At 70.2% G+C, this 90,732-nt stretch carries 87 protein-coding genes and 4 pseudogenes; 49 read left to right on the forward strand and 42 right to left on the reverse strand.

Going from position 1 to position 90,732, the window contains the following annotated elements; all coding sequences use genetic code 11:
* The 7 genes and pseudogenes from ACWDA7_RS07795 to ACWDA7_RS07825 form a co-directional block, all read right to left on the reverse strand.
* Positions 1–1,128, reverse strand: a pseudogene (locus tag ACWDA7_RS07795) (IS200/IS605 family accessory protein TnpB-related protein); the annotation flags it as partial.
* 261 nt (positions 1,129–1,389) lie between these two features.
* A pseudogene (locus ACWDA7_RS07800) lies at positions 1,390–2,181 on the reverse strand (immunity 49 family protein).
* Positions 2,182–2,264: 83 nt separating this feature from the next.
* Positions 2,265–3,680, reverse strand: coding sequence for an IS4 family transposase (locus ACWDA7_RS07805; protein ID WP_450603287.1), 1,416 nt, complete (start codon positions 3,678–3,680; stop codon positions 2,265–2,267).
* A gap of 163 nt (positions 3,681–3,843) precedes the next feature.
* Positions 3,844–4,011 carry a hypothetical protein gene (locus tag ACWDA7_RS07810; RefSeq protein ID WP_450603288.1) on the reverse strand — a complete coding sequence of 56 codons (168 nt, stop codon included), beginning with the start codon at positions 4,009–4,011 and terminating at the stop codon, positions 3,844–3,846.
* Between the two features lie 42 nt (positions 4,012–4,053).
* A complete protein-coding gene (locus ACWDA7_RS07815) occupies positions 4,054–4,197 on the reverse strand; it encodes a hypothetical protein (protein ID WP_450603289.1) in 144 nt (47 codons plus the stop codon).
* On the reverse strand, positions 4,158–5,084 hold the full coding sequence (locus ACWDA7_RS07820) for a hypothetical protein (RefSeq protein WP_450603290.1): 927 nt from the start codon (positions 5,082–5,084) through the stop codon (positions 4,158–4,160). Before ACWDA7_RS07820 ends, ACWDA7_RS07815 begins: the two co-directional genes overlap by 40 nt.
* Before the next feature lie 90 nt (positions 5,085–5,174).
* Positions 5,175–6,743, reverse strand: coding sequence for a TPM domain-containing protein (locus tag ACWDA7_RS07825; protein ID WP_450603291.1), 1,569 nt, complete (start codon positions 6,741–6,743; stop codon positions 5,175–5,177).
* 135 nt (positions 6,744–6,878) lie between these two features.
* Between ACWDA7_RS07825 and ACWDA7_RS07830 the strand changes: the two genes are divergently transcribed.
* Genes ACWDA7_RS07830 through ACWDA7_RS07840 form a run of 3 tightly spaced genes read left to right on the forward strand, consistent with a single transcriptional unit; the run spans position 6,879 to position 8,490 of the window.
* Positions 6,879–7,175 carry a hypothetical protein gene (locus tag ACWDA7_RS07830; protein ID WP_450603292.1) on the forward strand — a complete coding sequence of 99 codons (297 nt, stop codon included), beginning with the start codon at positions 6,879–6,881 and terminating at the stop codon, positions 7,173–7,175.
* On the forward strand, positions 7,172–8,161 hold the full coding sequence (locus ACWDA7_RS07835; RefSeq protein WP_450603293.1) for a phosphotransferase: 990 nt from the start codon (positions 7,172–7,174) through the stop codon (positions 8,159–8,161). Before ACWDA7_RS07830 ends, ACWDA7_RS07835 begins: the two co-directional genes overlap by 4 nt.
* Positions 8,158–8,490, forward strand: coding sequence for a hypothetical protein (locus ACWDA7_RS07840; RefSeq protein WP_450603294.1), 333 nt, complete (start codon positions 8,158–8,160; stop codon positions 8,488–8,490). The genes ACWDA7_RS07835 and ACWDA7_RS07840 overlap by 4 nt, the downstream gene beginning before the upstream one ends.
* Here ACWDA7_RS07840 and ACWDA7_RS07845 read toward each other — a convergent pair.
* From ACWDA7_RS07845 to ACWDA7_RS07860, 4 genes are all read right to left on the reverse strand, one after another.
* Complete coding sequence (locus ACWDA7_RS07845) at positions 8,471–9,241, reverse strand: succinate dehydrogenase/fumarate reductase iron-sulfur subunit (RefSeq protein WP_360998682.1); 771 nt, start codon at positions 9,239–9,241, stop codon at positions 8,471–8,473. The two genes, ACWDA7_RS07840 and ACWDA7_RS07845, sit on opposite strands and share 20 nt — an antisense overlap.
* On the reverse strand, positions 9,238–11,187 hold the full coding sequence (locus tag ACWDA7_RS07850; RefSeq protein ID WP_450603295.1) for a fumarate reductase/succinate dehydrogenase flavoprotein subunit: 1,950 nt from the start codon (positions 11,185–11,187) through the stop codon (positions 9,238–9,240). Before ACWDA7_RS07850 ends, ACWDA7_RS07845 begins: the two co-directional genes overlap by 4 nt.
* Positions 11,187–12,020 (reverse strand): hypothetical protein, encoded by an 834-nt coding sequence (locus tag ACWDA7_RS07855; RefSeq protein WP_450603296.1) that lies wholly within the window; start codon positions 12,018–12,020, stop codon positions 11,187–11,189. The genes ACWDA7_RS07850 and ACWDA7_RS07855 overlap by 1 nt, the downstream gene beginning before the upstream one ends.
* Before the next feature lie 95 nt (positions 12,021–12,115).
* A complete protein-coding gene (locus ACWDA7_RS07860; RefSeq protein WP_450603297.1) occupies positions 12,116–12,406 on the reverse strand; it encodes a hypothetical protein in 291 nt (96 codons plus the stop codon).
* 362 nt (positions 12,407–12,768) lie between these two features.
* On the opposite strand from ACWDA7_RS07860, the gene ACWDA7_RS07865 reads away from it, so the two are divergent.
* The 7 genes from ACWDA7_RS07865 to ACWDA7_RS07895 all read left to right on the forward strand — a co-directional run bounded on the left by ACWDA7_RS07865 (position 12,769) and on the right by ACWDA7_RS07895 (position 23,496).
* The gene (locus tag ACWDA7_RS07865; RefSeq protein ID WP_450603298.1) at positions 12,769–14,940 is read left to right on the forward strand and encodes an ABC transporter family substrate-binding protein; all 2,172 of its coding nucleotides are present in this window, start codon (positions 12,769–12,771) and stop codon (positions 14,938–14,940) included.
* A gap of 171 nt (positions 14,941–15,111) precedes the next feature.
* Entirely contained in the window at positions 15,112–17,019 is a 1,908-nt protein-coding gene (typA, locus tag ACWDA7_RS07870; RefSeq protein WP_329504986.1) for a translational GTPase TypA, read from the forward strand.
* Between the two features lie 616 nt (positions 17,020–17,635).
* Entirely contained in the window at positions 17,636–19,264 is a 1,629-nt protein-coding gene (locus ACWDA7_RS07875; RefSeq protein ID WP_450603299.1) for a peptide ABC transporter substrate-binding protein, read from the forward strand.
* Positions 19,265–19,409: 145 nt separating this feature from the next.
* Positions 19,410–20,342 carry an ABC transporter permease gene (locus tag ACWDA7_RS07880; RefSeq protein ID WP_450603300.1) on the forward strand — a complete coding sequence of 311 codons (933 nt, stop codon included), beginning with the start codon at positions 19,410–19,412 and terminating at the stop codon, positions 20,340–20,342.
* Positions 20,335–21,285 carry an ABC transporter permease gene (locus ACWDA7_RS07885; RefSeq protein WP_450603301.1) on the forward strand — a complete coding sequence of 317 codons (951 nt, stop codon included), beginning with the start codon at positions 20,335–20,337 and terminating at the stop codon, positions 21,283–21,285. Before ACWDA7_RS07880 ends, ACWDA7_RS07885 begins: the two co-directional genes overlap by 8 nt.
* A gap of 11 nt (positions 21,286–21,296) precedes the next feature.
* Positions 21,297–22,355 carry an ABC transporter ATP-binding protein gene (locus ACWDA7_RS07890; RefSeq protein WP_450603302.1) on the forward strand — a complete coding sequence of 353 codons (1,059 nt, stop codon included), beginning with the start codon at positions 21,297–21,299 and terminating at the stop codon, positions 22,353–22,355.
* The gene (locus ACWDA7_RS07895; RefSeq protein WP_450603303.1) at positions 22,348–23,496 is read left to right on the forward strand and encodes an ABC transporter ATP-binding protein; all 1,149 of its coding nucleotides are present in this window, start codon (positions 22,348–22,350) and stop codon (positions 23,494–23,496) included. The genes ACWDA7_RS07890 and ACWDA7_RS07895 overlap by 8 nt, the downstream gene beginning before the upstream one ends.
* A 209-nt stretch (positions 23,497–23,705) precedes the next feature.
* On the opposite strand, the gene ACWDA7_RS07900 is transcribed toward ACWDA7_RS07895, so the two are convergent.
* The 6 genes from ACWDA7_RS07900 to ACWDA7_RS07925 all read right to left on the reverse strand — a co-directional run bounded on the left by ACWDA7_RS07900 (position 23,706) and on the right by ACWDA7_RS07925 (position 30,653).
* Entirely contained in the window at positions 23,706–24,695 is a 990-nt protein-coding gene (locus ACWDA7_RS07900) for an ABC transporter ATP-binding protein (RefSeq protein ID WP_359396725.1), read from the reverse strand.
* The gene (locus ACWDA7_RS07905) at positions 24,692–25,669 is read right to left on the reverse strand and encodes an ABC transporter ATP-binding protein (protein ID WP_450603304.1); all 978 of its coding nucleotides are present in this window, start codon (positions 25,667–25,669) and stop codon (positions 24,692–24,694) included. Before ACWDA7_RS07905 ends, ACWDA7_RS07900 begins: the two co-directional genes overlap by 4 nt.
* Positions 25,666–26,589: an ABC transporter permease gene (locus ACWDA7_RS07910; protein ID WP_450603305.1), complete on the reverse strand. Its 924-nt coding sequence runs from the start codon at positions 26,587–26,589 to the stop codon at positions 25,666–25,668. The genes ACWDA7_RS07905 and ACWDA7_RS07910 overlap by 4 nt, the downstream gene beginning before the upstream one ends.
* Positions 26,586–27,653 carry an ABC transporter permease gene (locus ACWDA7_RS07915; RefSeq protein WP_450603306.1) on the reverse strand — a complete coding sequence of 356 codons (1,068 nt, stop codon included), beginning with the start codon at positions 27,651–27,653 and terminating at the stop codon, positions 26,586–26,588. Before ACWDA7_RS07915 ends, ACWDA7_RS07910 begins: the two co-directional genes overlap by 4 nt.
* 62 nt (positions 27,654–27,715) lie before the next feature.
* Positions 27,716–29,572, reverse strand: a complete 1,857-nt coding sequence (locus ACWDA7_RS07920) for an ABC transporter substrate-binding protein (RefSeq protein ID WP_450603307.1) — start codon at positions 29,570–29,572, stop codon at positions 27,716–27,718.
* 340 nt (positions 29,573–29,912) lie between these two features.
* Positions 29,913–30,653 carry a class I SAM-dependent methyltransferase gene (locus tag ACWDA7_RS07925; protein ID WP_450603308.1) on the reverse strand — a complete coding sequence of 247 codons (741 nt, stop codon included), beginning with the start codon at positions 30,651–30,653 and terminating at the stop codon, positions 29,913–29,915.
* A 166-nt stretch (positions 30,654–30,819) separates the two neighbouring features.
* On the opposite strand from ACWDA7_RS07925, the gene ACWDA7_RS07930 reads away from it, so the two are divergent.
* Complete coding sequence (locus ACWDA7_RS07930) at positions 30,820–31,185, forward strand: VOC family protein (RefSeq protein ID WP_450603309.1); 366 nt, start codon at positions 30,820–30,822, stop codon at positions 31,183–31,185.
* A gap of 37 nt (positions 31,186–31,222) precedes the next feature.
* Here ACWDA7_RS07930 and ACWDA7_RS07935 read toward each other — a convergent pair whose 3' ends face one another.
* Positions 31,223–31,444: a winged helix-turn-helix domain-containing protein gene (locus ACWDA7_RS07935; protein WP_450603310.1), complete on the reverse strand. Its 222-nt coding sequence runs from the start codon at positions 31,442–31,444 to the stop codon at positions 31,223–31,225.
* 290 nt (positions 31,445–31,734) lie between these two features.
* Between ACWDA7_RS07935 and ACWDA7_RS07940 the strand changes: the two genes are divergently transcribed.
* Positions 31,735–31,860 carry a hypothetical protein gene (locus ACWDA7_RS07940; RefSeq protein WP_450603311.1) on the forward strand — a complete coding sequence of 42 codons (126 nt, stop codon included), beginning with the start codon at positions 31,735–31,737 and terminating at the stop codon, positions 31,858–31,860.
* Positions 31,857–32,189, forward strand: coding sequence for a hypothetical protein (locus ACWDA7_RS07945; protein ID WP_450603312.1), 333 nt, complete (start codon positions 31,857–31,859; stop codon positions 32,187–32,189). Before ACWDA7_RS07940 ends, ACWDA7_RS07945 begins: the two co-directional genes overlap by 4 nt.
* A 110-nt stretch (positions 32,190–32,299) precedes the next feature.
* Here ACWDA7_RS07945 and ACWDA7_RS07950 read toward each other — a convergent pair whose 3' ends face one another.
* Positions 32,300–32,437, reverse strand: coding sequence for an HNH endonuclease (locus tag ACWDA7_RS07950; RefSeq protein WP_450603378.1), 138 nt, complete (start codon positions 32,435–32,437; stop codon positions 32,300–32,302).
* Here ACWDA7_RS07950 and ACWDA7_RS07955 point away from each other — a divergent pair.
* Both ACWDA7_RS07955 and ACWDA7_RS07960 read left to right on the forward strand, forming a co-directional pair.
* Positions 32,372–32,545, forward strand: a complete 174-nt coding sequence (locus ACWDA7_RS07955) for a hypothetical protein (RefSeq protein WP_450603382.1) — start codon at positions 32,372–32,374, stop codon at positions 32,543–32,545. The two genes, ACWDA7_RS07950 and ACWDA7_RS07955, sit on opposite strands and share 66 nt — an antisense overlap.
* A gap of 534 nt (positions 32,546–33,079) precedes the next feature.
* Positions 33,080–33,285, forward strand: a pseudogene (locus tag ACWDA7_RS07960) (IS701 family transposase); the annotation flags it as partial.
* Between the two features lie 93 nt (positions 33,286–33,378).
* On the opposite strand, the gene ACWDA7_RS07965 reads toward ACWDA7_RS07960, so the two are convergent.
* Positions 33,379–34,746, reverse strand: a complete 1,368-nt coding sequence (locus ACWDA7_RS07965) for a replication-relaxation family protein (protein ID WP_450603313.1) — start codon at positions 34,744–34,746, stop codon at positions 33,379–33,381.
* A gap of 530 nt (positions 34,747–35,276) precedes the next feature.
* A complete protein-coding gene (locus ACWDA7_RS07970) occupies positions 35,277–35,534 on the reverse strand; it encodes a hypothetical protein (RefSeq protein ID WP_450603314.1) in 258 nt (85 codons plus the stop codon).
* Between the two features lie 546 nt (positions 35,535–36,080).
* On the opposite strand from ACWDA7_RS07970, the gene ACWDA7_RS07975 reads away from it, so the two are divergent.
* The 5 genes from ACWDA7_RS07975 to ACWDA7_RS07995 are packed head-to-tail and all read left to right on the forward strand — an operon-like array spanning position 36,081 to position 41,742.
* Positions 36,081–37,703 carry a peptide ABC transporter substrate-binding protein gene (locus ACWDA7_RS07975; RefSeq protein WP_450603315.1) on the forward strand — a complete coding sequence of 541 codons (1,623 nt, stop codon included), beginning with the start codon at positions 36,081–36,083 and terminating at the stop codon, positions 37,701–37,703.
* Between the two features lie 33 nt (positions 37,704–37,736).
* On the forward strand, positions 37,737–38,660 hold the full coding sequence (locus tag ACWDA7_RS07980) for an ABC transporter permease subunit (RefSeq protein WP_432932151.1): 924 nt from the start codon (positions 37,737–37,739) through the stop codon (positions 38,658–38,660).
* Positions 38,653–39,654 carry an ABC transporter permease gene (locus tag ACWDA7_RS07985; protein WP_450603316.1) on the forward strand — a complete coding sequence of 334 codons (1,002 nt, stop codon included), beginning with the start codon at positions 38,653–38,655 and terminating at the stop codon, positions 39,652–39,654. Before ACWDA7_RS07980 ends, ACWDA7_RS07985 begins: the two co-directional genes overlap by 8 nt.
* Positions 39,655–39,659: 5 nt before the next feature.
* Positions 39,660–40,652 (forward strand): ABC transporter ATP-binding protein, encoded by a 993-nt coding sequence (locus tag ACWDA7_RS07990; RefSeq protein ID WP_450603318.1) that lies wholly within the window; start codon positions 39,660–39,662, stop codon positions 40,650–40,652.
* Positions 40,639–41,742, forward strand: coding sequence for an ABC transporter ATP-binding protein (locus tag ACWDA7_RS07995; protein WP_450603319.1), 1,104 nt, complete (start codon positions 40,639–40,641; stop codon positions 41,740–41,742). Before ACWDA7_RS07990 ends, ACWDA7_RS07995 begins: the two co-directional genes overlap by 14 nt.
* Positions 41,743–41,953: 211 nt before the next feature.
* Here ACWDA7_RS07995 and ACWDA7_RS08000 read toward each other — a convergent pair whose 3' ends face one another.
* Entirely contained in the window at positions 41,954–44,086 is a 2,133-nt protein-coding gene (locus ACWDA7_RS08000) for a prolyl oligopeptidase family serine peptidase (RefSeq protein WP_450603320.1), read from the reverse strand.
* A 204-nt stretch (positions 44,087–44,290) separates the two neighbouring features.
* Between ACWDA7_RS08000 and ACWDA7_RS08005 the strand changes: the two genes are divergently transcribed.
* The 8 genes from ACWDA7_RS08005 to ACWDA7_RS08040 all read left to right on the forward strand — a co-directional run bounded on the left by ACWDA7_RS08005 (position 44,291) and on the right by ACWDA7_RS08040 (position 52,132).
* Positions 44,291–44,485 carry a hypothetical protein gene (locus ACWDA7_RS08005; RefSeq protein ID WP_003992731.1) on the forward strand — a complete coding sequence of 65 codons (195 nt, stop codon included), beginning with the start codon at positions 44,291–44,293 and terminating at the stop codon, positions 44,483–44,485.
* A gap of 269 nt (positions 44,486–44,754) precedes the next feature.
* Complete coding sequence (gene mshB / locus ACWDA7_RS08010) at positions 44,755–45,678, forward strand: N-acetyl-1-D-myo-inositol-2-amino-2-deoxy-alpha-D-glucopyranoside deacetylase (RefSeq protein WP_450603321.1); 924 nt, start codon at positions 44,755–44,757, stop codon at positions 45,676–45,678.
* On the forward strand, positions 45,675–46,094 hold the full coding sequence (locus tag ACWDA7_RS08015; protein ID WP_450603322.1) for a DUF6113 family protein: 420 nt from the start codon (positions 45,675–45,677) through the stop codon (positions 46,092–46,094). Before mshB ends, ACWDA7_RS08015 begins: the two co-directional genes overlap by 4 nt.
* A gap of 223 nt (positions 46,095–46,317) precedes the next feature.
* Complete coding sequence (locus ACWDA7_RS08020) at positions 46,318–48,531, forward strand: hypothetical protein (protein ID WP_450603323.1); 2,214 nt, start codon at positions 46,318–46,320, stop codon at positions 48,529–48,531.
* Between the two features lie 131 nt (positions 48,532–48,662).
* The gene (locus ACWDA7_RS08025) at positions 48,663–49,586 is read left to right on the forward strand and encodes an ABC transporter ATP-binding protein (RefSeq protein ID WP_450603325.1); all 924 of its coding nucleotides are present in this window, start codon (positions 48,663–48,665) and stop codon (positions 49,584–49,586) included.
* Positions 49,583–50,323: an ABC transporter permease gene (locus tag ACWDA7_RS08030; protein WP_450603326.1), complete on the forward strand. Its 741-nt coding sequence runs from the start codon at positions 49,583–49,585 to the stop codon at positions 50,321–50,323. Before ACWDA7_RS08025 ends, ACWDA7_RS08030 begins: the two co-directional genes overlap by 4 nt.
* Positions 50,320–51,507, forward strand: coding sequence for a sensor histidine kinase (locus ACWDA7_RS08035; protein ID WP_450603327.1), 1,188 nt, complete (start codon positions 50,320–50,322; stop codon positions 51,505–51,507). The genes ACWDA7_RS08030 and ACWDA7_RS08035 overlap by 4 nt, the downstream gene beginning before the upstream one ends.
* A gap of 10 nt (positions 51,508–51,517) precedes the next feature.
* Positions 51,518–52,132, forward strand: a complete 615-nt coding sequence (locus ACWDA7_RS08040; protein ID WP_359396688.1) for a response regulator transcription factor — start codon at positions 51,518–51,520, stop codon at positions 52,130–52,132.
* A gap of 40 nt (positions 52,133–52,172) precedes the next feature.
* Here the strand turns inward: ACWDA7_RS08040 and ACWDA7_RS08045 are convergent, their stop codons facing one another.
* Together ACWDA7_RS08045 and ACWDA7_RS08050 are read right to left on the reverse strand one after the other, a co-directional pair.
* On the reverse strand, positions 52,173–53,024 hold the full coding sequence (locus ACWDA7_RS08045) for a transglutaminase-like domain-containing protein (RefSeq protein WP_450603328.1): 852 nt from the start codon (positions 53,022–53,024) through the stop codon (positions 52,173–52,175).
* 17 nt (positions 53,025–53,041) lie between these two features.
* Positions 53,042–54,091: a GNAT family N-acetyltransferase gene (locus ACWDA7_RS08050; protein WP_450603329.1), complete on the reverse strand. Its 1,050-nt coding sequence runs from the start codon at positions 54,089–54,091 to the stop codon at positions 53,042–53,044.
* A gap of 140 nt (positions 54,092–54,231) precedes the next feature.
* Here ACWDA7_RS08050 and fdxA point away from each other — a divergent pair, with 140 nt between their 5' ends.
* The gene (gene fdxA, locus ACWDA7_RS08055; RefSeq protein ID WP_043443616.1) at positions 54,232–54,552 is read left to right on the forward strand and encodes a ferredoxin; all 321 of its coding nucleotides are present in this window, start codon (positions 54,232–54,234) and stop codon (positions 54,550–54,552) included.
* Positions 54,553–54,705: 153 nt separating this feature from the next.
* Positions 54,706–55,797, forward strand: a complete 1,092-nt coding sequence (locus ACWDA7_RS08060; protein WP_450603330.1) for a bifunctional succinyldiaminopimelate transaminase/glutamate-prephenate aminotransferase — start codon at positions 54,706–54,708, stop codon at positions 55,795–55,797.
* A 67-nt stretch (positions 55,798–55,864) separates the two neighbouring features.
* Here ACWDA7_RS08060 and ACWDA7_RS08065 read toward each other — a convergent pair whose 3' ends face one another.
* A complete protein-coding gene (locus ACWDA7_RS08065; protein ID WP_432932178.1) occupies positions 55,865–56,296 on the reverse strand; it encodes an ATP-binding protein in 432 nt (143 codons plus the stop codon).
* 324 nt (positions 56,297–56,620) lie between these two features.
* A complete protein-coding gene (locus ACWDA7_RS08070) occupies positions 56,621–57,577 on the reverse strand; it encodes a heavy metal transporter (RefSeq protein ID WP_450603331.1) in 957 nt (318 codons plus the stop codon).
* Positions 57,578–57,672: 95 nt separating this feature from the next.
* On the opposite strand from ACWDA7_RS08070, the gene dapE reads away from it, so the two are divergent.
* Both dapE and ACWDA7_RS08080 read left to right on the forward strand, forming a co-directional pair.
* The gene (gene dapE, locus ACWDA7_RS08075; RefSeq protein WP_450603332.1) at positions 57,673–58,752 is read left to right on the forward strand and encodes a succinyl-diaminopimelate desuccinylase; all 1,080 of its coding nucleotides are present in this window, start codon (positions 57,673–57,675) and stop codon (positions 58,750–58,752) included.
* Positions 58,753–58,864: 112 nt separating this feature from the next.
* Complete coding sequence (locus ACWDA7_RS08080) at positions 58,865–59,623, forward strand: LOG family protein (RefSeq protein ID WP_450603333.1); 759 nt, start codon at positions 58,865–58,867, stop codon at positions 59,621–59,623.
* A gap of 78 nt (positions 59,624–59,701) precedes the next feature.
* On the opposite strand, the gene folP is transcribed toward ACWDA7_RS08080, so the two are convergent.
* A complete protein-coding gene (gene folP / locus ACWDA7_RS08085) occupies positions 59,702–60,562 on the reverse strand; it encodes a dihydropteroate synthase (protein WP_450603334.1) in 861 nt (286 codons plus the stop codon).
* Positions 60,563–60,713: 151 nt separating this feature from the next.
* Here folP and ACWDA7_RS08090 point away from each other — a divergent pair, with 151 nt between their 5' ends.
* Entirely contained in the window at positions 60,714–61,061 is a 348-nt protein-coding gene (locus ACWDA7_RS08090) for a DivIVA domain-containing protein (RefSeq protein ID WP_450603335.1), read from the forward strand.
* Positions 61,058–61,639, forward strand: a complete 582-nt coding sequence (locus ACWDA7_RS08095) for a DNA-3-methyladenine glycosylase I (protein ID WP_450603336.1) — start codon at positions 61,058–61,060, stop codon at positions 61,637–61,639. The genes ACWDA7_RS08090 and ACWDA7_RS08095 overlap by 4 nt, the downstream gene beginning before the upstream one ends.
* A 21-nt stretch (positions 61,640–61,660) precedes the next feature.
* Here the strand turns inward: ACWDA7_RS08095 and chcB are convergent, their stop codons facing one another.
* A complete protein-coding gene (gene chcB / locus ACWDA7_RS08100) occupies positions 61,661–62,464 on the reverse strand; it encodes a 2-cyclohexenylcarbonyl CoA isomerase (protein WP_450603337.1) in 804 nt (267 codons plus the stop codon).
* Between the two features lie 369 nt (positions 62,465–62,833).
* On the opposite strand from chcB, the gene ACWDA7_RS08105 reads away from it, so the two are divergent.
* Entirely contained in the window at positions 62,834–63,001 is a 168-nt protein-coding gene (locus tag ACWDA7_RS08105; RefSeq protein WP_003966491.1) for a DUF3117 domain-containing protein, read from the forward strand.
* A gap of 145 nt (positions 63,002–63,146) precedes the next feature.
* On the opposite strand, the gene ACWDA7_RS08110 is transcribed toward ACWDA7_RS08105, so the two are convergent.
* On the reverse strand, positions 63,147–63,845 hold the full coding sequence (locus tag ACWDA7_RS08110; protein WP_450603379.1) for an O-methyltransferase: 699 nt from the start codon (positions 63,843–63,845) through the stop codon (positions 63,147–63,149).
* 224 nt (positions 63,846–64,069) lie between these two features.
* Between ACWDA7_RS08110 and sigE the strand changes: the two genes are divergently transcribed.
* The 5 genes from sigE (at position 64,070) to ACWDA7_RS08135 (ending at position 69,380) form a co-directional block, all read left to right on the forward strand.
* Positions 64,070–64,768, forward strand: coding sequence for an RNA polymerase sigma factor SigE (gene sigE / locus ACWDA7_RS08115; protein ID WP_450603380.1), 699 nt, complete (start codon positions 64,070–64,072; stop codon positions 64,766–64,768).
* On the forward strand, positions 64,765–65,760 hold the full coding sequence (locus tag ACWDA7_RS08120; RefSeq protein WP_450603338.1) for an anti-sigma factor family protein: 996 nt from the start codon (positions 64,765–64,767) through the stop codon (positions 65,758–65,760). Before sigE ends, ACWDA7_RS08120 begins: the two co-directional genes overlap by 4 nt.
* Before the next feature lie 133 nt (positions 65,761–65,893).
* Positions 65,894–67,849 carry a trypsin-like peptidase domain-containing protein gene (locus ACWDA7_RS08125; RefSeq protein WP_450603339.1) on the forward strand — a complete coding sequence of 652 codons (1,956 nt, stop codon included), beginning with the start codon at positions 65,894–65,896 and terminating at the stop codon, positions 67,847–67,849.
* 198 nt (positions 67,850–68,047) lie between these two features.
* Entirely contained in the window at positions 68,048–68,482 is a 435-nt protein-coding gene (locus tag ACWDA7_RS08130; protein ID WP_450603340.1) for a sec-independent translocase, read from the forward strand.
* A 241-nt stretch (positions 68,483–68,723) separates the two neighbouring features.
* Positions 68,724–69,380 carry a hypothetical protein gene (locus ACWDA7_RS08135; protein ID WP_450603341.1) on the forward strand — a complete coding sequence of 219 codons (657 nt, stop codon included), beginning with the start codon at positions 68,724–68,726 and terminating at the stop codon, positions 69,378–69,380.
* 91 nt (positions 69,381–69,471) lie between these two features.
* On the opposite strand, the gene ACWDA7_RS08140 is transcribed toward ACWDA7_RS08135, so the two are convergent.
* The 3 genes from ACWDA7_RS08140 to ACWDA7_RS08150 are packed head-to-tail and all read right to left on the reverse strand — an operon-like array spanning position 69,472 to position 72,497.
* Entirely contained in the window at positions 69,472–70,605 is a 1,134-nt protein-coding gene (locus tag ACWDA7_RS08140) for an Mrp/NBP35 family ATP-binding protein (RefSeq protein WP_450603342.1), read from the reverse strand.
* 43 nt (positions 70,606–70,648) lie between these two features.
* Positions 70,649–71,227 carry a DUF1003 domain-containing protein gene (locus tag ACWDA7_RS08145; protein ID WP_432932196.1) on the reverse strand — a complete coding sequence of 193 codons (579 nt, stop codon included), beginning with the start codon at positions 71,225–71,227 and terminating at the stop codon, positions 70,649–70,651.
* Positions 71,217–72,497 (reverse strand): magnesium transporter MgtE N-terminal domain-containing protein, encoded by a 1,281-nt coding sequence (locus ACWDA7_RS08150; RefSeq protein WP_450603343.1) that lies wholly within the window; start codon positions 72,495–72,497, stop codon positions 71,217–71,219. The genes ACWDA7_RS08145 and ACWDA7_RS08150 overlap by 11 nt, the downstream gene beginning before the upstream one ends.
* A gap of 173 nt (positions 72,498–72,670) precedes the next feature.
* Between ACWDA7_RS08150 and ACWDA7_RS08155 the strand changes: the two genes are divergently transcribed.
* Complete coding sequence (locus ACWDA7_RS08155) at positions 72,671–73,414, forward strand: hypothetical protein (protein WP_450603344.1); 744 nt, start codon at positions 72,671–72,673, stop codon at positions 73,412–73,414.
* Positions 73,415–73,445: 31 nt separating this feature from the next.
* Here the strand turns inward: ACWDA7_RS08155 and ACWDA7_RS08160 are convergent, their stop codons facing one another.
* The gene (locus tag ACWDA7_RS08160; protein ID WP_450603345.1) at positions 73,446–73,955 is read right to left on the reverse strand and encodes a hypothetical protein; all 510 of its coding nucleotides are present in this window, start codon (positions 73,953–73,955) and stop codon (positions 73,446–73,448) included.
* A gap of 59 nt (positions 73,956–74,014) precedes the next feature.
* On the reverse strand, positions 74,015–75,133 hold the full coding sequence (locus tag ACWDA7_RS08165) for a magnesium and cobalt transport protein CorA (RefSeq protein ID WP_450603346.1): 1,119 nt from the start codon (positions 75,131–75,133) through the stop codon (positions 74,015–74,017).
* A gap of 511 nt (positions 75,134–75,644) precedes the next feature.
* Here ACWDA7_RS08165 and ACWDA7_RS08170 point away from each other — a divergent pair.
* On the forward strand, positions 75,645–76,229 hold the full coding sequence (locus ACWDA7_RS08170; RefSeq protein ID WP_450603347.1) for a suppressor of fused domain protein: 585 nt from the start codon (positions 75,645–75,647) through the stop codon (positions 76,227–76,229).
* Positions 76,230–76,269: 40 nt separating this feature from the next.
* On the opposite strand, the pseudogene ACWDA7_RS08175 reads toward ACWDA7_RS08170, so the two are convergent.
* A pseudogene (locus ACWDA7_RS08175) lies at positions 76,270–77,528 on the reverse strand (MFS transporter).
* A 171-nt stretch (positions 77,529–77,699) separates the two neighbouring features.
* Between ACWDA7_RS08175 and ACWDA7_RS08180 the strand changes: the two are divergent.
* The 3 genes from ACWDA7_RS08180 (at position 77,700) to ACWDA7_RS08190 (ending at position 80,081) form a co-directional block, all read left to right on the forward strand.
* Complete coding sequence (locus tag ACWDA7_RS08180; protein WP_450603348.1) at positions 77,700–78,341, forward strand: DUF6758 family protein; 642 nt, start codon at positions 77,700–77,702, stop codon at positions 78,339–78,341.
* A gap of 109 nt (positions 78,342–78,450) precedes the next feature.
* The gene (locus ACWDA7_RS08185; protein WP_450603349.1) at positions 78,451–79,317 is read left to right on the forward strand and encodes a PHP domain-containing protein; all 867 of its coding nucleotides are present in this window, start codon (positions 78,451–78,453) and stop codon (positions 79,315–79,317) included.
* 158 nt (positions 79,318–79,475) lie between these two features.
* Positions 79,476–80,081, forward strand: coding sequence for a MarC family protein (locus ACWDA7_RS08190; protein ID WP_450603350.1), 606 nt, complete (start codon positions 79,476–79,478; stop codon positions 80,079–80,081).
* A 236-nt stretch (positions 80,082–80,317) separates the two neighbouring features.
* On the opposite strand, the gene ACWDA7_RS08195 is transcribed toward ACWDA7_RS08190, so the two are convergent.
* Positions 80,318–80,470 carry a hypothetical protein gene (locus ACWDA7_RS08195; protein WP_359396631.1) on the reverse strand — a complete coding sequence of 51 codons (153 nt, stop codon included), beginning with the start codon at positions 80,468–80,470 and terminating at the stop codon, positions 80,318–80,320.
* Positions 80,471–80,719: 249 nt separating this feature from the next.
* Here ACWDA7_RS08195 and ACWDA7_RS08200 point away from each other — a divergent pair, with 249 nt between their 5' ends.
* Positions 80,720–81,616 carry an NYN domain-containing protein gene (locus ACWDA7_RS08200; RefSeq protein WP_359396629.1) on the forward strand — a complete coding sequence of 299 codons (897 nt, stop codon included), beginning with the start codon at positions 80,720–80,722 and terminating at the stop codon, positions 81,614–81,616.
* Here the strand turns inward: ACWDA7_RS08200 and ACWDA7_RS08205 are convergent.
* Together ACWDA7_RS08205 and ACWDA7_RS08210 are read right to left on the reverse strand one after the other, a co-directional pair.
* Positions 81,613–82,491, reverse strand: a complete 879-nt coding sequence (locus ACWDA7_RS08205) for an alpha/beta fold hydrolase (protein ID WP_450603351.1) — start codon at positions 82,489–82,491, stop codon at positions 81,613–81,615. The genes ACWDA7_RS08200 and ACWDA7_RS08205 overlap by 4 nt on opposite strands.
* Positions 82,492–82,623: 132 nt before the next feature.
* On the reverse strand, positions 82,624–84,822 hold the full coding sequence (locus ACWDA7_RS08210; RefSeq protein WP_450603381.1) for a DEAD/DEAH box helicase: 2,199 nt from the start codon (positions 84,820–84,822) through the stop codon (positions 82,624–82,626).
* Positions 84,823–85,296: 474 nt separating this feature from the next.
* On the opposite strand from ACWDA7_RS08210, the gene ACWDA7_RS08215 reads away from it, so the two are divergent.
* Entirely contained in the window at positions 85,297–86,034 is a 738-nt protein-coding gene (locus ACWDA7_RS08215) for a ferritin-like fold-containing protein (RefSeq protein WP_359396625.1), read from the forward strand.
* An 881-nt stretch (positions 86,035–86,915) separates the two neighbouring features.
* On the opposite strand, the gene ACWDA7_RS08220 is transcribed toward ACWDA7_RS08215, so the two are convergent.
* The 4 genes from ACWDA7_RS08220 to ACWDA7_RS08235 form a co-directional block, all read right to left on the reverse strand.
* Positions 86,916–87,185: a hypothetical protein gene (locus tag ACWDA7_RS08220; protein WP_450603352.1), complete on the reverse strand. Its 270-nt coding sequence runs from the start codon at positions 87,183–87,185 to the stop codon at positions 86,916–86,918.
* A 204-nt stretch (positions 87,186–87,389) separates the two neighbouring features.
* A complete protein-coding gene (locus ACWDA7_RS08225) occupies positions 87,390–87,617 on the reverse strand; it encodes a DUF3107 domain-containing protein (RefSeq protein ID WP_359396621.1) in 228 nt (75 codons plus the stop codon).
* A 151-nt stretch (positions 87,618–87,768) separates the two neighbouring features.
* Positions 87,769–88,413 (reverse strand): TetR/AcrR family transcriptional regulator, encoded by a 645-nt coding sequence (locus ACWDA7_RS08230; RefSeq protein ID WP_359396619.1) that lies wholly within the window; start codon positions 88,411–88,413, stop codon positions 87,769–87,771.
* A 327-nt stretch (positions 88,414–88,740) separates the two neighbouring features.
* The gene (locus ACWDA7_RS08235; protein WP_359396617.1) at positions 88,741–88,965 is read right to left on the reverse strand and encodes a hypothetical protein; all 225 of its coding nucleotides are present in this window, start codon (positions 88,963–88,965) and stop codon (positions 88,741–88,743) included.
* A gap of 212 nt (positions 88,966–89,177) precedes the next feature.
* On the opposite strand from ACWDA7_RS08235, the gene ACWDA7_RS08240 reads away from it, so the two are divergent.
* Both ACWDA7_RS08240 and ACWDA7_RS08245 read left to right on the forward strand, forming a co-directional pair.
* Positions 89,178–90,257 (forward strand): alpha/beta fold hydrolase, encoded by a 1,080-nt coding sequence (locus ACWDA7_RS08240; protein WP_450603354.1) that lies wholly within the window; start codon positions 89,178–89,180, stop codon positions 90,255–90,257.
* Positions 90,258–90,548: 291 nt separating this feature from the next.
* The coding region (locus tag ACWDA7_RS08245; protein ID WP_450603355.1) for a hypothetical protein at positions 90,549–90,732 on the forward strand (184 nt) is incomplete at its 3' end.

Below are 90,732 nucleotides of genomic sequence, written 5' to 3' on the forward strand. Positions count from 1 at the left end.
CGAGGTCTTCGATCGCGATCGACACCCCGTGGCGTTTCGCCCAGTGCAGGAGCCGGATCAGTGCATGCCGTACCTGGGCATCCCGGTGGTCCGCGCTCCCGGACAGGTCGTAGAAGAAGCGGCGGGGCTCGCCGACCGGGTTGCCGTGCTGATCGAGGCGCCAGGCGGCGAGGTGGTCGGCGTTGGTGTCGACACCGATCAGACCGCCTGCGCGGGCGTGGGACAGGGGGACGGTGGTGACCGGCGGGATGGTCCAGGAGGCGGTGAGGTACCAGCGGGAGCGCGGTCTGTGTCGTAGTGGATGCGGTAGGCCACGGCCCGGTTCGTGGTGATGCGGTCGGCCCACTCGTCGCTGCGGTGGTGGAAGACCCCGGTTGCGGCCAGGACGTACCGGCCGTGCCGGGCGTTCGCCAGGTGCGCAAGCGGGACGGGGAGCTTGAGGGAGACTTCGCCGTCCGGGGTGACGCGGATCGTCTCATTGCCGAACCGCTTGCCCGACTCGCCGTCCGCCTGCAGGAACCAGCGCTCCGCTTCCCAGCGCCGCCGCCACGCGTGCTCGGTGAGCTGCGCCGCCTCGAGGTGGTGTCGGGTGGTGAGCAGGCGTTTGCCGCCCCGCACGACCCGCACCCGCCCCACCTCGTGATCGGCCCGCTCCCGCTCCAGCCGATCCTCCAGCAGATGCAGTCGCCGGGACTTTTGGAACCACTCCCGCCGGGTGCGGTATCCCCCCGGAGCCCGCTTCGAGCCCCTCTCGCCCACCGGCAGCGACAGGCGGTGCGCGATCGTCTTGATACCGGCCTCAAGGCTGCGGATGTGCGCGAGCTGGGCACGCCGGGACAGCGCCCACTGATCGTGGGTGGCCTTCGTGATCGAACCGGCCCACCGCGAGGACGACGCGTCGGTCAGGGCCCGCTTGCGCCTGGCCCACGTATCCGCGGAGTGCTCCAGGCCCTCAGCGCACCGGCGTTTGAGATCCTTCGAGGCCAGCGACCCCAGATGCGCGCCGACCAGACGCAACACCTGCTCGTCGTCCGGCGTAAGGGCCTTGAGGCGGGTGCGGATCGCCACGCCGGACGGGCCGACGGCCACGAAGGGGACAGCGATCGTGCGCAACGACTCACCACGCATCGATGTGCCCCCTCCCCAACACGTGATCAGCAACACGAAGAACGGTATCGGCGGGCACTGACAGTGCCCGCCATGCGTCGTGCGCGCTGCACCACCACGAACAAGTACATGCTCGTGCACACTCACACACACTCCTGCACATCCGAAACCGAACAGCTCCCAACCCCTTGAGTGCTCTCGATGATCGGCGCCATGAGTTCGGTGGCGGTGTCCGCGCCGAACTCATGGCGGACCGAGCGGACGAGAGGTGTCACGTATGCCTTACGTGGGAAACTCGCCGCACCAGTTGCGTCCGATGAGGACGGCGGGCAGGTACTCGGACTCGACCTCGATGGGGACGCCCGCGTCGTGGGCGAAGCAGACGATGGCGAGCGGTGCGAGCGTGACGAGACCCGAGGCCTGGAGGGCTCGGCTCTCCTCGCTCCAGTACTCCTTGTGCCACTGGAGGGCGTTGGCGAGGGCCCGGTTGAACCCCGCGTGGTCCTTGCGGATGAAACGGTGGAACATCTCCATCGGCGGGTACAGCAGCTTGCCCACCGTCTCCGGATCAGCGACGGCTTCCGGGTCGGTGCCGTCGACTGCGGCCACCAGCTTCGGGCCGAGGTCGGGACCGCCGAGCCAGTAGGTCTGGAGGGTGTCGATCCACGCGTAGTGGTAGTCCTGGAAGCGCGAACCGTTCTCTCACAGCAGGGAGACGGGCACGTTGCACAGAGCAGTGATCCGGTCCCGTTCCCGGCACGCCACGGCCAGATAGAAGGCCGTGAGCCAGGAGCCCGGGTTCACGTACCACCGCGGGCCGGTGGCCCGAAGACTGCGGTCCTTGTGCGCGATACGGCACTGCACATGATCCTCGGTCGTGGTCGCGGCGGCGAACACGGCGGAGCCGACCTGCATCGCGTTGACCCAAGCATCCCAGGTGGGGTAGTTCGCCGCCCGCGGATCCACCAGGCAGCGCGACTGTGCCAGGGTGAGCGTGATGCGCTGGGCGTCACCCAGATCGGTGGAGTCCTCCTCCAGGCCGTCGATCAGCTCCTGTGCGTTCTCCTGGAGCACTGCGAGGCACTCTTCCGCGTTCCCCGTGGGCAAGGGGGGGCGGTTGATGATCGAGACCAACGCGCTTCTCAACGCCGCTGCGTTTAGCGTCGTGGGCGGGGTGCAAGTCCGTTTTTCATGACGGTGACCTCGGTGTGGAAGGTGTAGCTCTGGGCGGCGGCGGGGTGCTTGCCGATGTTCGGGGCGTACTTGCTGGCTGACTTCACGCTTCTGGCCTTCATGCGCTGGCGGCGGTGTGCGGGCAGCAGGTCGTCAAGCAGTGCGCGGCCGATCGCGCCGACCAGGCGGACGGGTCCGTCGGGCAGCACGCCGGCGGCCAGGGTCACCTGGTCGCGGGCGGCGTGCAGGGCGACGGTGAAGCTGAGCCGGTCCATGTCCAGGCCCGGCTGGTCGGCCGCAGCGTCCGCGGCGGTGCGGATCAACGCTTGGTAGACCGCGAGGATGCCCCAGACCTCCTGTTCCAGGTCGGCGGGATGCCCGGAGCGCAGGACGCGGCCGTCCAGCAAGGTCGCCTTCAAGCTCGCATAGCAGGTCTCCGCCTGCCACCTTTCGTGATACAGCGTCACGAGGTGGTCGGCGGGGTGATGGGCCGGGTCCATAAGGCTGGTGACCAGCCGCCACTGCTCGCGGCGGACGGTCCCGTCGGCCAGGGTGACGGTGATCCACGCCTCGATCACGCGGACGGTCAGCATTCCGTAGCCGCGCCCGGCCCGGTAAGGGGCGGACAGGCGGGCCAGGTAGGAGCCGTCCGGCAGTCGCCGCCAGATCGTGGGACGGCGGCGGGCGGAGGAGCGCACCAGGAACTGCGCGCCGGTAGCGTGGATGCCGCGCAGGAACCCGACGGCGTCGAAACCGGCGTCCGCGAGCACCAGCATCCGGGCACTCAGGTGGGACAACAGTTTATTGGCGTAGGCGAGTTCACCGTCGGCCTCGGGGCCGAATGCGGCGGCCAGGACCGCGCGAGTGCCGGTCTCGACCAGCGTGACCAGCCGCAGCAGCGGGTAGCCAAACTCGCGCTCCTCGCCGCGCCGCTTGGGGAAGCGGGCGGTGACCGGCTCACGGTCGGGCAGTTGCACGCTGGTGCCATCGAAGGCGACCGTGCGCATCCCACACCAGTCGGCGCCCGGGCTGCCGCGCCAGGCCACCGCTCCGGCCAGGGTCTCGCACAAGACCCTCAGCGGTGCCGCCCCCAGCCGGCGACGAGCGCGTGAGAGAGAGGAGGTGTGCGGGCGCACCAGCGGTATCCCGGCCAGACCGGCAGTGAGCTTGTCCCACACCGCCCGGTACGCGCAATCCTCGAACAGAGCCAGCGCGAGGACGAAGTACACCACCACCCGGGCGGGCAGCAACCGAACCCGCTGCTGCACCGCACGGGTCTCCTCCAGCACCGCATCCACCAGCGCGAAGTCCACGACCTGGGTCAGCTCACCCAGATGCCCCGGCGCGAACACCCCCGCCGCCACCGCGACCACCCGCGTGATGACAGACTTCTCCTGCAACGGGACACCCCTTGATCACTTTGCTTGGTCGCAAGTTGATCTATCAGGTGTCCCGTTGCCCCCTTTCAGCCCCCTTGACCTGCACCTCCACACCTAAACGCAGCGGCGTTGACGCGCTTCTCCTTAGAAGATCTTGAAATGCTTGAGCTCGGCCCCAGCATAGTTACCGGTGTTCTCCGTTCGCCTGGACGAGGACGTACTGCAGCGTCTTGTTCTCGATGGCCGCTCGTATCTCCTTGGCGTACTTGGCGTCGTTCGGTGAGAAGGCGGCTCGCTCGTCCATGTCGGCCAGGATCGTGCGGACGTATTCGATGGTTCCCTGTTTCACCATGGTGCCGCTGTCCTGTGCACCGTTGCCCTGGCGCCAGTCGAGTCACGCGTTGGGGCCCTTCGCCTCGACGATGACGAGGTGGCCGTCCTTGTCACGCCAGAGCTGGTCGAACCTCTTCGAGCCGTTGGGCGTCTCGGGAAGGTCTGTTATCTCGTGCGCCCCTTCGAACTCCTGCTGTAGGAGCATGTGGCGACGAGCGGACTCCTCGCCGAGGGCCTCGCCGAGCTTGCTGTTGTTGGACACACCCTCGCCGACCGTATGGTCGAAGTGCTCCTGCGCCTGGGCAAGCGCATGCGCGGCCTCGTCGGTCGGGTTGGCTGAAAGGCCTTCTCGGCATGGGCCAGATCCATGCCCGCCACGCGCTTGGCCGAGACGTCGTCGAGGTGATGGAGGTCATGCGGAGCGACCGTGTCCCTGCCCCTCTCCAAGGGGTCGAGGTGAAACCTCTCAGGGCTCGCGTACGGCAGATCGTGGGCGGCCATCCACCCTCCGCCCGGCTTCTCGACGAGCCTGGGCAGGAGTTGGCCGTCGACCAGTTCTTCGGCGTTGTTGCGCTTGCCCATCCCCCACTTGTCGTAGTGCTCGGCGCGCCAGGCCGGGTCCTCGTTCGCGAGCCGGACGTGCTCATGGGTGATGGCCGCTCGCTCGGCCGGAGTCCGCTCATCGGCGGGCTTCTCGCGGGCGGACTCGTACTCCGCTCGATGTGCCGCGTCGTCAGCTCCCGGGTGCGCGCCGTGCGTTGACGGAGGCTCGTGGGGGCCGCCACCCGGCACTTCTGGGGTGTGACCCGGCAGGGTGTCGGTGCCGCTGCCCGGCAGGTCGTGTCCGATGCCGCCGGCACCGTGCTCGTGGCCGTGCCCGCCCGGCAGGTGGTTGTCCGCGGTGGTGGGTATCGCGTTGTCCGGGGTGTGTGCGGGGGCGCGGGTGTCGAGGCTGTTGGTCGGCAGGTTGTCGGGTGTGTGGCTGCCGGGGAGGTGGTCGCCCAGTCCGTTTCCGGGGAGGTCGCCGCCCGCGTGCACGGTCGGCATGTCGTTGCCGGCGTGGACGGCGGCGTTGTCGCCGGTGTGGCCCACGTCGCCGAGTTGGTAATTCCCTCGATTGGCGAACCGAAACAGCAACTCTCCGTCATGTTCGGCATCATGGGCGTCTGCCGTGCCGCGCGACTAGGGCGCTTTCGTCTCGTCCGGGAGCGGGCTCTGCGGTGGTCTCGGCCGGAAGAGTTCACCCCCGTCGCGCCGCCCCCGTGTGCCCGGTCCGCCGTAGCTCGCGGGCCCACCGTCGCCCGGGTGGCCGGGTCGGTCGGCGGTCCGGTGAGGGGCGTCGAGCAGGATGCCGCCGAGCACGGCGCCGCCCGTCCAGTTGCCCTCGCCGTACGGCGTCCCGTGCGCCCGTACGTCCCTCTCAGCCGACTGCCTGGCCTGCCGGGCGAGCGCGTCCGCCTCACGGGCGTCGGCGAGGGCGTCGGCCGGGGCCGGGACGGGTGGTGCGTCCGTGTTCTCCGCCGCGCGCAGTCGCCGCTCCGCCTCCGCGAGCCGGATCCTCGCCTCGCAGCCGACGGCTCCGCGGTGCGTGGTGACGTAGTCCGCGGTGGCGCCGACGGCACCGCGGGCGACGAGCAGGGCCCGCTCGAGGCGGGCCAGGGCTTCGCAACCGCCCGGTACCTGGTGCAACGCCCGGTCCAGTCCCAGGGCCACCTGCTCGATCCGTCGCAGCGCCCCCACCGGGTCGCTCGGCCCGTGTGCCCCTCGTAGCTCCGCCACCACCGACTCCCCGAGCGCGATCGCCCGGGCGGTCTGCGTGCCGAGGAGTCCGCGGGCCCGCGTCAGCGCGGTCTCGATGCCGGTCAGGGCCCCGGGGAGTGCGTCCGTGGCCGTGGCCAGATTCGCGGCGAGCCACGCGATGCCGTCCAGGAGGACCGCCGCCTGCTCCACGGCGGCCTCGCCGGCGCGCAGCAGGGCCACCGCGTCGTCCGTCCGGCCCGCGTCCATGGCCTGCCGCGCTCGGCCGAGCACGGTGGTGGCGAAGGCCAGCCGCTCCTTCGCCTGTTCGTCGTGGCCCACCACCGGCAGATACGCGGGCAAGGCGTACTGCTCGCGCAGCCCGGCCGTCGTCGCGGCCGATTCCGGGATCCGCGCCGCCACCTCCCTGGACCGTGCCTCGGCATGCGCCAGTGCCTCGCCCGTGGTCCGCTCCAGCGCCCGCAACTGGTCCCATCCGGGTGCCTCCGCGTCGAGGCGCCGCCCGGCGGCTCCGCACCGCCCGAGGATCTCCGTCAGCAGCACCCGCGCCTCGCCCGCCCCGTCGTCGAACCGTTGCCGGGCCCCGAAGGCCTGCGTCAGTTCGGCCGCCGCGAACTCCACCGCCTCCGTGCACGCCCGTATCGTCTCGTCCCCCAACTGCACTGCGGCACAACGGAGTTCCTCCCGACTCGCGCGTATGCAGTCGTCGGTCTCGATGAGTGAGTGCTGCGCCCGCCGGTCGAGTTCGTCGAGCGGCACGACGGTGGGGGAGGCTCCGCCGGGCGTCGTACGGGTCCTCGCACGCAGCCTGCGCCGCACCGACGCGTACCCCGCCACGGCCACGGCGGTGACCCCGGCTATCAGTGGCAGGACCAGGTCGCCGGTGGACGTCTGCTGCGGCGCCGACACCACCCCGAACACAGCAGGAACCGACCGCACGGCTGGATACGCGACGGCCCGGCGCGGCCGGCGTCGACGGTGGGGCGGCGTCACATTTCGGAGCGTATGACCGATCCGGCGCTTCGGCGACCGGGATGCGCCGCTCGATGGGCGGAGGGTGGATCCGGCGATCGGCGAGGACGGTGGCATCATCGGGACTCACGGAACACCAGGGGGAGCGGGGGCTCGATGGATGTCATCTCACTGATCGCAGGGGTGGTGGTCGTCGGGCTCTGTGCCGGTGTGGGAGTCCCGGCCGTGACGACCGGCTGGGTACTGCCGTGGCACCGGGGCCGCGTCCTGCGGCCGCGGCTGTGGGGCTACGGATGCCTGCTCGTCGGAGCGGCGGCGGTGCTGTCGTGGTGCAGCGAGAACGTGTCCGGCGACGCCGCGTACGGCGTCCTCTCCGACAGCGGCCTGGCCTGCTTGCTCGTCGGCTTTGCGGTGCAGTTCCTCGGTCACCGTGCCGGACGGGTCTCCGCTTGACGAACAACCGAGCGGCTCTCACCCGCTCCGATCTCGCGCCTCTCGCCCGCGCGGCGCTGGGCGCCGGTCGGCGCCTGGAGACCGTCACCCGACTGCGCGGCGGCAGCAAGAAGGGTGTCTACCGCCTCACCCTGGAGGACGGCTCCACCGCCATCGCCTACGTCTGGTCACCCGACGAGGACTACTGGGACCAGCCGCCCGCCGACGCCCGCGACCCCTTCTCGCACGCCTCGGGCCTCGACCTGTTCACGGCGTCCCACGACCGTCTCGGTGCCGTCGGTGTCCGCACGCCCCGCCTGCTGTTCACCGACTCCACCCGCACGCACCTCCCGGGGGACGCGGCGGTCGTCGAGGACCTCGACGGCGGCAGCCTGGAGGAACTGCTGCACCGCGACCCGCTCGCGGCCGCGCGCCCGCTGGCGGAACTCTCCGCCGGCCTGACCGCGATGCGGGCCTGCACGGCACCCCGCTTCGGCAAGGTGGCCGTCGTCGACCGCGGCGGCAGCGCGTCCGGCAGTTCGTGCGAGGCCCTGGTACGGGACCGCGCACTGCGCGAGGCCGAGGAGGCCGCCGCCCGGGAGCCCCGTATGGCGGCCGTGCGCGAACGCCTCGACGACCGGGTGCGCTCCCTCGCCGCGAAGGTGCGCCCCCGGGCCCGCCACACCCTCGTCCACGGCGAGCTGGGCCCGGACCACGTCCTGCTGGACCGGCACGGCCGCCCCGCGCTGATCGATGTCGAGGGCCTGATGTACTTCGACGCCGAGTGGGAGCACGTGTTCCTGCGGCTCCGGTTCGGGCGCCACTACGACGCCCTTGGCGTCTCCGGCCTGGACGACTCCCGTCTGCGCCTGTATACCCTCGCCATGCATCTCAACCTCGTCGCCGGGCCGTTGCGTCTTCTCGACGGCGACTTCCCGGACCCGGCGCCGATGCGGGCCATCGCGGAGTACAACCTTTGGTGCGTGCTGGAGCTGGTGCGACGATGACCGGTATGCACGAGGTCATGGCGGGAGTGGCCGCGGCGGCCGTGGTGGCCGGCGTGGCGATGGGCGTCGCCGGGGCGGCGACGGGCTGGTCGCCTTCGTGGGCCGGCCGCAGGATCCTGCGGCCGAGGCTGTGGGGGTACGGCACGCTGGTGGGCGCCGTCGGCATGGCCGCGTACCTCTTCCTCGGTCCCCTCGGCGACTCCCCGTTCGCCCACAGGCCCGAGGCGGGCGTGGGCCTCGCGCTGTGGATGGCGGGACTGGTGGCGCAGATGCTGAGCGGGCGCCCGGGTCGTACCCCCGAAGCGGACTCTACGAAGAACGCCTCCTGATCTTCGACCCCAGCCACACCAGCGGGTCGTACTTGCGGTCGACCGCCCGCTCCTTCAAGGGGATCAGCGCGTTGTCCGTGATCTTGATCCCCTCCGGGCACACCTCCGTGCAGCACTTGGTGATGTTGCAGTAGCCGAGGCCGTGCTCGTCCTGGGCGGTGCGCTTGCGGTCCAGGCCCGCCTGGTCCGCCGCGTCCAGCGGGTGCATGTCCAGTTCGGCCACCCGCATCAGGAAGCGCGGACCGGCGAACACCTGCTTGTTCTCCTCGTGGTCGCGCACGACATGGCAGGTGTCCTGGCACAGGAAGCACTCGATGCACTTGCGGAACTCCTGCGAGCGTTCCACGTCCTCCTGCATCATGCGGTACTCGCCGGGGCCGAGGTCGGCGGGCGGCACGAAGGACGGGATCTCGCGCGCCTTGCGGTAGTTGAAGCCCACGTCCGTCACCAGGTCGCGGACCACCGGGAAGGCGCGCAGCGGTGTCACCGTGATCGTCTCGTCCCGTTCGAACACCGACATCCGCGTCATACACATCAGCCGCGGCCGCCCGTTGATCTCTGCCGAGCACGAACCGCACTTGCCGGCCTTGCAGTTCCAGCGCACGGCGAGGTCGGCCGCCTGGGTGGCCTGGAGCCGGTGGATGATGTCCAGCACCACCTCGCCGTCGTTGACCTCGACCTTGAAGTCCTCCAGGGCGCCGCCCTGCGCATCGCCCCGCCACACCTTGAAGCGGGCCTCGTAGCTGCTCACTCGTAGAGCTCCTCTTCGGCCAGGTACTTGACCAGCTCCTCCTTCTCGAAGAGGGCGAGCAGGTCGGGGCGGACGGGTTCGGTGGTCTCCCGGAGAAGGGTGATCTGGCCGCGGACCGGATCGGTCGCCGCCAGACCCCCGGTGGGGTCGGTGAGCTGGCACAGCAGATTGACGCGGCGCCATGCGCGGTCCATCGCCGGACAGTCCTCGCGGGTGTGTCCGCCGCGGGACTCCGTGCGCTCCAGCGCGGCCCGCGCCACACACTCGCTGACCAGCAGCATGTTCCGCAGGTCGAGGGCGAGGTGCCAGCCGGGATTGAACTGCCGGTGCCCTTCGACGCCCGCCCTGCGGGCTCGTACTCGCAGATCCGCCAGTTTCTTCAGCGCCTGCTGCATCTCCGCCTCGCGGCGGATGATGCCGACCAGGTCGTTCATGGTCTGCTGGAGTTCCTGGTGGAGGGTGTACGGGTTCTCCGGCGGGCGGTGGGGCTCCTCGATGTCCTCGCCGGGCGCCGGACCCTCGACCGAGAACGGTCGCAGGGCCTCCGCCGCCGCCGCGTTCACCTGGATGTCGTCCACCGCGGGGCGCACGGCGAGGCCTGTCGCGTACTGCGCCGCGTGCAGACCGGCCCGGCGCCCGAACACCAGCAGGTCGGAGAGCGAGTTGCCGCCCAGCCGGTTGGAGCCGTGCATACCGCCGGCCACCTCACCGGCCGCGTACAGGCCCTGGACCCCGCGGGTTGCCGCCGTGTCCGAGTCGACCGCGATGCCGCCCATCACGTAGTGGCAGGTCGGGCCGACCTCCATCGCCTCGGCGGTGATGTCGACGTCCGCCAGCTCCTTGAACTGGTGGTACATCGACGGCAGCCGGCGCCGGATGACCTCGGCGGGCATGCGCGTCGACACGTCCAGGAAGACCCCGCCGTGCGGGGAGCCGCGCCCGGCCTTCACCTCGGCGTTGATGGCGCGCGCGACTTCGTCGCGGGGGAGGAGCTCGGGCGGCCGCCGGTTGTTGTCCGGGTCCTCGTACCAGCGGTCGGCCTCGTCCTCCGACTGCGCGTACTTCTCCTTGAAGACGTCGGGGATGTAGTCGAACATGAACCGCTTGTCCTCGGAGTTCCTGAGCACCCCGCCGTCGCCGCGCACCGACTCGGTGACGAGGATGCCCTTCACCGACGGCGGCCAGACCATGCCCGTCGGATGGAACTGCACGAACTCCATGTTCAGCAGCGGTGCCCCGGCGAGCAGCGCCAGTGCGTGCCCGTCGCCCGTGTACTCCCACGAGTTCGAGGTCACCTTGAAGGACTTGCCGATGCCGCCCGTCGCGATCACCACGGCGGGTGCCTCGAGGACGAAGAAGCGGCCGGACTCGCGCTCGTAGGCGAAGACCCCGGACACCCGGTCCCCGTCCTTGAGGATCCTGGTGACGGTGCACTCCTGGAAGACCTTCAGCCGGGACTCGTAGTCCCCGGTCTCCTTCTCGTCCTCCTGCTGGAGGGCCACGATCTTCTGCTGGAGTGTCCGGATCAGCTCCAGGCCGGTTCGGTCGCCGACGTGCGCGAGGCGCGGGTACTCGTGGCCGCCGAAGTTGCGCTGAGAGATGCGCCCGTCCTTCGTGCGGTCGAAGAGGGCGCCCCAGGTCTCCAGTTCCCAGACCCGGTCGGGTGCCTCGCGCGCGTGCAGCTCGGCCATCCGCCACTGGTTGAGGAACTTCCCGCCGCGCATGGTGTCGCGGAAGTGCACCTGCCAGTTGTCATGGGGATTGGCGTTGCCCATCGCCGCCGCGATGCCGCCTTCCGCCATCACCGTGTGCGCCTTGCCGAACAGCGACTTGCAGATCACGGCCGTACGGGCACCGCGCTCGCGGGCCTCGATGGCGGCCCTGAGGCCGGCGCCGCCGGCCCCGACCACGACCACGTCCCACTCCTGCCGATCGACCACGGACATCAGAAGAACCTCGGATCGTCGAAGGCGCCGGACGCCACCAGGTACACGTAGAAGTCGGCGAGTGCCACGCTGACCAGGGACGCCCACGCGAGGAGCATGTGCCGGGCGTTCAGCCGGCTGACGAACTGCCATGCCCCGTAGCGCACGGGATGCTTGGAGAAGTGCTTGAGCTTCCCGCCGACGATGTGCCGACAGGAGTGGCAGGAGAGGGTGTACGCCCAGATCAGGACGATGTTCACCAGGAAGACCAGGGTGCCCAGCCCCATATGGCCCCAGCGGTAGTGCTGGTCGCGGAAGGCGAGCACGGTGTCGTACGTGAGCACACCCGCCACGAGGAGTGCCGCGTAGAAGAAGTACCGGTGGATGTTCTGCAGGATCAGCGGGAAGCGGGTCTCACCGCTGTACGTGCGGTGTGGCTCGGCCACCGCGCAGGCCGGGGGCGACATCCAGAAGCCGCGGTAGTACGCCTTGCGGTAGTAGTAGCAGGTCAGGCGGAAACCGAGCGGGAAGATCAGGATGATGATCGCCGGGGAGATCGCCCACCAGCTGCCGAACAGGTCGGCGTTGGGGCCCGCGTGCATGGTCCGGCAGCGTTCCGCCAGACAGGGCGAGTAGAACGGGGAGACGTAGGGCGCCGCGTAGTAGTGAGCGTCGGCGAACGCGCGCCACGTCGAGTAGACGACGAAGGCCAGCAGCCCGGCGGCGGTGGCGGCCGGGGCCAGCCACCAGCGGTCGGTGCGCAGATGCGGGGCGGCGATCGCGGCGCGCGTACCGGTGCGCACGCCGCCGGGCGCATGGGATTCCGTGTCGGGGGGTTCCGTATCAGTGGTCACGCTATGACGCACCTTTCAGGGCTCGGTTCGGCTCCGGGCCGCGGACGTGTCGCCGTGCGCCCGGCCGCGGCCCTTCGGCTCACTCGCCTGTGGGTTCAGGGGGCGTGCCGGTCCCGGGCGCCGAGGCCCTCGTCGTCCGAGTCCGTCCACAGGCTGGTGTCGTACGGGGTGTCCGGGATCGTCACGAGGTCGACCCGCCGGGCTGCCTCGGGGGCGGCGGTGGCCTCGCGCAGTAGTGCGACGCTCTCGCGCAGGTGATCGGCGTCGATGCGGACGCGGCGTATCTCGAGCCCGCCGCTCCCCATCTGCTGCTCCAGGCGCCCCACCGACCGGTACAGGTCGTCGAGGCACCGCTGAACCGACGTCAGTTCGTCATACACGGACATGACGTGACCTCACTTCCAGGGGCCGGTGGCCCAGGGCGGCGACGTTCATGCGCCTGCGAGTGTTGCGCGTCACACCGGTCGGTGTGAAGGGACATGCAGGGATTGGCCGAGGCGCATCGTCGTGTGCGGGTGCGGATTCGATTTCCCGGCCCCGTCGGGGGCCGGGACGCGGGGGCGGGACCAGCAGGGGCGGTAGGCCGTCCGGGTGACCTTCCCGGCGCTCGTCGCCGTGTCGCCCAACGCACCTCACCCCTTTCATCTTCAGTGGTCCATATATCTGATCAACACCAAATACCCCCAAACCGGAACAACCGGATCATAACCCTCGCTCATCGATCGAGCGGCTCCCGGAGGAGGACGTGATGTCCCACGACGACGTCGGACCCCGCACGGTGATGCGCTCGGTCGCACTCCTCGCCGCGGGAGCCCTCGCGGTGTCCGCGCTCGTCGGTTGCAGCGCCGACGAGGACCGGAGCAAACCGGTCGCCGCCCAGGACATCGCCCCGGCCGCCCGTACGGTCGTCGCCGACGGCGGCACCCTGCGCTGGGCCGTCGACGCCGTGCCCCGGACCCTGAACACCTTCCAGGCGGACGCCGACGCCTCCACCACTCGGGTGGCCGGCGCGGTGCTGCCCGCGATGTTCCGGCTGGACGCCAACGGCCGTCCCGAGCGCAATCCGGACTACCTCGAGTCGGCCAAGGTCGTGTCGACCGAGCCCAAGCAGGTCGTCGTCTACCGCCTCAACCAGCAGGCCGTCTGGAGCGACGGCCGGGAGATCGGCGCCGACGACTTCGCCGCCCAGTGGCGCGCCCTCTCCGGCCGGGACAGCGCGTACTGGACCGCCCGCAACGCGGGGTACGACCGCATCGAGAACGTCGAGCGCGGCGCGAACAACCTCGAGGTCAAGGTCACCTTCGGCAAGCCGTACGCCGACTGGCGGTCGCTCTTCTCACCCTTGTACCCGAAGGACGTCATGGGCACCGCGAACGGCTTCAACGACGGAGCGAGGGCGGCCTTGAAAGCCACTGCTGGCCCGTTCACCCTTCAGGGTGTCGACGCCAAGAAGGGCGAGGTCACCCTCAGCCGCAATCCGCGCTGGTGGGGTCGCCCCGCCAAGCTCGACCAGATCGTGCTCGTGGCCGTCCCGCGCGACAAACGGGCCGCCGCGATCGCCGCCGGGTCGGTCGACATGGCGGAGATCGACCCGCAGGACGCCGGACGGATCGCGACCGCCGCAAAGAACAAGGGCAGCGCCGCCCCGCAGGGCTCCTCCCCGGCCGCCACCGCGCAGAGTGCGTCCCCGGGTGCCACTGCGGAGAGTGCATCGCCGGGTGCCACTGCGGAGAGTGCGTCGCCGGGTGCCACTGCGGGGAGTGCATCGCCGGGCGCCACCGCGTCGGGCGGCCCGTCCGCCGCGCCGGGCGCCGCGACGCGGAAGGCCCAGAGCGAGTACGTGATCCGCAAGTCGCTCGAGCCTGCCTTCACCCAGCTCGCCCTGAACGGCTCCCGGGCCCCGCTCAGTGACGAGCGGGTGCGCCGGGCCGTGGCCCGCGCCCTCAACCGCGAGGAACTGGCCGGACTGGTGCTCACCCCGCTCCGGCTGCCCGCCGTGCCGGTCGGCAGCCACCTCGCCCTGTCGGGACAGGAGGCGTACGCCGACAACAGCGGCGCCCTCGGCGACCAGGACACCGGCCAGGCGAAGGAACTGCTCAGCGAGGCGGGCTGGGTGCCCGGAGGACCGGTCAAGGAGGAGAAGAAGACGGCCGGGTCGGGGGGCAAGAAGGCGGCCGGCGGCAAGGGCGCGGGCGACGACGGCAAGAACCCGGTCGGGGAGGACGACAAGGGGTACCGGAAGGACCCCGGTGACCACTCGAAGAGGCAGCCCGTGCAGCCCGGGCACAAGGCCGGGGTGCCGGGGGCGTACGCGCCCAAGGGCACCGCCGCTCCGGGCGGGAATGTGAAGGGGGCGCTCGCCAAGGACGGCAAGGCGCTGGTGCTGCGGTTCGTCCTGCCGTCCGGGCCGGGCTCCCAGACCCTGCGTACGGTCGCCGACCGCATCACGCGCATGCTGGAGAAGGTCGGGATCCGCACCGAGATCGTCAAGGTTTCGGACGAGAGCTACTTCAAGGACCACATCGCGTCCGGGGACTACGACCTCGCGCTGTACTCCTGGCCCGTATCGGCGTTCCCCGCCACCGACGCCCGGCCGATCTACGCCAAGCCGGTGCCGGCGTCCGACGGCACGCTGAGCGTCGAGCAAAACTACACCCGGGTCGGCACCGACCAGGTGGACCAGCTGTTCGACCAGGCGATCGCCACGCTGAACGAGAGCGAGGAGCGCGCCCTGATGCGCAAGGCCGACGCCCGCATCTGGGCCACCGCGAGCTCGATCCCCCTCTACCAGCGCCCCCAGCTCACGGCCGTGCGCGCCGACCTCGCCAACGCGGGCTCGTTCGGGTTCCAGGCTCCGGCCTACGAGGACATGGGCTTCCTGAAGAAGGGGGTGCGGCCCTCGGCGAGCCCGTCGTCGTGACCGGAGTGGGTGGCCCGCGCAACGGGCCTGGTCAAGGGGCCTGATCTGTACCCGGCAAGCCCGAACGGCAGGGTCCCCTTACCATGGGACAAGGCCGAGGCGTGTTCAGCCCGGCAGGCCGGCGCAGCGAAAGCGCGGACCATCCTCACCATTCCGGGAGTACGCCACATCATGGCCACGCGCCACGACATCCGCAATGTCGCCATCGTCGCCCACGTAGACCACGGCAAGACGACCATCGTCGACGGCATGCTGAAGCAGGCCGGTGCCTTCGCCGCTCACCAGCTCGAGCAGGTCGACGACCGCGTCATGGACTCGAACGACCTGGAGCGTGAGAAGGGCATCACGATCCTCGCCAAGAACACGGCGGTGAACTACCACCCCAAGGACGGCGGGGACCCGATCACGATCAACATCATCGACACCCCCGGCCACGCCGACTTCGGCGGCGAGGTCGAGCGCGGCCTGTCGATGGTGGACGGTGTCGTCCTGCTCGTGGACGCCTCCGAGGGCCCGCTGCCGCAGACCCGCTTCGTGCTGCGCAAGGCGCTCCAGGCCCGGCTGCCCGTCATCCTGTGCATCAACAAGACGGACCGCCCCGACGCCCGTATCGACGAGGTCGTCAACGAGACGTACGACCTGTTCCTGGACGTGGACGCGGACGAGGACCAGATCGAGTTCCCGATCGTCTACGCCTGCGGCCGTGACGGCATCGCGTCCCTGACCAAGCCGGAGAACGGCACGGTCCCGGCCGACAGCGACAGCCTGGAGCCGTTCTTCTCCACGATCCTCGAGCACATCCCGGCCCCCACGTACGAGGAGGACGCGCCGCTCCAGGCCCACGTCACCAACCTCGACGCCGACAACTTCCTCGGCCGTATCGCGCTGCTCCGCGTCGAGCAGGGCGAGCTGCGCAAGGGCCAGACCGTCGCCTGGATCAAGCGCGACGGCTCGGTCAGCAACGTCCGCATCAGCGAGCTGATGATGACCGAGGCCCTCACCCGCAAGCCGGCGGAGAAGGCCGGTCCGGGTGACATCTGCGCCGTCGCCGGTATCCCCGACATCATGATCGGCGAGACCCTCGCCGACCCGGAGAACCCCGTCGCGCTGCCGCTGATCACGGTCGACGAGCCCGCCATCTCGATGGTCATCGGTACCAACACCTCGCCGCTCGTCGGCCGGGGCGGCACCGGCAAGGGCGCCAACGTCAAGGCCACGGTCAAGGACCGCAAGGTCACCGCGCGCCAGGTCAAGGACCGCCTCGACCGCGAGCTGATCGGTAACGTCTCGCTGCGGGTCCTGGACACCGAGCGTCCGGACGCCTGGGAGGTGCAGGGCCGCGGTGAGCTGGCGCTCGCCATCCTGGTGGAGACCATGCGCCGTGAGGGCTACGAGCTCACCGTCGGCAAGCCGCAGGTCGTCACCAAGGACGTCGACGGCAAGGTCCACGAGCCCGTCGAGCGTCTGACCATCGACGTGCCCGAGGAGCACATGGGCGCGGTCACGCAGCTCATGGGCGTCCGCAAGGGCCGTATGGACAACATGTCCAACCACGGCTCCGGCTGGGTGCGCATGGAGTTCGTGGTGCCCTCGCGCGGTCTGATCGGCTTCCGTACGGAGTTCCTGACCGGCACGCGCGGCACGGGTATCGCCCACTCCATCCACGAGGGCCACGAGCCCTGGTTCGGCCCCCTCCAGACCCGTAACAACGGCTCGCTGGTCGCCGACCGCTCCGGCAGTGTCACCGCCTTCGCGATGACCAATCTCCAGGAGCGCGGCACGCTCTTCATCGAGCCCGGCACCGAGGTGTACGAGGGCATGATCGTCGGCGAGAACTCCCGCTCCGACGACATGGACGTCAACATCACCAAGGAGAAGAAGCTCACCAACATCCGGTCGGCCACGTCGGACATCGCCGAGTCGATCGTGCCGCCGCGCAAGCTGTCGCTGGAGCAGTCCCTGGAGTTCTGCCGCGACGACGAGTGCGTCGAGGTGACCCCGGAGTCCGTCCGCATCCGCAAGGTCGTCCTCGACCAGCGTGACCGCGCCCGAGCCGCCAGCCGCGCCAAGCACGGCTGACGAGGCCCCTGTACAACGAAGGCCGGGCACCCCAGCGTGGGGTGCCCGGCCTTCGTTGTCGGGAAAGGATAGGGAAAACCCTTCATTCTGGTCGGGCACCCGTGTGACGCGCTCGATACGCTCTACTCTGCTTCCCGATGTGCACCCTGTCCGCGCCCTGTGGGCCGCCGGAGAGACGCGCCCGACATGGGGTCTGCTGACCGGAACGGAACGGTACGTACACCGTGCGTGCCGGGGTGAGGACACGCCTGGACGCCCCCTCCCGGAAGCCATCTTAAAAGCAACCGGATTTTGCCCCCCGCCTGTCCGGAATGCGGACACCTGACACCGGTAGATGTGTAACAAGTCCGTTTCGCATGGATCTTTCGGCCGACGCTTTGTCCGGATTTTGGAAGAAGTACACGCCAGGTGTGATCGAACCGAGACCTTAGGAATGTGGTTCGGCCACGAGTTCTGCCAGATAGTTAGGCGCGTAGAGCTCGGAGGAATGGGTCACGCGCTGACTGGTGGCGCCGACTCACGAGCGCGGGGCACTTGACTATCCACAGCGCCGATGGCGGTGGCGTGTCATGTGCCTCTCCATGTGGTGAACCATTGGACTCATGAGGAGGAACCCATGCGCGGTGCGAAGAGCGCCAAATGGGTCGCGATAGCCGCGGTTGTGGCGCTGGGCGTGACCGCCTGTGGTGGTGGCGGCGGCGGAGACAAGGGCAGCGGCAACAAGGCCGCAGTCGATCCGAACGGCAAGTTCTCGGTCGAGGTGGGCGAGCCGCAGAACCCCCTGCAGCCGGCCAACACCATGGAGTCCAACGGCAGCATCGTCATCAAGTCGATCTTCTCCGGGCTCGTCGACTACGACGAGAGCGGCAAGATCGTCTACGTCAACGCCGAGTCTGTCGACTCCAAGGACAACAAGACCTTCACGGTCAAGCTGAAGCAGGGCTGGAAGTTCCACGACGGCACCCCGGTGACCGCCGACTCCTACGTCAAGGCGTGGAACTGGGCCGCGAACCCTGCCAACAAGCAGACCAACAGCTTCTGGTTCTCGGACATCCAGGGCTACGACGACGTCGCTCCGGCCAAGGGCAAGCCCAAGGCCGACACGATGTCCGGTCTGAAGGTCGTCGACGACAACACCTTCACGATCACGCTGTCCAAGCCGATCCCGTACTTCGTCTACAAGCTGGGCTACGAGGTCTTCGACCCGCTGCCGGAGTCCTTCTACAAGGACCCGAAGGCCGCGGGTGAGCACCCGATCGGCAACGGCCCTTACAAGTTCGTCAGCTGGCAGCACAAGAAGCAGATCGAGGTTGCCAAGTTCGACGGCTACAAGGGCCCGAACGCCGCCAAGAACGGTGGTGTGCTCTTCAAGAACTACACCAGCCTCGAGACGGCGTACGAGGACCTGAAGTCCGGCAACGTCGACGTGCTGCGTCAGATCGCCCCGAAGGACCTGCCCGTCTACAAGGCGGACCTCGGCGACCGCGCGGTGGACAAGGCGTACTCGGCGATCCAGACCATCGCCGTCGCCTACTACACCAAGCAGTGGAAGAACATCGACCCGAAGGTCATCCAGGGCCTGTCGATGGCGATCGACCGCGACACCATCACGAAGACCGTGCTCCAGGGCACCCGTGAGCCCGCCACCGGCTGGGTCGCCAAGGGTGTCCTCGGCTACCAGCCGAACGCGGCCGGTGACGTCACCACGTACAACCCGGCCAAGGCCAAGGAGCTCATCAAGGCCGGCGGCGGCGTTCCGGGCAACGCCATCTCCATCCAGTACAACGCCGACGGTGGCCACAAGGAGTGGGTGGAGGCGGTCTGCAACTCCATCACCAAGGCGACCGGCGTCAAGTGCACCGGCGACTCCAAGGCCGACTTCCAGGCTGACCTGAACGCGCGTGACGCGCACCAGGTCAAGTCGCTGTACCGCTCCGGCTGGGTGCTGGACTACCCGTTCAACTCCAACTTCATCCGCGACCTGTACGGCAGCAAGTCGGACGGCAACCAGGGCGGCTTCTCCAACAAGAAGATCGACCAGGAGATCGCCGCGGCCGACGCCGCCGGTTCGCTGGAGGAGTCGGAGCAGAAGTACCAGGCGATCGAGAAGCAGCTGGCCGACTACATGCCGAGCATTCCGCTCTGGTACTACAAGGTCAACGCGGGCTACTCGGACAAGGTCACCGGCGTCGCGTACGCGCAGGACGGCGACCCGATCCTGACCGGCGTTCAGGTCAAGAAGTAACCGCAATCAGACCGTTTGTCCCGGGGCGCGGTGGTACCGCGCCCCGGGGAACGGCAGTGGCTGGGGGGCCCTTTCCGCGCGCATCATTCAATGGTGCCCGCCGAAAGGGCCCGTTGGCTGCCGCTGTGACTGACATGGAGGCACGATGGGGCGCTACGTCGCACGACGACTGCTCCAGATGATCCCGGTGTTCATCGGGACAACCTTGCTGATCTTCCTCATGGTCTACGCGCTGCCCGGTGACCCCGTACGGGGGCTGTTCGGTGACAAGGGCGGCAGCCCGCAGGTGATTGCGCAACTGAGGCATCAGTACGGTCTGGACCAGCCGATCCTGGTCCAGTACTGGCACTACATGAAGAACATGATCCTGCATGGCGACTTCGGCACGCAGATCGCCAGTGGCCGGCCCGTCACGGACGTGCTCGGTGACGCGTTCCCCGTCACCCTGCGGCTCGGGGCGCTGGCGTTCGTGATCGAGTTCGTTCTGGGCATCGCCCTGGGCATCGTGGCCGGCCTGCGCGCCGGACGCGTCACGGACAACGCGATCCTGCTGGTCACCCTGCTGCTGATCTCGGTGCCGGTGTTCGTCCTCGGCTACATCCTCAAGGTTGTCTTCGCGTTCAACCTGAACTGGTTGCCGCCGAACGTCAATGACTCGACGAATATCAACGAGTTGTTGATGCCGGCCATTGTGCTGGCGACCGCGTCACTGGCGTATGTGACCCGGCTCACCCGTACGTCGATCGCCGAGAACCTGCGCGCCGACTACATCCGCACGGCCATCGCCAAGGGTCTGCCGAAGCGCCGTGTGGTGGGCGTCCACCTCATGCGCAACTCGCTGATCCCGGTGATCACCTACCTGGGTACCGACATCGGTGCCCTGATGGGCGGCGCCGTCGTCACCGAGGGTCTGTTCAACATCCAGGGTGTGGGAGGCACGATCTACCAGTCGATCGCGCGTCGCGAGGGCACCACGCTCGTCGGCCTGGTGACCATCCTCGTCATCGTGTACCTCCTCGCCAACCTGCTGGTCGACCTGCTCTACGCGGTCCTTGACCCGAGGATTCGCTATGCCTGACCTGACCAAGACCGTTCCTGAGAACGCGGCGGAGGAGGCGGCCGTCGCGGCGGCCGGCGGCCCGCTGCCCGAGCCCAGGCCGGAGAAGGCCCGCAGTCTGTGGGGCGACGCCTGGCGAGACCTGCGCCGCAGCTGGATCTTCATCGTCTCGTCGGTGCTGATCGTCATACTCCTGCTGATCACCTTCTTCCCGGGGTGGTTCACCGGAGTCGACCCCACCTCGGGCGACCTGGCCAAGCACTTCCTGCAGAAGCCCAAGCTGGGCGACATCGGCTCGCCGGACTGGCTGGGCTACGACCAGCAGGGCCGCAGCGTCTTCGCCCGTGTCATGTACGGCACCCGGGCCTCCATCGCCGTCGGCTTCGGCACCACCATCGCGGTGACGGTCGTGGGCGGCCTGGTCGGCATGATCGCCGGTTACTTCGGCGGCATTGTCGACTCGGTCCTGTCGCGACTGACCGACGTGTTCTTCGGTATCCCGTTCCTGCTCGGCACCATGGTCGTGCTCAACTCCTTCCAGAACCGCACGACCTGGGTCGTCATCGGCGCGCTGAGCTTCTTCGGCTGGACGCAGATCGCCCGTGTGATGCGCGGCGCGGTGATCACCACCAAGCAGGCCGACTATGTGCAGGCAGCCAAGGCGCTGGGCGCGAGCACCCCGCGCATCATGTTCCGGCACATCCTGCCGAACACCATGGCTCCGGTCATCGTCGTCGCCACCATCTCCCTCGGCATCTACATCTCCGCCGAGGCGACCCTGTCGTACCTGGGCCTCGGCCTGAACGGCGTGTCGTGGGGCAACGACATCTCGGACGGCGGCAACCAGATCCGCGTGGCGCAGTGGATCATGTTGTACCCGTCGATCATGCTCATCATCACTGTGCTGGCGTTCATCATGCTCGGTGAGGCGGTCCGCAACGCCCTCGACCCGAAGATGCGCTGAGGGAGGCGTACGTGACCACCATCGAAGAAGTCGTTCCCGTTCCCTCGCCGCGCGACGGCGGGACAGACGGCACCCCACTCCTCGAAGTGCGTGACCTGCACGTCGAGTTCCACACCCGTGAGGGCGTGGTCAGGGCCGTCAACGGTGTCAACTACAGCGTGAACGCCGGTGAGACGCTCGCGGTGCTCGGTGAGTCGGGCTCCGGCAAGTCCGTCACCGCCCAGGCGATCATGGGCATCCTCGACATGCCGCCGGCGAAGATCCCCCAGGGGGAGATCCGTTTCCGCGGCCAGGACATGCTGACCATGTCCGGCGAGGACCGCCGCAAGATCCGCGGCCAGCGGATCGCCATGATCTTCCAGGACGCGCTCAGCTCGCTGAACCCGGTGCTGAGCGTCGGGTACCAGCTCGGCGAGATGTTCCGGGTCCACCAGGGCCTGTCCAAGAAGGAAGCCAGGGCCAAGGCGATCGAGCTGATGGACCGGGTGAAGATCCCGGCCGCGGCCGCCCGCGTGGACGACTACCCGCACCAGTTCTCGGGCGGTATGCGTCAGCGCATCATGATCGCGATGGCGCTGGCCCTGGAGCCGGACCTGATCATCGCCGACGAGCCCACCACGGCCCTCGACGTGACGGTCCAGGCCCAGGTCATGGACCTGCTCGCGGAACTCCAGCGCGAGTACAACATGGGCCTGATCCTCATCACCCACGACCTCGGCGTCGTCGCCGACGTCGCCGACAAGATCGCCGTGATGTACGCGGGCCGGATCGTGGAGCGCGCCCCGGTCCACGAGCTGTACAAGCGTCCCGCGCACCCCTACACGCGGGGTCTGCTGGACTCGATCCCGCGCCTGGACCAGAAGGGCCAGGAGCTGTACGCGATCAAGGGTCTGCCGCCCAACCTGCTGCGCGTCCCGACCGGTTGTGCCTTCAACCCGCGCTGCCCCAAGGCCCAGGACGTGTGCCGTACCCAGGTCCCGGACCTGCTGCCGGTCACGGAGCAGGACGGCACCGAGCTGGTGGGCCGCGCATCGGCATGCCACTTCTGGAAGGAGACGATCCATGGCTGAGCTCAGCAAGACCGACGAGCCGCAGGACGCCACGCCGAACGTCTCCGAGGTGGACGTCGTCGACGCGCGCACCGAGGAGGAAGCGGTCCACGCGATCGAGGCCCCCGTCGAGCGCGGTGAGCCGATCCTGCAGGTCCGCAACCTGGTGAAGCACTTCCCGCTCACCCAGGGGATCCTGTTCAAGCGGCAGATCGGTGCCGTCAAGGCGGTCGACGGTGTCTCCTTCGACCTGCACCAGGGCGAGACCCTGGGCATCGTGGGCGAGTCCGGCTGCGGCAAGTCGACGGTGGCCAAGCTCCTGATGAACCTGGAGCGGGCCACCGCGGGCGAGATCTTCTACAAGGGCCAGGACGTCACCAAGCTGTCCGGACGCGCCCTGAAGGCCGTGCGCCGGAACATCCAGATGGTGTTCCAGGACCCGTACACCTCACTCAACCCCCGTATGACGGTGGGCGACATCATCGGCGAGCCCTTCGACATCCACCCCGAGGTGGCGCCGAAGGGCGACCGGCGGCGCAAGGTCCAGGAACTCCTGGACGTCGTCGGCCTCAACCCCGAGTACATCAACCGCTACCCGCACCAGTTCTCCGGCGGTCAGCGCCAGCGCATCGGCATCGCCCGCGGCCTCGCGCTCAACCCGGAGATCATCATCTGCGACGAGCCGGTCTCCGCACTGGACGTGTCCGTCCAGGCTCAGGTCATCAACCTGATGGAGCGACTGCAGGACGAGTTCAACCTCTCCTACATCTTCATCGCGCACGACCTGTCGATCGTCCGGCACATCTCGGACCGTGTGGGCGTGATGTACCTCGGCAAGATCGCCGAGATCGGCTCGGACGAGCAGATCTACGACCACCCGACGCACCCCTACACACAGGCGCTGCTCTCGGCGGTTCCCGTGCCGGACCCGGAGGCCCGCGAGCACCGCGAGCGGATCATCCTGACCGGTGACGTGCCGTCGCCGGCCAACCCGCCGTCCGGCTGCAGCTTCCGCACTCGCTGCTGGAAGGCGCAGGAGAGGTGCGCGTCGGAGGCTCCGCTCCTGGCGATTCCCGAGCGTTTCAAGGGCGCGGACTCGCCGGCGGCCCACGAGTCGGCCTGCCACTTCGCCGAGGAGAAGGACATCGTGCACGCCGCCTGACGGCTTCCCGGCCTCGGTTCGGTTCCCGGCACCTCGACGAGGTGCCGGGAACCGGCTTTTCCGGGCCCTGTACGGCCACCCTGCCCGCCTGGAAGGCCGGTGCGGCCCGGCCGTCCCGCCGTGCCCCGGTGCACGGCACCGAGCGGCCCGCTTCGGCGGCGGGGACGGGTCCGAGGCGGAACCGGTCGCCGGTGAAGGGCCACCGCCCATCACGTGGCGATGGCCGCCCGCGCCCAATGGCATGCCACCTGGCTCCCGGCGCCGCCCTCCAGGACCCCCGGATCCCGGCCCCGGCAGGCGTCCGCGACGCCCGCTCGTTCGGCCTCGCCGCTCGCCAGGACCTGGCAGCGGGCGTGGAAGCGACAACCACCGGGGATGCGGGAGGGGTCCGGCGGCTCGCCGGTCAGCACCACCGGGTCCCCCGGCGCCTCCGGCAGGACCGACAGCAGCGCCTGGGTGTAGGGATGCCGGGGCGCCGTCAGCACCTGCTCCACCTCACCCGTCTCCACGATCCGGCCCAGGTACATCACCGCCACCCGGTCGGCGACGTTCCACGCCAGGCCCAGATCGTGGGTCACCACGAGGGCGGCGAGGCCCAGTTCGGTGCGCAGGCGCAGCAGCAGCGCGAGGATCTCGCCCCGTACCGAGGCGTCGAGCGAGGCCACCGGCTCGTCGGCGACGATGAGCTCGGGCTCCAGTACGAGCGCGCCCGCGATCACCACACGCTGGCGCTGGCCTCCCGACAACTCGTGCGGGTAGCGCAGGAAGAACCGCTCGGGCGGCCTGAGTCCCGCCCTGGACAGGGCCTCGGCGACCGCGGCCCGCTCGTCCCCCGCGAACCCGTGGATGCGCAGCCCCTCGGCCACCGCGTCGAACACCGTGTGCCGCGGATTCAGCGACCCGCTCGGATCCTGGAGCACCAGCTGAACGCGCCTGCGGTAGGCCTTGAGCGCCCTCGATGTGTACGCAAGCGGCTTCCCGCCGAAGCCGACGTGCCCTGCCGTGGGCCGTACGAGGCCCAGCAGGGCCCGGGCCAGAGTCGTCTTGCCGCAGCCCGACTCGCCGACCAGCGCGACGATCTCCCCGGCGCGGATGTCGAGATCGACACCGTCCACGGCCCGGCTCGGCGCACCGCCGTGCCGGCCGGGGAAAGCCACGTGCAGCCCTTGGGCGCTGAGCAGGGGCGATGGTGAGGTCATACGGTGCTCCTCGCGTGCTCGGCCGTGTCCGCCACGTGCACACAGGCCGCTTGCCGGGCCTGCCCCGCCTCCCGCAGCGCCTGGTCCTGGGTGGCGCACAGGTCCAGGGCCACCGGACAGCGCGGATGGAAGACGCAGCCGGAGGGCAGCGCCGACGGGTCCGGAGGGTCACCGGCCAGTCCGCGCGGGGCGAACCGGGAGGCCGGGTCGCCGATGCGCGGGAACGCGGCCGACAGCGCCTTGCCGTACGGGTGGCGGGCGTCCTCGTAGACCGCCCGGCTGGGACCCTCTTCGACCACCCGGCCCGCGTACATCACCGCGAGCCTGTCGCAGGTGTCGGCGAGCACCGCCAGATCGTGGCTGATCATGATCAGGCCCAGATCCTGCTCGGCGACCAGCCGCCCGATCAGCCGCAGAATCTGCGCCTGGATCATCACGTCCAGGGCCGTGGTCGGTTCGTCGGCGATGACCAGTTGGGGGTCGCAGGCCAGCGCCATGGCGATCATGACCCGTTGGCGCTGACCGCCCGAGAGTTCGTGCGGATACGCCGTCGCCCGCGCCGCAGGCAGGCCCACCTGCTCCAGGAGTTCGCCCGCCCGCCTCCTGGCCGCGGCCGCGGTCGCCTTGCGGTGCAGCAGGATCGGCTCGGCGATCTGGTCGCCGACACGATGCACGGCGTTCAGCGAGTGCATCGCGCCCTGGAAGACGATCGAGGCGCCGGCCCAGCGGACCGCCCGCACCCGCCCCCAGCGCATCGCCAGCACGTCCTCGCCGTTCAGCAGGATCTCCCCGGTGATCCGCGTCCCGGACGGCAGCAGCCTGAGCAGTGCGAGCGCCAGCGTCGACTTGCCGCACCCCGACTCGCCCGCGACACCGAGCTTCTGCCCCGCCGCCAGCGACAGGTCCACGCCCCGCACCGCGGCTGCCCCGCCCGGATACGTCACTTCGAGGTTCCGGACCTCCAGCAGGGTCAACGGGCCACCCCCAGCCTCGGGTTGAGAACGGACTCCACGGCGCGGCCGCAGAGTGTGAACGCCAGCGCGACCACGGCGATGGTGATTCCCGGCGGCACCAGGTACCACCAGTCACCCGCGCTGATCGCACCCGCCTCGCGCGCGTCCTGGAGCAGCCCGCCCCATGACACGACTGTGGGATCACCCAGACCGAGGAAGGCGAGGGTCGCCTCGGCGAGGATCGACGAGGAGATCATCAGTGTGGTCTGCGCGAGCACGAGGGGCATCACGTTGGGCAGCACGTGCCGGACCATGATGTGCCGATGCCCGCCGCCCAGCGCCTTGGCGCGCTCGATGTAGGGCCGGGACTCCACCGCCAGCGTCTGGGCGCGCACGAGCCGGGCCGTGGTCGGCCAGGTCGTCACGCCGATCGCCAGGATCACCGTGCCGAGTGAGCGGGACATGACGGTGGCGAGCGCGATGGCGAGGACCAGCGTCGGCATCACCAGGAACCAGTCCGTGATCCGCATCATCACGGTGGCGTACGCACCGCGGAAGTGCCCGGCCGTGATCCCGACCAGTGTGCCGATCGCCACCGACAGCACGGCCGCGAGTAGCCCGACCAGCAGCGAGACGCGGGAACCCCACACCACAAGGCCCAGCACATCGCGCCCGTACCGGTCGGTGCCGAGGAGGAATTCCCCGCTCGGCGCCTCCAGCGGGTGTCCCGGCGCTCCGGTCACGCTGGACACGTCGGAGCCGACCGTCAACGGCGCGGTCAGCGCCAGGAGCGCGAAGACGACGAGCGCGGCCAGGCCCAGGAGTCCGGCGCGGTGGCTGCTGTACTGCTTCCAGAACCGGGCGGCGGAGGCGCGGCGGCGCTGCCGGGCGAGCGTCCGCGGACCGGCTTGCACCGCCGGGGGCGTCGTGTCGGTCGTCATCTGCCCACCCGGGGGTCGAGTAGTGGATAGACCAGGTCGGCGATCGTGTTCATCACGATCACCGCCGCGGCGAAGACGAAGAACAGTCCCTGGACGAGGGGGAGGTCCGGCACACTCAGTGCCTGGTAGAAGAGCCCGCCGAGCCCCGGCCAGGAGAACACCGTCTCCACGAGGATCACACCGGCGACGGTCCGGCCGAGGTTGACGAAGATCAACGTCACGGTCGGCAGCAGTGCGTTGGGCACCGCGTGCCTGCGCCTGACCAGGTCGTCCCTGAGGCCCTTGGCGCGTGCGGTGGTCAGATAATCGCTGCCCATCTCGTCGAGCAGTGCGGAGCGGGTGACCAGCAGCGTCTGCCCGTACTCCACGGCGACCAGCGTGATCACCGGAAGGACGAGGTGATGTGCGACGTCGACGACATGCGCGAGGCCCTCCTCGCCGCCCGACTCCATCCCCCCGGTGGGGAAGAGGCCGGGAATCGGACCCGTCCCCACCGCGAACACGATGATGAGCAGCAGACCCAGCCAGAACGAGGGCACCGAGTAGAGAGTCAGGGCCAGTCCTGTGTTCAGCCGGTCCCCGATCCGCCCGTGCCGCCACGCCGAGCGTGTCCCGAGGAAGATGCCCAGCGCGGTGTACAGCACGAACGCGGTGCCGGTGAGCAGGAGGGTGTTGGGCAGTGCCTCGGTGATCTTGTCGATCACCGGTGCCCGGAACTGGTACGAGGTGCCGAGGTCTCCGGTGAGTGCCTTGCCGCAGTAGTCCGTGAACTGCTGCCACAGCGGCAGGTCCAGTCCGAACTCCCGCCGGTAGGCGGCGAGTTGTTCTGCGGAGACCGGACGGCCACCCGTCATGAACTTGACCGGGTCGCCGGGGATCAGCCGGAAGAGGAAGAAACTGGTGACGAGGACGGCGAGCAGGGAGACGGCGGCCCCGCCCAGCTTCCCGGCCGCGTACTTGAGGTACGCGGCCCTGGTGCCCGTCCGCCGGCCTTGGCCGGACGGCCCGGCGGGAGCCGAGCCGTCCGGCTTCGCGACCGGCGCGGGTGCGGCGTCGGCGGTCATGAAGGTTCTGCCCGGTGGAGGGCGGCCCGATGAGGGGCCGGAGTGTTCTGTCGGATCATCGGCTACTCACGGTCCTCGGCGGTGGCGCGGCGGCGCAGGGCGAAGAACGCCCCGGCGCCGACGAGCACGACGACGCTGACGATGACGCCGATGAGGAGGCCTGACGAGTCGTCGCCGGAGGACTTGCCGGAGTCGGCCGGCACCGCCGACCACCAACTCCAGTAACCGTCCTGGCCGTAGATGTTGCCCGCCTTCTCCGGCATGGTGGTGATCGACGCGATCTGGTCCGTGCGGTAGGCCTCGACGGCGTTCGGGTAAGCCATGACGTTCATGTACCCAAGGTCGTACAGCCGCGATTCCATCTGCTTCACGACGTTCGCCCGTTTGGCGGAGTCGTACTCCGCCAACTGCTGCGCGTAGAGCTTGTCGTACGTCTTGTCGCAGATGAAGTTGTCGGTCGCGCCGGTGTCCTTCGGGGTGGCGGGAAGCGCCGCACAGGTGTGGATGGAGAGGACGAAGTCCGGGTCGGGGTTGACGGACCAGCCGTCGAAGGCGAGATCGTACTGGCCCGCGAGCCAGGGATCGGTCACATTGTCCAGGCAGTTGATCGTCACGCCGATGCCGAGCTTGCCCCACCACTCCTTGAGGTACTGGCCGACCGCCTTGTCGTTCGAGTCGGTGGCGTGGCACAGGACGCGGTAGTTCAACGGCTTGCCGTTCTTGCCGACGCGTTTGCCGTCGCTGTTCTTCTTGTAGCCCGCTTCGTCGAGGAGTTGGGCGGCCTTGGCCGGGTCGTAGGCGAGCTCCTGGCTTCCCGACGGCTGCCAGAAGTACGTCGAGAAGCGCGGCGGGATGTAGCCCTCGCCCTCGACGGCGTGGCCCTGGAAGACCTTGTCGATCAGGGTCTTGCGGTCGACCGCCATGAACAGCGCGTGCCGTACCCGCTGGTCCAGCAAGGACGGGTCGCCGTCACCGAACTTCTGGCCGTTCTTCGCCTGCGCGCCCGGATTGGTGGCGAGGGCGTAGAAGCGGCGGCCGGGGCCTTCGTTGACGTGGATGTTCTTCTCGCCCTTGAGGGAGGCCGCCTGGGCGGGTGTCAGGGAGGGCGAACCGGCGACGAAGGAGACCTCGCCCTTGCGCAGGGCCGCCACCGCCGCGTCCTGGTCCTTGTAGTACCGGAAGACGAGCTCATCGAACTTCGGCGCCCCGCGCCAGAAGCTCTTGTTGGCCTTCAGCCGCACGTAGCTGTCGGCCTTGTAGTCGGTGAGGACGAACGGCCCGTCGCCGACGATGGGGAAGCTCTTGTCGTTGTTGAACTTCGAGAAGTCCTTGACCTTCTCCCAGATGTGCTGGGGCACGATCGGCACGTCGAGTGCGGTCATCGTGGCCTGGGGCTTCTTCAGTTCGATGACGAGTTCGGTGGCACTCGGCGCGGTGACCTTCTTGAAGTTGCCGACGAAGCTGCCGTTGGCGGTGGCGGCTCCTTCGTCGGTCATCATCTTGTTGAACGTCCAGGCCGCGTCCCCGGCGGTGACCTGCGTGCCGTCCGACCACTTGGAGCCGGACCGGATGGTGTACGTCCAGGTCAGTTTGTCCGGTGAGGACGCCCACTTGGTGGCGAGGCCGGGGATGACATGGGCGTCCTTGGGGTCGTAGTTGGTCAGGTACTCGTACATCAGCCGGTGGATGCTCGTACTGACGAGGCGGCTCGCGAGGAAGGGGCTGAGCGAGTCGACGCTCTGCGCGACCGCGACGGTCAGGACCTTCTGATCGTTCGCCTCGGCCTGCTGAGGCGCCGGGGCGAGTGAGGTCGCGAAGGCGGCCGAGAGAGTCAGGGCGGCTGCCAGAATCCGCTGTGTACGGGGCCGTGTTCTGTGCGGGCGCGGGCGCCCCTTGCCGTGCTGGTCTTGCGTGCTCATCGATCCTGACCTCGCGTCATCTCTTGTACGGGGACGGCTCGCCGGACTGCTCGATCGGGCTGCAACGGGGACGGCTCAGGCTGAGTGAAGGTGTGTCTATCAGTGGCGGAATGCGCGCGTCAACGGCGCATGAATACCCTGTGGCCTGCGGAAATGGCACGCTGACGCACCTGGGGCGAGCCATTGGTCCACACCTGTGAAGCGTTGCAGGTGGACGCCTGACGGCGCGTCGGTCCTGGGCGAACGGCAGCACGGCGCCGTCGCGGTCGCCTGCGCCCGCCGGTTCCTCGCGGTCGAACGGAAGGGTGCGGGCGCCCCGCGCACCGGGCCTCGACGCCTTCTAGCCTGCGGCCCGTGCCACGGTGATGATCACGGGGCTGGTGGGCGTGAGGGGACCTCGTTCCCAGTCCCCGTACTGTTCGACGATGCGGAATCCCGCCTCCGTCAGGAAGCGGGAGAGGGAGTCGGGCCCGAGGAACCGCAGGGTGCCGCGGGCGACCCGCGGCCGGTCCCACCCGGTGCCCTCGAAGGTCGCGGTGAACGCCACCCGGTCCCCGGTCACCGGGGTTTGGACCTCATGCCGCAGGCTCACCGACCCGCCGTCGCCGTCGGCTGCTCCACGCACCCGGTCCGGCGTCCACGACTCCCAGGCCCGGGCAGCGGGGTTACGGGTCTCGAACACGAACCGTCCGTCCTCGGCGAGGGCTTCGCGGACGGCGGCGAGGCAGCTCCTCAGTTCCTCGTCCCCGAGGATCAGTTGGAAGGTGTCGCCGGTCATCACGACGAGATCGAAGGCGCCCCGCCGGCGATGGGACCGCAGATCCCCGAGCACCCACTCGAGACCGGGGGAGCGCCGCCGTGCCTGGACGAGCATCGCGGCCGCCGGGTCGAGCCCGCATAGCCGACCGTCGTGTCCCCTCTCCCGGGCCCGCGCGAGCAGCCTTCCCGTGCCGCAGCCGACGTCCAGGACGCTCCGCGAGGACATCACAAGTCCCAGATGGAAGTCATCACTCGGCCCCCACGGGTGGAGGGCGTCGTACAGCCCGGCGAGGGTGAGGTCGGAGTACGCGCGGTCGGCCATCGTGGCAGTTTCCCAGCTCCGGAGGACAGTGGTGCGGACTGTACGCGTTCTTTGTCGAACGGCAGCAGCACGGGGAAGTGACGCGTAATGTCGGGTGGGGAATGCGTCCCGGTACGCCGGACATTCCACGAACTGCCCGACGGCGCCGAGGGAGTCCGACCCGGACATGGCAGAGACGACATCGCTCGGCCCGGTCATCCGCACGATCACCTTCGACTGCACCGGTGACCCGTACGAACTAGGGCTGTTCTGGAGCACGTTGCTGGAACGCTCCCTCGCCGACGACGACAAGCCGGGCGACCCGGAAGCCGTGTTGCGCGACCCCGGGGGCGGTCCGACCCTCCTCTTCGTGCGTGTGCCCGAGGGCAAGTCCGCCAAGAACCGCGTCCATCTCGATCTGCGGCCCCGGGACCGTACCCGTGCGCAGGAGGTGGAACGCGCCCTGGCTCTGGGTGCCCGCCGGATCGCTGACCACACCCGCCCGGACGGCGGCGGTTGGGTGGTCCTCACCGACCCGAACGCGTCTAGCTAGCGGTTCTAACCCCCTGGTCAGCGCCTATGTGGCGGCTTTACGCAACGAAGTAGCCGCGGCCACTGACCACGTACACAAGACCCTCGCCCCGCAGGCTAGCCAGCGCGCGGGATGCCGTTGACTGGGACACGTCGAACTCGACGGCCAGCGCCACGGTCCCTGGTAGCCGTTCGCCAGGCCCATAGGTGCCAGCGCTGATACGGCGCCGGATCTCCTTGGCGAGTTGCGGCCAGTGAGGTTCAGCTCTGTTGATCTCCACCTAATCAGCCTGCGACAGTTTCACCTATTACGCTATCGAGGTAGTCAGTCACCGAGCTAGTCTGGTGAGACAAAAGAAAGCGCCCCTGAGAGTCCGGGCTAGAGGCCACTCAGGGGCTGAGCCGACTGAATAGGAGTCGACCTATGCGCAGCCTAATGGCGCTGATTCTCAGCGCCCTACTGCCTGCCCGTGGAAAGCGTCGGGCGCCAGCCATGCCGACACAGCCCCTCCCCCGTCCGCTCCCCGTGCCCCGCCTCGCACACCCGTCCGATGTAATCAGCGCTGACGGCATGCCGCTGGTTCGCCCGTACCTGGTCCACTGGGAGCGGCAGCGGGAACGGCTACGCCAGCGCGACAGGCGACGGGCGGCAGTGCTGGCGACCATGGGCCAGGACTACTCGGGGGTGTCGGCATGAGCGAGATGCGCAACCTCGGGTATGACGCTGTGTCAGGTAAGCAAATGTTCGCCGCAACGGAGCCTGGCAGCCCACTGGACAAAGCGTGTGACGTCGTCGCACTGGAGACGGCCACGGTGTGGCACAGCCTCGCGTCCGTCATGTGTGAATCAGCCGAACAGCTCAGCGCAGATGAGGCGAATTTCGTCCTTGCGCGCCTGGTGGAATCGCTCGGCGAGGTGCTGCCCATCGCTGCGCGAAGCGTCGCCGACAATCCCGCCGCAAACTTGCCCATCCATTGCGAAAGCGGGCGAGACATTGGCGCAGCGATGCGTGACATGAAGTCGTAACTGGACCTAGAAACGACTCAGAGCCTGGCTCAGGGGTGATCCCAGGGTCAGGCTCTGTTCGTGTCTCAGGCGGGCCAGGAAAGGTGCAGCGAGGGGAAACGGGCGTTCAGTCATTCCACTGGATCGGCAGCGCCCTTGGACAGGTTGCAGCCAGCGCAGGGCGGAAGCAGGTTCGCGCGGCTATGCTCGCCACCCTTGCCGAGCGGCTGTGTGTGTTCGTCGTGTTCGTGCGGGCCACCACAGAACACGCAGCCATAGGCGCCGATTTCATCCCAGTAGTCGAGCAACTCAGCGCGGGTCAATTCCTTTACCTGGGCGGCAGTCTTGAGGGTGTCAATCCCGCGACTGGCGGCTGACCGCGATCGACGGCATCACGTTTGACCTGCCCGACACGAAGGCGAACGTGGAGGCGTTCGGCCGTCCACCCCGCTCCGGGCGCGGTGAACAGGACGTCGGCTACCCGCAGTTGCGCATGGTCGACCTGGTGGAGTGCGGCACCCACGCCGTCTTCGATGCTGCGATCGGAGCTTTGCGCACCGGAGAGCAGGCTCTGGCCCGGGGGGTCCTGGTGTTGCTACGGCCGGGGATGCTGCTGGCCGACCGTGGCCTCTACGGCGTGGACCTGTGGCGCACAGCCGCGGCCACGGGGGCGGATCTGCTGTGGCGAGTCCGCAAAGACCTCATGCTGCTGGTGGTCGAGCAACTGCCGGACGGCTCGCATCTCACCGAGATCTTCGACCGCAGCGACATCCACCACACCCGCCGCGGGGTGCCAGTACGCGCGATGGAGTACACCATCGCCGGCCATGAGGGCGTCTACCGGCTCATCATCACGATCCTCGACCCGGACAAGGCCCCCGGCCGCGGAACTGGCTGCCCATTACGCCCAGCGATGGGAGTTCAAGCACGATTACCGCGAACTCAAGCACGGCCTGGGCCTGGACCACTTCGAAGGCCGCTCCTGGCCCGGCTGGCACCACCACGTCACCCTCGTGACCGCCGCCCACGCGCTTCTCACCGAACAACGTCTGGCCCCAAAGCACCCGAGCAGCACTCACCCTCTACCAGATCCTCGACGCTCTCAAGGACATCCTGAGGTGCTGGACCGGCATCTGCACCACCTGCCAACAACCCCTGCTCAGCAGACCACACACCACACCAAGATCAAGACAGACCTAATGGAGTCCTACTAGGTGTGCCGCCCGAAGAGCGCTTTGAAGAGGCCGGGTGTCTGTCGGGCGAGGTCGGTTCGGCAATCGGGACAGTGACGGCCGTCCGCAGGTGGGGCGTCGGGGTAGGTGACGCCGAACTGCCCTTGTTGGGGCAGTCCGCACCGCTCGCACGGTGCCGGCGGATGGGCCTTGTGGGATTCTGCCGTGCGTGGGTGGACCAGCTGGCGTGCGTCGGGGCCGTCGGTTGCGGGCTGGCCCCACGCAGACGCCCGGTGTTCCTGCTGCCGCTGTTCCTCGCGTCGGCGGCGAAGCTGTTCGTCTCCCTGGTGCCAGGCGTCGATGTCGTTCGGGTTGGTCAAGGCCATCTCGAGGGTCTCCCACTGGCCGTGCCCGCACCGCCACCAGACGGCGTCCAGCGGGCCGTGGGCCTGGAGGCGGCCGAGGGTAGTGAACAGCAGCGGTATGGCGTCGGCGTAGTCGTAGTAGCCGTCCTGCCCGTAGCTGCCCTTGTGGCGGTAGCTGCCCGACCAGATCGTGCGGGTCAGCTCCATCACCCGGTTCATGCGGTTCTTCAACGCCACCTTACCGAGACGGCTGCCGGGATTGAACACCACCGCGATGGGCGGGTATCCCTCACGGCCGGCCGCCGGATACAGGGTCCGCCATAGAGGAGTGTCGCGGCCTTGGTGGTCCTTGGCTTTCAGACGAAAGAAGCGAAGGTAGCGGTCGAACTTGCGCGCCAGCACATCGGCGCTCTCCGTGCAGTTGTCGACCTCCACCAGCAGCACCGGCACCCCCGCCTGTGGCGCGTGCAGGACCGCATCCGTCTGCACACTGGAGCGGTTCCGGCCCGCGCTGGGCAGATTGTGCGCCACCTCCGTCAACCACGACGCCACCGTCCCGACCCCCGCCCGCAGCTCCAGTGCCGCGGGCAAGGACGTCGTCGCGTCCGTCGCGTCGGCGGCCTCGGCTGCCGCGGCCTGGGAGCGGCGTACCGGGCGGGTGGGTTCGGGCGGGGTACGGGTGATCGCGATGATCGTCTCGTTGACGGCCATCGCGTGCGGGGCACCCGAGCGGCCCGCACCGCGCGCCGTACCCTCCATCTCGCTTGCGGGGCGGGCGAGGGCTTCGGCGGCGGCGTCCAGGCCGTGCGGGGTCAGGCCCCACAGCTTCTGCCCCTCGCGTGTACTGCCCTCGGAGAGGGTCAGTCCGTGCTTGGCGAGGTCCAGGCAGGCGTTGCGGACCGCCTTGTTGTCCTTATGCCCCGGACACGTCAGCCGGCGGATCTGATCGGCGGTGGCCACCTTCAGCACGCCGAGCGCGGCCAGGACGTGGCTGCGCACCGTGCTCGTGGATCCGTACGGGTACGTCTTCGAACCACCCAATGCCGCCCCGCCCCTCCCGCCGCTCGATTCCGTCCTGCGCAGACTCTTCTGCGCAGCTGCGCGGGCCGGCTGCTGCCGGACCGCAACACCACTGCGCAGCCGCCCGAACCCTCGCCCCGATCCGCACCCCAGCCTGCCACCCACCACAGACAACACACCCACATCTGCAGGCGGGAGAGGCAAGGGAAGAGGGTTGTCGGGGCGCGTGGTCGGGGCTGGTCAAGGGTGGTGACCTGCGGAAACCCAACGCTGCCTGTTGCGGGTGCGGGTAGGGGAGTTGGTAGGGGGAACGGCAGGGAGACCGGTAGGGGAAATGGAGGCTTGCCCGCCGCCAGGGCAGCACTCATCCGGTCAAGCGGGCATGAGCGCCATCTATATGCGACACGGAGCAGCACCATGGTGCTGAAGGTTGCGCAGCTGACGCACCGCAGTCGGCGACCGTACTGCGCAGCACGTCCGGCTGCGCAAGCCGCCACAGCACCGTGTTCGGTTCTATGGTCGGGGGCACCAGCAGGCCCCGACCACGGTAGTCAGGGAGTATCTCCGCGCCAGTCGAACCGGCGACCATCCGACCTGGGGGCATACAGAGCCCGACCACCGGGACCGTAGCGGCCTATCTCCGTGCGCAATGCGACACCCCGATCACACGCAGGCAAATCCGTGACATCCAAGGGCAGACCATCCAGCGGGTCGGCCACCAACTCCACATACATGCGCCCCTGCCGGGGCCCAGCATCCTCGTGGTCGGCCTCGTAGACCCGACCTCGCATGAACTCCAACTCATCCACACCCGACAGGCTCCCAGCCCCCACCGACAGCCTTGGCTGCTGCTTCGTTCGCTGCTCGCTGGCGCTCGGGGCTGGTCGTCTCATCCGTGAGGACAGACAGGCAAAGTGCGGACAGCGCGCGCAGTTGGTTGGTGTTCACGCGCGGTACCGAGCGATTCGATCGCAAACCCGCGTTGACCTCCTAGATAGGAGCGTTCGGAGATCCCGAAGGGAACGAGTTCTGTATGGAACGCGGGGACTGAGACCGCCTGCCCCACCCCGCCTGCGCAAGCGGCGGGGCTTTCATCGTGATGTACCCGTGCGCCCGTCAGGGGACCGACCCTTGACGGGCGTACCGCGTCTCACCCCGGGATCGATGCACGCCCACATGTGACCGTGCCACATCAAGATCGGCCGTGGGCCTGTCGGGGTGTGCCCGCCATCCGGATGACGTCCTGCTCCGACGGGTGGCGTGACTGAGTGATATGTCCGCTGAATGCTGATATGGACCGATAGCGGACAGCGCCCCGGCGCTGGAGGTACGGGGCACTCCGAGGAGGCACTCCCATGCGTGGAGCCAGGCGCGCGAGACGGGCGGCGGCAGTGGCCGCGGCAGCCCTCGCGGCGGCCGGCTGCGGTGGGGGTGCGGGCACGGGCAGTGAACCCGGGGTGTTCAGCGCCTCCTGGAGTGATCCGCAGAACCCGCTGGAGCCCGCCAACACCAACGAGGTCCAGGGCGGCAAGGTCCTCGACATGCTCTTCCGGGGGCTGAAGCGCTACAACCCGAGAACCGGCGCGGCCGAGAACATGCTCGCGGAAAAGATCGAGACCTCGGACTCGCAGAACTTCACCATCACCGTCAAGGACGGCTGGACGTTCAGCAACGGGGAGCCCGTCACCGCCAGGTCCTTCGTCGACGCCTGGAACTACGGCGCCGGCCTGAGGAACAACCAGAAGAACGCGTACTTCTTCGGATACATCGAGGGGTACGACAAGGTGCACCCGGAGACCGGCACGCAGACCGCCGACACCCTGTCCGGACTCGCGGTGACCGGCCCCCGCACCTTCACCGTGAGGCTCAACCAGAAGTTCTCGACGTTCCCGGACACCCTCGGCTATGTGGCCTTCTCCCCGCTGCCCCGGGCGTTCTTCGACCACCACGCGGCCTGGCTTAAGAAGCCGATCGGCAACGGTCCGTACCTGGTCAAGTCCTACACCAGGGGCTTCATGATGTCGCTCAGGACGTGGAACGGCTACCCAGGCGCGGACAAGGCGCAGAACAACGGGGTGGATCTGCAGGTCTACACCGACAGCAACACGGCCTACACCGACCTGCTGGCGGGGAACCTCGATCTAGTCGACGACGTGCCCGCCCCGCAACTCAAGTTCATCAAGTCCGATCTGCACGGCCGGTACATCAACACCCCGGCCGGCATCATCCAGACCCTCGCCTTCCCCTTCTACGACCCGAGATGGAGCAAGCCGGGGACGGAGAAGGTCCGCACGGGCCTGTCCATGGCGATCGACCGGAAACAGATCACGAACACCATCTTCCTGAAGACCCGTACACCGGCGAGCGACTGGACCTCCCCGGTGCTGGGCACGAAGGGCGGCTTCCAGGATGGTCTGTGCGGCGAGGCCTGCACCTACAACCCGGTCCGGGCCAAGCAGCTGATCCAGCAGGGCGGCGGGCTGCCCGGCGGCCAGATCAAGATCACCTACAACGCCGACTCCGGCTCGCACCGGCAGTGGGTGGACGCCGTGTGCAACGACATCAACAACGTCCTCGGCAACGACACGGCATGCGTCGGCAACCCGGTCGGCACCTTCGCCGACTTCCGCAACCAGATCGGCCGGCACAAGATGCAGGGCCCGTTCCGGGCCGGCTGGCAGATGGACTACCCGCTGATCCAGAACTTCCTGCAGCCGCTGTACTACACGGGCGCCTCGTCCAACGACGGCCAGTGGTCCAACAAGGGGTTCGACAAGCTCGTCGACCAGGCCAACGCGGAGAGCGACCAGGCCTCGGCCGTGAGGCTGTTCCAGCAGGCGGAGGGCGTCGTGCGAGACAACATGGCCGCCATCCCGCTCTGGTACCAGAACGGCAGCGCCGGCTATTCGGAGCGCCTCTCCCATGTGGCCCTCAACCCGTTCAGCGTCCCCGTCTACAACGAGATCAAGGTCGGCTGAGCCCACGGCTGCCCGCTACCCCCCGGAGGCTCCATGGGACGGTACGTCGTCCGGCGTCTGCTGCAGATGATCCCGGTCTTCATCGGCGCCACCCTGCTCATCTTCCTGATGGTGAACGTCATGGGCGACCCCATCGCGGGCCTGTGCGGGGAACGGCAGTGCGACCCCGCCACGGCGGCTCAGCTGCGCCGTGACTTCGGCCTCGACAAGCCCGTGTGGCAGCAATACGCGACCTACATGGGCAAGGTGTTCACCGGCGACTTCGGCACCGCGTTCAACGGACAGCCGGTCACCGAGCTGATGGCCACGGCCTTCCCCGTCACGATCCGGCTCACCGTGGTGGCCATCCTCTTCGAGATCGTCATCGGCATCGCGCTCGGCGTGGTCACAGGTCTGCGCCGGGGGCGGCCCGTCGACACGACGGTGCTGCTGCTCACCCTCGTCGTGATCTCGGTACCGACCTTCGTCACCGGTCTGCTGCTCCAGCTGCTGCTCGGCGTCGAGTGGGGCTGGATCAGACCCTCGGTCTCCCCGGCGGCCGCCTTCGGCGAGCTGATCGTCCCGGGTCTGGTCCTCGCCTCCGTCTCGCTCGCCTACGTCACCCGGCTGACCCGGACCTCCATCGCCGAGAACAAGCGGTCCGACTACGTCCGCACGGCCGTCGCCAAGGGGCTGCCGCGCCACCGCGTGATCACCCGGCATCTGCTGCGCAACTCGCTCATCCCCGTGGTCACCTTCATCGGCACCGACATCGGCGCCCTCATGGGCGGCGCGATCGTCACCGAGCGGATCTTCAACATCCACGGCGTCGGCTACCAGCTCTACCAGGGGATCCTCCGGCAGAACACGCAGACGGTCGTCGGCTTCGTGACGATCCTCGTCCTCGTCTTCCTGGTCGCCAACCTGCTCGTCGACCTCCTGTACGCCGTACTCGACCCGAGGATCCGCTATGCATGACCAGCCGCCTGAGCGCGAGGGGGCCATCGCCGGTACCGGCATGGGCGGTGCGATGGACCTCGCAGCCAGCGAGGCGACCACCCTGGAGCCGCAGCGGAGAGCCGCCGGAGGACCTGCGGGGGGACCGGAGGGCGCGCCTTCCGCGGGCAAGCCACGCAGCCTGTGGTCCGACGCCTCGCGCGATCTGCGCCGCAACCCCGTCTTCATCGTCTCCGGACTCGTGATCCTCTTCCTCGTCCTCATCTCGATCTGGCCGTCCCTGATCACCTCGGGCAACCCCCTGCAGTGCGAACTCGCCAAGGCGCAGGAGGGCAGCCAGCCCGGACACCCGTTCGGATACGACGGTCAGGGCTGCGACGTGTACACCCGGACCGTGTACGGCGCCCGCACCTCGGTCACGGTCGGTGTCTGCGCCACGGTCGGCGTCGCGGTGCTCGGCTCGATCCTGGGCGGGCTCGCCGGATTCTTCGGCGGGGGATGGGACGCCGTCCTGTCCCGCGTCACCGACATCTTCTTCGCCATCCCGGTCGTCCTCGGCGGTCTGGTCCTGCTCTCCGTCGTGACCAGCAACACCGTCTGGCCGGTGATCGGGTTCATGGTGCTGCTCGGCTGGCCGCAGATCTCCCGTATCGCCCGTGGCTCGGTCATCACCGCCAAGCAGCACGACTACGTCCAGGCGGCCCGCGCCCTCGGCGCCTCCAACTCCCGTATCCTGCTGCGGCACATCGCGCCCAACGCGGTCGCGCCGGTGATCGTCGTCGCCACCATCGCCCTCGGCACGTACATCGCGCTGGAGGCGACCCTGTCGTACCTCGGCGTGGGACTGAGACCGCCGAGTGTGTCCTGGGGGATCGACATCTCCGCCGCCTCCCCGTACGTCCGCAACGCCCCGCACGCGTTGCTGTGGCCCTCCGGCGCGCTCGCGATCACCGTGCTCGCCTTCATCATGCTCGGCGACGCGGTGCGCGACGCCCTCGACCCCAGGCTGAGGTGACCGCCGTGCTGCTCGAAGTGCGCGACCTGCAGGTGGAGTTCCGCACCCGGGACGGGATCGCCAAGGCGGTCAACGGCGTCAGCTTCGCCGTGGACGCGGGCCAGACGCTCGCCCTGCTCGGCGAGTCGGGCTCCGGCAAGTCCGTCACCGCACAGGCCGTCATGGGGGTCCTCGACACACCGCCCGCCAGGATCACCGGGGGCGAGGTCCTCTTCCGGGGACAGGACCTGCTCGCCCTGAAGGAGGACCAGCGGCGCAGGATCCGCGGCGCCCGGATGGCCATGATCTTCCAGGACGCGCTGTCCGCCCTCAACCCCGTGCTCACCGTGGGTGAGCAGCTCGGCGAGATGTTCGTCGTGCACCGCGGCATGTCCAGGAGGGACGCCCGCGCGAGGGCCGTCGAGCTGATGGAACAGGTGCGGATCCCCGCTGCCGCCCAGCGGGTGCGTGACTACCCCCACCAGTTCTCCGGCGGTATGCGCCAGCGCATCATGATCGCCATGGCGATGGCGCTGGAGCCGGCGCTGATCATCGCCGACGAGCCGACCACGGCCCTCGACGTCACGGTCCAGGCCCAGGTGATGGACCTGCTCGCGGAGTTGCAGCGCGAGTACCGCATGGGCCTCATCCTGATCACCCACGACCTCGGTGTCGTCGCGGACGTCGCCGACCGGATCGCCGTGATGTACGCGGGCAAGATCGTGGAGTCGGCGCCCGTGCACGACATCTACAAGTCGCCCGCCCACCCCTACACCAGGGGACTGCTCGACTCGATCCCGCGACTCGACCAGAAGGGCCGTCGGCTCTACGCCATCAAGGGCCTCCCTCCGAACCTCATGAACATCCCGCCGGGCTGCTCCTTCAACCCCCGCTGCCCCATGGCCCGGGACGTGTGCCGCACCGACGTGCCGCCGCTCTACGAGGTGGCCGGTGACCACGGGGGCGAGCGGGTGAGCGCCTGCCACTTCTGGAGGGAGTGCCTGCATGGCCGGTCCTGAGCCGATTCTGGAAGTGCGCGGCCTGGTCAAGCACTACCCGCTCACCCGGGGGATCCTGTTCAAGAAGCAGGTGGGCTCCGTCAAGGCGGTGGACGGCGTCGACTTCACCCTGGGCCGGGGAGAGACGCTCGGCATCGTCGGCGAGTCCGGCTGCGGCAAGTCGACGGTCGCGCGGATGCTGGTCAATCTGGAGCGACCGACGGCCGGTTCGATCACCTACCGGGGCGAGGACATCACCAGGCTGTCCGGGCGCGCCCTGAAGGCCGTGCGGCGCAACATCCAGATGGTGTTCCAGGACCCGTACACCTCCCTCAACCCACGGATGACCGTGGGCGACATCGTCGGGGAGCCGTACGAGATCCATCCCGAGGCCGCGCCCAAGGGGGAGCGGCGCCGGCGGGTGCAGGAACTGCTCGACGTGGTGGGGCTCAACCCCGAGTACGTCAACCGCTACCCGCACCAGTTCTCCGGCGGCCAGCGCCAGCGGATCGGGATCGCCAGGGCGCTGGCGCTGCGCCCGGAGATCATCGTCGCCGACGAGCCGGTGTCGGCGCTCGACGTGTCCGTCCAGGCGCAGGTGATCAACCTGATGGCGGGGCTCCAGGACGAGTTCGGGCTGTCGTACGTCTTCATCGCGCACGACCTGTCGATCGTGCGGCACATCTCCGACCGGGTCGCGGTGATGTACCTCGGGCGCATCGTGGAGACCGGCAGGGACGCGGAGATCTACGAGCATCCGACGCACCCCTACACGCAGGCCCTGCTGTCGGCCGTCCCCGTGCCCGACCCGGAGGCGCGCGAGCGCCGGGAGCGGATCATCCTGAGCGGTGATGTGCCGTCCCCGGCGGCCATCCCCTCCGGCTGCCGCTTCCGCACCCGCTGCTGGAAGGCTCAGGAGCGGTGCGCCCTGGAGGTGCCGCCGCTCGCGGTGCCCGAGGAGTTCCGCCGTACGAGCGGACCGGCCGCGCACGATTCGGCGTGCCACTTCGCGGAGGAGAAGAGAGTGGTGCCGCCCGAGGAGCCGCCGGTGCCAGGCGATGCGCCGCACGAAGAGCGGCATAAGCGAACAAATGTGAACGAAGGTCGTTAACACGCAGGCAACTTGACTGACGCGGTACCGATATACGGACACAGGAGAGTGAACTGCGTACGGCCGTGCGGGTGCCGTAAACGAGCCGGGGTGCGCCATGTCACCCCGGCTCGTTCATTGCGCACGGGCCGGCGCCGCTCTCGCGGATACGGCCGGTGTTTCGCTGTGGTCCCTTGGCCGACCGTCGTTGTACCCCTTGAGAAATCCCTGCTCAGCCCAGGTTCAGAGCGCGCTTGAGGAAGTCCAGTTGGAGCAGCAGCAGGTTCTCCGCGACCGTTTCCTGAGGTGTCATGTGGGTCACCCCGGACAGCGGCAGCACCTCGTGCGGGCGGCCCGCGGCCAGGAGGGCCGAGGACAGGCGCAGGGAGTGGGCCACCACCACGTTGTCGTCCGCGAGGCCGTGGATGATCATCATCGGCCGGGCCGGATACGCGTCGTCGACAAGACCGGCGTCGTCGACCAGGGAGTTGCGCCGGTACACCTCGGGCTGCTGCACCGGGTGCCCCAGATAGCGCTCCTGGTAGTGGGTGTCGTACAGCCGCAGATCGGTCACCGGGGCGCCGACCACGGCCGCGTGGAACACGTCCGGGCGGCGCAGCGCCGCGAGCGCGGCGAGATAGCCGCCGAAGGACCAGCCGCGGATCGCGACCCGGGTTAGATCGAGCGGGAAGTCGCCGGCCAGGGCGTGGAGCGCGTCGACCTGGTCCTCCAGCACGACCGCCGCGAGGTCGTCCTTCACCGCCTTCTCCCAGGCGGGGGAGTGGCCCGGGGTGCCCCGGCCGTCCGCGACGATCACCGCGAAGCCCTGGTCGGCGAACCACTGGGAGGTCAGGTGCGGGTTGTGCGCGGCCACCACCCGCTGCCCGTGCGGGCCTCCGTAGGGGTCCATGAGGACGGGGAGGGAGGTGTCACCGTCGTAGTCCGTCGGCAGAAGCACGGCGCACGGAATTCGTCGTGCGCCCCCTTGTGCAAGCGTCACGCGCGGGGACAAACCCGGGTGTTCCGCGAACGACGCGACGCCGGCCACGCGCTTGCCGTCGTGCAGCACTTGCGCCTGGCTGCCCGCGCGGCCGAGTGTGGCGGAGATGAGCACGGTCACGCCCCCGGCGCGCACCGCCGTATGGACGCCGGGCTCCTGCGACACACGCTCCACACCGAGTTCGTTCACCCGGTACACATGGATCTCGCCGGTCTCCGGATCGGCCGCCGTCTCGCCCGCCGAGGCCGTGACGAGCACATCGTCGTCGGACACGTCGAGCACCGCGCGCACATGCAACTGTGCTCCGGTCAGGGGCCGTTCACCCACGGCGAGCACCCGTGCGCCGCCCTCGTCGGCGATCCGCACGAGCTGCCCTGAGGGGCTCCAGCACGGCACCCCAGGGAAAAGTTCAAGCCATTGTGGATCTTCGTCCGCGTGTACCATCCGAGTCGCCCCGGTGTCCGGGTCCACCGCCAGGAACAGCTGGCTGCGCTGGTCGCGTGCCTGCACCAGAATCAGTGGCGCACCCGCCGCTGACCAGTGCACTCGCGCCAGATACGGGTAGCCAGCCCGATCCCAGACGACCTCCGTGCGCGTCCCGTCGAGGCCCACGACGAACAGCCGCACCTCCGCGTTGTCCGTGCCCGCCGCCGGATATGCGACAGGCTGCGGCTCCCGCTCCGGATGTGCGGGATCGGAGATCCACCATCGGCGCACCGGCGTCTCGTCCACGCGCGCGACGAGCAGCCGGTCGGACTCCGGCGACCACCAGTAGCCGCGTGAACGCCCCATCTCCTCGGCCGCGATGAACTCGGCCAGCCCGTAGGTGACCGATCCCGGTTCCGTCTCCGGCTCCGCCTCGGCCAGCACCCGGTCGCCCTCGCCCTCGGCGCCGATCACCCGCAGGGCGCCCCGGGCGACATACGCGATGTGCCGTCCGTCGGGGGCGGGCCGGGGGTCGATCACCGGTCCGGGTACGGGCAGTTCACGTGCCGTGCCGACGCGCAGTTCGGCCGTGAAAAGCCGCCCTGACAAGGCGAAAGACGCCAACTCCACGGCGGCGTCGGTGGCGTAGCCGACGATGCCGGCACCGCCCTCGCGGCTGCGTTCGCGACGGGCGCGTTCCTCGGGTGGCAACTGCTCGGCGGTGCCTCCGAGAAGCGCACCCGGATCGGCCGCCGGGCGCTCCGCGCCGTCCGCCACATCGAGGACCCAGAGCTGGTGCGCGCGGTCCGCGCCGGACGCTGAGCGCAGGAACACCACGCGGGAGCCGTCGGGTGCGACGGTGAACGCACGCGGCGCGCCGAGCGTGAACCGCTGGGTCCGCGCGTGCCGTCGGGGGAAGGAATCAGACTCGGTCGTCATGCCACGACCATATTGGCCATGCGCCCCCTTGTGCGGCCGTGCGCCGACCGATGCGCACGTATGGATAGTTATGATCGCTGGCGCATGGTGGGTATGAACCCGCTGGCATCCGGGCGGACTTATCTGTGAGGACACGTCTGCCCGGATTCGTTGCCCCCATAGCCCGACCCCCGCGCCCCTGTGGATCTTTGGAGGTGAACCGCCGTGGCACTCTCGATTTCGGCGGTGGTGCTGCTGGCGATCATCGTCTTCTTACTGATCAAGAAGTCAGGGCTGAAGGCCGGGCACGCGATCGTCTGCATGCTGCTCGGGTTCTATCTCGCCTCCTCGACCGTCGCCCCGACGATCAGCGAGCTGACGACGAACATCGCCGGCATGATCGGCAGCATCAAGTTCTAGCGGCGCGCAGGGCGCGGGTCCGGCGACCGTGGGGACCGGGCTCAGTGCAGGGGTTCGGTCCTGGTCCTCGCATCCCCGCCCGCGCCTCCGTCCCATCCACAGACCCGACACCCCCCGCCCCGTCGCTTCCCGCCGTACCTCGCCCGCCTGCGGTGCCCCGGCGCTCCTCAGGGCCGCCACCGCCCTCCTGGACGGTCTGCCGGGCCCCAGGCGGGGGCGCTGTACGACCCAGGCCCGGAGAGGACCCGGCGCCTCGTAGGGTGGACCCCATGACGGATCTGCCCGACCGGCGTCTGCTCCTGGTGCACGCGCACCCGGACGACGAGTCGATCAACAACGGCGCGACCATGGCCAGATACGCGGCCGAGGGTGCCCGGGTGACGCTGGTGACCTGCACGCTCGGCGAGGAGGGCGAAGTCATTCCGCCGCCGCTCGCTCATCTCGCGGCGGACCGCGACGACACGCTGGGCCCCCACCGCGCCGGCGAACTGGCCGCCGCCATGGCCGCGCTCGGCGTCAGCGACCACCGCCACCTCGGTGGCCCCGGCCGCTACCGGGACTCCGGGATGATGGGCGCCCCGCAGAACAGCCGTCCGGAAGCCTTCTGGTCCGCGGATCCCGACGAGGCGGCCGGCCACCTGGTGGCGGTCGTCCGGGAGGTGCGCCCCCAGGTCCTCGTCACCTACGACCCCGACGGCGGCTACGGCCACCCCGACCACATCCAGGCCCATCGTGTCGCCATGCGGGCCGCCCGGCTGGCCGCCGACCCCGGCTTCAGGCCGGACCTCGGGGTGCCCTGGGAGATCGCCAAGATCTACTGGAACCGGGTGCCGCGCCGGGTGGCCGAGGCCGCCTTCGCGAGGCTTGCCGAGGCGCTCGACGACACCCCCTTCGCCAAGGCGGGGGCCGTCGAGGACGTCCCCGGCGTGGTCGGCGACGAGGTGATCACCACTGAGATCGACGGCACCGCGTTCGCCGCCGCGAAGGCCGCCGCGATGCGGGCGCACGCCACGCAGATCGAGGTCGCCGAGCCGTGGTTCGCCCTCTCCAACGCCCTCGCGCAGCCCCTGTTCACGACCGAGTACTACGAGCTGGTCCGTGGCGAGCAGACCGGGCCGGGGGGCCCCCCGGCCCAGGGTGCAGGGAGCGCCGAGGTCCGGGAGACGGACCTGTTCGAGGGAGCGGCGCCATGATGTCCACGAGCAAGCAGCAGAGCGCGCTCGCGCAGCCGCTGAAACCGCCCTCGGCCGGCCGGGCCGCCGCCTATCTGGGCCTGTTCGTGCTCGGCGCGGTGGTGGGGGCAGCGGGCGCGCTCGTGCAGGGCGGCTGGTTTCCCGGTGGGCTGCTCCTCGCGCTGGCAGGTGCGGCCGGGCTCTTCGTCGGCGGTGCCCGGGTCATGGGGACCCGGGCGGGGGCCGTCGCGCCCGCCGCGGGCTGGGTGGTCTCGGTCATCCTGCTCACCGCGAGCCGTCCAGAAGGAGATTTCCTGTTCGGTGCGGGCGTCGGGTCCTATCTTTTCCTGCTCGGTGGAATGGCCGTCGCTGTGATCTGTGCCACCCTCGCCCCTGGGCGGCCGGCAGGCGGCTCAGGCGTCCGACTCGGCAAGTGACGTACCACTTCGTCTCCCGGATCGCGGAATGCCCCCGGGGAAAACGGGGTGCGCGCGTAGGAGTACCGTGCGGGTTTCCTGACAGGCGCGGTCTGCGGACCACCTGCGGCCAGTATGGTGGTGCGCGCCGCCGAGCCTTCCCCGAGCCCCTGGCTTCGCTCGAGCACGGGAGGCCACCTGTTGAGGTCGAAACAGGCGGTGGAGCCAACCGGGAGAACCTGCCTTGAGTCGTGAAACTGACAGTTCGTCCGCCGGATCCAACGGGCGTGGCGGAGCCGCGTATCCGTCCGGGACGCCGCCGTACGGGACCCCCATGGCTTCCGAGGACGGTGTCGACGCGAGCCGTTCGGCCACGCGGCCGGAGGAACGAAAGACCGAGACCACACTGACGACCCGGATCCGGATCAACATCCCCGGATCACGGCCCATTCCGCCGGTCGTCGTGCGCACCCCCGTCGCGGAAGCCGACACCGCCGACACGACGGCCGAAGCGGCTGCCGACCCGCAGCCGACGAGCACCGTCACCCCGCTGAGTGCCCTCGACAGCACCGCGGAGCCCCCGGCGCCGGCCGGGGAGAAGACGAGCGACTGGTTCGCACCCCGCAAGCCCTCGGCGGCCAAGGGCCCGCAGGGCGGCGGCTCGACCGACGGCGCGGGTATGCCGGGAGGGTCCGGCATACAGGGGTCCGACGTGCCCGGCGGACTCGGCGCGGGCGGAGCGCGTCCGGGTGCTCCCGGCGCGAACGGCGTCGGTGCCATGCACCCTGGTGCTTCCGGTGCGCCGGGCGCCACGGGCGCACGGCCCGCAGGGGGCACGGGCGCCGCGGGCCCGCTGGGCGCACGCCCGGGCGCGACGAACGGCAGGGGGCTTCCGGGTGCCACCGGTGCGGGACCCGTCGCGCCGGGGCACGGCGGAGGCACCGGCTCCTTCGACGTCTCCGACGCCGTGGCCGCCACCACCGCCTCGTTGCCCGTCATAGGTCCCGAGGACGGCGCGGAGCCCAGCCGCGACGATCTGCCGTATTTCACGGAGGGCCCGCACGGCCCGTCCGGTCCCACCGGCGGCCCGGTCATCGGCGACGGCCCTGCCATCCCTCCCGCGGGTCCCACACCCGGCGGCCCCGGCCTGCCGGCACGGGGTCTCCCGGGGACGCCCGGCGCAGGCCAGAGCGGCCCGTACGGCCCTGGGGCACCGGGTGCGCCGGGCGCCGGCCCGGGCCAGGGCCGGCCCGGGGGCGGACTCAGCGACGACACCGCGATCCTCACCCCGCAGCAGCCGGCCCCCGCTCCGGGTGGCCAAGGCTACGGCCGCCCCGGCGACAACATTTCCGGGCACACGGTCACCAGCGGCATCCCGGTCGTCCCCGCGGGCGCCCAGAACGGCCCGTTCCCGGGCACGCAGTCCGACGGGCCCGTGCAGCACACGGCACCGAAGTTGCCCGAGCCGCCGAAGACCCAGAACTCCAAGAGCGCGAAGTCGGCCAGGAAGAAGGGCCGCAGCAAGCCGGTGCTCCTGATCGGCGGCCTGGTCTTCCTCGGCGGTGTCGCCTACGGCGCCGGGCTGCTGATGAACCACTCCGACGTGCCCAAGGGCACCACCGTGCTCGGTGTCGACATCGGTGGCGGAACCCGCGACGACGCGATCCAGAAGCTGGACTCCGCCCTGGGCAGCCGTACCGGCAAGCCGCTCGAACTGTCGGTGGACGGCAAGACGGTCGCCCTCAGGCCGGACCAGGCGGGCCTCCAGCTCGACAGCAAGGCCACCGTCGCCGCCGCCGCACAGAGCGACTACAACCCGGTGTCGGTGATCGGCTCCCTGTTCGGGCAGGAGCGCGTCATCGATCCCGTGATGCCGGTCGACAAGGAGAAGCTGCAGGCCGAACTGGAACGCGCCGCGGGCGGTGCCGGCTCGATGGTCGAGGGCACGGTCAAGTTCGAGTCGGGCAAAGCCGTCGCCGTGTACGGCAAGGCGGGCGAGGGCGTCGACGTCTCCGCTTCCACCGCGGCCGTCGAGCAGGCGTACCGCACCGAGGTGGAGACCGGCGCGAGCACGCCCGTGAAGGTGCCCACGACCACGCGCCGGCCGACGGTCTCCAACGCGGAGGTCGACCGGATGATGAAGGAGTTCGCGCAGCCCGCGATGTCCCAGAACGTGACGGTGCGCACGGACGCCGCCCACACGATCTCCTTCAGCCCCCGCAACTCCCTGTGGAAGTTCATCGGGGTGAAGGCCATCAACGGCAAGCTCGTCGACACGTACGACAAGGCGGCGCTGCAAGGGCTGTACGGCAACACCTTCGACGGTGTGCTCATCACCCGCGCCACCGGCCAGAAGACGGCGGTCACGGTGGAGGACGTGATCGGCGCGCTGCGGCCCGCGCTGCTCGGCAAGTCGCCGGCGGCCCGTATCGCGACGATCGACACGAACCCCAGCTGATCCGGATGACACGGGGGTGGCCGCCGGGAGCGGGCACCCCCGTCGTCGTGCCGGCCATATGACATCTGTCATGTGGGAGTCACGACACCTGGCACTGCTCCGCGGTACCACCGCGCGGCGACGATGGGGTCATGACGACGACAACTGCGGTCACCACAACGGTGGTCGCATTCGACCAGGTGACCAAGGCCTACGGCAGCGTCCGGGCCGTCGACGGTCTGACGCTCGACCTGCACCCGGGCGAGACGGTGGCCCTCCTGGGGCCCAACGGCGCGGGTAAATCCACCACTCTCGACCTGCTCCTCGGGCTCAAGCAGGCGGACAGCGGCACGGTCCGCGTGTTCGGGACCGGTCCGCGTGAAGCCATAGTCGCCGGACGCGTGGGCGCCATGCTGCAGAGCGGCGGCCTGATGGACGAGGTCACGGTCGCCGAACTGGTCAAGCTCGCCTGCGACCTGCACCCGAAGTCGTACAAGATCAACGATGTGCTCACTCGCGCGGGCATCGCGCAGATCGCCGACCGCAAGGTCAACAGGCTCTCCGGCGGCCAGGCCCAGCGCGTCCGCTTCGCCCTCGCCACCGCGGGCGACAGCGACCTCATCGTCCTGGACGAGCCGACCACCGGCATGGACGTCTCCGCCCGCCAGGCGTTCTGGGCCACCATGCGGGAACAGGCGGACGAGGGGCGTACGGTCCTGTTCGCCACGCACTACCTCGAAGAAGCCGATGCGATCGCCGACCGGGTGCTCGTCCTGCACCGCGGGCGCCTCCTCGCCGACGGGACCGCCGCCGAGATCAAGGCGAAGGCAGGTGCCCGCCGTATCTCCTTCGATCTGGAGGGCTCGATCGACGAGGCCCCGCTGCGCGCGCTGCCCTTCCTCACGGTGATGGACATCTCCGGGCAGACGGTCCGCATCCAGTCCACCGACGCCGACGCCACCGTCCACGCCCTGTACGGCCTTGGTGTCTACCCCCGCAATCTCGAAGTGGCCGGGCTCGGGCTCGAGCAGGCATTCGTCGCCATCACCGAGGCCGAGGAGGCCAAGCAGTCGTGAGCAGCCTGATCAAGCTGGAACTGGCAAGGGCCCTGCGCAACCGCAAGTTCCTGTTCTTCTCCGTGCTGTACCCGTCGCTCCTCTTCCTGCTCATCGCGGGCAAGGCCGACAGCGTGACCAAGGTCGACGGCACCGGCCTGACGATCCCGACCTACATGATGGTCTCGATGGCGTCCTTCGGCGCACTGACCGCCGTCCTGATGGGCAACAGCGAGCGCATCGCCAAGGAGCGCGAGAGCGGCTGGGTCCGGCAGCTGCGGCTGACCCCCCTTCCGGGGCGCGGCTACGTCCTCGCCAAGACCGCCAGCGCGGCCGTCGTCAGCCTGCCGTCCATCGTGATCGTCTTCGTGGTCGCCGCAGCCGTGAAGCACGTCCGCCTCGAGGCCTGGCAGTGGCTCGCCCTCACCGGCGCGATCTGGGCCGGCAGCCTCGTCTTCGCCGCCCTCGGCGTGGCCATCGGCTATCTCGCCAGCGGGGACGCGGTCCGCCCGATCACGATGATCATCTACTTCGGGCTGTCGCTGCTGGGCGGCCTGTGGATGCCCTCGACCACCTTCCCGCAGTGGCTGCAGGACATCGCCAAGTGGCTGCCCACCCACGCGTACGCTGCTCTGGGGCAGGCCATCGAGGAGAGCCGGGCCCCGCACGCACAGGACATCGCCATCCTCGTCGCCTTCTTCGCCCTGTTCGCGGGCGGCGCGGCCTGGCTGTACCGGAAGGACACCTTGAAGGCGTGAGCGCCATGACGGACGACCTGCGGTCCGGCGAGGTCCGGTCGGAGCGGCTGATACGCCTGAGTCAGCCGCCCCGCAACCGGCCTGAGCTGCTGCGCAAGACGCTGTGGATCGGTGTCTGGCTGGTCTTCCTCAGCTCGCCGGTCCACGACCTCGCCTCCGGCAACCACACCACCGGCGGCACCGTGGCCGGCTGGCTGGGCCTCGCGGCCTTCGTCGGGGTCTACCTCACGCTGGTCTTCCGCAACATGGGCCGGCCGTTCTCCGGGACGTACGTCAGCATCCTCATCGTCCTTCTCGCCGCGCTCGCCGCCCTGCTCTGCTTCACACTCGGCTCGGCCTGGATCGGCCTCTTCGTCTACGTCTCCGTCGCCTGCGGGGCGGCCCTGCCGCTTCGTACGGCCTACTGGGCGATCCCGGCGACGACCGCCGAGATGCTGCTCGTCGGACTGCACATCGGCGAGAAGCACGCGTGGAACATGATCCTCCTGGTGCTGCTCATCGGGTTCGCGATGACAGGCGTCGGCCAGCTGGTGCGCACGACGATCGAGTTGCGCAAGGCCCGGGCCACCGTCGCCCAGCTCGCGGCCAACGAGGAGCGGCTGCGTCTGGCCCGCGATCTGCACGACCTGCTCGGGCACTCGCTGTCCCTGATCACCCTGAAGAGCGAGCTCGCCGGACGTATGCTCCCCGACCACCCCGACAAGGCAGCCCAGCAGGTCGCCGACATCGAACAGGTCAGCCGCCAGGCCCTCGTCGATGTGCGCGAGGCGGTCGCGGGCTACCGGCGTCCGCGCCTGGCAGCCGAACTCGCGGGAGCGCAGGTCGCCTTGACGGCGGCCGCGGTCACCGCCGACGTACCCGCGGAGCCCGACCTCTCCGGTGTCGCCCGGGACAGCGAGTCCGCCCTCGCCTGGGCGCTGCGCGAGGCGGTCACCAACGTCGTGCGGCACAGCGGCGCGGCGCGCTGCACAGTGGAGGTGCTCAGGCGGCAGACCCTGGACGGGCAGGTACTGGAGCTCTCCGTGGACGACGACGGCTCCGGCGGCTCGGGCAAGGGCCCGGGCAACGGCCTGACCGGCCTGACCGAGCGGCTGGAGAAGGCCGGCGGGACGCTGGAGGCGGGCCGCGTGAAGCACGGCTTCCGGCTGGTCGCGCGCGTGCCCGTGGGCGGCGCCAGGCCGTAGGATCCGGGGCATGAGCCGCACGATCAAGGTCCTGCTCGCCGAGGACCAGTCGATGGTCCGGGAGGCGCTGGCCGCCCTGCTGGGTCTGGAGGAGGACATCGAGGTCGTCGCCCAAGTCGCCCGTGGCGACGAGGTGCTGGCGGCGGCGCGCGCCCACGACGTGGACGTGGCGCTCCTGGACATCGAGATGCCCGGTGCGACCGGGATCGAGGCGGCGGCCGGGCTCCAGCGGGAGCTTCCGGCCCTCAAGGTGGTCGTCCTCACCACCTTCGGGCGTCCCGGCTATCTGCGCTCGGCGATGGAGGCGGGTGCCGACGCCTTCCTGGTGAAGGACGCGCCGGCGGCCCAACTCGCCGAGGCGGTGCGGAAGGTGCTTGCCGGCGAGCGCGTCATCGACCCCACGCTGGCCGCGGCCGCCCTGGCCGACGGCGCCAACCCGCTGACCGACCGCGAACGTGACGTCCTGCGCGCGGCGGCGGACGGCTCCACCAACGCGGAGCTGGCCGCGGCCCTGCACCTGTCCCAGGGCACGGTCCGCAACTATCTCTCCACGGCCATCCAGAAACTGGCCGTACGCAACAGGGCGGAGGCCGTCCGGATCGCACGGGAGAAGGGCTGGCTGTAGCCGCCTGGCCCGGGTGCGATCCCGAAGGAGCGGGGAGGCCTCAGTTCAGCCTTGCCCGGGCCGCCCGGGCCTGCCCCCGCACCTGATCGGCCGCCGTTTCGTCGACGGCGGACACCAGGTCGGCGTAGGCGTCGAGCTCCACGGCTCCCTGTACGAAGTCTCCCCGCTGGACCAGCAGCTGCGCGTGCTCGTAGCGCAGCCGGGCCGGATGCGCGGGGAGCAGCAACGACAACTCGACCGCCCACAGGGCCACATCGGACCGCTCGGGCCGGGCGGCGGCCCACGCGCGGATGTTGTTCAGCACTCGCAGCACGACGTCCAGTGAATCCGCGGGCGCCAGCATCGACGGGTCGAGCGGCGCTCCCGTGGCCCCGGCGACCAGCATCTCGGCGTCGCTGCCGGTCAGCACCCGCCCCCCGTCGAAGGGGTCGGCCAGCACCTGGTCCTCCTGCGACCCGAACCCGACGACGAAGTGCCCGGGCAGCGCGACCCCGTACACCGGCGCACCGGCCCGCCGGGCCACCTCGATCCACACCACCGAGAGCAGGATCGGCAGCCCCTGCCGCCGCCGCAGCACCTCGTGCAGCAGCGAGGACTGCAGCCGCTCGTAGTCGGCGAGCGTGCCGTGGAAGCCGTAGCGCGCCCCGAGGAGGTCGGCGAGCGCGACGGCCCAGGAACGGGGGCCGCCCGGCCTGAACGGGAGCTGTCCGGCCAGCCGGTCCAGCTCCATCTGCGCGCCGTCCATCCCCGCCTCGTCCAGCGTTCCGTCCGCGGCGGCTCCCACGAGCAGGCAGAGGGTCGTGAGATCGGGCTGCGCGCAGCGGGCCTCCTCGCCGAACCGCCGACGCACCTCGGCAACCCGTTCCGGCTCCGGGGGATAGGGGGATTGCATGACGGCCTCGAAACCTCTCACCCCACCGGGCCGGACCGCGCGACCGCCGGGCCGCCCGCGTCCGGACCGCGGGAGCCCTCCGGCTCCCGGTAGTGGTGATAAGCATGATGCGCCCCGAAGCCGAGTCGTGCGTACAGGGCCCGGGCGCCCGCGTTGTCCCTCTCCACCTGGAGCCACGCCGCCGAGGCGCCCTCGTCGAGGGCCTGCCGGGCCAGCGCGGCCATCACGGCGGTGGCCAGTCCCCGGCGACGCAGGTCCGGGTCGACCTCCACCGCCCCGAAGCCGGCCCACCGGCCGTCCACCACGCACCGCCCGATCGCCGCCAAAGGCGCGCCCTCCGGCCCCGGTACCGTCGCGAACCAGACCGAGGGCCCGCTGCCCAGCACCCTCAGGGCCACCTCGCCGAGACCCTTGCGCTGATAGCGGGCGAGCCACGTCTCGTCGGCCGTGCGCGAGAGCACCACCCCCGGGGCCTCACGGTCCGCCACGGGCGCCAGGGCACCGGTCCACAGCTCCGCGGTCACCTCCCGCGTCCACCCCCGGGCCTCCAGTTCCGCGCACAGCAGCTCCTGGGTGCCCTCCGCCCCCGTCGCCGTCTGCAGGTACGCGGGCAGGCCGCGGGCCGCGTACCAGCTCCGCACGGCCGTCAGGGCCTCGTCCAGCGGGAGCCGGGGGTCACCGAGCGGCAGCACGGAATTGGCCCGGCGCGTGAATCCGGCGGCGGCACGCAGCTCCCAGTCACCGAGGCGCTCCCGTTCGACCGGCTGCCAGGCCCGGGCGGAGATCCGCGCGAGCTCTTCGTACGACGTCGTCGGGCCCGTACGGCGGACCGGAGCAGGGGGCACCACCTTGCCCGCGACCAGGGAAGACTCCGTGATCCGGACGGTCTCTCCGTCGCGTTGCGTGATCAGCAGCACACCCTTGTCCCATGATGTGAGAACTCCGACCGTGTCGGTGAACTTCTCACCCTCGGTGGCATGTTCGCTCCACCGCCGTACGGAGACGCGTTTCCCCACGTCAGCAGTGGTGATACGGACCACGAGCCGTCCGCCCGCAGAGATTTCCACAGGTCAGTTCACCCCTCCTGTTCGGATCATGCCCAGGAACGGAGATACTAGGTGCGGGCATCGACGACGCCGCGCTCCCGCGCGCCAGGCGGCGGAGCCTGAGGAGGCCCGCCAGCGCCCTACCGAGGAGGAACGACAGCGTGACCTACGTCATCGCAGAGCCTTGTGTCGACGTCAAGGACAAGGCGTGCATCGAGGAGTGCCCGGTCGACTGCATCTACGAGGGCCAGCGGTCCTTGTACATCCACCCGGACGAATGCGTCGACTGTGGAGCCTGCGAGCCGGTATGCCCGGTCGAGGCGATCTTCTACGAGGATGACACGCCCGAGGAGTGGAAGGACTACTACAAGGCGAACGTCGAGTTCTTCGACGAGCTCGGCTCGCCCGGTGGCGCCAGCAAGCTGGGGCTGATCGAGCGCGATCACCCCTTCATCGCGGCGCTGCCCCCGATGAACCAGTAAGCGGCCCGCACAGCCGGCTTCAGCGGCCCGGAAGCCGATGAGCCGGTGCCGTCTCGGTCCCGTACGGCGCCCGCGCCGGACGGGACCGTGGCGTTTGGCGCCCGTACGCTCGTAGGGGGTGTCCGTCGTACCCAGAAAGTGAGCCCGATCCCCGTGTCCGCAGTATCCGACCGCCTTCCGGTCTTCCCCTGGGACAAGCTCGAGCCGTACAAGAAGACGGCCGCCGCGCACCCGGGCGGAATCGTCGACCTGTCCGTCGGCACCCCGGTCGACCCGGTCCCCGAGCTGATCCAGAAAGCGCTTGTCGCGGCCGCGGACTCCCCGGGCTATCCGACGGTCTGGGGGACGCCCGAGCTGCGGGACGCGATCACGGGCTGGCTGGAGCGCCGCCTCGGCGCCCGTGACGTCACCCACCGCCATGTCCTGCCCATCGTCGGCTCCAAGGAGCTCGTGGCCTGGCTCCCGACCCAGCTCGGCCTCGGCCCCGGCGACACGGTCGCCTATCCGCGCCTGGCCTACCCGACCTACGAGGTCGGCGCGCGCCTGGCCCGCGCGGACCATGTGGCATACGACGACCCGACCGAGCTGGACCCCGCGAACCTGAAGCTGCTCTGGCTCAACTCGCCGTCGAACCCGACGGGCAGGGTGCTGGCCAAGGAGGAGCTCACCCGGATCGTGGCCTGGGCGCGTGAGCACGGCGTCCTGGTCTTCTCCGACGAGTGTTACCTCGAGCTGGGCTGGGAGGCCGACCCGGTCTCGGTCCTGCACCCGGACGTCTGCCAGGGGTCGTACGAGGGCATCGTCGCGGTCCACTCCCTGTCCAAGCGGTCGAACCTGGCGGGCTACCGGGCGGCGTTCCTCGCGGGCGACCCGGCGGTGCTGGGCCCCCTCCTGGAGATCCGCAAGCACGGCGGCATGATGACCTCGGCGCCGACCCAGGCCGCGGTCGTGGCCGCGCTGGGCGACGATACGCATGTCCGCGAGCAGCGTGAGCGCTACGCGGCCCGCCGCACGGTCCTGCGGGACGCCCTCCTGAAGCACGGCTTCCGCATCGAGCACAGCGAGGCGAGCCTGTATCTGTGGGCGACCCGCGACGAGTCCTGCTGGGACACGGTCGCCCACCTCGCCGACCTGGGGATCCTGGTCGCCCCGGGGGACTTCTACGGCCCCGCGGGCGAGACGTTCGTACGGGTGGCCCTCACGGCGACGGACGAGCGCGTCGCGGCAGCGGTGGAGCGGCTGTAAGGCCCCGATACGAACAGGAGGGGCCCAGGGCGGCTCCCTGGACCCCTCCGTCGTGGCGCTGTGCCACTCAGCCACCCAACGGCAGACCCTGCACCGGCAGCTGCCGACCCGGCAGTCCGGTCTTGGCGGCACCGCCGAGCAGACCGCCGGCCTGCCCCGCCGCGTCCCCGGCCGCCTTCTGCGCCATCGGCGCCGCGGTTCCGACGAGCCTGCCGCCGGCGTTGTTCGCGGCCGGGACGGCCTGCTTGACCGCCTTGCCGCCGGCCTGGACCGCCTGGCCACCGGCGTCACCCGCGAGCCCGGAGACCTTCTGGGTCGCGCTGTCGACGGTGGTGCCGACCTGCGCGTTGTCCAGCGCGGTCAGCCCGGCGAGGTTCGGGGTGGCCGGCAGATCGGTCGTCGCCGCGCTGGCGGAGCCGGCCGCACCGACCACGGGCGCCGCTCCCGCTGCGATCAGCAGCGCGGCACGGGCGATCCGGCGGGTCAGGGGGAGGGACATGATGCTCCTTAGACGGGAGAGAACGGTGAAGTGCCCGGCTCTGTCCGGCAGTTGATCATTCCGGGCTCGGACGCAGTGACTACCGCTCGAAGCCCGCGAAGGTTGCGGTGCGCCCATGTAAAGAGTTGGCAATGCGTCGCATTATCGGCTGGGGATGAAATCGGGCAAACGGCATCTCGCCGGAAAGCCTGCCGAATCCCTGCAGCCCTTTGTTCTCAAGGATTTCGGGGTCTGCAGGGGGACGCGTGAAAAAGGCGGCGCGCCTCGTCGACGAGGCGCGCCGCGCACAACTCGGAGGGGTGAGAACCCGTACTGCTGCCCGATCTACTCGCCGGTGACGATACGGACTTCGGCGGCCGCCGCCTTGGCGTCCGACCCACCCGCCGTACGCCACTCGTTCGCGAAGCCTCCGCGCGACCACTCACGGCCGTCGAAGGAGACGCGGGCGATGTGCAGCGCCGACGAGTTCGCCACGGCCCAGTGCGCCAGCTCCCAGCCGCGCTGGCGGACGGTGCCCGAGGCGGTGGACTTCCGGGGCACCGGGACCGTCACCGCGTTGCCGGCCGACTTCGCGGTCACGGTGGAGGAGGCCGAGGGCCGGTGGGCGCCCACCTCCGCACCGGCCGTCTGGAGCACATCGCGCCCGAAGTCCCTTACCAGCGCGGCCCGTACCGCGTCCGGGCCTCCGGCCGCCGTCGGCGCCGGGCGTCCCTGGCAGGTGAGCGTGGCGGGCGACCTGCCGGTGAGCGCGTCGGCGAGCAGCCTGGCGTCCGGCTCGTGCTTCGCGTACGCCTCCGGATAGCCGCTGCGCTGCACACGCTGCGCGGCGACGGTCAGCGGCAGCTGCTTGTAGTCGGGCACCTTGGCCAGGTGCTGGTAGAAGACGCCCGCCGCGTACGTCGGGTCCATGATCTGGTCCCGGCTGCCCCAGCCCTGTGATGGGCGCTGCTGGAACAGGCCGAGCGAGTCCCGGTCGCCGTGCTCGATGTTGCGCAGGCCCGACTCCTGGAGCGCGGTCGCGAGCGCGATGGTCACCGCCCGCTCGGGCAGGCCGCGAGTGGTGCCGACGGCGGAGATCGTCGCCGCGTTGACCGCCTGCTCCGGGGTGAAGTCGTACGACGTCCCGTCGGTCTCGCCCGAGACGACCGTGCATCTGGGCGCGGCGGAGCCGGTGAGGTACTGGACGACGAGATAGCCCGCGACGGCGAGCAGGGCCACGAAAGCCGCCCCGAAACGGAGAAGGCGGCCGCGACGTTTGAGGTTGGGGGACGGCTCTGGCACGCGTACAAGGTACTGGAGGCGCCTCGGGACGCCGCCCGAGGTTGTGGACTACTCGTGGGGCAGCGGGCGCGGTCCGGCGCGCTAGGGTCGACATCATGGCCGATACCCCTCTTGACCTCACGCTGGACGCCGCGCGGCTGACCGCGCAGCTCGTCGACTTCCCCTCCGAGAGCGGCGGTGAGAAGCCCCTCGCGGACGCGATCGAAAGCGCACTGCACGCCCTGCCGCACCTGGCGGTCGAGCGGTACGGCAACAACGTCGTGGCGCGGACGGGCCTGGGGCGGCCGGAGCGCGTCATCCTGGCGGGACACATCGACACGGTCCCGATCGCGGACAACGTGCCCTCCCGCCTGGACGCGGACGGCGTGCTGTGGGGGTGCGGCACCTGCGACATGAAGTCGGGCGTCGCCGTTCAGCTCCGTATCGCGGCGACGGTCCCGGAGCCCAACCGCGACCTCACGTTCGTCTTCTACGACAACGAAGAGGTCGACGCCCACCTGAACGGTCTGGGACATGTGGCCAAGGCCCATCCCGACTGGCTGGAGGGCGACTTCGCGGTGCTGCTGGAGCCCTCCGACGGCCAGGTCGAGGGCGGCTGCCAGGGCACGCTGCGGGTGCTGCTGAAGACGAGGGGCGAGCGGGCGCACTCGGCGCGCAGCTGGATGGGCGCGAACGCGATCCACGCGGCGGCCCCGATCCTGGCCCGCCTGGCCGCGTACGAGCCGCGGTACCCGGTGATCGACGGCCTGGAGTACCGGGAGGGACTGAACGCGGTCGGCGTCTCGGGCGGGGTGGCGGGGAACGTGATCCCCGACGAGTGCGTGGTCACGGTCAACTTCCGTTACGCCCCGGACCGCACCGAGGAGGAGGCGGTCGCCCACGTCCGCGAGGTCTTCGCGGACTGCGGGATCGACGAGTTCGTCGTGGTCGACCACAGCGGCGGGGCGCTGCCCGGCCTCTCGCACCCGGCTGCCGCGGCGTTCATCGAAGCCGTGGGCGGCACCCCGCAGCCCAAGTACGGCTGGACGGACGTCTCCCGTTTCAGCGCGCTCGGCGTCCCGGCCGTCAACTACGGCCCGGGCAACCCGCACTTGGCGCACAAGCGGGACGAGCGTGTGGAGACGGCGAAGATCCTCGCCGGCGAGGAGCGCCTGAGGGCCTGGCTGACGTCCTGACCTGCTGCGAATGTGGGGACCGCGGCCCATGGCGGACATGCACACGTCCCCCGTCCTTAACCAGCGTGGATCTACGCTGGGGAGGAACCACCCCCGAGCGGAGGGAGCGCACATGCCTACTGGCAACCCCGAGGGGAAGAAGGTGCCGCCGGACGAGCAGCGGCTCGGTCCGGTGCTGCGCCGGCGGGACCAGGTGAAGACGAGTACCACGGACCAGCGGCTGTTGGACGAGCGCGCTCCCACCGACTGGGTGCACACCGACCCCTGGCGGGTCCTCCGGATCCAGTCGGAGTTCGTCGAGGGCTTCGGCACCCTGGCCGAACTCCCGCCCGCGATCAGCGTGTTCGGCTCGGCCCGGACCCCGGTGGACTCGGCCGAGTACGAGGCCGGAGTCCGGCTCGGGCGGGAACTGGTGCGGGCGGGCTGGGCGGTGATCACCGGCGGTGGCCCGGGCGCGATGGAGGCGGCGAACAAGGGCGCCTGCGAGGCGAAGGGCGTCTCGGTCGGCCTCGGCATCGAGCTGCCCTTCGAGCAGGGGCTGAACCCGTACGTCGACATCGGCCTGAACTTCCGCTACTTCTTCGTGCGCAAGATGATGTTCGTCAAGTACGCGCAGGGATTCGTGGTGCTGCCGGGCGGCCTCGGCACATTGGACGAGTTCTTCGAGGCCCTGACCCTGGTCCAGACCCAGAAGGTGACCCGCTTCCCGATCGTCCTCTACGGCAAGGCGTACTGGGGCGGTCTGGTGGACTGGCTGACGAACACCCTGGTGGCCCAGGGCAAGGCCTCGCAGAAGGACCTGCTCCTGTTCCACCTGACGGACGACGTGGACGAGGCCGTCGAGCTGGTCTCCAAGGAGGCGGGCCGCTAGGTCCCGGTGGACGCCGGGGCCGGGGGGAGCCCCGCGACGGGCGGGCCGGCGGGACCGGGACCCCGGCACCCGGCGGGGCTACGCCAGACCGCGGCGGGCGACCGCCGGCGGGCGATGGCCCGCGATCGACGCCACCATGTCCAGGACCTCGCGCGTCTCCGCCACCTCGTGCACCCGGTACACCTGTGCTCCCAGCCACGCCGACACGGCCGTCGTCGCCAGGGTCCCCAGCACCCGTTCCTTCACCGGCCTGTCCAGCGTCTCGCCCACGAAGTCCTTGTTGGACAGCGACACCAGCACCGGCCATCCCGTCGCGACCATCTCGTCCAGCCGCCGCGTCGCCTCCAGGCTGTGCCGCGTGTTCTTCCCGAAGTCATGGCCCGGGTCGATCAGGACCGACTCGCGTGGCACCCCGAGCGCCACCGCCCGCTCCGCCAGCCCCAGGGTCACCTTCAGGATGTCCGCCATCACGTCGTCGTACGTCACCCGGTGCGGACGCGTCCGCGGCTGCGCACCTCCGGCGTGGGTGCACACCAGCCCCACCCGGTACCGTGCCGCGACCTCCGCGAGCCGTGGATCGACCCCGCCCCACGCGTCGTTCAGCAGATCCGCGCCCGCCTCGCACACCGCCTCGCCGACCTCGTGGCGCCAGGTGTCCACGCTGATCACCAGATCCGGGAAGCGCCGCCGTACCTCGGCGACGAAACCGACCGTCCGCCGCGCCTCCTCCTCGGCCGTGACCTCTTCTCCCGGTCCGGCCTTGACCCCGCCGATGTCGACGATCGCGGCGCCCTGGGCGACCGCCTGCTCCACACGCGCCAGGGCGGGCTCGTCGTGGAACGTGGCCCCCTGGTCGTAGAAGGAGTCGGGGGTCCGGTTCACGATCGCCATGATCACCGGCTCGTGTGCGCCGAATTCCCGCCTGCCCAGCCTGAGCATCTCCTGTGACCTCTCCCAGTACGTCCCGTTCCTCGGCCGCCTGCGACCTTAATCGTCAGCCTGGCATGGCACGATCTGACCGAGACACAATCGACATCGGCACTTCGCGCCGGCGCACCGCGCGCCGGCACCGAGCGTGGGGACCTCACTGATGCTCATGTTCCTGTTCCTGGTCGTCGCGCTCGCCGTCGTGGTGGCCGCGGTGACACTGGCCGTGGTGGGCGGCGGCGAGGGCGCACCCCTGCCGGAGGCGGCGCCCGAGCGGTTCGAGGACCCGCTGCCGCCGGACCGCCCGGTCGGCCGCGCGGACGTGGAGGCCCTGCGTTTTCCGCTCGCCCTGCGTGGCTACCGCATGGCGGACGTGGACGACGCGCTCGGCCGCCTCGGCGCCGAGATCGCCGAACGGGACGCCCGCATCGCCGACCTGGAGTCCGCGCTCGCCAGTGCCCGCGCGTCCAGAGCCGCCACCGAGGAGCGGGGCGAGGGGGACCACCGATGAGCGGCGCCGCCGTGGCCGGGCCGGACGGTGTGCTGCGCTGCCCGTGGGCCCTGTCCGCCGAGGACTACGTGGCGTACCACGACGAGGAGTGGGGCCGCCCGGTCCACGGGGACGACGCGCTGTACGAGCGGCTGTGCCTCGAGGCCTTCCAGTCCGGTCTGTCGTGGATCACGATCCTGCGCCGCCGCGAAGGTTTCCGGTCAGCCTTCGCCGACTTCCGGATCGCCAAGGTGGCCTCCTTCACGGAAGCCGACCAGGAGCGTCTGCTCGCCGACTCCGGCATCATCCGCAATCGCGCCAAGATCGAGGCGACGCTCGCCAACGCGCGCGTGCTGGCCGACTGGGCGCCGGGCGAGCTGGACGAAATGATCTGGTCGTACGCGCCCGACGGGGCCTCGCGCCCGGCGCCGAAGTCCCTCGGCGACGTGCCCGCCGTCACCGCCGAGTCGACGGCCCTGTCCAAGGCCCTCAAGAAGCGCGGCATACGGTTCGTCGGCCCGACGACGGCGTACGCGCTGATGCAGGCGTGCGGGCTGGTGGACGACCACCTGGCCGACTGCGCCGCCCGGAGCACCTGACCCGGGCGGCACGAAGCCGCCTCAGTGGCCCACGTACTTCGGCTTCTCCTTGTTGACGAACGCCTGCACCGCGATGCCGTGGTCGTGTGAGGCACCCGCGCGGCCCTGCAGTTCGTCCTCCTTCTCGAGGGCCTCGTCGAGGGAGTGGGAGAGCCCGTAGGCGATGGACTCCTTCAGCGCGGCGTACGCGAGCGTCGGGCCCTCGGCCAGCGACCGGGCCACCTTCTCCGCCTCCGCACGCAGCTCGGAGGCGGGGACCAGACGGTTCGCGATTCCCCACTCGTAGGCCTGCTGGGCGCTGATGCTCCGCGGGAAGAGCAGCAGGTCGGCGGCGCGGGAAGGACCGACGACGCGCGGCAGCGTCCAGGAGGTCCCGGAGTCGGCGGTGAGCGCCACCCCGGCGAACGACGTGTTGAAGGCCGCCGTGTCCGCGACGATCCGGTAGTCCGCGGCGAGCGCGAATCCGAAGCCGGCTCCGGCCGCGACCCCGTTCACGCCGGCGACCACCGGCTTCGCCGCTCCGGTCAGCGCCCGGACGATGGGGTTGTAGTGCTCCCGTACGGTGCTCATCACCGCGGTGCCGGAGCCCGCGTCCTGGGCCTGGAGCAGGCCGATGTGCTCCTTGAGGTCTTGCCCCACGCAGAACGCCCGGTCCCCGGCGGCGGTCAGCAGGATCGCCCGTACGGCCTCGTCGGCCGCCGCCTCTTGAGCCGCGTCCCGCAGGGCGGCCTTGGTCGCGATGTTCAGCGCGTTCATCGCCTCCGGACGGTTCAGCGTGATCGTCGCGAGTCCGTCGCTCACTTCGTAGAGCACGGTGTCGGCCATGGTGGTCCCCTCTGGTGTCACGGCTCCGTCGTACCGGTCGGTACGTCCTGCGTCGAAGACAGCATGGCGGAGATCACCGCCAGGGAAACGAGGCGCACGTGTGACCTGCGTCAAAGAATTGCCCGCCAGGTCCGGACGGTGGGTGTCCGTGCAAGAGCGCAGTATCACAGTCACATCGCCGAATTGAGTGGTTTTGCTCGCGCGTGTTGCCCAAGCGATGCCGACTCATGTTGGTCATCGGGTCCTGAGATGCGGGATAATGGCTTGGAAGCAATGTGTTCGATGCCGGTGTCGCGTGTCCCGTGTAGGACCGTGTGCCCTTCAAGGGCCGTCGGCTGACGTGAGCTGGTTTCAGGAAGGGGAACGAGCATGGCGGCCATGAAGCCGCGGACGGGCGACGGCCCGCTCGAGGTGACCAAGGAGGGGCGGGGCATCGTCATGCGCGTTCCGCTCGAAGGCGGCGGTCGGCTCGTCGTCGAGCTGACCCCTGACGAGGCCGACGCGCTTGGCGACGCCCTCAAGAAGGTCGTCGGCTGACGCGCAAGCGACCCCAGTTCTCGGTAGCCCCGGCATCGTACGCGGTGCCGGGGTCGCTGTTTTGCAGGGGTGGGGCATCGCGTTGCCACGGGCCGGAATGCCTGCCCGGGGGAGCGGAGTCCTCACCCTTTTGCGGTGCGCGGCCTCAGCGCTTGACCCCGCACAGCAGCCCGTCGCCCACCGGAAGCAGCGAGGGCATCAGGTCCGGGCTCTCGCGCACCGCCCGCAGCAGTTCCCGCAGGCGCAGCACCTCGGTGGGCTGCGGCCCGGAGTCCACCGTGCGGCCGTTGGCGAAGACACCCTCGAAGACGACCAGCCCGCCGGGGCGTAGCAGGCGCAACGATTCAGCGAGGTAGTCGAGGACCTCGAGCCGGTCGCCGTCGCAGAAGACGAGGTCGTAGCCCGCGTCCGCGAGCCGGGGCAGCACGTCCAGGGCCCGGCCGGGGATGAACCGGGCGCGGTTGCTCGCGAAGCCGCAGGCCCTGAAGGCCTGGCGGGCGAACTGCTGGTGCTCCGGTTCCGGGTCCACGGTGGTCAGCACCCCGTCCGGCCGCATGCCGTGCAGCAGATGGATCCCGGAGACGCCGCATCCGGTCCCGATCTCCGCCACCGCCTTGGCGTCCACGGTGGCGGCGAGCATCCGCAGCGCGGCGCCCGCGCCGGGAGACACCGAGCGCAACCCCGCTTCACGGGCTCGGTCGCGGGCCCAGTGCAGTGCGTCGTCCTCGGCGACATAGGCGTCGGCGAACGCCCAGTTCGTCTGCCGGTTGCCGGTAATGACCCTCTCCTGTCCCCGTGATTGCCTGGGCGTGACTGTATCCGTTGGCCCCGGGAACCCGCAGATGGGACCGGGCGTTTAGGAGAGTGGAAAGAGAAGCGGGGGAACGACGGGGGGAACGGATGGACCCGGACGCCGAGCAAGTGATGACGCAGCCACATCACCTCACATCAAATTCACGTAAAACCGCTTATCCGGAGCTAACGGGCGGGGTGGCTATGGTAGGGGCTCCACTGGACACCACCAGAGCCGACAGGGGAGGTGCGGCTGCGCCTGTGGATCGGGGAGGAGTGCTACGGCGCCTTCTCAGGTCGTCCGGCGAGCCGAAATCCGTGACCGAGATCGCTGACACCCACCACGCTGCCAACACCGCGCAGACCGCGACGTTCGCCACCGACGCGGACGCGCAGGCGTGGGCTCCGCCCACCTGGGAGGAGATCGTCAGCACTCACAGCGGCCGGGTCTACCGGTTGGCGTACCGCCTGACCGGAAACCAGCACGACGCCGAGGACCTGACCCAGGAAGTCTTCGTCCGGGTCTTCCGTTCCCTGTCGACGTACACCCCTGGCACCTTCGAGGGCTGGCTGCACCGCATCACCACGAACCTCTTCCTGGACATGGTCCGCCGCAAGCAGCGCATTCGTTTCGACGCGCTGGGCGAGGACGCGGCCGAGCGGCTCGCCAGCCGCGAGCCGACCCCGCAGCAGGTCCTCCACGACGCGCACTTCGACGCGGACGTCCAGCAGGCCCTGGACACGCTCGCGCCCGAGTTCCGCGCGGCAGTCGTCCTGTGCGACATCGAAGGACTGTCGTACGAGGAGATCGCCGCCACCCTGGGCGTCAAGCTCGGCACGGTGCGGTCCCGGATCCACCGCGGCCGCTCGCAGCTGCGCAAGGCCCTGGCGCACCGCTCGCCCGAGGCCCGCGCCGAGCGCCGGTCCTTTGTGGCCCGCGTGCCCGCGTTGGGGGGAGGGGGCGCGACCGCGTGAGTGGAACCCGTCGTCCCACACCGGCAGAGCAGCATCTGGGAGACCGTCTCTCCGCCCTCGTGGACGGAGAGCTCGGTCATGACACGCGTGAGCGCGTACTGGCCCATCTGGCCACATGCCCTAAATGCAAGGCCGAGGCCGACGCACAGCGCCGGCTGAAGAACGTCTTCGCGGAGGCGGCCCCGCCGCCGCCCTCCGAGAGCTTCCTGGCACGGCTCCAGGGTCTGCCCGCGGGAGGCGACTCCGACGGCAACGGGACATCGCTGGGCGGGGGTGGCTTCGGCGCGGGGCTCCCGTCGTCCACCGGGCTGCCCTCCGGCCCCGGTGTGTTCGGAGTGCCCGGAGAATCCTTCCGGTATGTGCCCACCGGGCCGCACGCCACCGCGCTGGCGCCCTCCGAGGACCGGGCCCTTTCCGAGGACCGCGGCTTCCGGATCCATCACGTGGGCCGCCCGGACGCCGAGCGGCCGGCCTCGCGCGGGCTGCGCTTCGCCTTCGCCGCGGCGGGTGCCGTGTCGCTGGCCGCGATCGCGCTCGGCGGGGTGTGGACGGGTGCCGCCACCGACGCGAGCGTCGATGCCCGCGGTGGTTCGGGTGCCGGGAGCAATGTGACCCCGACGCGCTCGCCCGGTACGGGCGGGACGACAGGGCCCGAGGCTCAGCGCCGGCGTTCCGTCGGACCGCTGCTCGGTCAGCGAGCGTTCAACCTGGCACCTCGTGCGTCCACCCAGGTCACGGCCCCGCTGCTGCCCGGAATCGCCGCTCCAGGCGTCCAGGACACCTCGGAGATGCGTGCCCTGACCGCTCCGGTGCTCGCCGGAGCCGCCGCGATGTCTCCGCTCATACGCCCGCTCACCGACACCGCGCCGGTCACGCTGACCTCCTGGTCGGCCGCGGCCTCGGGGATCACGGCTCCCGGAGCGCCGACCGCGCCGGTGCCGGCCGCGTCTGCCACCGCATCTCCCACACCCTCCTCACACACCGCCCGCTGAACCGGCGTCTGCGCGACGGCCGGGGAACCTGGTTGAATCCAGGGCGGGCCGCGCACGCGGAGCTTTCCGGGGCGCGGAGCCGACCATCCAGCGGCGACCGCCGGCGCCGCCGTGCGCCGGGTGTGGGGGGAGCATGAACGAGGGCAGGGCGGTCCCTCCGGGGGAATCCGAGGCGCGGACGTCCGGGGTGCGCGACGGTGCCGGGGTGGGCGCGGACCCGGACGCGTACGGACGCGAACCGTGTGATGCGGTGCCTGCCGAGACGTCGGTCCGCCCGCAGGACCCTGCTGCCGACGGCGAGACGCCGGCTGGTGCCGCGAGCGGCGGTCGCGAGCCGATCGACGTCCCCGAGGCACGCCCGCGAGGCATGGCCAACGCCGAGGGGGACTTCGAGCTGGCACGCCCTGCCGCGGTACGACCCGCGACCGGGACGCCGTCCGCGCCCACCGCGACCGGGTCCGCTGTGCCGCCCGCTGAGCCCGGTTCCGCGGCGTCCGGAGGTGGCGCTCCTGGGGGTTCTGCGGAAGAGGCCGGGGCTCCAGTGGTTCACCCGCTCCCGGACCTCGCGGACCGCCCCAGGCCCCTGGACGACCCTGACGCCTACGGCACCCCGCCCTACGGCGAACCGGGCCCTTGGGCCCCCGCCCCGCCGGTCCAGCACCCGATGGCGACGCCTGCGCACGGCACGGCGCCTGCGCACGGCACGGCGTCCCCGCACGGCACGGCGTCCGCGCCGATCCCGGCACAGGCCGGACCGATGCCCCCGGCGCCCGCAGCCCTGGGCGCACCGATGCCCGCACCGGCCGTGTCCCACGCAGAGGCGGCCGCGGCCCCGCCCCCGCCGGTATCCGGTGCCGCGGGGCCGTCGGCCTCTGCTCCTGCGCCGTACACCGCGGCCCCCTGGCAGAACTACGACCCCTGGGCTCCCCGGGCCCCCTTCCAGCAGAACGGCGCCCACCCGGTCGGCCCGGAGCAGAAGCGCGCCCGTGCCCGGAAGACGCTGGTGCTGGGGGCCGTGCTGCTGGCGCTCGTGGCCGGCGGTGCCGGAGGAGTCATCGGTGCGGCGTTGGAGCGCGACGGCGGAGTCGGGGACGTCCGGCTGCCGCAGGCGGGGAAGGAGCCCAAGGGCCGCGCCCCGGAGAGCGTCGCCGGGATCGCCGCCCGGGCGCTGCCCAGCGTCGTGACCCTGCATGTGAAGGGAGCGGACGCCGCGGGCACCGGCACCGGCTTCGTCCTCGACGGGCGCGGGCACATCCTCACCAACAACCACGTGGTCGAACCGGCCGGATCCCGCGGCGAGATAAGCGTGACGTTCAACGGAGGCGAGACGGCCGCCGCCACCGTTGTCGGCCGGGACACGGGGTACGACCTCGCCGTCGTCAAGGTGAACGATGTGCACGGCCTCAGGCCCATCCCTCTCGGCAACTCCGACAACGTCGAGGTCGGCGACCCGGTCGTCGCCATCGGAGCGCCCTTCGACCTCGCCGGCACCGTCACGTCCGGGATCATCAGCGCCAAGGAACGCCCCATCACGGCCGGCGGCGAGAAGGGCGACGGCAGCGATGTGTCGTACGTCGACGCCCTGCAGACCGACGCCCCGATCAACCCCGGCAACTCCGGCGGCCCCCTCCTCGACGTCAAGGGCCGCGTCGTCGGCATCAACTCCGCCATCAGGTCGGCCGACAGCAGCTCGGACGGGGACGGCCAGGCGGGCTCGATAGGCCTCGGCTTCGCGATCCCCGTCAATCAGGCCAAGCGCGTCGTCGAAGAGCTGATCAACACCGGCAAGGCCACGCACCCGGTCATCGGGGTCACGCTCGACATGGGCTATATCGGGGACGGCGCCCGCGTCGGCACCAAGAGCGCGGGCGGCGGTCCAGCGGTCACCGCGGGCGGCCCCGGGGAGAAGGCGGGCATCAAGTCCGGCGACGTCATCACCGAAGTCGACGGCGTACGGGTGCACTCCGGTGAGGAACTCATCGTCAGGACGCGCGCCCACCGTCCGGGCGACCGGCTCGAGCTCACCGTCGTCCGGGACGGCAGCCGGCGGAAGCTCACGCTCCGCCTCGGTTCGGCGGACGGCAACTGACACAAACCCCACCGGTATGGGTCCGAAACCTGAACCACAAGGCAAACAACCCGGAAAACCCGACGTGTGCATGTGGCGGGGAGGCCGGTCCAGTACCGGTTCGACGGAAACGCCGGGTACGGTGGATCCGGCCCGGACCACGGAAGACCGCACAGACCACCGAGGGCCGAGGACCGAGGACATCGCAAGGAGCTTCGTGTGTTCAATGACATAGGACCGCTCGAGCTGGTCACGATCGTTGTCCTCGCCGTGCTCGTCTTCGGTCCGGACAAGCTCCCGAAAATGATCCAGGACGTCACCCGCACCATCCGCAAGATCCGGGAGTTCTCGGAGAGCGCCAAGCAGGACATCAGGAGCGAACTGGGCCCGGAGTTCAAGGACTTCGAGTTCGAGGACCTCAACCCCAAGACGTTCATCCGCAAGCAGCTGGACAACGACGACCTGGGGCTCAAGGAGATCCGCAACGGCTTCGACCTGAAGAAGGAAATGGCCGAGATCACGGACTCGGTGCACGGCCGCGAGACCGAGTCCCCGTCGTCCTCGTCCCCTCCTTCCGGCCCCGTCGACATGACGAAGAGGCCCGAGAAGACCGAACCCGGCGAGCGTCCGCCCTTCGACGCGGACGCGACCTGAGCCGTCCGCGTACGCAGGCCCTGCGTACCCGTCACGTGGCGAGGTGACGCAGGCCACACACTCGTCGGCGTGCGCGCGGCCATATCGCGACGCCCACAGGGCCGTACACGCGGGCGTTCCCCTGCTGTCCCGAGAGCTGTGGCTATGCTGCCCAGTTGTTGTGCGGACCGGTTTCGGAGCGAGGACGCCCGTGGGGGGCGGGCCGCTCGGGTCCGACGAGAGCGAGGAGGCGTCCGGGCAGATGGAGACGACAAGTCGGGTGGGCGTACAGGCGCCGGCCGCGGAGGGCGGACAACAGCTTCCCTTCGCCCGGGGCACGGTCGACGGCTATCTCCAGGCGTCCTTCCCGTGGTACGGCCTCGATGAGGCGTTCACGGGTCCGCGCTGGCTGATGCACGTGGGCACGGCGGCTGACGGAGCCGTGGAGCACGGATCGATCGGGAACGGCGAAGAGCCCTCCGTGCGCAGCGAGGCCACCGAGGACAAGGAGCGGTTCGCGGTCGTGGTGACCGTGGCCGCCAACCCCGTTCGGCGCAGCCCGGACGGCACCGGCCTGCTGGAGGCGACTTCGGTCTCCTCGGCGGCCTGGCTCGCGGGCGTGGGGCTGCTCTCGTTCACCTGGCCGGGCCAGATGGACCACACCCTGCGGGACGACTGGCTGGACCAGCAGACCGAGACGGCCTGGGTACTCGCGGACGACCTGTCCGGCCCCGCCTGGTCGACCCTGTCGCTGCCCGTGGACGGCGTTCCGACACCCTTCCACTACCGCGAGTCCGAGTTCGGCTGGGTGCTGGCCGGCTCCACGCAGACGGGCGTGCACGTGGGGGCGTACGGCAGAGGGATGAGCGCGTACGGCCTGGGCTTCGCCGTGGTCAGGGACTTCGCGGCCTACGCCTAGCCGGGTACGCCGATGGGGGCGCCGTCCCACCCGGACGGCGCCCCCATCGGCGTACACAGCTCGCGGAACGCCTCTGTCGGCGCAGGCGGGCCTAGAACTTGTTCTTCGGCGTGATCCCCAGCGCCAGCCCCGCGAGGCCGCGCTGACGCCCGCCCAGCTTGCCCGCGATGGCACGCAGGGCCGAGCCCGCCGGGGAGTCCGGGTCGGTCAGGACCACCGGCTTGCCCTCGTCGCCCCCCTCGCGGAGCCGGACGTCGATGGGGATGGAGCCGAGGACCGGGACCGTGGCGCCGGTCGTGCGGGTGAGGCCGTCGGCGACCTGCTGGCCGCCGCCCGTGCCGAACACGTCCACCATCTCGCCGCAGTGCGGGCAGGGCAGGCCGGACATGTTCTCGACCACGCCGACGATCTTCTGGTGGGTCTGGACGGCGATGGAGCCGGCCCGTTCCGCCACCTCCGCGGCCGCCTGCTGCGGAGTGGTGACCACCAGGATCTCCGCGTTGGGGACCAACTGAGCCACCGAGATCGCGATGTCGCCCGTGCCCGGCGGGAGGTCAAGCAGCAGTACGTCCAGATCCCCCCAGAACACGTCCGCGAGGAACTGCTGGAGCGCGCGGTGCAGCATCGGGCCGCGCCAGACGACCGGCGCGTTGCCGGGGGTGAACATGCCGATCGAAATGACCTTCACGCCGTTCGCCTGCGGCGGCATGATCATGTTCTCGACCTGGGTCGGACGGCCGTCGGCGCCGAGCATGCGCGGCACGCTGTGGCCGTAGATGTCGGCGTCCACGACGCCGACCTTCAGGCCGTCGGCCGCCATCGCCGCCGCCAGGTTCACCGTCACCGAGGACTTGCCGACGCCGCCCTTGCCGGACGCGACCGCGTACACACGGGTGAGCGAGCCCGGCTTGGCGAAGGGGATCTCGCGCTCGGCCTGGCCGCCGCGCAGTGCGGTCGCCAGTTCGCGGCGCTGCTCGTCGCTCATCACGTCGAGCGTGACGTCCACCCGGGTGACGCCCTCGACACGGGAGACCGCCTCCGTGACGCGCTGGGTGATGGTGTCGCGCATGGGGCAGCCGGAAACCGTCAGGTAGACGGTGACCGCGACCGCTCCGTCCGCGCCGATCTCCACCGATTTGACCATCCCCAGTTCGGTGATGGGTCGCTGGATCTCGGGGTCGTTCACCGTCGCCAGTGCCTGGCGCACCGCGTCTTCCGTAGCCATAACCACGATGGTACGGCGCCCGGTGGGGCCCCGGTACGCCGCGTCAGCGGTCGTCTACGTCACGTCCGCCCGCCCGGTCCGCCGGGAATACGGCATGCCCGTCGGGACGCCGGTGCCCGTCCAGTTCCTTCGCGAGGTCCTGGAGCTCGGAGCGGATCCAGTCCCGGGTGGCCACTTCGCCGAGGCCGGTGCGCAGCGCGGCGACCTCCCGGGTCAGGTACTCGGTGTCCGCGATCGACCGCTCGTTCTGCTTTCGGTCCTGCTCGAGGTTGACCCGGTCGCGGTCGTCCTGGCGGTTCTGGGCCAGCAGGATGAGCGGGGCCGCGTACGAGGCCTGGAGGGACAGCATCAGGGTCAGGAAGATGAAGGGGTACGGGTCGAAGCGCAGGTAGTGCGGGGCGGTGACGTTCCACACCAGCCAGATGATGATGACCACCGTCATCCAGACGATGAACCGCCCGGTGCCCAGGAAGCGCGCGATCCGTTCCGAGAGGCGTCCGAAGGCCTCCGGGTCCCATTCGGGCAGGACGCGGGTGCGCCGGGGCTGCGGCTGGTCGAGCCGGATGCGGGTGCGGGTCGCGGCGGTCGCGCCGGAGGGCACCTTCTCGCGCTCAGGGACCATGGGCGACCCCCTCGTCGCTCAGGTCGAACTCCGTCTCGCGCCAGTCCTCGGGCAGCATGTGGTCCAGTACGTCGTCCACGGTCACCGAGCCGAGCAGCGAGCCGGACTCGTCGACGACGGGTGCCGCGACCATGTCGTAGGTGGCGAAGAACCCGGCCACCACCGGTAGCGGCGCGTCCGGGGCCAACGGCTGCAGGTCGTTGTCCAGGATCGAGCTGACGAGCGTGTACGGCGGGTCCCGCAGCAGCCGCTGGAAGTGCACGATCCCCAGGTACTTGCCGGTCGGTGTCTCGTCCGGCGGACGGCAGACGTAGACCTGGGCGGCGAGCGCGGGCGACAGATCGCGGTTGCGGACCCGGGCGAGGGCGTCGGCGATGGTCGCGTCCGGCCGCAGCACGATCGGCTCGGTGGTCATCAGACCGCCCGCGGTCTTCTCCTCGTACGCCATCAGACGGCGCATCTCGGCCGCGTCGGCGGGCTGCATCAGGCTCAGCAGCCGTTCCTTCTCGCTCTCCGGCAGCTCGCCGAGCAGATCGGCGGCGTCGTCCGGGTCCATGGCCTCCAGGATGTCCGCGGCGCGCTCCTCCTTCAGCTTGCCGAGGATCTCGACCTGGTCGTCCTCCGGCAGCTGTTCCAGCACATCGGCGAGCCGGTCGTCGTCCAGGGCGGCGGCCACCTCCGCGCGGCGCTTGGCGGAGAGATGGTGCAGGACGTTGGCGAGGTCGGCGGGCCGCAGCTGTTCGAAGGTGGCGAGCAGGCTCTCGGCGCCCTGGCCCTGCTCCTCCAGGGAGAACCCGGTGACGGCGGACCAGTCGACCGTGAGCGTCTCGCCCTTGCTGCGCCGGAACGCCCCGCCCTTCCCCTTGCGCACGAAGACCTTGCCGACCTCCCACTCACGGCGGGCGGGCAGCTGCTGCACGGACAGGTCGAGGACGGTGACCTCCTCGTCGCTCTCGACGAGCGTGACGCGCCGATCCAGCAGCTCGCCGAAGACGAGCCGCTCGGTGGGCCGCTGCTCGAAGCGCCGCACGTTCAGCACGCCGGTGGTGATGACCTGGCCGGACTCGATGCCGGTCACGCGGGTCATGGGCAGGAAGCTACGGCGACGGGTGGTCAGCTCCACGACCAGGCCGAGGAGTCGGGGAGGACGCCCGCCCACGCGCAGCATGACCACGAGGTCGCGCACGCGTCCGACCTGGTCGCCGTTGGGGTCGAAGACCGGGACGCCGGCCAGGTGCGAGACGAAGATGCGAGGGGCGCTTGCCGCCATGCCCGCACCTCCTTTTCCTGCTGTTTTGTCCGCTCGCGTGGGCTTCAGGCTAGCCCGTCCTGGTGCGGTACGCCCTGGCAAGAGGCGCGGACGGACTGGCTCCGGAGGGCCTCACAGGCACCGGTACGCTGCCGTAGCCGATGAGGACCACTGGATGAGAGGCAGCCCCACCTGTGACCGCAATTCCCCACGGCCGTACCCGCAGGGCCGTACTGGTGTGCGCGCTGGTCGTGACAGGGACGGGGCTCGTCGGGTGCAGCAGCGATCCGGACGCCGGGACGAACGGGGTGGGCAAGTTGCCGGCCGACAAGATCCAGAGCCGCACGCGGACGGCGGCCGCAACGGCGTCGGCGGTCAGGCTGTCCGGGACCGTCGTCAGCAGCGGCACCACCTACACGCTGGACATGCAACTGAAGGCCGACGGCGGCATCGGCTCGGTCACCTCGAAGAACGGCACGTTCAAGCTGCTGCGGGTGGGCCGGCACCTGTTCCTGAAGGCCGACGCCAAGTTCTGGAAGCAGCAGGACGGCAAGGAGGGCGGCGGGGGCTCGCAGGCCGCGGCCGACAAGCTCGACGGCAAGTACGTGACGGTGCCGACGGGGGACCCGGCCTACAAGCGTTTCAGCGGCTTCACCGACAAGGACGTGCTGCTGGAGGGGCTTCTGACCCTCCACGGCGCGCTGGCGACCGACGGCCACCACGAGCAGAACGGCATCCGCACGATCCGTATCACCGGGGACAAGGGTTCCGGCGGCACGCTGGACGTCTCCCTGGAGGGAACCCCCTATCCGCTGCGCCTGGTCCGCGCCGGGAACGCGGGGACGCTCACTCTCTCGGACTGGGGGAAGAGCTTCGCCCTGGCGGAGCCGTCGAAGAACGAGACGGTGGATTACGGGAGGCAACTGCCGTCGTCCTGACGGCGGGCGGGGAGCCCGGCCGCGAGGCGGGCTACCGGCGCTTGCGCCGCAGCAGACGGGGCAAGGCCGCCGGGATCGGCCGGCGGGTCGTCGCCGGCGTCGGGACGGGCGGCGCGGCCTGGGAGTCCGAGGGCAGCGCCACGGTCGCGCCCGCCGGTTCCAGACGCAGCACACGGCACTCCCGGCGCCAGCGCTCCGGCATCGCCTCGCCGGCGGGAGCGTTCAGCCGCTTGCCCTTCAGCTCGGCGACCGCGGCCTCCCACTCGGGCGAGCCCTGCGTCAGCTCGACCACCTTCGCGGGCCAGGTGACGATCCGGCCGCCCTTGTCCTTGCTGCGGACCGTGACGAGGGCGTCCCCGCCGTCGGAGAGGCCGGTCAGCGGCTGTTCGCCGGGTCCGTCGCCGACCACGCAGGCGGCGCCCTCGTGCCACACGTGCCACAGCGCCCGCGGGGGGTCCGGCAGCGCTCCCTGGACCCAGATCAGCCCGGACTTCTTCGTGGCCTCCTCGACGAGGGCCCGGTCGAGCAGCTCGCTTGTCATGGGCCCAGCCTAGGACGTGCCATGCCGATCCCGTCCGCACCCGTGGCCCGGACCCGCCGTCACAGCCAGCCGTTCCGCTTCAGTGTGCGGTGGATACCCAGACAGATGGCCACCGTGATGCTCATGATCACCGGGTAGCCGTACTTCCAGTGCAGTTCCGGCATGTGTTTGAAGTTCATGCCGTACACGCCGCAGACCATCGTCGGCACGGCGATGATCGCCGCCCACGCCGTGATCTTGCGCATGTCCTCGTTCTGCGCGACGGACGCCTGCGCCAGGTTGGCCTGGAGGATCGAGTTCAGCAGCTCGTCGAAGCCCACCACCTGCTCGTGGACCCGGGCGAGGTGGTCGGCGACATCGCGGAAGTACTTCTGGATGTCCGGGTCGACCAGTCGCATCGGCCGCTCGCTCAGCAGCAGCATCGGCCGCATGAGCGGTGCCACCGCCCGCTTGAACTCCAGCACCTCGCGCTTGAGTTGGTAGATACGGCCAGCGTCCGTGCCCCGGGGCGTGCCGCCCTTCCTGCCCGGCGAGAACACCTCCGTCTCCACCTCGTCGATGTCGACCTGCATCGCGTCGGCCACGGCGATGTACCCGTCGACGACGTGGTCGGCGATCGCGTGCAGCACGGCCGAGGGGCCCTTGGCGAGCAGCTCGGGGTCGTCCTGCAGCCGGTGCCGCAGCGTCCGCAGCGAGCCCTGGCCGCCGTGCCGGACGGTGATGAAGAAGTCCCGTCCGGTGAAGCACATGACCTCGCCGGTCTCGACGACCTCGCTGTTGGCGGTCAGCTCGTCGTGGTCGACGTAGTGGATGGTCTTGAAGACGGCGAAGAGAGAGTCGTCGTACCGCTCCAGCTTGGGGCGCTGATGCGCCTGTACCGCGTCCTCGACTGCCAGAGGGTGCAGCCCGAACTCGCTTGCGATACCGGAGAATTCGGCTTCGGTCGGCTCGTGCAGGCCGATCCACACGAAGCCTCCGTCGCGCTGCACCCGGCGCATCGCCTCCTGCGGCGACAGCGGGCCGGCCGTGTCGACCCGGAACCCGTCGCGGTAGACGGCGCAGTCGACGACGGCGGACGGCGTCGCGGGGTCGCGAGTGCTGTCGTACGGGGCGGCGTCCTTGCGCAGCGAGGGGCGGGAGGGGCGGACCGCGGCGCGCAGGTCACGGATCATCGACATGGCGGGCTCCTTCGCAACGAGCAGCGATGGCGCCGACGACGGGTGGAACTGCCCGGAATGAGGACGTCCTGGGAGTGCGCATGTTTGGCACGTCCACAAAGCGGGGAGCACCGCACCATCGCGGTGGCGGACTTCGCTGCTGATTCAGATCAGACAGAGCAGAACGAAACGAAGTGCTCTTCCGTGACGCACCGGGAGTCCGGAGCGGGTCCGAGGAGGATCCGCGCGAAATCATGGCGCGCAAGTGAGAGGTGGCGGCCAGCCAGAGCAGCTACATCAATGACCGGAAGAGCGGGTGCTACTGCACGGTCGACTTCGATCCATGACAGCCCCACCTCCTCCAGCCAGTCCCTCGTGAGGGACGATTCATTCCCCGTCGGGGAATCTCACGGTGTCGGGACCCGACCGCGACGCTTCTGCGTGCTGCCCCGAACCACCGGCCAAGAGTATCAGCCGACCGAAGTGTCAAGGCGCTGCTTTGCCCGGTACTGACGAGTTCTATATTCACCGCATGGTTGATGTTCTTCCACTGGTCGAGGCTCGGTTGCGCACAGCGCTGGGCGAACCGGACGCCCGCGCCGCGGTCACCTTCCTGGGTACGGACCGCATCGAGGTGCTGCGTTTCCGGGAGAAGGACATCGTCCGTTACGCCACTCTGGGGATGTCGGCCCAGCCGATGACGGACCCCACGGCGACGCTCGCCGACCCCGTCAAGGGACCCCGCGCCGAGTTGGTCCTCTCGGTCCGCGCCGGTGTCGCCGACACCGACAAGGTGTTGCGTCCGCTCGCCGTGCTCGGTGCGTCCCCGCAGGTCGAGGGCGTGATCGTGGCGCCCGGCGCCTCGCTGGACGTGGGCGAACCCCTGTGGCCCGGCGCACCGTTCACCTCGGTCCTGGTCGCCGAGCCGGGCGGCCTGGTCGAGGACCTCGAACTGGACGAGCCGCTCGACCCGGTGCGGTTCCTGCCGTTGCTGCCCATGACCCCGAACGAGGCCGCCTGGAAGCGGGTGCACGGAGCACCGGCCCTCCAGGAACGCTGGCTGACGAGCGGGACGGACCTGCGGGATCCGTCCCGCAGGTCCGTCCCGCTGGACTGACGCCGAGTGAGCAGGCTCACCGATCCGCGGCCGCCGGAGGTCAGTTGGCGAAGACGGTGACGCCGTCCTCGCTCGCGTGCCGCGTCTCGAGCTCCTCGGCCTCGTGGGTGAGGGCGCTGCGCCGTACGAACACCACGAGCGCGCCCACCACGGCGGTGAGGGCCGCGACCACGAACGGGATGTGGATGTCGCTCCACTCCTCGATCTTCGGCGCCAGGTAGGGAGCGGCCGCCGCGGCAAACCAGCGCACGAAGTTGTAGCCCGCACTGGCCACCGGGCGCGGGGCGTCCGACATGCCGAGGGCCAGCTCGGTGTAGACCGTGTTGTTCACGCCGATGAAGGCACCGGACAGGACCGTGCAGACGATCGCGGCGGTGTGGTCGCCGTAGCCGAGCACGGCCACGTCGATCGCCAGTAGCCCCAGCGAGCCGCCGAGCACCTTCAGCGAACCGAAGCGCGCCTGCATACGGGGCGCCACGATCACCGAGAAGACGGCCAGCAGCAGGCCCCAGGCGAAGAACACCGCGCCCGACTTGTAGGGGGTCATGTCCAGCACGAACGGTGCGAAGGCCGGCACGGTGAAGAACGTGTAGTTGTAGAAGAAGGCGGAGGCGGCCACCGAGGCGAGTCCGCCGTGGCCGAGCGCCTTGATCGGGTCGAGGAGCGAGGGTTTCCGCGCGGGCCGCGGCTGCTCCTTCAGGAACGCCGTGATGCACAGAAAGCCGATCGCCATCAGCGTGGCCGTGCCGAAGAACGGGTAGCGCCAGCTGACGTTACCGAGCAGCGCGCCCAGCAGCGGGCCGCACGCCATGCCGAGGCCGAGCGCCGACTCGTACAGCAGGATCGCCGCGGCGCTGCCTCCGGCCGCCGCGCCGACGATCACGGCGAGCGCCGTGGAGACGGAGAGCGCGTTGCCGAGGCCCCAGCCGGCCCGGAAGCCGACGAGCTGACCGACCGAACCCGAGGTGCCCGCGAGGGCCGCGAAGACCACCACGAAGGCGAGGCCGAGCAGCAGTGTCCTGCGGCCGCCGATGCGGCTGACGAAGCCGGTGACCAGCATGGCGACGGCGGTGATCAGGAAGTACGAGGTGAAGAGGAGGGAGACCTGGCTGGGCGTGGCCTGCAGGCCCTTGGCGATGGACGGCAGGATCGGGTCCACGAGCCCGATGCCCATGAACGCGACGACGGACGCACCGGCTGTGGCCCACACGGACTTGGGCTGGCGCGGATGCCGCCGGCTCCCGCGTCGAACGGATCCGTCCCGGCCGCCTCGGCCGGTCCTCCTGTACGGGTGCTCATGCGTGTCCTCGCACCCTCCCTGGATTGGTTGGCGTATACATACATTATGTTAGGCGAGCTAATTAATGCCAGCCGCATCTAGTTTCGGTCGATCAGGCGTGCGTGCGAGCTACACGCCGGACGGGTGATCGTCCTTGACGCGGCGCTGGACGGGGAGGACCGTGGGGGCCTATGAGGGGCGAACCCAGTTGCCCGAAGTGTGGTGGCCGGGTCAGGGCTCCCGGACTCTTTGCCGACTCGTGGCAGTGCGACGTGCACGGCAGCGTGCATCCCCTGCAGCCCGTGATCCCGCCCAGCGTCGAGGCCCTCGGCGTCGTGGTGCACCGGGCAAAGGTGCCGGTGTGGATGCCGTGGCCGCCGCCGGTCGGATGGCTGTTCACCGGCGTGGCCTGCGCGGGCGACGACCGCAGCGGGGGCCGTGCCACGGCCGTGGCCTGTTCGGGCCCGGGACCGCTCGGCGGTATGGGCGAGCTGATCCTCGTCGCCGAGGAGCTGGGGGTCGGCCTGGGTGCGCGGTACGCGGGCATCGACGGCCCGGACCCCGGCCCGTATCTGAACGTCGAGAAGCCGCCCCAGGCCAAGGTGCTGGCGGCCGGCCGCCCCACCCCGCTGTGGCATGTCACTGGCACCCCCGACGATCGCGCGGTCTTCGCGGGCGAGGCGCGGGGACTGTGGCTGTGGGCGGTCGTCTGGCCCGAGCAGACGGGCATGCTGCTGTACGACGAACTGGTACTGACCGACCTCAGGGACGCGGGGGCCGAAGTCGACCTGCTCCCCTGCGGGGCGTTGTCACCGCGCCTGCTGCAGCCATGACGCGGGGGAGCCCGCGGGCGTAGGGGGCGCATCCCGGCTGCGAGTATGACGAACTGAGGGATCCCGTTATTCTTGAGCGTCCCCCCCGTCGTCGCTTGGAGTCCGCGTCGTGCGCATCGATCTGCACACCCACTCCACCGCCTCCGACGGTACGGACACCCCGGCGGAGCTGGTGCTGGCCGCCGCTGCCGCCGGACTGGACGTGATCGCCCTGACCGACCACGACTCCACCCGCGGCCACGCGGAGGCGATCCGCGCACTGCCCGAGGGGCTGACCCTGGTTCCCGGCGCCGAGCTCTCCTGCCGGTGGCACGGCATCAGCATGCACATGCTTGCCTACCTGTTCGACCCCGAGGAGTCCGACCTGCTCGCCGAGCGGGAGCTGGTCCGGGACGACCGGGTGCCGCGGGCGCACGCCATGATCGACAAGCTCCGCGAGCTGGGCGTGCCGATCACCTGGGAGCAGGTGGCCCGCATCGCCGGCGACGGCTCGGTCGGACGCCCGCACATCGCCACCGTCCTGGTTGAGCTCGGCGTCGTGGGCAGCGTCTCGGACGCGTTCACGCCCGAGTGGCTGGCGGACGGCGGGCGCGCCTACGTCGAGAAGCACGCGACCGATCCGTTCGAGGCGATCAGGCTGGTCAAGGCCGCGGGCGGAGTGACCGTCTTCGCGCACCCGGCCGCCTCTCAGCGCGGGCGGACCGTGCCGGAGTCCGTCATCGCGGACCTCGCCGCCGCGGGGCTCGACGGCATCGAGGTCGACCACATGGACCACGACCAGGCGACCCGGGCGCGGCTGCGCGGCCTCGCCGGCGAACTGGGGCTGCTCGTCACCGGTGCCTCCGACTACCACGGCAGCCGCAAAACGTGCGTGCTCGGGGAGAACACCACCGGCCCCGACGTGTACGGAGAGATCATCAGGCGCGGCACCGGCGGGTTCCCGGTGCCGGGCACCGGTGGACACCCGAGCGCCTAACGCTGTCGTAGTCCCCGCTGCTCGTTCCCACTGCTCTCGGGCCCGTCATACGCCGCCGTGCCCCCACCGTCGCGTGCCTTCCGGCTCCGCCCCCTTGAACCAGTCCATCGGCCGCGGCCGCCGCCGTGTGTCCGTCCGCACCTCTTCGCAAGGCCCTCATGTTCGACGTCGCCCTCTTCGGTTCCCTCTTCCTCACCCTCTTCGTGATCATGGATCCCCCGGGGATCACCCCGATCTTCCTCGCGCTCACAGCCGGACGCTCCGCCACGGTGCAGAAGCGGATGGCCTTCCAGGCCGTCTGCGTGGCCGGCGGTGTGATCGCGGTGTTCGGGGTGCTCGGCCACCAGATCCTGGACTATCTGCATGTCTCGGTGCCCGCCCTGATGATCGCGGGCGGACTGCTCCTGCTGCTGATCGCCCTCGACCTGCTGACCGGCAAGACCGACGAGCCGAAGCAGACCAAGGACGTCAATGTCGCCCTTGTGCCGCTCGGCATGCCGCTGCTCGCCGGGCCGGGCGCCATCGTGTCCGTGATCCTGGCGGTCCAGCGGGCCGACAGCGTGGGCGCCCAGGTGTCGGTGTGGACGGCGATCCTCGCGATCCACGTCGTCCTGTGGCTGGTCATGCGCTACTCGCTGGTGATCATCCGCGTCATCAGGGACGGCGGCGTGGTCCTGGTGACCCGGCTCGCGGGCATGATGCTCTCCGCGATCGCCGTGCAGCAGATCATCAACGGCCTCACCGAGGTCGTCCGCGGTAGCTGAACTGCCCGGACGGTCCCGGGACACGCGAAGCCCCGTACGGCACAGGTGCCGTACGGGGCTTCGAAGTTTCGGTCACGCCGAGGACTTGCCCACGTCGTTGTACGTCGCTTACGTCGTCTACGTCGTTCGCGCCGAGGCCGTGCCTGGGTCGGTCATGCCTGAGCGCCGGTTGCGTCGAGTGTTCGGTTGTGCAGAAGTATCGGTTGTGCCGGCTTCTCCGAGCCCGCCCGATTCGATTACGAGGCTGTCGTCTCGGCCGGGCGGATCCAGAGGCGCTGCCCGATGGCCGCGGCCTGCTGAACGATCTGCTTGACGGAGGCGGCGTCCACGACGGTGGTGTCCACGGGGGTGCCGTCGACGTCGTCGAGTCGCATGATTTCGAAGCGCATAAGGCTTCTCCCTTCGTCTGGTCATCCTCCTGAGGAGAACTACTGGTGAGCGGAGCACGGGCGACGGTGCCCGTGTTCCTGTAGGACTCAACCGGGTGCCCCGGCAGAACATTCCCTACGCTAAGGAAATTTTTCGAGTCTCTAATGACCGACTGGTAAGGAGTTGGTTTCCGGCACTGACCGGATTCACGTTGCACTGACCGGGGCCGGTTGTGTTCGCAGCGTGACCGCCGGGACAATGGAGGCAGTATGAACGACGACCTGTCGGCGCTCGGCGCCCGTATCGACCGCACCAACGAGTTGCTTCAGCGCATGCTCGCCGAGGTGGCCAAGACGCCCTCGACCCATGCGATCTTCGTCGATGCCGGCTACCTCTACGCGGCCGCGGGACGCCTCGTCGCCGGTACCGAGGACCGCCGGGCCTTCGACCTCGACGCCGAGGGACTGATCGAGGCACTCATCGACAAGGCGCGCACGATCTTCGCGGACAGCCGGCTGTTGCGCGTGTACTGGTACGACGGCGCCAGACGCCGTATCCACACCGCCGAGCAGCAGTCCATCGCCGAACTCCCCGACGTGAAGGTGCGGCTCGGCAACCTCAACGCCAACAACCAGCAAAAGGGCGTCGACTCCCTGATCAGGACCGACCTCGAATCCCTCGCCCGGCACCGGGCCATCAGCGACGCGGCGCTCATCGGCGGCGACGAGGACCTGGTGTCGGCGGTCGAGGCGGCGCAGGGCTACGGCGCGCGAGTGCACCTGTGGGGCATCGAGGCGCCCGAGGGCCGCAACCAGGCGGAACCACTGCTGTGGGAGGTCGACAGCCAGCGCACCCTTGAGCTCGAGTTCTTCAAGCCGTATGTGAGCCGGCGGACGGCCACGACCTACGAGGCCTCGTCCGTCGCCCGCCCCACCCGCGAGGACGTCCGCTTCGTGGGCGCGCAGATCGCGGCGAAGTGGCTCGCGGCCCGGGGCCGGGAGGCGCTGGCCGACCTGCTGCCCGGCCATCCCTATCTGCCGGGCTCCGTCGACCAGGATCTGCTGGTGGAGGCCGAGGGCCTGCTGCAGTACTCGCTCCGCGGCCAGTCGGACCTGCGGCGCGCCCTGCGGGACGGATTCTGGGAGCACCTCCAGGGCCAGTACTAGGCCGCCCCGAGGACCTGGTCCCAGAAGGCGGCCAGAGCGCGGGCCGTGTGTGCCGGCTGATCGGTGTTGGGGGAGTGCTCGGCGTGCGGTACGACCGTGCGGTCGGCACCGAGCCGGGCGGCCATGTCGTCCAGGAGCGGGATCGGCCAGGTGTCGTCGCGGTCGCCGGACAGCACGTGCACGGGCAGGCCCACGGCAGCCAGTTCGGCCACCCGGTCGGGTTCCGTGCACAACTGCCGGCCGGTCGCCAGGAGCTGGGCGGGGCTGTTGCCGAGCCAGCGGCGGCGTAGGTCCTCCCCGTCGGCGAGCCCCTCGTCGATATCGCCGGCGTCGACGTCCTCCGGCGGTTCCATGGCCTGGATGGCCTCCCAGACCTGGGCCATGTCCAGAACGGCGAGCGCGTCGTGCAGCAGCTTGACGCGCTGCTGCTGGGGAGCCGAGATCTGGGCCGGGCCGGAGGCCATGAGGGTCAGTGAGACGAACGGGGAAGCGTCGAGGAGGACGGCGGCGCGGGCGATCTGACCGCCGAGGGAGTGCCCGAGCAGGTGCACGGGCGCCCCGGCGGCGTGCGCCTGCGCGATCACGTCCCGCGCCAACTCGGCCTGCTCGTACGGCGCTTCGTCGTCCCGGGGGCCGGGGGACTCGTACTGTCCTCGTCCGTCGACGGCGACGGTCCGGTATCCGGCCGCGGCCAGCAGCGGCTGCAGGACGATGAAGTCCTCCTTGCTCCCGGTGAACCCGGGCAGCAGAAGCGCGCTCCCCTTCACTCGATCCGTCGCGGCGTCGGCCTCAAGGACGGCGAACTCCCCGCGGTCCGTACCGAGCCGGTACGCCCGGACACCGGGCGGCGGGGTGAAGCTGGGGGGACGGCTCATGGAGGGGAGGTTACCGGGCGGTCGGTGCCGTGCGCGGGTGGGGCAGGGTGACATGAAGGTGTACGGAGCGGGAGAAACGCCGATGGCCCGTCTCCACGCGGAGTGGAGACGGGCCATCGACCGGGTGTCGGGTCAGCCCTCGGCGGGCTCGGCGGCCTTGCGCGTACGCCGTCGCGGCTTCGCCGCAACCTCGTCCGCCTGCGCCTGCAGCTCCGTGTCGGCGGCTACCGCCTTGCGGGTCCGGCGCCGGGGCTTGGCCTCCGGCTCTTCCACCGCCTGAGCGGGAATCGCCACCTCGACGGGGGCGGCTTCCGCGGTCTTGCGGGTGCGTCGGCGCGGCGTGGCCTCCGTCGCCTCGGCGGTGTCGACGGCCGCTTCCGCGGGGGTCGCCTCAGCGGCCTTACGAGTGCGTCGGCGCGGCTTCGCCTCCGGCTCCGGTGCCGTCTCGGCAGGGGCGGCCTCTGCCGTCTTGCGCGTACGCCGCGGCTTGACCGGCGCCTCGGCCTCGGCCGTGTCGACCGGGGTCTCGGCGGCCTTGCGGGTGCGTCGGCGCGGCTTGGCCTCCGCGGCCTCGGCGGTGTCGACGGCCGCCTCCGCGGGGGTCGCTTCCGCGGTCTTGCGGGTGCGTCGGCGCGGCGTGGCCTCCGTCGCCTCGGCGGTGTCCACGGCGGCCTCCGCCGCGTCGACCACGGCCTCGGCGGCCTTGCGCGTACGACGGCGCGGCTTGGCCTCCACGGCCTCCGCCACGTCCACCGCGGCCTCGGCGGCGATGGGAGCCGTCTCCGTGGTCTCGGCCGTGTTCACGGCGGTCTCCGCAGCCTCCGCGCCCCTGCGGGTCCGGCGGCGGCGCGGCTTGACGGGCTCGGCCGTGTCCACAGCGGTCTCCGCCGCCTCCGGCACGGTCGTCTCGGTCACCGTGGCGATCGGTTCGGCCACACCGCCGCGCATACGGCGGCGACGGCGCTGGGCGCGCGGCTCCACGGCCTCCACCGCGTCCGTGGCCTGCGTGGTCTCCGGGGCGGACGGCGTCTCCATCGGCGACCCGTTCCGCGTACGACGCCGGCGACGCGGCGTACGTGCCGGACGCTCGGCCTCCGCGGACGGGCCCGAGGAGCGGCGGCCGCGCGGCCCCCGGCCGCCCGTCTCGCCGAGGTCCTCCAGCTCCTCCGCAGCGAGCCCCGCACGCGTGCGCTCGGAGCGCGGCAGGACGCCCTTCGTGCCCTCGGGGATGCCGAGCTCGGCGAAGAGGTGCGGGGAGGTGGAGTACGTCTCCACCGGGTCGTTGAAGTTCAGCTCCAGCGCCTTGTTGATCAGCTGCCAGCGCGGGATGTCGTCCCAGTCGACGAGCGTGATCGCCGTACCCGACGCGCCCGCCCGGCCCGTGCGGCCGATGCGGTGCAGGTACGTCTTCTCGTCCTCGGGGGACTGGTAGTTGACGACGTGCGTGACGCCCTCGACGTCGATGCCGCGCGCGGCAACGTCGGTGCAGACGAGGACGTCCACCTTGCCGTTGCGGAAGGCCCGCAGCGCCTGCTCACGCGCGCCCTGGCCGAGGTCGCCGTGGACCGCGCCGGACGCGAAGCCGCGCCGCTGGAGCTGCTCGGCGATGTCGGCCGCCGTACGCTTCGTACGGCAGAAGATCATCGCCAGTCCGCGTGTCTCGGCCTGCAGTATGCGTGCGACCATCTCCGGCTTGTCCATGGAGTGAGCGCGGTAGACGTGCTGGGCGATGTTCGCGACGGTCGCGCCCTCGTCGTCCGGTGCCGTGGCACGGATGTGCGTCGGCTGGGACATGTAACGGCGGGCGAGCCCGATGACCGCGCCCGGCATGGTCGCCGAGAACAGCATGGTCTGGCGCTTGGCCGGCAGCATGTCGATGATCTTCTCGACATCCGGCAGGAAGCCCAGGTCGAGCATCTCGTCGGCCTCGTCGAGGACCAGGCACTTCACATGCTTCAGGTTCAGCTTCTTCTGGCCGGCCAGGTCCAGCAGACGCCCCGGGGTGCCGACGATGACGTCGACGCCCTTCTTCAGGGCCTCCACCTGGGGTTCGTAGGCCCGGCCGCCGTAGATCGCCGTGACGCGCACATTGCGTACCTTGCCCGCCGTGAGCAGGTCGTTGGTGACCTGCGTGCACAGCTCGCGGGTCGGTACGACGACGAGCGCCTGGGGGGCGTCGGTGAGGGCCTCGGGCTTGGCCCGGCCCGCCTCGACGTCCACGGGGACGGTGACGCGCTCGAGGAGCGGGAGACCGAAACCGAGCGTCTTGCCGGTGCCGGTCTTGGCCTGGCCGATGACGTCCGTGCCGGAAAGGGCTACGGGAAGGGTCATCTCCTGGATGGGGAAGGGATTGATGATGCCGACGGCTTCCAGGGCCTCGGCCGTCTCGGGAAGGATTCCGAGTTCTCGAAAAGTCGTAGTCAGGGTGCTGCCTCTTCTGTGTACGCGATGCGAGGCGAACGCGGGGGTCGTGACCGTGCGTACGACGTCGGCCTGCTTGGGGGACGGGCCTAGTGCCACGGGACCACGCCGACGTTCCAGCGCTCGTATCGCTGAGGGTCCCTCCGGATGCCGTACGCACCGTGCCGTACGGATAGGGAGGGCTGTCGGGTCGGAGCCGATCGGGCCACCGACCGGGCATCCTCATACGTGCGGCCTGTCGAGGTACGTCGTAGTACTCAGCAGGCGCATTACCACCATACCCCGGAATCGCGCACACGTGATGGCCGATTCGGTCACGTAGTCGTCGTCACAGTGATTGACCAGGGACTTCCCCGGGGCGCGGAGCGGACTATTGTGCGCTGCATGACGACGCCTGACAACGCCACCGACGCATCCGCCGAACCCACCTCGGTCGCCGCCCAGGACTGGGCGAAGGCCTCCGTCGACCCCCATTACCGTGCCGCGGTCGTGGATCTGCTCGGCGCGCTCGCCTACGGCGAGCTGGCGGCGTTCGAACGGCTCGCGGAGGACGCGAAGCTCGCCCCCACGCTCACGGACAAGGCGGAGCTCGCGAAGATGGCGTCCGCCGAGTTCCACCACTTCGAGCGGATCCGGAACCGGCTCACCGAGATCGGGATCGAGCCGACCGAGGCGATGGACCCGTTCGTCACGGCGTACGACAGCTTCCACAAGCAGACGGCGCCCTCGGACTGGCTGGAGGGGCTTGTCAAGGCGTACGTGGGCGACTCGATCGCCAGCGACTTCTACCGGGAGGTGGCGGCCCGGCTGGACTCCGACACACGCGAGCTCGTCCTCGCCGTGCTCGACGACACCGGGCACGCCGGCTTCGCCGTCGAGAAGGTGCGCGCCGCGATCGACGCCGAACCGCGGGTGGGCGGGCGGCTCGCGCTGTGGGCGCGCCGGCTGATGGGTGAGGCACTGTCGCAGTCGCAGCGCGTGGTCGCGGAGCGGGACGCGCTGTCGACGATGCTCGTCGGCGGCGTCGCGGACGGCTTCGACCTCGCCGAGGTCGGCAGGATGTTCTCCCGGATCACCGAGGCCCACACGAAGCGGATGGCCGCCTTGGGGCTGGCCGCCTGATCCCTTCTCGTGGGCGGGGGGCTGCTGTGCCTGGCGTGGGTGGGGCGGTCCTTCGCCGCGGTCGGTGTGGCTGACACTGCCGTCGCGGCCGTATCAGCGTGGCTGGCGACGCGTCCGTGGCCTCCTTCGATGCGGCTGCCGCTGTCGTTGTGACGGTTTACAGCTGCGTCGGCGCGGCCCATTGCCGCCGGGGTGTGTCGTGGGGCGTGCCCCAGGCGTCGACTTGCCTGGCGTGGCGGCGCCAGCGCGGCTACCGCAGCAGGCAGGGCTCCGTCAGCACGGCTGCCGCTGCGTCGGCAGGGGCCGTTCCCGCGCCCCCCGGGGGCGTCTCGCCCGGGGGCGCCCCGGGCGTTGCGGTGCCCGGCGTGGCTCGTGTCGCGCGGCCGCCGTCGGCGTCATGGCCGTATCTGCGCGGCCGCCGCTGCCGTCGTGACGGCTCACCGCTGCATCGGCGCGGCCCGATGCCGCCAGGGTGCCCTGGGCGCCTCGTCTGGGTGCGTCCCGGGCGTCGCCCTGCCCGGCATGGCTGGGTCGCTCGGGTCGCCGTGTCCGGTGCGGCTGGGCCAGTCGGTCACCCGGCTGGCGTGCTGAGTTGGCGCAGCTGCGGTCGGTGTGGCTGGCTCGATGGGGTCGCGCCCCGGCTGGCGGGCTCGGTCGCCGCTGTCGGTGCCGCTGGGTCGGTCCGGTCGACGCGGCCAGTATGGTCCGGTTGGACGCGGCTGCCCCCGGCGTCGTGGCCGTATCAGCGTGGCTGCCGGCAGGCCCATGACCTCATCGATGCGACTGCCGCTGCCGTCGCGACGCCACGCTGACGCGTCGGCGTAGCCGCTCGCGCCGAGTGCGGGGGGTGTCCTGGGCGTCGCCGTGTCCGGCGGCCGGCCTCAGGCCGTCGCCGATCGGCGGCGGAATCTTTCCGCCGGACGCAGCAGCAGCGACAGTGAGGCCGCGGAGACGACCAGCGAGCCGACGAGGATCAGGAGCAGACCCACCGAACCCAGCGCGCTGTGAGTGATGAACGCGCCGAAGAGAGCCCCTGCCACGCCGGTGGGCAGCACCAGCCGGCGGGCGGGAAGCCGGTGGGGCAGTCGGTGTGCGGCCGCCCATGCCAGGGCGAGCCCGAGGACGGCGGAGCCGAGCGCTTCCAAGAGCATGACGAGGATCCCTCCCGCACGGCTGCTGCCAGGGCAAATCAGTCGTAGCCGGTACTACCCGTGGCGTGCGGAAGGCAATCCTCCTCTGTGCGGGGGATGTGCCCCGTCTGTGTGTCCGCGACCTTGAAGCAGGCCGGGGACAGAGCAGCGGAAGGGGCCCAGTGGGTGCGTCCCACCGGGCCCCTTCCATTGCTCCGTATGGATCTACAGCGCGCCGAAGCCCACCTTGCGCGGGGCCTGCTCGCCGATCTCCACGTACGCGAGGCGGTCCGCGGGGACGAGGAGCTTGCGGCCGTGCTCATCCACGAGGGTCAGCAGGGGCGACTTGCCGGCCAGCGCCTCGGCCACGACACGCTCGACCTCCTCGGCACTCTGACCGCTCTCCAGAACGATCTCGCGGGGCGCGTGCTGCACGCCGATCTTGACCTCCACGGCTTTGTCCCTCCGACGGTCAGTGATGTGCGCGGCCGTCCGCGCCGTACCAGCACACATTAGCCCGGTGAGGGGACGTGCACGCTCCGCTCCGGCACGCCAGGAGCGAACAGCCGCCGGGAACAAAACCCACGTGGCCCCGGCCGCCGCGTCAGTGGTGCTGTTCGCTGCCGTGCAGCGGGAATCCCGCGATGCCCCGCCAGGCCAGCGAGGTCAGCAGCTGCACCGCCTGGTCGCGCGGCACGCTGCGGTCACTGTGCAGCCAGGAGCGCGCCACGACCTGGGCGAGGCCGCCGAGTCCCGACGCCAGCAGCATCGACTCGGCCCGCGACAGGCCGGTGTCCTCGGCGATGACGTCGCAGATCGCCTCCGCGCACTCGATCGTGACCTTGTCGACACGATCACGTACGGCGGGCTCGTTCGTCAGGTCCGACTCGAAGACCAGCCGGAAGGCACCGCCGTCGTCCTCCACGTAGGCGAAGTACGCGTCCATGGTGGCCCGTACGCGCTGCTTGTTGTCGGTCGTCGACGCGAGCGCGTTCCGTACGGCCTGCAGCAGGGCCTCGCAGTGCTGGTCCAGCAGGGCCAGATAGAGGTCGAGCTTGCCGGGGAAGTGCTGGTAGAGCACCGGCTTGCTGACACCGGCCCGCTCGGCGATGTCGTCCATCGCCGCCGCGTGGTAGCCCTGCGCCACGAACACTTCCTGGGCGGCGCCCAGCAGCTGGTTCCGTCGGGCACGGCGCGGCAAGCGAGTGCCCCGCGGGCGTGCCGCCTCTGTCTGCTCGATGGCTGTCACGCCGCCTCCCAAAATCGTCCACATGCGGTGTGCGCCGCGCCGCCATCGTACTTTTCGGTAACCGTGCTGTGCGCGGTGCGAACGCAGAATTTCATGGACCGGACGGTGGCGAAAGCCGCGCGGAGCGCGCCGAACGGGGCAGTGCGGGCAAAAGGCTCTCCCTGCTCCTGGTGGCACGCGGCCTACGCACTCGTCCGCTCACTGGTCACTTGTCACTTCTCCGGTGCGGGCGTCCTGCCCGAGGCGGACCTCCGGCACCTACGGGCCGACCGCCCGAAGGGATCGTCCTGTGCCTCACCGGTCCCGTGTCCGGCCGATACTCACCACTCACTGATAGGCGTCCTCGTCATCGATCTCGACGACGCGCTTCTGCTCCACGAGATCGGCCTCGTTGGCCCGCAGGATCTCCTCTTCTGTCAGGGGTTCCTCCCGCGCCGGGGTGAGCTCCGTGAGTTGTTCGGCGACGTCGTTCTCCGGGGCCTCCACGTCGATCTCGACGGCCTCGTTCACGTCTTCCTCGAACGTCTCGGGATCAGTGGGGTCTACGGCCATGGTGGGCTCCCTCCTAGAACTCCTGGAACGTCCCTGAAAGAGGCAGGGTCCCCACCGGGTGCCCTGCTATGAGCCTAGGAGACACCCGATACGGACGCTATGTGTGGTGAAGCGGGACTCCTGACGCTTCCAGGCCGCAGCGGCGCGCCGCGTCCAGCTTCTGTGACGGCGAACACATGAGTCGCTGTGTGATCGTCTCGTAACATTGCCGCATGTCGTCGACCGAGCTGCCGTCCGTCGCTGCCGCCAATGTGCTCCCGAAGGTGGCTCCTGTCAGGGTCGAGGAAGGGGAGCGCCTCAAGTCGGTCGGGTTGCCGGGGATCACCTTGACACTGCGGTCGCGGCCGCCGGAGCGCGAAGGACTGCCCCCCGCCCTTTATGTCCACGGGCTCGGCGGGTCCTCCCAGAACTGGTCGGCGCTCATGGCACGGCTCGACGGGTTCGTCGACGGCGAGGCCATGGATCTGCCCGGCTTCGGCGACTCGCCGCCCCCGGACGACGGCAACTACTCCGTCACGGGGCACGCGAGGGCGATCATCCGCTATCTCGACGCGACCGGCCGCGGACCGGTGCACCTGTTCGGCAACTCGATGGGCGGCGCCATCGCCACCCGTGTGGCGGCCGTTCGCCCCGATCTCGTCCGTACGCTCACGCTCGTCTCGCCCGCGCTGCCGGAGATCTTCATCCAGCGCGGCGCCGTGCCGACGGGGCTGCTCGCGCTGCCCGGCGTGGCCGGGCTGTTCATCCGTTACACCAAGTCATGGAGCGCCGAGCAGCGCGTCCGCGGGGTCCTGGCCCTGTGCTACGGAGATCCCGGGCAGGTCACGCCGGAAGGGTTCGACCACGCTGTCGAGGAGATGGAGCGGCGGCTACGGCTGCCCTACTTCTGGGACGCGATGGCACGCTCGGCGCGCGGGATCGTGAACGCGTACACGCTGGGCGGTCAGCACGGGCTGTGGCGCCAGGCGGAGCGGGTCCTCGCGCCGACGCTGCTGGTGTACGGCGGCCGGGACCAGCTGGTCTCCTACCGCATGGCCCACCGTGCGACGCGCGCCTTCCGTGACTCCCGGCTGCTGACTTTGCCGGACGCGGGGCATGTCGCGATGATGGAGTATCCGGAGGTCGTGGCCACGGCGTTCGGGGAACTGCTCGGGGACACGGGGCAGTTGCCCGAGCCGGTGGGCGACCCGGCGAGCGGTCGCGACGACCGTGCAGCCGGCCGGGGCGATGAGCCCGAGAACAGGGGCACAGGGACGACGGGCGAGTCCGGCACGGCCGGTGCGAGGAGCTGAGGCGCGGCGTGGGACGGCACAGCCGCAAGGGGCGGGGCGACAGGACGAACAAGGGCACGGGCGCGACGCCGGACATATCGGCGGCGTCCGCGTCGACGCGGGAAGCGACGGACGGACCCCGCCCGACCGCTAGCACGCAGACGCCCGAGATACCCAGCGCGCCGGGTGGTACGCCCGCCCAAGGCGTGCCCCGGTTCCCGGGTGGTACGCCCGCCCAAGGCGTGCCCCGGTTCCCGGGTGGTACGCCCGCCCAAGGCGTGCCCCGGTTCCCGGGTGGTACGCCCCCGCAGCGTGCACCGCGGTCGGGCGACGGCACGCCGGCTCGTGGTGTGCCCCGTCTCCCGGACGGCACCCCGGCTCACGGCGTACCGCGCCTCGTCGACGGCACGCCGGCTCGTGGTGTTCCTCGCCTTCCTGACGGCACGCCGGCTCGTGGTGTTCCTCGCCTTCCTGACGGCACGCCGGCTCGTGGTGT

It is taken from the genome of Streptomyces sp. NPDC001156 (genome assembly GCF_053598275.1).

What these genes read in the sequence shown, in the direction of transcription:
- ACWDA7_RS08160 (WP_450603345.1), bottom strand. Translation starts at nt 73,955, where the DNA reads ATGACAAGCGAGCTGCTCGACCGGGCCCTCGTCGAGGAGGCCACGAAG.
- ACWDA7_RS08140 (WP_450603342.1), bottom strand. Translation starts at nt 70,605, where the DNA reads ATGGCTACGGAAGACGCGGTGCGCCAGGCACTGGCGACGGTGAACGAC.
- ACWDA7_RS08205 (WP_450603351.1), bottom strand. Translation starts at nt 82,491, where the DNA reads ATGAGCCGTCCCCCCAGCTTCACCCCGCCGCCCGGTGTCCGGGCGTAC.
- ACWDA7_RS08135 (WP_450603341.1), top strand. Translation starts at nt 68,724, where the DNA reads ATGGAGACGACAAGTCGGGTGGGCGTACAGGCGCCGGCCGCGGAGGGC.
- ACWDA7_RS07940 (WP_450603311.1), top strand. Translation starts at nt 31,735, where the DNA reads ATGCCGCTGGTTCGCCCGTACCTGGTCCACTGGGAGCGGCAGCGGGAA.
- ACWDA7_RS08025 (WP_450603325.1), top strand. Translation starts at nt 48,663, where the DNA reads ATGACGACGACAACTGCGGTCACCACAACGGTGGTCGCATTCGACCAG.
- ACWDA7_RS08195 (WP_359396631.1), bottom strand. Translation starts at nt 80,470, where the DNA reads ATGCGCTTCGAAATCATGCGACTCGACGACGTCGACGGCACCCCCGTG.
- ACWDA7_RS07830 (WP_450603292.1), top strand. Translation starts at nt 6,879, where the DNA reads ATGGATGTCATCTCACTGATCGCAGGGGTGGTGGTCGTCGGGCTCTGT.
- ACWDA7_RS08220 (WP_450603352.1), bottom strand. Translation starts at nt 87,185, where the DNA reads ATGCTCTTGGAAGCGCTCGGCTCCGCCGTCCTCGGGCTCGCCCTGGCA.
- ACWDA7_RS08240 (WP_450603354.1), top strand. Translation starts at nt 89,178, where the DNA reads ATGTCGTCGACCGAGCTGCCGTCCGTCGCTGCCGCCAATGTGCTCCCG.
- ACWDA7_RS08090 (WP_450603335.1), top strand. Translation starts at nt 60,714, where the DNA reads ATGCTCATGTTCCTGTTCCTGGTCGTCGCGCTCGCCGTCGTGGTGGCC.
- ACWDA7_RS08235 (WP_359396617.1), bottom strand. Translation starts at nt 88,965, where the DNA reads ATGGCCGTAGACCCCACTGATCCCGAGACGTTCGAGGAAGACGTGAAC.
- ACWDA7_RS07975 (WP_450603315.1), top strand. Translation starts at nt 36,081, where the DNA reads ATGCGTGGAGCCAGGCGCGCGAGACGGGCGGCGGCAGTGGCCGCGGCA.
- ACWDA7_RS07980 (WP_432932151.1), top strand. Translation starts at nt 37,737, where the DNA reads ATGGGACGGTACGTCGTCCGGCGTCTGCTGCAGATGATCCCGGTCTTC.
- ACWDA7_RS08045 (WP_450603328.1), bottom strand. Translation starts at nt 53,024, where the DNA reads ATGCAATCCCCCTATCCCCCGGAGCCGGAACGGGTTGCCGAGGTGCGT.
- ACWDA7_RS08210 (WP_450603381.1), bottom strand. Translation starts at nt 84,822, where the DNA reads ATGACCCTTCCCGTAGCCCTTTCCGGCACGGACGTCATCGGCCAGGCC.
- ACWDA7_RS07810 (WP_450603288.1), bottom strand. Translation starts at nt 4,011, where the DNA reads ATGGTGAAACAGGGAACCATCGAATACGTCCGCACGATCCTGGCCGAC.
- ACWDA7_RS07895 (WP_450603303.1), top strand. Translation starts at nt 22,348, where the DNA reads ATGGCTGAGCTCAGCAAGACCGACGAGCCGCAGGACGCCACGCCGAAC.
- ACWDA7_RS08170 (WP_450603347.1), top strand. Translation starts at nt 75,645, where the DNA reads ATGGTTGATGTTCTTCCACTGGTCGAGGCTCGGTTGCGCACAGCGCTG.
- ACWDA7_RS07910 (WP_450603305.1), bottom strand. Translation starts at nt 26,589, where the DNA reads ATGACGACCGACACGACGCCCCCGGCGGTGCAAGCCGGTCCGCGGACG.
- ACWDA7_RS07850 (WP_450603295.1), bottom strand. Translation starts at nt 11,187, where the DNA reads ATGTCCGTGGTCGATCGGCAGGAGTGGGACGTGGTCGTGGTCGGGGCC.
- ACWDA7_RS08095 (WP_450603336.1), top strand. Translation starts at nt 61,058, where the DNA reads ATGAGCGGCGCCGCCGTGGCCGGGCCGGACGGTGTGCTGCGCTGCCCG.
- ACWDA7_RS07815 (WP_450603289.1), bottom strand. Translation starts at nt 4,197, where the DNA reads ATGCTCCTACAGCAGGAGTTCGAAGGGGCGCACGAGATAACAGACCTT.
- ACWDA7_RS08040 (WP_359396688.1), top strand. Translation starts at nt 51,518, where the DNA reads ATGAGCCGCACGATCAAGGTCCTGCTCGCCGAGGACCAGTCGATGGTC.
- ACWDA7_RS08145 (WP_432932196.1), bottom strand. Translation starts at nt 71,227, where the DNA reads ATGGTCCCTGAGCGCGAGAAGGTGCCCTCCGGCGCGACCGCCGCGACC.
- ACWDA7_RS08065 (WP_432932178.1), bottom strand. Translation starts at nt 56,296, where the DNA reads ATGTCCCTCCCCCTGACCCGCCGGATCGCCCGTGCCGCGCTGCTGATC.
- ACWDA7_RS07925 (WP_450603308.1), bottom strand. Translation starts at nt 30,653, where the DNA reads ATGGCCGACCGCGCGTACTCCGACCTCACCCTCGCCGGGCTGTACGAC.
- ACWDA7_RS08215 (WP_359396625.1), top strand. Translation starts at nt 85,297, where the DNA reads ATGACGACGCCTGACAACGCCACCGACGCATCCGCCGAACCCACCTCG.
- ACWDA7_RS07860 (WP_450603297.1), bottom strand. Translation starts at nt 12,406, where the DNA reads ATGTCCGTGTATGACGAACTGACGTCGGTTCAGCGGTGCCTCGACGAC.
- ACWDA7_RS08105 (WP_003966491.1), top strand. Translation starts at nt 62,834, where the DNA reads ATGGCGGCCATGAAGCCGCGGACGGGCGACGGCCCGCTCGAGGTGACC.
- ACWDA7_RS08150 (WP_450603343.1), bottom strand. Translation starts at nt 72,497, where the DNA reads ATGGCGGCAAGCGCCCCTCGCATCTTCGTCTCGCACCTGGCCGGCGTC.
- ACWDA7_RS08125 (WP_450603339.1), top strand. Translation starts at nt 65,894, where the DNA reads ATGAACGAGGGCAGGGCGGTCCCTCCGGGGGAATCCGAGGCGCGGACG.
- ACWDA7_RS08200 (WP_359396629.1), top strand. Translation starts at nt 80,720, where the DNA reads ATGAACGACGACCTGTCGGCGCTCGGCGCCCGTATCGACCGCACCAAC.
- ACWDA7_RS08190 (WP_450603350.1), top strand. Translation starts at nt 79,476, where the DNA reads ATGTTCGACGTCGCCCTCTTCGGTTCCCTCTTCCTCACCCTCTTCGTG.
- ACWDA7_RS08000 (WP_450603320.1), bottom strand. Translation starts at nt 44,086, where the DNA reads ATGACGACCGAGTCTGATTCCTTCCCCCGACGGCACGCGCGGACCCAG.
- ACWDA7_RS07920 (WP_450603307.1), bottom strand. Translation starts at nt 29,572, where the DNA reads ATGAGCACGCAAGACCAGCACGGCAAGGGGCGCCCGCGCCCGCACAGA.
- ACWDA7_RS08180 (WP_450603348.1), top strand. Translation starts at nt 77,700, where the DNA reads ATGAGGGGCGAACCCAGTTGCCCGAAGTGTGGTGGCCGGGTCAGGGCT.
- ACWDA7_RS07865 (WP_450603298.1), top strand. Translation starts at nt 12,769, where the DNA reads ATGTCCCACGACGACGTCGGACCCCGCACGGTGATGCGCTCGGTCGCA.
- ACWDA7_RS07915 (WP_450603306.1), bottom strand. Translation starts at nt 27,653, where the DNA reads ATGACCGCCGACGCCGCACCCGCGCCGGTCGCGAAGCCGGACGGCTCG.
- ACWDA7_RS08080 (WP_450603333.1), top strand. Translation starts at nt 58,865, where the DNA reads ATGCCTACTGGCAACCCCGAGGGGAAGAAGGTGCCGCCGGACGAGCAG.
- ACWDA7_RS07930 (WP_450603309.1), top strand. Translation starts at nt 30,820, where the DNA reads ATGGCAGAGACGACATCGCTCGGCCCGGTCATCCGCACGATCACCTTC.
- mshB (WP_450603321.1), top strand. Translation starts at nt 44,755, where the DNA reads ATGACGGATCTGCCCGACCGGCGTCTGCTCCTGGTGCACGCGCACCCG.
- ACWDA7_RS07875 (WP_450603299.1), top strand. Translation starts at nt 17,636, where the DNA reads ATGCGCGGTGCGAAGAGCGCCAAATGGGTCGCGATAGCCGCGGTTGTG.
- ACWDA7_RS07995 (WP_450603319.1), top strand. Translation starts at nt 40,639, where the DNA reads ATGGCCGGTCCTGAGCCGATTCTGGAAGTGCGCGGCCTGGTCAAGCAC.
- typA (WP_329504986.1), top strand. Translation starts at nt 15,112, where the DNA reads ATGGCCACGCGCCACGACATCCGCAATGTCGCCATCGTCGCCCACGTA.
- folP (WP_450603334.1), bottom strand. Translation starts at nt 60,562, where the DNA reads ATGCTCAGGCTGGGCAGGCGGGAATTCGGCGCACACGAGCCGGTGATC.
- ACWDA7_RS07955 (WP_450603382.1), top strand. Translation starts at nt 32,372, where the DNA reads ATGCTCGCCACCCTTGCCGAGCGGCTGTGTGTGTTCGTCGTGTTCGTG.
- ACWDA7_RS08015 (WP_450603322.1), top strand. Translation starts at nt 45,675, where the DNA reads ATGATGTCCACGAGCAAGCAGCAGAGCGCGCTCGCGCAGCCGCTGAAA.
- dapE (WP_450603332.1), top strand. Translation starts at nt 57,673, where the DNA reads ATGGCCGATACCCCTCTTGACCTCACGCTGGACGCCGCGCGGCTGACC.
- ACWDA7_RS07985 (WP_450603316.1), top strand. Translation starts at nt 38,653, where the DNA reads ATGCATGACCAGCCGCCTGAGCGCGAGGGGGCCATCGCCGGTACCGGC.
- ACWDA7_RS07840 (WP_450603294.1), top strand. Translation starts at nt 8,158, where the DNA reads ATGACCGGTATGCACGAGGTCATGGCGGGAGTGGCCGCGGCGGCCGTG.
- ACWDA7_RS07900 (WP_359396725.1), bottom strand. Translation starts at nt 24,695, where the DNA reads ATGACCTCACCATCGCCCCTGCTCAGCGCCCAAGGGCTGCACGTGGCT.
- ACWDA7_RS07885 (WP_450603301.1), top strand. Translation starts at nt 20,335, where the DNA reads ATGCCTGACCTGACCAAGACCGTTCCTGAGAACGCGGCGGAGGAGGCG.
- chcB (WP_450603337.1), bottom strand. Translation starts at nt 62,464, where the DNA reads ATGGCCGACACCGTGCTCTACGAAGTGAGCGACGGACTCGCGACGATC.
- ACWDA7_RS07880 (WP_450603300.1), top strand. Translation starts at nt 19,410, where the DNA reads ATGGGGCGCTACGTCGCACGACGACTGCTCCAGATGATCCCGGTGTTC.
- ACWDA7_RS08165 (WP_450603346.1), bottom strand. Translation starts at nt 75,133, where the DNA reads ATGTCGATGATCCGTGACCTGCGCGCCGCGGTCCGCCCCTCCCGCCCC.
- ACWDA7_RS07945 (WP_450603312.1), top strand. Translation starts at nt 31,857, where the DNA reads ATGAGCGAGATGCGCAACCTCGGGTATGACGCTGTGTCAGGTAAGCAA.